This is a genomic window from Evansella sp. AB-rgal1 (genome assembly GCF_041820985.1).
Classification (GTDB): Bacteria; Bacillota; Bacilli; order Bacillales; family Salisediminibacteriaceae; genus Evansella.
The window spans coordinates 115344-228655 of the sequence record NZ_JBGUAU010000001.1 but is presented as its reverse complement, the minus strand read 5'-3'; the positions used below and the strand labels follow the sequence as shown (position 1 = coordinate 228655).

The window sequence follows — 113312 nt, the reverse complement described above, 5'->3', positions numbered from 1 at the left end:
TTTTAGGAATTGGTACTGCACTATATTTAGAAGAATATGCAAAGAAAGGCCGTATCCATTCGTTTATTCAAACGAATATCACAAATTTAGCAGGAGTACCTTCTATTGTTTTCGGTTTGCTAGGTTTGACGATTTTCGTACGAGTATTTGGACTGGGCTCCAGTATAATAGCTGGTGGTTTGACGATGTCTTTACTTGTTTTACCGATTGTAGTAGTTGCCTCACAAGAGGCAATTCGCTCCGTACCACAATTTTTGCGTGAAGCGTCTTTTGGTATGGGAGCGACAAAATGGCAAACAATTAAGCATGTTGTTTTACCAACATCTTTACCTGGTATTTTGACAGGTGTAATCTTAGCTTTATCACGTGCTATAGGAGAAACTGCACCATTAGTCGTAATTGGTATTCCAGCATTATTAATTCCTGTTCCAAACAGTATGTTTGACACCTTTACAGCGTTACCTATGCAAGTTTATTATTGGACGATTGACTCTGTTCTTGTTGATGAGTACGCCAATTTAGCTGCAGCAACCATTATCGTACTACTTGTTATCCTATTTATAATGAACTCTATTGCAATCATTATTAGAAACAAGTTTCAGAAACGATATTAATAAGGAGGAGTAAGTAAACTATGGTAGGATTACAGGTTTCCACAAAGATTGAGAAAGAAAAAATAAAAACAACTTCTGAGAGTGTGAAAAAAAATGTCGTCCTTCATACGAAAGATCTAAATCTATGGTATGGAGAAAATCATGCATTAAAAAATATTAATCTACCTATGTTAGAAAATGAAGTTACCGCTATTATTGGTCCTTCTGGCTGTGGGAAATCTACGTATATAAAAACATTAAATAGAATGGTAGAACTAGCTGCAAATGTAAAAGTGTCAGGTGAAATAATCTACCGTGGTCAAAACATATTTACTAAATCCTATAGAGTAGAAGAACTGCGTACAAGAGTAGGGATGGTCTTTCAAAAACCTAATCCTTTTCCTAAATCAATTTTTGAAAATGTAGCTTATGGACCGAAGATTCATGGTATCCGTGATAAAAAGGTATTGAAAGAAATAGTAGAAAAGAGTTTACGCGGTGCAGCAATCTGGGAGGAAGTAAAGGACCGTTTAAACGAAAATGCCTATGGACTTTCAGGAGGACAGCAACAACGTCTTTGTATTGCTCGCTGTTTAGCAATCGAACCAGATGTCATTCTTATGGATGAACCTACTTCAGCACTTGATCCTAAATCAACTTTGAAGGTCGAAGAGTTAATTCGTGAATTGAAAGAAAATTATTCCATTATAATTGTTACTCATAATATGCAACAAGCGGCACGTATTTCGGATAAAACAGCCTTTTTCTTAAATGGTGAAGTTGTGGAGTATGACAAAACAGATAGTATCTTTTCAACTCCAGTGGATTCTCGTACAGAAGATTATATTACAGGTAGATTCGGATAGTGGAGGAAAAATATATGGTAGTTCGCGGTCAATTTGATACAGAGTTATCTCGCTTAAAAAATGATATTATGTTGCTCGGAAATTTAGTCCAAAAGGCTTTTCAAGATACGATGGAGGCTATTAAAGAGAAAAACTATGCTTTACTCGATGATATTATTATTAATGATAAAGCAATAAATAATATGGAATTAGAGATCAATGAAAAAGCAACATTAATGATTGCCAAGCAACAACCTGTTGCTTCAGACTTAAGAAAAATTATCGTTTGTTTAAAGGTTTCTAGTGATTTAGAGCGTATGGGTGATTTATCGGTAGATATGGCAAAAGCAGCGAAGCGTTTAAAAGATAAAAAAGAGCTTCAGCATTTCGAAGATGAATTACTCACAATTGCAGACAAGGCTAAAATAATGATGAAATTAGTTTTAGTTGCATATAAGGAGTCTAATGTTCTAGGTGCTCAAAAAATTGCTGCTATGGATGATGAAATAGATAAAACATATTCGGAATTTATTCAATCTATTTTCGAGGTAATTGCAGTAGAAACTGGTATTACAGAGCACGTTACGCAGTTAGCATTTATCTCCCGATTCATTGAAAGAATAGCTGATTATTGTACTAATATTGCTGAATGGATTATTTATGAAGTGAATGGAAAGCGGTTTGACCTCAACTAGGTAATGTATTCTTAAAAAAAAATCTAGATTGTAAATGAGGTGGACTATGAGTGATTCGGTTCTAATTGTTGATAGTGATACAGAGCATCAAGCAATTCTGATGCAGTTGTTTCTCGATTATGGATTTGAAGCAGTAGGAGTTTCGACTTACGAAGAAGCACGAAAATTATTGAAATCGTTCGTACCAAGTATACTTATATTAGATCTTAAGTCTCCAAAGATGAAAGCTTTAGATTTTTGCAGAGAATTAAGAATGGAGAGTAATAACTGGACACCAATGATTCTTCTTTCCTCTAAGGATGACGAACTAGAAGCTGTACTAGGATTAGAATTAGGAGCGGATGATTATCTATTAAAACCCGTACGAGGAAAAGAGTTACTAGCTAGAGTGAAATCGATTATACGAAGAAGTAAGATTTGTTGTAATGATCAAGGTGAACAAACACCTAATCCAACCAATAAAAAGCTAGTAAATGGTGATTTACTTTTAGATCCAGATCATTTTATGCTCTATAAGAACAACAAACCTGTAGATTTAACAAGGAAAGAATATGAACTTCTTTATTATTTATTTGTTAACAGAGGAAAAGCTTTATTGCGCAGCCAACTGTTAAAAGAACTTGCAGGAGAAGAAGTGGACCTAGATGAACGAATTATCGATGTTTTTATCAGTCGAATCAGAAATAAAATCGAACCATCTAGAAGAAACCCTGTTTATGTTAAAACTGTTAGAAATATAGGTTATATGATGAAGGATTTTTCTTCCGAAAAAGTAAAATCGATCTAGGTTGTGTAGAAGAGAGAGTGTCCTATTGGTAACGGAACCCGTTAGACTATTGGTCCACTCTTTTTTTGTTAAGCGGGAACTATATTTTTTGACCTGTGGTTAACTAGCAGTGTCATGGAAAGAAGTCCAGCTCCAGCGCCTATTAGCTCCTCTGTAAACTCGTTCGCAAAGCTGCATTGAAGCCTACTCAGGCAGTTCTTCGCTCGAGGTCAAATAACCTGCCAGATATAAAAGTGTAAGATCGCACTTTTTATCGTCCTGAACATCTACTTTTCCCGGGAGACAGGATGTCGCCACGACGCCTTGCGCTTTTCTTATTGGAAAAATAAAAAAATTCATTTATTTCAATAAAAACCTTTACATTTCCAATAAACAGGAGTAGAATAACCATTGTAAGAGATGAAAATTATGGAAGGAGGCAAACAACAATGATTAAATCAATGAATAACTCAAATGAAATTAAATACCTAGCCTCCACAATGGTCCTTAAATAGGATATTACATTTATATGTAGAAATGTTATGTTGTGATCCTACGTGCAGGCTAGAAAATGCCTGTGCTTTTTATATGTTTAAAAAGTCGTAATAACATGTGTAAAAATGTTTTACGAGAAACACAGGCCGAAGTATGCCTGTGTTTTTTTTGTGGGATCATTAATGAAACATTTACTTACTTTATACAGGAGGTGATATATATGATGGTACATCTATTTTTCTTAACGGTAACAATTTCAAAAAGAAAATTTACAGAAAAAGACATTAACAGAGCACAGCAAATGAGATTTAGTGAACAACAACAGGAAAAGTTACAGGCGAAGCGAGCTCAATATTTTCGTCTAATGTAAGTGCAGGTGAATGTAAGAAAAATATAAAAAGGAGGAGAGTAACATGATTAGGAATCATTTTTTATTAGTAATATTACCACAGGGGAAAGGCTTTGTTTAGCTAAATAAGTAAATAAAATGAGGGTAAGGAGACCATGACGTTATGTTATGGTCTTTTTCTAAAGATAAGAAAGTATAACATTTTTGGACTTAGAAAGTTGTCTAGCTCCACATTTGGTTAAAAAATATTATTATGGGTTTAAAAAAATCAACGTTTATCTCAAAAAGTATGAAATAACTAAACGAATGTCTAGTCAAAAACCTCTACCGATACATAGACTGTTTATGTCAAACGTGACGAAAACCCAAGTTTTTCACACATATGTGAAGAGCAACCAAAAAGTAAAGGAGAGAGTTTTTATGGCAGACCGTAAAAATGACCCATTCGGCTTATTTAGTTTTCCTGTGTTTTCAGGTCAGAAACAACAACCGAAGCAAGCGTTCAACGTACATCAAACAGAGTCGGAGTTAATTATTGAATGGCAATTACCGAATTTTGATCAACAAGAAATTCAAATTGAATTTGTAAGAAACGGGTTAGTGATAGCAGGAGAGAAACAAGCTCAAAATGAGGATGAAACGAAGGAAACAATATTACCTCATCGTGTAGAACGTTTTGTTCCGGTATATTTTCCTTTTACAGAAAACGATGTTACTGCTTCCTTTAGTGAAGAGAAAGTACTAAAAATTGTTATTGCAAAGAATGATGCGAATCGCACTTTCATTCCAGTTCAATAATAAACTTATAACGTTCACTTAGTATAGTAGTGGAGAGAGGGAGTTATTTTCTACGATTTCGTACCAAGAACGGGAGCTACTTTTAGCTCTCTTTTTTTTTGGGGGAAATTAGGATATTCTTTTATATTTGTAGATTCGCCCTTGCAAAAATGTAAAAGAAATCATACACATAGTAGATGAGGGGATGTTTCCTGTAAATCCTGAAAAAGGGAGGGAGTTAAGTGCAATCACAAGGACCGAGAAATAATAGACAATCAGATCCATTTTCACAAATGCTCTTTGGAGCTTCAAGAATGAATCAAACGGAACAACGTCATCAAGTTACGCAGCAACCACCGCAGCAACATCCACAACAGCATCCACCTTTTCAGCAACAGCAAAGGATGCAATTTCAACCACAACAACAACAGTATCAAGAAATGCATTATCAACATCCACAACAGCATGGAGGACAATATCAACAACCATACCAGCAACAACAAGGGAAAAAGTCATTCAAAATGATGAACTACTTTAAGAAGGATGATGGAACATTAGACTATGAAAAAATAGGAACTGGATTCCAACAAGTTACTGGAATTGCAGGTCAAGTAAGACCATTAGTTAAGCAACTATCGCCTTTGTTAGCATACTTTAAAAAATAATGGAAAGAGAAAAGGTTGTGATAGTAAGGAGTACCTTCTATCGCAACCTCTTTTTTTATATAAAAAAAATCGCCTTTTCCATAGTATAGGAAAAAGCGATAAAGTTTATCTAATCAAAGTATTAATAGTAATTATTTTGTCTATTCCTTACCAAAAGAATGCTGAGCCAAGTGCAAATCCACCAATCCCCGCTAAAGCAACTGGGAAGAAATAAGGATTTCGAGGTCTATAGCCACCATATGCTGGTGCTCCATATCCAGGAGTTCCGTAACCAGCTGCACCATATCCTTGATATCCTTGATATCCTTGATATCCATATTGATATTGATATCCATATCCGAATCCATGTTCCCGCCTTGCAGGCTCTAACCAAACGTTTTTAGGATCTACTTTTACGATTTTTCCTACATGCTGTTTACCACATGTTTCAGTAATACTAACTACTTGACCTTGATGCTGACAACAAAGATCATAATAATTCATATATTTCCCTCCCTTCATGGGAATCTGATATCAGTGTATTATCAAAAATGTATGTTGATTGTACAAATGCTCTATATTCTCTTTAATTTATTTTGTAAATTTCATTTTTTTAGATTTTCTCTTTATCAAATACTTTTGAAATAAACAGCTTGTGCTCAAGACATTACAGTAAACTCTTTAATATTAGGTGGAACTTTCAACCTCTTGTACCAATTCTACTTAGAAAAAGGCACTGTTAAAAGCTGATGTTGATTTTTACTCCAGGTTGCTCGCGTTCCTTGGGGCGAACCGCAAGCCTCCTCAGTCGTTACCTCCTGTGGGGTCTCGTCTGGCCCGCTTATCCCCTAGGAGTCTCGCACCTTCCGTAAAAATCAACCTTGCCCTTTAACATAGCCTAGAAAAAAATTTATCTTTTTTTTAATAACTCAGCAGGAGTCTATACAAAATGAAAACACCCACATAATGTATTATTGCGAGACAGAAATCGCATGACAATTTTTCTTAGGGAGGGAAGCTTACATGGGTGCACCAGCAGGAGGAGCTGTAAGAGGCTTTGCGTTTATAATCGTTGTGTTCATCTTGCTTGTAATTATTGGTGCGGCAGTAGTTAGACCGGGAGGATATTATTAAGTAATATCGTAAAGGTAACTCCCGTCTAATGAGTGGGGTATAAACGGAAAGAATGCCGTAGTTTTTTATTATATTAATTCTATAAAAGGAGGATTTTATCATGAGTGGATATTATACTGATCCAGCATATGCAGCATACGGGTGTGCTCCAACAGCACCGGTAGCAGCACCAGCACCAACAGGAGGGTTTATGACAGGATTTGCACTAGTATTAGTGTTATTCATCCTTTTAGTAATCATCGGTGCTGCAGCCTGGACTGCGTACTAAGAAACAGCTAAAAAGGTTGTTGGTATTTCCAGCAGCCTTTTCACTTTTAAAAAGTGGATTTTTGAAAATAGATATGTAGCAAAAAAAGTAACGCCTAAATCCAGTTGAGTAGGGCTATCGTCTACACAAATAAACACAAATCTCATATGTTATTAATGCGAGTAGGAAAATCGCAAGACACTTTTTTTAAAAGGAGTGAATTCGAAATGAGTCACACAACAACAGGTCATGCAGGAGGATACGCAGGAGGATTTGCGTTTATTCTTGTAGTATTCATCCTATTAGTAATCATTGGAGCAGCAGTTGTTAGACCAGGAGGGTATGGTTACGGCGGATACGGCTATTAATATGCTGCTCGCCTAACAATATCTAACTGAAAGTAATATGGAATAAAATTAGAAAGATAATATTAGAAGGAGGAATTTAGCATGAGTCATTATCACGGATATGGAGACGCATATGGAGCAGCACCAATGGGATACGGATACGGAGAGCCAGGTTACTATGGTTGCTGTTCTCCAGCACCAGCTGCACCTGTAGCAGCACCAGCACAAGGTGGAGGATTCGCAGGAGGATTTGCGTTAATCCTTGTGTTATTCATCCTATTAGTAATTATCGGTGCAGCATTAACTGCAGCATACTAATCAACATGAAAGAAAGGCCGTTGGAGATTTCCAACGGCTTTTTTTAAAGTTAAACAATTCTTTTTCGGATAATTGCACTTACATTATCAATTATTGTAACAACAACAATGATAACTAAAAGAATCATCCCAACTTCATCCCACTTACGGTTTGAAATAGAAATAGTGATTAACGTACCGATACCCCCAGCACCGATAATACCAAGAATGGTTGATGCTCGCACATCTATTTCAAAACGATAAATAGCATAAGATAGAAATTCAGGTATTATTTGAGGTATTACTCCATAAAAAAGTACTTGAATTTTGTTAGCTCCGTTAGCTTGAAGTGCTTCAACAACATGCATATCAATGGATTCAATAACTTCTGAATACAATTTTCCAAGCATACCAATAGATCCAATAGCTATAGCTAGTACCCCAGCGAATGGTCTTGGCCCAACTGCAGCAACGAACATTAAAGCTAGTACCAATTCTGGAAAAGCACGGATACCATTCAAGAACCCTTTTGAGATATTGTTTAATACTTTATTCTTCACCATATTACTTGCAGCAAAAAAACCAAATGGAATTGCCAATATTGCGGCCAATAGTGTACCAGTATAAGCCATTTGTAATGTTTGCCACATTAACCCCATTACTTTTTGGAAAGCACCCCAATCAGGTGAAAAAAGTTGAGGAATTACACGGGTAAAATTTCTTACTGTATGTTCACTAAATACTCGTTCCCATCGAACATCAATTGTAGCAAACGTCCAAGTATATAGGGCGATCAAAGCAATAGCAATTAGTAGATTGCGAATGGTTTTATACAAGGAACGTTTCTTTTTTGGAGGCATGACTAATTCCATTATACAATTCTCTCCCTTATCTTGTTACTGATTAGATCTATGACTACTACAGCAATAAAGATAATAATAATAATTGTCATCACTCGTGGATAATTAAACCAGTTTATTTGCTGTTGTAGTAAAAGACCGATTCCGCCTGCACCAACGAATCCCAGTACGGTTGAAGCTCTTACGTTAACTTCAAACACGTATAAACTAAAGGATACAAATTGTGGTAGAACCTGTGGTATTACTGCGTACCAGATTACTTGTATTGTATTACCTCCAGATGCTCGAATTGCATCTAGGGGATTCATATCTATTGCTTCAATAGTTTCGTACATTAATTTAGCCAATAGACCTAATGAGAATATAAATAGTGCCATTATACCAGGAAATACTCCAACCCCAAATATACCTACAAAAATAATAGCAAGTAAAATATCTGGAATTGTACGTAAAACGTTCATTATGAAACGTACAGGTTGGTAAATCCAGGAATTTGGAAATAAATTTGATGCTGATAATAAAAATATAGGAACACTCACTATAGCTGCAAATGTTGTTGCTATTAGTGCCATCTGGATTGTTTCAACTAGTTTTTCCCATACCGCAGGAACATAAGACCAATTTGGTGGGAAAAGATCAGTCAGGATTCGCTGGAAACCTCCCCATCCTTTGATTATATCCATAGGTGTAGACTTAGTAGCCCAAGAGGTGTATATGTATAGACCTACAACTACTAAGAGAATCACTGTCATTCTTAGTTTAGCATTTTTGGATACAACACTTTTTACTTCTAGATTACTCATTTTCTTGACCTCCTACAAGGTCATCCTCTCGAATCTTTCTTCCATAAATTTCTTCAAATGTTTTCTCTGAAACAGCTGAAGCTGGTCCATCAAAAACCACTTCACCAGCACGCATACCTATAATACGATCAGCGTATTCCATAGCCATATCTATAAAATGAAGGTTTACAATAGTAGTAATGCCATCTTCTTTATTTATTTTTCTTAAGTATTTCATCACTTGGTGTGATGTAGGTGGATCAAGGCTAGCTACTGGCTCGTCTGCTAATATAATCTTTGGTTGTTGAGTTAGTACACGTGCAATAGCAACACGTTGTTGTTGTCCGCCACTCAGTTGATCTGCTCTCATATATACCTTCTCCGCAATATTGACACGCTCAAGACTTCGGTAAGCGAGAGAGACAGCTTCTTTAGGAAATAGATTAAAAAGACTTGCGAATGTATTTGTATGTCCAAGGCGCCCAGAAATAACGTTTTTCATTACAGAAGAACGTTTTACAAGATTATAATTTTGAAAGATCATTCCAACTTCAGTTCGAAGCTTGCGGAGCTTTCTTTGGTTGTATTTTAATATATCTTCTCCGTCAATAAGCAATTCACCATCAGTAGGGGTTACTAATCGATTCATGCTTCGAATTAATGTAGATTTTCCTGCTCCTGATAAACCTACAATTACTACAAATTCACCAGGATTTATCTTTAAACTTACGTTTTTTAATCCTTGTGTTCCGTTTGGATAAACAAGTGATACGTCATTGAATTCTATCATATTATTCCCTCATTTCAATTTACTTTTAAAGAGGTATCCCCCTCTTTTGCTTTTTTTATTATTTTGATAAAAAAACAAAAGAGGAGGGGAGAATATGTATTCTCCCCCTTCATCTATTAATCTTGAGGTAAAGTTTCGTAAGTTCTGCGAATAATATCATAGTCACTGTCTGTTGCAGTATCTATACCTGTCCAGTTGTAAACGTCACTCATGATTTGAATCATTTCCTCATCATCATTAAATGAAAGGAATACTTCAATAATGCGATCGAATAAGCTTTCTGGAAGGTTCGTAGTTAATGAAATTGTGTCATTTGGAATTTCATCTGTGTAACCTAGAACTCGAAGATCTTCCATTGCTTCTGGATAGTCGTCAACGATAGCAGTCCGTGCGTCATCAAATGTTGTTGCAAAGTCTGCATCTCCTTCTAAAACAGTAATTAATGCATTATCATGTCCACCAACAGTCATAATATTTCCAAAGAAATTTTGAAGCTCTTGTTCTGTTTCAAATCCGAATTCACCCATCATCTGTGCTGCAGGGAATAAGTAACCACTAGTAGAAGTAATATCAGCTAATGCCCAGATTTTTCCTTCTAAATCTTCCAATGATTGGATATCAGAATCAGTTCTAACTGTATATTGTGCTTTATAAGTAGAACTACCATGACGAATCGATTTCAATACTGCTTCAATATGGTCATAACGTTCAGTAGCTAATACATATCCTAATGGAGGAAGGAAACCAATATGTACTTGATTATTCCCCATCGCTTCAACCGTTGCAGTATAGTTTGTCATTACTTCACCACGAACTGGGATTCCAAGTTCTTGCTCTAGTCTTTCTGCAAGTGGTGCGATTGTATCTGCAATGTTTGCTGAATCTTGTGACGGAACAAAGCCCATTACTAACTCACTTGGATAATCTTCTTCTGCAACGTCGTTGTTTGCATCGTTGTTTGCATCATTTTCTGCATTATTGTCTGCATTATTTGTCGTATCTTCGCCAGCAACATCATTGTTGTTGTCGTCATTTCCAGTACCACATGCCACTAAAGATAATGCTAGTACTGAAGCAAATAAAGTTGTAAATATTTTCTTCATTTTCAATACCCCTCGCTTTTTGTTTTATCTTGTCTTACAGAAATGAATTATACAATAGAGTTTTTGCAAATGCTACAACATTTACATTATATTAATAATTAATTTACAAAAAATGTGAGAGAAAAGCTAACAATATCTCTATATCTATATGATATCATTCGAATTATACACAATGAAACTTACTTCGCACTTGAAGATGGAACACACTATGTATTACTCTTAAACAAGTAATAAGACAAGATTAGTATGAAAAAAATAGTAAAAAATATACAAAAAGGTTGTGGAAGTAATGTATGAGAAATTATATATTTTTGATTTAGACGGAACACTGTACGAAGGAACAGATCACTTTGATTATTACGCTAGACGTTTAATGTTAGATATCAACGAGGAGCATCATAAAAATTATTGGAGTGACTATGAACAAATGAAAGCTGGGGAGCATCCCGTTTCAATAGGGAAAGCCTACGATACTAAGAATGATGCTATCTTAACTATTGACCCAATGACATTAACAGTTGTAGAGGTTCAGGATTGGAACGGTAATAGACGGGCGGACTTAGAAGAGGAATATGGGGAAGAACAAGTCCAATTTGATTTTAAAAATATCATTGCAATTGGAGATGGATGGTGGTTACCTTGTGCTTGTGCTCTTCATTATGGTGTAGATGAATGTTATCCAAGATACGTTGAAACGAAGGAATACATGGTAACGGAGGAATTTCAACTTGATCCAATTCCTGGCTTATCACATTTCTTGAGGAAGTTAAAAGAAAAAGCAAATATTGTTTTATTAACAAATAGTGATAAAGAGGACGTTGGCCGTCTATTGACAGAATTAGATTTACAAGGCGTTTTTCATGAGATAGTTACTTCAGCACAAAAGCCGACTAAGACAACACTGTTATTTGAACAGCTAATAGAAAAATATGGTGTGGAACCAAAAGAAGTTGTATCAATTGGTGATAACTTTATTAACGAAATTGCTCCTGCATTATTGATGGACATGCGAGCGGTTTATATTGCTGAACATTCACATCAAGCACATCATGATAGTTTAGTTCAAGTAAAGCGAATTAGTGATTGGATTAATCAATTTTCATTATAGTCAGAAAAGGCGTATGAAGAGGTGTTCCTTCTTCATACACCTTTTTCAAAGTTTTTTTAATTGATGTCTAGCGCAAGGCGCCATCGGCTCGTGCAAATAACCTGCCCGATTAAAAGTAAAAAGCATTTATATCGTCCAGAATATTTGCTTTTCGCTGATAGGCGGGCGTCTTGCGCTTTTCTTATAAGACGATAGTTACGGTGTAATTGTTCTTGATGGAAACCTAGGTTCAATTCTTTCTTTGAAAAAATTTGTATAATCATTACTAGAAAGAAACCCTACGTAGTCCAACTTATACACCTCGTAATAAATAACATAATCTCCATTTTGGAAATGTACATGTAATTCTCTTGTTTCTTCATCATACTCGATCGTCTTTAAAATACCTGTATTCATTTCTGTTTTTTCCATAGTTACAACACCCTTCCAAAGACGATATAAAAAATAGGAACTAATACTAGTAAAGTACCCAATTTTCGTAAAAAGAAACAAATATCAAATGAAAAAATGTGTCATTTCCTGCTTCGATAACACTTTACCTGATGATACTACTTTATTATCGACGATTAGCGTTGGTGTATAAAATACACCAGCTACTGAAGTGGTGTGAAGAATCTGAACGTTTGCTGCAAGGCCAATATCATGAATGACTTCTAAGAGTCTCTTCTCCACTACTTTACCTTTAATATTCGGTTGTACATATAAGATAATCTCCACTTTCGCTCACCTCTGAAAAGAAGTCTGTCTCTTACCTTAATTATAATAATAATGTTCAAGGAATGATGAGAGCATTATGGCGAGGTTGTGAAAACATTGTTACTAAATGGTGGATTTTTCTTCTGGATCTAAATTATTCTTTTTTTTTATGGGAAGTATCGAGGAAAAACACTTGATAAAAAGCTATATTTGGTAATACAATTAATAATAGTAAAATCAAAAAAATTATAATAGGAAGCGAAGAATATATGTCTGCATATGGGCGCTTGGACATATAGGAGCTACTAGTGCAACCGACCTCTTTTACGAAAGTAGGTCGGTTTTATTTTATATAAAATGAGTGCTTACAAATTGTTTATTTTAAATACACTAGATAAGTTATCCACTTATAAGAATACGTATTTTCGAGGGGAGACATCCATGCAAGTGAGAAATTTGCACCATGGAGAATGAAAATACGTTATGAAGTATATTCGTATTAACTTTATATGCAATGAGCGAGGTCCACGATTTCCAGTGAGAAAGTAGAGCAGAGGCTTGCCAGCACCCCACAAGAAAGGCATGGACTGGAGCGAATGGAATACAAACCGACAAAGTGGTTAAAACTAGATAGTTTATCCACTCTTAATAACACGTATTTTCAGGGTAGTCAAACAAAAAAATGGAGGTTAGGCATGGAGACAAATAGTTTAGAGCATCATCAAGAAAATGGCAATACATCCACAATAGATCCTCTTACTGGCTTGCGCAACATAAAAGCATTTCAATCTGATTTGCAAATGGCAATTGCTGAAGATACCTTCGAAAAAAGCTTCCTATCAATTCTATTGGTAGACTTATATAAATTTAAGTATTATAACGATACCCTTGGTCGCAAAACTGGTGATAAAATTTTAAAGAAATTAGCTCAATCATTCTTGGAGTTAACAACAGAAGGTATTCAAGTATATCGATATAGCGGTGGAGAGTTTGCTATTATAATTTCAAATGTTAGTTCAGAGGATATTGTGACAGCAAAAGCTTATGAATTCCTTACTAAAGTTAAGACTCCGATGTTTGAAAAAGGGAAAGGACTAATGTTATCAGCAACGATCGGAATATCCCAATATCCTATTTTAGCTAAATCATATGATGAAATCCTATTTCAGGCAAATATAGCTAAGTACTACGAGGGAATAGATAAAGGGAAAGACGCTATTCATTGGTACGATTCTTCCATACATGAAAAAGATCAAGAAAAGATGGTTTTAGAAAAAAAGCTAATGGAAGCAGTAAAGAAAAATGAGTTCGAACTTTATTATCAGCCGCAAATAGAATTAAAAAGCCATCGAGTAGTTGGCGTCGAAGCACTTATCCGTTGGAATGATGGACATTTAGGTCCATTATCCCCAGGAGACTTTCTTCCCATTGCTGAAGAATTAGGTGTTATGAACGATATTGAAGATTGGGTACTACAGGAGGCTCTTCTCCAAGGGAAACTGTGGTACGAAGCTGGAAACATATTGAGGATAGGAATTAATATATCTGCACTCCAGTTGCAGCGAAGAAGTTTTGTAGAGCGTATTATTTACATGTTAAATGAAACGAAACTTCCCCCAGAACTAGTAGATATTGAAATAACAGAAAATAACCACCTTTATGATAAGATTGATTGTCTGGATAATCTTACAAGTCTACAGGAGTTAGGAATAACAATTTCTATCGATGATTTTGGTACAGGATATTCTTCGTTAAGTTATTTACAGCGTTTTTCATTTAATACTCTAAAAATAGATCAGTCTTTTATTAGAGATTTGCATACGAATAAAAATGATCAGCTAATTGTATCCTCTATCATTCAGTTAGCACATAATATGGATATGAAGGTAGTAGCGGAAGGGGTAGAAACTTCCGATTTGGTGAAGGATTTATACTCATTACATTGTGATGAAATTCAAGGATATCTGTATAGTGTTCCTCTTCCGGCAAATGAGATCATTCCTTATATTGAGAAAAACATCGTAAGTGACGTTCTCTGCTTGTAGTAGTATAATGGATATGCCTGAGAGTAATTGAATAATCTAAAGGCTCAATACTATTGAAAGTAGGATGGGAATGGTGGACAAGCAAAAAAAAATAGAAACGGGATTACTGATTGCGTGGGCAATTGCTCTGATTGCCACATTAGGATCTCTGTACTTTTCTGAAATCAGGATGTATATTCCATGTGAATTATGTTGGATTCAGCGAATTTTTATGTATCCATTAGCTATAACTTTAGCGATAGCATCAGTAAAAAAAGATTCTATCCAAGTAATATATACATTACCCTTAAGTTTAATTGGTATGGGATTTTCAGCGTATCATTATATGCTTGAAAAAATTCCGGCCCTAAGCACCAGGGCTGAGGCTTGTGGTATCATTCCTTGTAATTATGAGTATATAAATTGGTTCGGTTTTATCACAATACCTTTTTTAGCACTTATCGCATTCTCAGCAATATCTTTCATAATGATTTGGATTTTAAAAGTATCGAAGGAGTGACACATCATGAAAAAAGTAATTCTATTTGGAATTATCATTGTAACCATTTTTGCTGCACTAGGTGCTGTTACAGCTTATCAAAATAAACAACAAGCAGAAGGAAATCCTTTCGGAAAACGAACGAATCCTGCTACAGATAAACAATTAGATGATCCGAATTATCAAAATATCATTCTTCCAGAAGCATTAGATACAAAAATAGCAAGTGGTGAAGGTGTCACAGTTTATTTTTATAGTCCACTATGTGAATACTGTAATCTTGCTACACCTGTCCTCGTTCCAAAAGCAAATGAATTGAATGTGGATGTCTATTTATATAATGTATTAGAGTTTGAACAAGGCTGGAATGATTACGAGTTAACTGGTACCCCTACTTTGGTTCATTTTGAGAATGGAGTAGAAGCGGATAGACTCATTGGTTTTCACGAAGAAGATGCATTCGAACAATTTCTCCTGAATACAATTAATTAACATATATTTACTTAATCATAAAGTCTGTTCTGCTATTAAGTTCAGACTTTTTTTTGCGGTCTTCTTCCTCTATTGTTGATTCTTTAGATGGAAGTGTAATAATGAACTCGGTTCCATTCTTCCATTCGCTTTTAACAGTTATGGAACCTCCTAGATTTTTAATGATATTATAAGAAATTTTTAAACCTAACCCTGTTCCTTGTTCTTTTGTGGAAAAATAAGCTGTTCCAATTCGTGATATTTGCTCTTTTGTCATCCCTTGACCTGTATCTTTTATCACTACTTCGACAACATCATTACGACCATAAGCAGACAATAATAAAGTTCCGCCATTTTCCATTGCTTCAATACCGTTTTTAGCTAAATTTAAAATAACTTGTGTTAACTCCTTTTCGTTTCCAAATACAGAAAGATGAGAAGGAGCGTTCATTTCAACAAACACATTGTTCATTAGAGCATATGCTTGAATTGTGTGTCGTACTTTCTCTATAATATGATATATATTTACTTTCTTGAGTATTATCTTCTCTGGTTTAGATAATGATAAATAATCACTAATTATGGATTGGGCACGATCTAATTCTGAAATGGTTAGTAATAGATACTGCTTTTCCCGCTCAGTGAGATTGGAATGAGAGTGAATTAATTGAATAAATCCTCGAGCAACTGTCATAGGATTACGAACTTCGTGAGCAACAGATGCTGCAAGTTCGCTTACGAGACGAAGTTGTTCACTTTTTTCCAATTCTTTATTAAGTCGTTCTCCCATTCTAATCCTTTCAATCATCATATATACAAGAAGAGCTACTGGAATATTAAATATCAAAAAGCCAAGCATTACAAGAAAGGAATCTAATCTAGGAATTATTAAAAGGTTTGTTGGATAAGCTAGAACAAATAGGGATGGAAGAGTAAACATAATACAGATGGATCCATATTTTCTTGTAGTATTCCATTCATTTATGTAGTTAGAAATTAGTTTTGAACTTAAAACAAAATAGATACTGACAACAAAGCTGAATATTGTAATATGCAAATCAATAGAAGTGTATTTCAAGATGATGCTTAGAATAGTGAGTCCTAATCCAGTATAAAAACCACCATATAATGTTCCGAGTGCAATGGAAATATAGCGTAGGTCAAACATTATCTCTCCATATAAAGTAATAGGAAAGATTTGAGTTAGAAACATGACTGTAGCACAAACGAAAAAAAACACAATCTTTGTAAGATTTTTGTGAGTAGTTACCTTTTTACCACTCCATAAGGTAGTATATAAAAATATAGGGGTTAAAATAATAAAAATATTTAAAAGATAATGTAAAAATGGTTCCAAGAAAGTGTCCTCCAATTCTGTGTTGACTTTATTTTACGAATTGTAACGAGTAAAAACAATGTTAATTTTCTGAAAAAAATTGAACAATTTGCAAAGGGAGGTGAAAAAATGGATCGAGTTCTTAGATATACAGGTATTTTTGTCTTTATTGGATGGACTATTGCAATTCTTGTGAATTTTCCCATATATCAATATACGACAAAGCAAGCGACATTATTCCACCCAATTGTCGATGGAGTACTTTTTATGGCCATTATGCTCGTAATTTATTTTGTGATAATAAAACTATATAAAAACAAACAGTCATTTGCTTCAATTGGATTAGCGTTTTTAGGGGTTATTTCATTGGCAATGGCATTTTATTATTATATTGCATAAGGGGGATGACTCTTTCGCCCTTTGTTCTAACTACATAGGTAGGTAAATGTCTAGGTGACTAACAAGTGGATAACGCTTTTGGTCACCTTTTTATGTTATAGTTTTAATAAAAATGTAAAGGGATGAATTACTCTTGATGATCTTATTAAAAAATGGGGAAGTATATTCTCCAACGTATCTCGGGAAAAAAGATATTTTAATTGCTAATGGAGTAATTGGTGTGGTAGATGATTCTATATCTATAGGATTGTTGGGTACATATGTCAATGAGTATGATGTATCCGGAAAAGTAATCATTCCGGGTCTTATTGATGGTCATGTTCACATAACTGGAGGTGGTGGTGAGGGGAGTTTTAAAACAAGAACCCCAGAGCTAACTCTTTCCGAATGTATTAAAGGGGGAATAACCTCAGTAGTTGGTGTATTAGGTACAGATGGATCAGGAAGAACAATGACAAATTTAGTTGCAAAAGCAAAAGGTTTAACAGAAGAAGGTATCTCTTGTTACTGTACAAGTGGAAATTATCACCTTCCTGTTAAAACATTAACTGGGTCTATAGAAAATGATATTATGTTTATTCAAGAAATTATAGGAACAGGAGAAATTGCAATCTCTGACCATCGATCCTCTCAACCTACGAAAGAAGAGATTGCAAAGCTAGCAAGTGAATCAAGAATAGGTGGCTTATTATCTGGTAAAAGTGGCATTGTCATTGTGCACGTAGGAAGTGGACCAGCTAAACTAACAATTTTAGAAGATGTTATTAAAACAACAGATGTTCCAATGAAGCAATTTTTACCAACGCATATTAATAGAACGGAAGACCTTCTTGAGGCTGGAATTCATTATGCAAAAAAAGGAGGGTACATAGACTTTACAACGAGTAGTGTCCAAGGTGAAAGAAGAGATTTAAGAAGTAGTAGATGTTTGAAACGAGTATTAAACGAAGGTATTGATGTTCAGCAAGTAACGTTTACTTCTGATGGACAAGGTAGTTTACCTAAATTTGATGGAAGTGGTAATTTTATTGGTTTAGGAATTGGAAGTGTAACAAGTTTATTCTCTGAAGTGCGAAATGCTATCTTAGAGGAAGGTGTTCCAATGGAAGAAGCTCTGAAAGTTGTGACCTCTAATCCAGCCCACATTCTAAAGCTTCCTAAAAAGGGGAATATAATGGAAGGCATGGACGCAGATCTAGTAATGTTAGATCAAGAAACTTTAGAAATTGATAGTGTTCTAGCTAAGGGTAAATGGCTGATGGAAAAGAAGGAACTCGTTATAAAAGGTACGTTTGAATAAAGGGAAGGGTGGAAAAGACTTCACAATCTTAACACCCTCATTTTTATACTTTTTGCAGAATGTTTACCTTCACTAAAGATTATAGTATTAGAAAAACTAAGGCTTTCTCTATTAAGGACTAAGGACTTGGAGATAAACTCTATTTTTCTAATTTACTTACTAGGTTTTTTTTCACAAATAAAGTATGCATAATCAAAGAAAGCTAAATATTTTTCTGTAAACATTATATGTTTTTCTAATATTTCTACATGTTTTTTATCAAGATTAGGATCTATACAAAGTTCTGGATAGGAAAGATCTTCCTTATCGATGTTTTCTATATCATAGCTGTGTATGATATCTTTTACATAAAATCTACTATCAGATAATTCTTCGTTCCATTTTTCCTTTGTTAGAATTTCTTTAAATCCGTAAAAGTTTTTATATTGAACTAGATCTTCTGCACTTAATCCACCTAAGTATATAGGCTCAAGCATAAAGAGGGTTCCATCATCTTTCATTAATTTATTTATTTTTTTTAAACCTCTAGAGATGGAAGAAAAGGATAAAACTGATTCGGCAATTACGGTATCATACAAAATAGAAGTTTCATATGTTTGATAGTCACCTTCTATCCAAGTGATGGAAGGATTTTGGTTATGTCTTTTTCTTGCTTTTTCCAACATTTTTGAATGATTATCTAACGCTGTTACTTTGGCATCTGAAATTTTTGCTAGAAAACTTGATGTATCACCTAATCCACAACCAATTTCTAATATCTCTCCTTTTGTAATAGGGAATTTATGAAAAGCTGTTTCCGTCATTTTTTTCCCCCCAGGTCGAGCAATCGTAACTCCGTATGCTGCTAACATATCCATATAATTTCCCACGTTATGACTCCTCCTTTTAATGTACCATATGCATTCAAATGTTTTTTTGCTATATAGGACAAATATCCAATCGAAACTTTTATTTGTAAATAGACTATATGGAGAGACTAAAGGAGGTGCTTTGTATGTCACACCAATCACACTATTACGATCTCTGTTGTAAACATAGAGGCAAAGTTGTTAGAATTAAGGATTGCTCAGGAAAGGAATATGTAGGTAAGATTGCACATGTAGATCGTACGCATGTATGGTTAGAACCTGTTCATCCTACGACTCATGGCTTTGGTTATGGCTGGGGTTGGGGCTGGGGAGGAGCCTGGGTACCAATTGCACTAGCTGGTATCGGTGGTTTTGCTTTAGCAGCCGCATTTTTTTGGTAAGAAAAAGGGATACGCTTGCGATATTGCCAATTCCGTAATGGAGTTGGTTTTTTTTTGAAGATATCATTCGCAATACATAACTTATTTCGACATTTTTTAACCCTTTCAGGAGTAGTTATAAAATGATAAAATAAATTATCTATGATTCATTTAATAATTTATAATCTATATAATATAAAAACTACAGTAATTAAAAGGAGCATACATATGAAGAAGGTGTTATTCACAGGTATATTTACTGGACTAATACTCTTAAATGCTTGTACAACAAACAATGGAGATATAGAAGTTAACTCCATAGAAGATACGGATGATCTACAGAAATTAATTGAAACGAACGAATATCTAGTGCAAAAACAATCAGAGCTGCAAGAAGAAAATGAAGCGTTAAAGGATCGTATTAGTTCCTTAGAAGAAGAAAATGGTAATCTTAAGGATGATATTCTTACCTATAGACAACAAATTCATCAATTGGATAATGATTTACGTGAAGAATTGCAAATTAGAAATTATTTGGATGAGTTAGCTAAGGACATCTTGCAAGCGATGCATGAACGAGATCATTCAGAGTTACATAAACTAGTTCACTCAAATGTACAAGTGAACTCATTAGATGAAAGGTTAGAAATTTCTGACTCTGATAATCATATATACACCTTTCACTATATAAGCCTAGATTCAGTGAATTATGTTCGTCAGGTAGATTTTGAATATAACAAAGAAAATAATATGTTCCAATCAAGGTATACATTATATTCGTCTGGTGGCAAAGATATGCGGAGTGATGGAGATATATTACTAACTTTTACTTTTGATAACGAATGGAAACTTTACTCTATTATGTATAACAGATAATTTTTAAGAGGATGTGTTAACGGGTATCATTTCTGTTAGTGCATCTTCCTTTTTTTTGAAAAACTAGGAAGTATATATAAACTTATAAATGGATGTCTAGATTCAGCGTCCATCGTCTCGTGCAAATAACCTTGCCGATTTAAAAGTAAAAAGCACTTTTTATCGTCCAGAACATTTGCATTTCGGTCCTGAGAGGGCGCCTTGCGCTTTTCTTAATTTGTCACAACTTTTCCACATATTTATGAACAAAATGTAAATATTTGCAACTTTTATTGTTCAATGATTCACAAATGTATAAAATGAAAATAGGGGATAATAACATCCTTAGAAAAGGTGGGATGCCTTATGGAACAATTGAAAGATGATGTATATACTACTGAAGATTACATTTTACATGCTGCAATTGATTTGATGGAGAAAAAAGGTTTTAAAGCAGTAACTACGAAAGAAATAGCTGCCAAAGCAGGTTTCAGTGAAATGACGTTATTTAGGCACTTTGGTACAAAGAGGAAATTATTAGAAACAGCTGTAGAAAAATATTCCTATCTTTTGGATATGAAACATATTTTGAAAAGTAGCGTTACCTACGATTTAGAAACGGACTTGAAGCTGGTTAGTGAGACATACCATAAATATTTGGAACAAAATGAAAAAATCGTTTTATTAGCATTTCAGGAGAGGTATACGTATCCGAAAATAGCTCAAAAGGCTGCTGAAAATCCGAAAATGCTGAAAGAGTATTTAATTGACTACTTCATCGAAATGCAACGACAAAATAAAATGATGAAAGTAGATCCAGAAATACATGCAATGAATTTTTTATGGTTGAATCTTGGATATTTTATGGCAAAGTTTCTTTCAGGTAACACCGTATCGATTATCCAAAGAAAAGATTTTATTGATGAGAGTGTAAAAACGTTTGTTAGAGGTATTAGATCAGAGAAATCTCTTACAACACGGTAAAAGTTGTGTCTAAGGTCTATGGCGACCTTTGGACACAACTTTTTTTCAATTCATGAAAAGTAACATATTCACAAAAAGATAAATGACATATGGAATTGATAATGTAATAAAAATAGGTACGACTTTATTTAACCATCGATCAAGAAGATTTATTAGTTTCATTACTTCAGGTTCTTCTGTACGAGAAGTATTATTTACTGTTAACTTTTTTTCCAAAAGTGGTGAATGAATAATAGTACCTTTCATAATATCTCCCCGTTTCCCTAAATGCTTGTCCTATTGCATATGTATGTAGTGGGAACTGGGGATATAACTAAAAAGATTCGGGGAAATTATTTTTTCCCGAACCTTTTATAGAGTATTGAGTATATCTTTTTAGATCCAACATTGTTCGAAAGGGCAATGTTTACAACGTAACTGTTCTTTTAAATATTGGATGTTGTGGATGGTAATATATTTCGTATTAACAGAGATAATATTATCTCTTGTTAACCTTTTTAAAATGCGATTAATACTTTCTCTAGTAGCACCGATGTAGTTTGCTAACTCTTGGTTTGTTATTTTCTTGTTAATTAACACTCCTGTACTAATCTTTTTGCCGTATTCATTACTCAAGCGAATTAGAATAGAATAAACAGCCCCTGCTTTTCCACAAAAGATTAGATCGCGAAATTGTGCTAATAGAGTGTGATTTTCATTGGTGAGCCATTTCATGAGACTTACTGCTAGATCGCTATCCATCATTAAAAGGTGCTCCAATTCTTTTCTATTATATCGGAGTAACAATGAATCCTGAATAACCTCCGCAACTACATTGTAACTAAAGCCATTGAATAAGCTCAACTCTCCAATAATATCTAAGTCATTTTTTACTTGTAGAAAGAATACTTTTCCTTCTACAGAGGTTTTACTTAATCGTACTTTACCTGATTTAATAAGATAGATATGATCTGGTGAATCCCCTTCATGAAAAAGTATTGTTCCTTCTTTTACTTCTATTTCGCTTCCATAGGATTCAATAAATGCTTTTGTATCCTCAGAAAGATGGTCATAAAAACGATATGTTTGTCCGTGAAGACTTGTTTGATTCATAATTTATTTCACCCCTTGTAGGAACCCAAAAAGACAAACTATAATATAAATGCTAAATTCTTGTATATTTTTAGCATATCACAGGAGTATTTCGTACTGATGACCAAATCAAGAACAATTTGTAAACATTTTATAATTGTAACGTTTTTTAATAGAGATCTACCCTGAAAATACGTGTTCTCAACTAGTTGTTTAACTTATCTAGTGTTGCTAACTTTGTTGGCCTTTATTCCATTCGCTCCAGTCCACTCCTTTCCGTGGGGAGTTGCCGAGCCTCCTCGAAGAATTCCGCATAAGTACGTGCCCACGTCCTGTGGGCAACGGCGTCCTGTCGCCATCCTGGACTTCGTATACTCTGGTGTCTCGCCTTTACTCAGCTTCCCACTGGAGTTCGTGGACTTATCCTCAATCCACATAGAGTTGATGTAACTAATGCATCTAATAACGTATTTCAACCAATATGGTGCAAGTTTCTAGACTTGTGTAAGGGGAAGTCGTAAAATCTTTTCCGTACCTAGAGGTATTTCTTTGAAAAAACATCATAAAAAAGTGAAAATAGAGGTAGTTGTATAGAAGGGGAGATTACATTGAAGAAAATAATTGTAAGTGGTTTTGAACCATTCGGTGGTTTAACAACAAATCCAACAATGGAGATAATCGCAAGAATCAATGGTTGGAAAGTAGACAATGCAGAAATTCATACTATTATACTTCCTGTAGTATACAATGATTGTGCCACGCGATTAATCAAATATATTGATGAATTAAAACCCAATATTGTTATATCTTTAGGAGTGGCTTTAGGAAGAAGTGTTATCACTCCTGAAAGAATTGGAGTTAACATTCAGGACACTGTTGGTGAAGGATACGCAGGTGATAACGAAGGAGATAAACCACAAGATAGATTAATTGTGGAAAATGGACCTGATGGCATTTTTTCAACACTTCCTAATCGAAGAATAATAGATAAACTTCAAGAAAAAGGTATTCCAGCTTCGATTTCTAACACAGCAGGAGCATATATTTGTAACAATACATTATATAGTGTTCTTCACTATATAAAAGAGAACAATCTTTCGATCAGTGCTGGTTTTATACATGTTCCTGCTACACCAGAAATGGTTACAAATAAGGTCAATGTTCCATCTATGAGCATAGACTTACAAGAAGAGGCAATAAGACTAGCTATTGAAGGATGTTTAGAGGGTGCTGAGTAAATGTGTAAAGGATATTCCTGATACTGACCAATTATATGTTATTATGATGAATCTGTTAGAAGATAGACATGTTGCAATTGGAAAACTAGGGAGTTTCCTTTTTCACAAGGGAACTTATATCTATGTTGGCAGTGCGAAGAAAAATATACAAGCAAGAGTAAAAAGACATATAAATAAGGAAAAGCCTACCAGAAGATGGCACATAGATTTTTTCTCCTCAAATACTTCCGTTATTGGATTTATTACGTTTCCCCATCATAAAGGTGAATGTCAGTTGAAGGATTTTATTCAAAAACAATTTCATGGCACTGTCGTAGCAAAGGGGCTTGGTTCTTCTGATTGTTCTTGTGATAGTCATTTACTGAAGATAAATGATGTTGATAATGATATAGATAAGCTATGTCTTCTTCAAGAGTGGTCAGAGCAATAAAATAAGAAAAGGTTGTGTCAACTAATGACACAACCTTTTCTTATTTTATTTCTACGTACATGGATAGTAATTCCTCTAGTTCTTCTACTTGGTCGTTTGGTATCCAGGCCTCTACCTGAACACCTTTTCCTTTGCCTTTTCTAACGATCATAATCATTTTGCGATCGTTTTTTCTTTGTTTTCCCCATTTCATATGTTTCACGCGGCCCCAATTTACATGATAGCCAGAGAAAGTTATAGTATCTTCGCGAACCTCAAATACTTTGTCTAAAATATAAAGCACATAAGTACCTAATAAAACAACCATTATTAAAAGACTAAGAGTTCCTTCAATAGAACGAAATGTTTGGATGAATAAAATTAATGACATAAGCATGACTGCGACAGAACAGTAGATAGAAATTTTATAGGAGAGTGACTTCGTTGTTGTTTTACGACTATCATCTAGTACGAATATTACCTCTTCATCCATTTTTTTTCTATTCATGTGTGTAAGAAAATGGTATAGACCTATAAATCCAAAAAGTAAACTTAAAAACAAATTAAGCAATAACATACACTGATCTCCTTTTCTTTCATAACTATTGTTATTTTAACATAGAAACTTCCATTCAGGGAAATGAGTTGAAATCAATAACTGTTAGTTATTTTGTTTGCAAATTTATAAACAATAAATTAAAATGTTTATAATAATGAGTGATGAGGTGGTTGAGGTGCGAATTGAGGATTATTCAATAGATACTTTAAAAACGGGGTTTTATTATGAGAGAGAGACAGAAATATTTTCTTGTATACACTGTAATGAAAAGACGGTAAGAGGAGTGATTTATAAGAGTACAGAGGGGGATCTTCTTCTTGATGCTGAACGAAAAATGAAAGAACATATTCTAGATCTACATGAGAATTCGTTTCAAGCATTAGTGAACTTGAATAAACGATCGAATGGATTATCGGATAGCCAAAAACGGGTATTGGAGAAATTATTTCAGGGCTATTCAGATAATGAAATAGCAAAATCTCAAGGTACAGAAAGTGCAACAGTAAGACAGCATCGTTTTAAGCTGAAGGAAAAAGCAAAGCAAGCAAAAGTATTTCTTGCAATGATGGAGCTACTGGAGGAAAAACCCGAACAAGACATATTAACTGATATTCATAAGGGGGCAACAATGGTGGATGATAGGTGGATAATCACAGTAGAGGAAGAGCAGAAGATTAGAGAGACGTATATTGATGAGAAAACCGGTATTATAAAGCAATTTCCTTCTAAGGAAAAACGAAAAATAGTAATATTAAAGTATTTATTATCCTTTTTTAATGAAGGTGTATCGTACACGGAGAAAGAAGTAAATGAGAAAATAAAAAACTATTACAGTGATTTTGTAACAATCAGAAGGTATTTTATTGAATATGGATTTATGGATCGTAGCCGGGATGGTTCCTCTTATTGGATGAAAAAATAGTGATGCTAGAACTTTACAGTAGATACTTTGTACTACTTACTTTAAAATGATAAGTAGTACTAACGACTTAGTATGTAACTTCCAATAAGTAAGTAAAGGTGGTTGTTTTATGGAAACTTGTGTATTTTGCCAATCGAATATACCCATTCATGATAAAGGTGTTTTGATTATACAGGGAAAAATAGAAGCTATTAATAAAATTATTGAAGTAGGAAGCACTATAGATGATGTGAAGGTGGAGCAACTGAATAAAAAGGAGCTTGTTTTTTCATATCAGGTTCAATCACAGTTAGATATGTTGGCAGTGGAAATTGAAAAAAAATTGTTTCGTTTTAAGGATGAAGAGGTATTAGGTGCAGTTTTACAAGAAAGAAAAGATGTCCACATTCGTAGTTTTGTTCCATTAAAGCAGTTAATCAATCGGATAAAAAATCCTGATATGGTGCAGATCATTCAAGATCAATTATTCACATCTCATATACAACCAATTATCTCCACTGTAGGGGAAACAGTGTACGGATATGAGTTTTTACTTCGACCAAAAAGGATTGATTTTTCACCAGGAGCATTATTCTCCTTCGCTCAAAAATCAGGCCTTCAATCTAAATTAGATAGTGTTGCAAGAATCAATGCTATTCGTACGAGTTCTAAGTTGCTGCCAAATGGTACAAAAAGATTTATAAACTTTTTACCATCCTCTATTTATAATCCTGAGCACTGCTTACAAAGTACATTTTATGCTGTAGAGCAATACAACGTTAATCCTGATGATTTAATATTTGAAGTAGTGGAGACGGAGAAAATTGAAGACATGGCCCATCTAAAAAATATATTTTATCATTATCAAAAATCAGGGATGAAAGTCGCGTTAGATGATATTGGTGCAGGGTTTTCAACTATTGATGTATTAAAAGAGTTGAAGCCAGACTATGCAAAAATTGATCGTAAAGTAATTATGGATTGCTATAAAGATGAAACAAAAATGAAGAAAATAAAAGAACTACATGTTACAGCAAAAGAGAATGGAATATATCTGTTAGCAGAAGGAATTGAAGCGAAAGAGGAATGGGAATTCTTAAAGGAATATGTGGATTTCGGGCAAGGGTATTTTTTTGGGAGACCAGCTGAAAAACCGATTGGTATGCAGAATGTGGATGGTGGACTTTAATTCTCTAGAAATGGTATTTTGTAAGAAATACAATCAACATCCTTTAATAAACGCAGGGATTAAACAAAGCCCTTGCGTTTTTCCTGTATTATGAAAGAAGTTAATGCATAGAGTAGAGAAAACAAATATAATATAGTTATATTTCAAATAATGAAACTACCTAGGGGGGACATAATTGAGAGACATAGAAATAGAAATTTTACGATTTATAACTAGTCTACATCAACCATTTCTTGATCAAATTGCTAAGGTTTTGACTTTTTTAGGCGATGAAACATTTTACTTTATTATAATTCCATTCGTTTATTGGTGTGTTTCTAAGGCATTTGGAATTCGGTTGCTTTATGTTTTTCTCGTTTCAGTATACATAAATGCTTGGTTTAAAACGATATTTGCTGTAACACGCCCAGTTGGATATGAGAATCTAGGTATTAATTCTTTATATGTGGAGTCAGCAGAAGTGGGAACTAGATTCCCACACGACAGTTTTCCAAGTGGACATGCTCAAGGTTCTTCTACCTTATGGGGATATATTGCTTATCGTGTTAATCAACCAATTGTTTGGATATTATGTATCGGACTTATATTCTTTATATCATTCGCACGACTTTATACAGGAGTACACTGGCCAACGGATGTATTAGCTGGAATCGCCTTAGCAATTATCATAATCATTGTCTGTAATCTTGTAGAGAAATTTCTTACATCTATCACAGATGGTGGGAAAATAGTGTTGGCTATCTTATTACCAATAGTTATGATTGCATTATTTCGTGACCCAGAAGGCTTTAGTTATGCTGGATTTGTGTTAGGAGCTGGAGTAGGTTACTTCATCGAAAAGCATTATGTAGGAATGAAAATACCATCTTCTTGGTTAAAGAGAGTCTTAGCATATGTTATTGGTGTCGCAGGTTTATTCGCATTACAGACTGGGTTGAAATTAGTTTTCCCTGAAACTGCAGTATTTGACGGTATTCGGTATACCATTCTTGGTTTATGGGGTTTGTGGATTGCACCAGTCATTTTTGTGTTTATTCGTTTATATGACAAGGAAAAATATCGATTTTGATTATTATAGGACTATAGACAGCAAATGAAAGCTTAACATGATATTTTTTCTAATAAAGTAGTATTAAAAAACGTTATGAGCGATATTTCCCTCATAACGTTTTTTGAATGTATTTAAAAAGAAGGAGTAATCAAGGCCATATTCCCTGTAATGAGAAGAAAACCTAATACGATTAATAGTACGCCACTGATAATGGAAAGTAGTTTTACATGTCGTTTTAAAAAACGTAAAAAGGTTAAGCTAGCCGTGCTTGCTATTCCTATCATAATAAATGGTAGACTTAATCCTATTCCATATACTAGTAATAGGCCAGCGCCTTGCCAGATTGTATCCGAATCAGCTGCTAGAATAAGAATGGAACTCAGCATTGGTCCAATGCAAGGAGTCCAGCCAAATCCAAATGCCATCCCCATTAACCCGACGGTAAATACTCCTCCTTTTCTTTGAAAAACACGATGAAAGCGAATCTCCTTCTGAAATAGTTGAATATTTAATAATCCCAGTAAGTGTAGCCCAAAGATAATGACGATAAATCCAAGAAATTGAGATAAGAATGTTGAAAAGGCAGGAGTAAACAATGAACCTACTGCTGTTGCTCCCATCCCAATTAAGATTAACGGTATAATCAATCCTACAACAAATGCAAGAATACGCGGGAATACATGGAATCGACGTACCCCTTGTTGCTCTAAATCATGAACAGAAAGTCCAGTTATGATTGCTATATAGCTAGGTATTAACGGTAAGATACATGCTGAGGCGAAGGATAAAAATCCTGCTGCAAGAGCAAACCAAATGGTCATCACTTATTCCCCTTTACCATGAAAGGCATTATATGCATCATCATACCGTGTTTGTAGTTCCTCGCTAGTTCCGATGATATACGGATGAGTTCCAAGTTCATTGCCTTCTTCGTCAAAGAATACGTAGGTTGGTGACACGGATACGTTATAATGATTTGCTATGGAACGATCTAAGTCTACTCCCCATAAATGAGTTGCCTCGTATTCATTTACGAATTTATCTAGAATTTCCCTTTCACGACCATAGAAAACAATAGTAATTACTTCAATTTCATCCTGATTTTTAATAAATTCTTGTATGAATGGCATGGAGTAACTACAACAATCACAAGGAACGATAACAAATTGAAGAATTGTTTTCTTCGATCCAACATAATCCGTTAGTTGTATCGGTTCTTCTCCAGTTAGTCGTTCCACTGTAGAAATATCTCCCGAGTCATTATCAAACATGAAAGAATAAGCAGTGTAACCCATTCCTGCTAAAATAAAAATAATGAGAAAAATCCCCACTTTGTTCATCTTTGCTCCCCCCAAAAAGAGCGATTGCTCTTAGTATGTTGCTATAATATAATCATAGCGAATGAGAGGGGATATTCGATGAAAAAGATAGTCAATTTGATGACAATTTGTACTGTGCTTATAGTGGGAATAGTAGCTTGCTCCAATGGTGGGATCGATTCGATACAAGCAACTTTTTTTAATAACGGGGAGACATATCCAACAGGTGAGTTCACTACATATTCTGTTTCGTTGGTAGATAGTTCCGGAGAGCCTGTTTCTGTGGAAAAACTATATTTTTATATGAATATGGAGAAAATGAATCATCCAATGGAAGGAACGATGAAAGAAGTTAAGGAAGGTTTATATGAAATTGAGCTACCACTAGCAATGCCAGGAGAGTGGTATGTTAATGTTACCATTTTTAATGGGAAAGAAGAGCGGGCACTAGATTCATTCACTGTGTATGCCGAAGGGGACATGGTGATGGAGTATATGCGTGGATTTAATAGTGATCTAGAGTAATGTAATAAGGAACACATAAAAGGTGTTTAAAAGACCAGCGCAAAGGCTAGAGTGTGTTAAGTGGTATAGTTGTATCTAAGTTAGTGTATTTATGAAAGGCTCATAAGGACAAAATAGCATGTGAACCGAAGGAAAATGTCCTTATGAAAGCTTCATAAGGACAAAACAGCATGTGACCGAAGGAAAATGTCCTTATGGAAGCTTCATAAGGACAAAACAGCATAAAGAATCAAAGAAAATGTCCTTATGATATCTGCGTAAATCAAGGACTACCTTCCATGTCGAAACGAAAAACTCAAACCCAGTCCAACTACATCGCTTCTTTCTCCAATTGCTTCGGATATACCTTTGTTTTCCACTTAGCATGAATGAACATAACAGCAGATAGAATTAATATCATTCCAAACATCTGCCACCCTGTTAACACATCCTGGAAAACAAATACTCCAATTAGTGCGGCAACCACTGGCTCTATCGTCGTTGCAATGGAAGCTTTACTAGATTCCACAAGCTGTAATCCATTCGTGTATAAAAGGTAGGCTAAAACCGTAGGAATGATTCCTAGACCAAGACTATAGGCAAGAGCTCCCGTGCTCATCCAAGTCATCCCACCAGTCACAAGGCCACTCGTAGGAACTAAGGCTAATGTTGCAAACAAGAATGTATATGTCGTTGTCGTTAACGAAGTATATTTTCTATTCAGAGCAACCTTACCGAAAATGCTATACAAGGCATAACCTAATCCAGAGCTGAGACCAACTAATATTCCGTAATAAGAAAAATGTCCTAAGCTAATTGGAAACAACCCTATTACAAGAATACAGCCTAAAAAGGTTGCTATCAGAGCAATTATTTTTTGAGGTGTAAACCATTCTTTAAAGAAAATTCTTGATAGTATAGTAACGAATGCTGGCCCAGTGTACAAAAGAACAGCGGCTGTAGATAAATTCATTTCCTGAATAGCGGTGAAATATGCCCAGTTAAAAAAGACGATACTACAAATACCTGTACCTAAAAATATGGGAATATGACGTACCTTAATGGAAAGGGCCTTACGATTTCGAATCAAAACATATAAAAATAAAGCTAGAAAAGCAACGGTTACTCGTAATGTAACAACTTCGATAGGGGAAAAGCCAAGGTCGTATAAACCTTGAACAAATAGCCCAATTGTACCCCAAAGTGCCGCACCTGAAATAATCATTAAAAAAGCGAATTTGTTCATGAACCATTTCCCCTAACAAGTAGTTATGCTCCAACATTCACCTTTGCTGTAAAAAACTCATTTGCTCCCTTTGGATGATAGTATACAGTGAACAAGAAGGATCCTTCCACCATAATGCCTTCGTTCATCCATTTGGTAGCGTCAAATGGTAACTCCTCCATCACTATATGCTTTTGTGCTCCCTTTTCATGAATATTGATGCTTAAATTAGACTCAATAACATCCAAATATTCGCTTCGCCATTCATTTAACTGCTCTTTAGAAAAAGAGTGATCCCACCATTTTTTCCTCGGTTTTTGTTTATAATGAAGCAGATAATCCACTTTCATTAGTCCTTCGACCACAGCAGGTTTTTTCAACGTCTCCGTTTCTAAAAATGCTTGTAATCGTAGAAACAAATCTTCAAATTGGTGGCCAATTTTTCCCCAGCCTTGCTTATCCCAATAGTCACCGAATCTTTGGAAAAAATCAAAAGGACTATCGAATTCGTGGTCAATTAAATACTCAACAGTATTATCCAAGCGATGGTCATTCCAGAACTTCTCAAGTATGTCTTCCGCTCTCTTGATTCTTGTTACTTCTGCAAACGATAGAACATTATTGGACAAGAACTCATATGGAGCGTGGTCCATGTACTTATAATGAAATTTCTCAGCCATTGCTCGCATGCCTGTTCCACGTAACATTTTAAGAAAACCGAGCTGAAGCTCTTCAGGGCGAAGTTCGAACACATCGTTAAATGTTTTCTTAAAGGAATCATAGTTTTCCTCAGGTAGGCCAGCAATTAAATCTAAATGCTGATCAATCTTACCGCCTTCTTTTACGAGAGTCACTGTTCTTGCAAGCTTTTTGAAGTTTTGACGTCGTTTCACCAAATCGTTTGTATCATCGTTTGTTGACTGAACTCCAATTTCAAAACGGAACACGCCTTTAGGAGCATTTTCGTTTAAAAACTCAAGCACTTCTGGACGCATAATGTCTGCTGTAATTTCAAACTGGAATTCGCATCCGCCATGATTATCAATTAAAAATTGAAAAATCTCCATTGCATAATCCCGCTTTATATTAAATGTCCGATCAATGAACTTAATCATTTTAGCTCCATTATCAATAAGATAAAGCAAATCCGATTTTACTTTTTCAATATTAAAATATCGTACGCCGACTTCGATGGAAGAAAGGCAAAATTGACATTGGAACGGACAGCCACGGCTTGTCTCAAAATAAACAATACGTTTTCCTAAATCACTTTGATCATCCTCAAAGCGATAAGGAGTAGGAATGTTATTAATTTCTAAATTCGGACGTGACATAGTTAACTTCACGTTTTCCTCTTGTCGATACGCTAAACCAGCTATTGATTTATAATCTCCACCCGATTCTAACTGATGAAGAAGCTGTTTAAACGTTTCTTCCCCTTCTCCCCGAACAATAAAGTCCACTTCAGGTACTCGGTTCATCCAATATTCTGTATCATAAGAAACCTCTGGGCCCCCAAGAACGATTTTTGTTTCTGGTAAAACTTTTTTAAGCATCTTGACAATTTGGATCGTTTTTTCGATGTTCCATATATAACAACTAAACCCAATCACATCGGGTCTTCGAGTAAATAAATCGGAAACTACATTTAATTCAGGATCCTTTATTGTAAATTCCACCATCTCCACAGAAAACTCTGGAGCGGAATATGCTTTTAGTAATCGTAATGCCAAGCATGTGTGAATGTATTTCGCATTTAGCGTAGTAACAACAATATTCATCTATATATTCCTCCATTCCTATAGATGTCAACGCTTATCATATCACATTTTCTTTCAAGACATAAATAGCTGGACCAAAAAGGAATGGATTGGAGAATGTTATTGTATTTGAAGACCCATGATATGGATATTCTCATAGGAGTTATTGGCATGTTTAAGGGCATTTTTTATGATCCCTTCAATTTTAAAACCTAATTTTTCATATAATGCTATCCCACGTATGTTTGATTCAAGAACTTCTAATTGAATTTTGTCATACATCTTACTAGATTTTACCCACTGAAGTGCTGTTTCCATTAGTGCGTTTCCTACACCTTCTGATCGATAGTCTTTGTGAATAATGATACCTAAATTACCTCTGTGAGCTGTTTTAATAAACGGCTCCGGCTCTATTGTTAAAATTCCAATAATTTTCTTTTGGTCTTCTGCAAGTAAGGTAAGTGTTTTGGGAAGCTGGACATACCAATCATTCTTAATTCGTTGATCTTCCACTGTCATAGTAAAATCATGGATAGTCATGACAAGCCCTTTTTCCTCTCTTAACACATCCTTGGTCAGTTCATGCATACCAAGTGCATCATTCATATCTCCTGTACGAATGATGATTGTATTTTTCTGTTTTGTTAAGACTCTTTTTGGAGATACAAACGCCATTATTTTTCCTCCTCAAAACAGTTTCTTATGGAAAGCACGAAAAACTTTATTTAATAAACTATGATATTGACTCCATAAAAGTTCTTCATTATTTGAATTTATTTTTATCGTAAAAGTAGGATCGTCCGTGTAGAATAGAGGAAAAAGAGGTGGTGCTGTTATGAAATTTGCAAGTTTTACATATGAGGGTGATCATTGTTTTGGAATTGTAATGAATGGAGATTCCATATTAAACCTTACCAAATCAGAAGGCTGGGCAGGTCCAAAAAGCTTCTTTGAATTTGTTAAGGAAGGTAGTTTGGAAGAGGTACGTTCGTTTCAAAAGCAATTTTTTGAAGGTAGTTTAAAGGAAGTCGTAATTACAAATATAGAGGATGTAGATTTTCGTTGGTTAGCTCCAATTCCAAGACCTTCAAAAAATATATTCTGTGTTGGAAAAAACTATTTAGATCATGCAAAGGAAATGGGAGCAGAGGGAGCACCTACTGATCCTGTGATCTTTTCAAAAGTACCGACAACGGTTACGGCGCACCTTAGTCCTGTATTATTGCATGAGAGTGTAACGAATGAAGTGGATTATGAAGGAGAGTTAGCTGTAATTATTGGAAAAGAAGCAAAAGGAGTAACGAGAGACAAAGCTATGGACTACGTTTTTGGTTTTACAATACTAAATGACGTTACTGCAAGAGATCTACAGTCAAAGCATCAACAATTTTTACTAGCAAAAGGTCTAGATACCTTTGCTCCAATGGGGCCATATGTTGTTGATCGAGATAGCTTTTTACCATTAGAATCAAAAGAAGTGGTGACGAAAGTAAATGGGGAAGAACGACAAAGAGGTAGCTTTGATTTAATGATCTTTTCTATTCCAGAGATTATCGCAACAATAAGTGCAGGGATTACATTAGAGCCAGGTGATATTATTGCTACGGGCACACCAAAGGGGGTCGGGAAGGGGTTCACTCCTCCTAAACTGTTAAAGAACGGTGATGTAGTAGAAATTGAAATTGATGGGATTGGGAAGCTTCGTAACACCTTTGTTAGCGAAAAATAATGTAGAGGAATCTATCCATAGTCGAAAACCCGTAACGGCATTTTTCATAGGTAAAAGTCACATTTTTTTCCTAGAATCATACTATGAACTGTGAATATTAGAAATTCGTAGTAAGACTGAAAGGAGAAAGATAATGAGCTGTAATTGTAATTCACCAAAAGGGCACCATCCACACATGGCAGGAACGGGGCATGAACATACACCACCAGGGGCACCGATGCATCACCATGGCCCACATCCTGGAGCGCAAATGCATCATCACCATGGAGTAGCACCAGGCATGGCACCTGCACCAGGCCACTTTGGTCCTGCACCACATATGGGAGTTGCACCACACGGACATATGGGAATGCCAGGAGCACACCCAGGCTTTGCACCTGTGCCGCATCCAATGGCACCAGGACACGGCGCTCCAGCACCACAACAATTCGGGCATGGTTATCCTGAACAATTCGAGCAAGCTCCACACCATGGTCATCCGGAACAATTTGATCAAGGGCAGTTCTATGGTCAACCGGAGCAATTTGATCAAGCACAATTCTATGGTCAACCTGGACAGTTCGGTCAACCACAGCAGTTTGATCAAGGGCAGTTCTATGGTCAACCACAGCAGTTTGAACAGCAACAGCATCATGGACATCATGGTCAGTTCGGGCAAACGCAACAATTTGTTCAACCAGAACCTCATGGAGGATCAAAGGGGCAATCGTTTCCTAACGCACCAGTAGCTCCAGAACCTTCGTCGTTCGGAATGCCACCTGCTGCACCACCAGCACCAATGCCAGGGGCACCTAGAACGTTACCTCCTCATGGCTATATGCCAATGGATGATGATGACTAATATTATGACGTTTATTTGATAGAGACCGGTGGAGAAACTTTCTCCACCGGTTATTTATTTAAGGATATGAGTAAAATTTTCTAATCATTGTCTAGCGCCATGCGCAATCTGCTCCTAGTAAACTCGTTCGTAAAGGAATCGATTTTGTCTCGAATCAGGCGTTTACGAGACAAATTGCTGCTTCAACCACCTGATTTTGTCTCAAACCAACCGCTTAAGATACAGTTCGCTACTTCAAATAATATGTTTGAAGAGGGATTTGCCATCATTGTCAAAAGAAACGGAGAAAATGCCACAGCATAGAGATGGCACCCGCTTAAAAAAATAAAAAAGCCAAGGTCATCTCGCCCTCAGCTTTCCAATATATCTAATCTAACACCTTATGCTTGCGGCACAGCTGTTTCTTTGTTCTTAATTTTTTCATTCGCACCTTCGAATGTTTCTAACTTTTTCTTCGGTGGCGTCCAATATTGCTCGTTCCCTGGTAAATCATCGAACCAAGCAGCGTCTTTAGGACAGTCAAGTACCATAAACTTACCATACTCATTATCTCGAGATTGATGGTATTTTAGATACGCTTTCCCATTATCAATCGCCAACACTTCTATTTTTCCGGAAGTATGGCTCATAGAAAGACGAACGCGTTTTCCAAGTCCTGAAGTTATTGCCTTCGCGCCTTCTACAATATTATATGCTTCTTCTAATGATAGAACGAAGTCATTGTTTCCTGCTACTGGTCGGTTAATAAAGAAGTAATAAGGAGTTACCCCTGCCCAAGAAAGTTTATCTAGCAATTCTCCAAGTACCTTAGGATCGTCATTGATTCCTTTTAATACTGGTGTTTGGTTAACAACGATTGCACCTGCATTGTGTAATGCATCAAACCCTCGCTTTGCTTCTTCGGTAATTTCCACTGGATGGTTGATATGCGCCATTACGTAAATACGTTGTTCAGGAGTGGAGTATTCCTTAATAAGGTCGAGTAGTTCCTGATCTTCATAAATTCTCATTGGGTTGAAAACAGGCATTTTTGAACCAAGACGAATGATTTTTACGTGTGGTATCTCGCGTAACTGCTCAATAATCAATCGTAATTTTTTCGTAGCAAGAATTAAAGAATCGCCACCAGTTAAAAGTACGTTGTTAATTTCCGGGTGGTTTCTAATGTACTCAATTCCAGGCTGAACATCAGACATAGCTTCTTTAATATCATTTCTGAATAAGCGCTTTCTAAAACAGTAACGACAGTAAGCACCACAAACCTCGGAAACTATTAATAATGCTGTTGTTCCGTACTTATGCTGACAGCCAGGAGCAGCATAGTTTGTATCTTCATCGGAAGCATCCCAACGACCATATTCTTCTAACTCACCTTCATTAGGAATTATTAACTTTTTAATTGGGTCGTTCGGATTATTCCAATCAATAAGACTTAAATAATAATCGTTTACTCGAAAGACGAACTTTTCCGTAATTTTCTTAAGTTTTGCACGCTCTTCTTCAGGAATTTGCGTGATCTTATCAATATTCATAATGTATTTTGGTTGTGCCATTCCTTAATCAACCTCCATATGTTAGATTAGTAGACTTTTTTACTTTCTTATTATATTTAAACACAGTCGTTAAATTTGGTCAAAAACGGAGGAAAACATCTACTTTTTTTCAAATATGAAAGAAATCCTCCATTTTTCTTGCAATTAAGATAACTTTAGAAAATGGGTATCGTGTCGAACCTTGTAAAGGAACTTCATTTCATTTAGTTTCGCTACAAGAATAGATGAAAATTAACAGTCATAAAAGGGAAGCTTTAAATGAAATCGATCACCAGAAAACAACATCTATTTTGATAAAACTAGTCAAAAAAATCAGTGAAAAAACCTTCACATACAAGCTTTCCTATCATACAATGAAATAAATCCTTCAAAAAAATGAAGTTAAGAAGGAAAGGGGCAAATAAAACAAATGGCAATCCGTAGAATGGACCACCCATTTCTAAAATACGGGGCAAAGACAGAAAAATCGTATGAAGCGATGATGGAAGCAGAAGAGTATCTCCCAGGTGGAGTAACAGCAAATATTAAACACTTTTCTCCATACCCAATCGTTATGAAAAAAGGTCATGGGGCATGGTTGGAAGATGTTGATGGTAATCCGTACGTTGATTTTTTAATGGCATACGGGGCGCTTGCGTTAGGACATGGGCACGATGATGTGAAAAATGCGATAATGGAACAAGTAACAAATGATGGAACCTTTTTGTTTGGAACACCACATATGTTAGAAACACGATTTGCTAAGAAAGTCCAATCATATTATCCTTCTATGGAAAAAATTCGTTTTACTAACTCAGGTACAGAAGCTACATTACTTGCTATTCGACTTGCATGCGCTTATACAGGAAAAAAGAAGATAGCAAAGTTTGAAGGGCACTACCATGGCGGATATAATGAAATGCTTTATAGTATCAATCCAACTTTAGCGGAAGCGGGAAAAGATTATAAACCAAACGCTGTTCCAGAGTCTGCTGGATTGGAGCAATTTGGTGATGATAAACCATTGGTACTTCCTTTCAATAATAGTCAAGCGACGGAACGTCTTATAAAACGGCACGCAAACGAATTAGCTGCAGTTATTATTGAACCAGTACAAGGAGGTTTTATCCCAGCAGATCAAAAGTTTATGGATAGACTAAAAAGAGTTGCAAAAAAATATGATGTACTCCTTATCTTTGATGAGGTAAAGACAGGTTTTCGTGTCGCTCTTGGAGGGGCGCAACAAGTTTATAACCTTAAACCAGATATAACAACCCTTGGTAAAGTAATCGGAGGAGGATTTCCTATTGGTATTGTCGGAGGAAGGGAGGAAATACTCGCAATAACAAAACCGAAAGCGAAGGGCGATGTATTTGATGCAGGGCAAGGAAAGAACTCCTCTGCAAAGGAAATATTATTTCATAGTGGAACATATAATGGACATCCTACTATTTTAGCAGCAGGCCTAGCAACAATGGAACGACTGGAACAGGATTTTGATGATGTTTTGTCGTATACTAATATATTGAGGGAAAATATTGAGAAAATAGCAAGATCAGCAGGCATTCCATTAAAAACGCTAGGGTTAGGTACCATATTTAGCGTTTTGTGTACGAGTGATGATGAGATAAAGCATTACCGCGACCTCCAAAAAACAGACTTAAGCTTGCGTAAAAAATTGGATTTTCACTTGCTAGAAGAAGGGATATATACAAAGCCGTTAAATCGTTACAGTATATCCACAGCACATGGAGATCGGGAGCTTGATAAAACACTGAAGGCTTACGATAAAGCCCTACAACGCTTAGGTGATGATGGAGCGTCATAAAGGGGGAACGTAATTTGTTTGAAAGTGAAGTATATCAACGAATGATTCAAAATCGTGAACGCATGAGTAAATCACACAAAAAAATTGCTAATTATTTAATTGAGAATCACGAAACTGCACCATTTTTAACAGCCTCAAAACTAGCAAAAAATGTGAAAGTTGGAGAAGCAACTGTCATTCGTTTTGCTTTCTTTCTAAATTATAAAGGATATCCAGATTTACAACGTCACCTACAAGAAGCATTACAAAGGAAAATGACCTCAGCAGAAGTTTTAGCTCGAACAACAGATGAAAATGAGCAAACAGTAGACGTTGTTTCTGAAGTTCTGTCTGATGATATTCAAAATTTGAAAATGACGTTAAATCAAGTGGAACCTGAAATTTTTGAAGAGGCAGTAAAGCAAATTATTGAAGCAAAGCGGATTTATATTGTAGCATATCGAAGTGCTTCAAGTATCGGTTCTTTTTTGGAATTCTATCTAGATCTAGTTTTACAAAACACGGAAATGATCCGCCAAGCTGATGGTGTCTCTGAACATGTCTTAGATATATCAGAAGATGATTTAGTCATTGGATTAGGTTTTTCTCGTTATACAAAGAGAACGGTAGAAGTATTAAAACTTGTGAAGCAGCAGGGAGCACAAACATTAGTTATCACCGATCATTTAATGAGTCCTTTAGTTCCTTATGCTGATTTAAGAATCATTGCCTCTACAGAGATAAACTCATTTATTGATTCGTTTGCTGCGCCAATGAGTGTATCAAGTGCACTTATTACTGCATTAACTCGTTCACAGCACAAGAAAGTAGAAAAACGATTGAAACAACTAGAAACACTCTGGGAAAAATTTGATGTCTTTTATGACTGAGTAAGAAAAAGCTCCCCCTTTCAAATTAAAAGGGGGAGCTTTCAATATTATGCTGGTAATGGTTGTTTATCGTTATCTCTTTTTTTACGGAAGTATTGGAAAACTCCAATTGCTACAAAGATAACAAATCCAGTTAATTCTATTGGTAAATTTTCTGGGAAAATTAGCATTATCCCCGCAAAGAATAAAATAACTCTTTCAAACCAATATGGCTTGTAAATAAAGTAACCCATCATGGAAGCACTCACTGCAGCCATTCCTAATAATGCAGTAATAATGACAGGAATTAAGGTCGCAGCGGTGGCATCCTGTAATAATAGTACTGGATTATATACAAATACATATGGAATGATAAATGCTGCTATAGCAAGCTTAAACGCGTTTCCACCTGCTTTCATAGGGTTCGCCCTGGCAATCCCTGCTCCGGCATATGCCGCTAAACATACTGGAGGAGTGATATCTGCTACAATTCCGAAATAAAATACAAAAAAGTGAGCAGCGATTGGTGGAATATCAAAAGCTATTAATGCAGGAGCGGCCATAGACGCTGTAACTACATAGTTTGCGGTTGTAGGTAATCCCATTCCTAGTAAGATACATGCAATCATTGTAAAAAATAAAAGAAGGAATAAACTATCTCCAGCTAAGTTTAGTAGCCCTCCTGCGATTTTTCCACCTAGACCTGTAAACACAACAACCCCTACAATTATCCCCGCAGAAGCACAGGCGGCAATAACCGGGAGAGCAATCCTCGCCCCTTGTTCGAGAGCGTTAATGATATCCTTAATTCCCATCCTTGTGTCTTTCCGGAAAAAGCTAACAGCGAATGCGGTTGCAATACCGAATAATGCAGCGTTCGTAGGTGTTCTACCATCAACAAGCATGAAAATAATAACTGCAAGTGGTAATAGCAAATCAGCTCGTTTTGCTAACCCTTTTAGTGTCGGTAATTCTTCTTTTGGTAAACCGGTAATTCCATGACGCTTCGCTTCGAAGTGTGTACCCATAAAAACTCCAGTAAAATATAAGAGAGCGGGAATAATCCCGATTAAAATGATATCACGGTACGTTACACCAGAAACATATTCAGCCATAATGAAAGCTGCAGCCCCCATGATAGGTGGCATAATTTGTCCCCCAGTGGAAGCGGCTGCTTCAGCAGCAGCAGCAAATTCTGGTCTAAATTTAGCGCGCTTCATCATTGGAATGGTAAAGGATCCTGATGCTACTGTGTTAGCAACAGAACTACCAGTAATGGTTCCTTGCATAGCAGAGGCGGCAACTGCTGCTTTTGCAGTTCCACCAGTATATTTTCCTGTAGCTCCGAAGGCAAGATCATTAAAATATTGTCCTACCCCAGTTTTTGTTAACATAACTCCAAAAAATAAAAATAAGAAAATAAATGTAGATGAAATCTGAATTGGTGTTCCAAAGATTGCATCAGAGGAATAGAATAGTCGTCTAGCTAATTGCGGCCATTCAAATCCACCGTGACCAAAGTGAGGAATATTTGTACCATATAATCCATATAAAATTGCACTAATTGCAATTATAACAATAGGAATTCCAACTGCCCTACGTGTAGCCTCTAGTAATAGAATTATACCAACTGTTGCAACAGCTATATCAAAGTCTGTAAAGCCTATGATCCTTGCGCCACCTGTAATCCATTCATATCGAAATAAAATGTAGTAAACAGATCCCATTGATAAAAATGCAAATAGAACGTCATACCAAGGTACACCTTTTCGCTTGATTCCCGTCTTCATTGCAGGATACAAAAGGAATATAAGACCTAATGCAGTTCCTAAGTGAACAGCACCTTGTAATAAGTAAACGAGTGGACCATTATATGCACGGTATAAGTGAAAAAGTGTTAAAGAAATAGCTAAGAATGAAATAACCCAAGCCCATTTACCAGTATTTTTACGATAAGCAGATTCTTTATCATATTTTGCTAGCATTTCTTGCTGCTGTTCCTCTGTTAAAACTTCTTTTTCTTTCATGTGTTCACCACCCTAAATAGTTATTTATGTAATTGATAAATCGACGAAAAGGTACGATGATGTATCCTGCCTTTTCGTCGATAAACCGCTTTTTATTTTTGGTGAAAAGAAACATAACATACAAAATTCTGCTATTTTACTTTAAAAAAGGCCGGACACTATGGGAGGTCCGGCCTCTTCGAAAACTTTATTATTCTAGAATTCCAGCTTCTCTAAAGTATCTTTCAGCACCAGGGTGCATTGGTAACCCTTCAGAACCGAGTAGTGCGTTTTCTTTTGTTAAGTGTGCACCTTGGTCGTGAGTAATTTGCCCACTATTTTCAAATAAAGCTTTTGTAATAGCATATCCAAGATCTTCATCAATTAAATCAGTAGATCCAACAAGAATCGCGTAAGCTGTAAGTGCGATAACTGGACCGTCCATGAATTCATAAGAATCCGCAGGGATTTCATATGCTTCATAACCACTGTTTGAAGTGATATAATCCATACCTTCATCTGTGATTGAAATTAATTTAATGTCTCTTTGTTGAGCTAATTGCTCAATGCTTCCAGCTGGTAAACCTAATAGACCGAAGGAAGCATCTAACTGACCATCTTGAACTCGACCAGCTGCATCTCCAAAGCCTTCTTCATAAACTTCATAATCACCATCTTCTATGCCGTAAGCTTCTAAAATTAGTTTAGCAGCGGCTTGTGTTCCGCTTCCAGGAGGTCCAATGTTTACTCTTTTCCCTCTTAAGTCTGCAATTGTTTCAACATCAGCATCTGCTGGAGCAACAATTTGCATTACTTCTGGGTAAATATGGCCCATGAAACCAAAGTTATCAACAGTAATACCAAATTCTTCAAAAGCACCTTCACCTTTAAGTGCATCAACTGCAGGAAGGTGAACTGTCATCCCAAGCTCAAACTCACCATTGTAAATGTTTGAAAGGTTATCTACAGATGCACCGGAAGAAACGGCACTTAAGTCAAACCCATCATATCCTTCAATATTGTTGTTAATGACAGTAGCCATTTCAATACCTAGTGGATAGTATGTACCACCAGTTCCACCAGTACCAATTTGGAGATTACCAACATTAATGTCTGATGCTACATCATCGTTTCCATCATTCTCATTTCCATTGTTATTATCGTTTACCTCTTCTGTGTCGTTACCATCAGTATCAACATTGTTTTCGTTCTCATTGTCTCCACCACTACAAGCAGCTAAAAGTAAAATACCTGCAAGGAGTAATGCGAACATGGAATAGAACTTCTTATTCAATTTTCGTTCCCCCTTAATTCTTTATTTTATACCAACAAATGGATAAATTGTTGATATTCTATTTTATTTAATCAAAAATAAAACAGGTTGTCAAAAATAAAAAATATCAACATTTGTCTATTATTCATTCAAAAACATAGAAGGAATAAGTGTAACGATGAAATTTTGTGCACAAAAGAGTCGAAAAGGGGCGTACTGAATCGAAAAGAAGGAGAGATTTATGTCGGTAAAAATATCCTTATTGAAAAAAACACACCGAAAACCTATAGTGTGTTTTTAGCTACTTTATTTTAAAGGTTGTTTCTCACTAATAAACGACATTTGCTCCCATTTCCTTGATTTCCATCTCTTCAGCATAAGTAAGCCTCTTATCCATTCATCTAAAATCTGCGCGATCCAGATCCCAATTAATCCGAGACCGAAGACAATTCCAGCTGTATAAGATACTGTTACAGAAACACCCCACATGACGATAATTCCAATATAAACAGGGTATTTTACATCCCCAGCTGCACGTAAACAGTTTATAACAATGAGATTAAAGGCTCTCCCTGGTTCCATAAGTATGGATAGTATAATCAGAATCCCACCTAACTGGATGATGTCACTATTATCTGTAAAAATCATTAATAGGGGTTCTCTTAAGAAAGCAATAACGATTGTTAAGAAGGTTGAAACAGCAATCCCAATCCAAAGACTATTTAGACACCTCTGATATGCCTCTTTATATTTTCTATCTCCTATTAAATATCCTATTAATATTTGAGTTCCTTGACCAATTGCAATAGAAAATAAGAACGCAAACATTACTAAATTTATAGTATAAACTCTTGTTGTAAGTGCTACAGTTCCCATGGACGCAATAAAATACGTGATGACCATTTGAGAACCATTGTAAGAAAGGTGTTCTCCTGCAGAAGGTATACCAATTTTTAACAATTGTTTTAATTCTTCTTTCGGGAATTTCTCTAATAAGTAAGACCAAGGCAGTTTTCCACGGATTCTCTTATATAACAAGATAAAAAGTACTAATACGCCAATCCCACGGCTAGCTACTGTACTAATGGCAACGCCCGTTACACCTAACACAGGTACTCCGAATGCTCCAAAAATAAAAACGTAGTTCCCGAACACATTGAGAATGTTCATTCCAATGGTGACATACATGGCATCTTTCGTAAAACCGTAGCTTTTTGTTATTGCTCCAACTGTCATAAGTAACGATTGAAAAAATGCGAATCCTCCTACAACTTGCAAATAAACGAGTGATTGACTCATAAGTTCTTCTGGAAGATTCATAAGTAATAGCATTTGTTTTCCGAAGAGATATAGTGCGATACTTAAAAGTAGTCCAAACGCTAAGTTTGCAAAAATAGAGACTACAGATATTTGCTCTGCATCCTTGTGTCGTTTTGCTCCTAAGTTTTGAGCAATTAAGATCGTTGTTCCTGTAGCAACAAAACCAAACATAACGATAATGATACTCATAATTTGGTTTGCGACACCTACTGCTGCTACTGCATTGTCATCGTATTGACTTAACATCAGAGTATCTGCATTTCCCATTAACATATGAAGAAGTATTTCAATGAAAATAGGCCATGTTAATGCGAATAAGGTTATTTTGCCAACTTTCGTTGTATTTTCTGATTTCATGGTGTAACCTCACTTATAAAGAAATTGTATATTTTCTAAGAAGCTTCCTTACTATAATATAAGATTATAACGGAGTTTTGATTGGTTAAAATCGATGAGAATTGTACAAAAACGATGTAAAGGAGTTAGAGTAGTGAGAATAGTAACAAGTGTAATTCCTCCTCACCCTGTTTTTATCAAAGCGGGCAAAGCGAAGTTTCGAAAAGGAGCAAAACACTTTAAAAGAACGTTTCATATATTTGATCTCATCTATGTTACAAAAGGGTGTGTTCATATGAAAGAGGAAGAAATAACCTATGATGTGAAAGAAGGTGAGTATTTAATTCTTACTCCAGAAAAGAATCATTATGGTTATAAAGGCTGTATGGAGGAATCGGAATATTACTGGATTCATTTTTCCTTATCCAACGAGTATTCACTTATTGATAAAAATAAGTTTGACTGGTCTGATATATTATTAAAAGAAAGCACATTTATTGAACCAGCGGAGTTTAAGTTGCATGTTCCTACTTATGGATCCCTCCGAAATCAGAATAGAGGTATAGAAGCTTTTGCAAAAATAGTGGAAGAAAATGAATCAAATGACCCTGCGATGAAGATGAAACAAAATCTTTCTTTTTATGAATTAATTATCCAAATGCAGCAAGATGCAATTGAACTCCCATCAAGTGCTCAAGCTGTAACAGATAAAGTAATTCACTATATTCAAACAAATTATTGGAAAGAAAATTTTAGTGTTAAGGAGATGGCAAGAGATCTTTTATTTCATCCTGACTATGTTACTCGTTCTATCAAAAAGATGATCGGTGTAACTCCCATTCAATATGTGAATTATTATCGATTGTCGGTGGCCAAACATAAACTTGTCCAAGAGAAACATATTGATTTACAGACGCTTGCGAAGGAATGTGGCTTTAAAGATGCAAGCTATTTTTCTCGAGTTTTTAAAAAAAAAGAAGGAATTACCCCTGGCCAATATAGAAGAATGAGAAGAAGCAGTGAAGAATAAAAGTGCATGAGAAGGGATTCTATTAATTTTGAATGTTATAATAGATAGAATAGGTAATTAGAGGAGGATAAACATTGGCAAAAAGTAAATTGTTCCGCGTTCTTATGTATATCATTTTATTATTAATTATTATTTATTTAGGTACATTAGTTTCTTTTATCTTTCAACCACTAGTTGTGTTTGTACAGACAATTTTTATTCCATTGTTAATAGCAGGGGTACTTTTTTACTTATTACGTCCTATCGTTGCGTTACTACATAAAAATAAGGTACCAAAAGGAATTGCCATCATTATAATCTACATAGGTTTAATAGGGTTACTAACAGGTTTGTTCTTTTTAATTGGTCCCCCATTACAAAAACAGTTTATGAACCTTGTTGATAATATGCCTTTTTTATTAAATGAGCTTAGGAATTTAATAGTTGAAATACAAGAGATAGAGTGGGTTGCGCAATTCCAAGAATCAGAGAATTTCTCCCTAGAACAAATTGGTGAAACTATCGCTACAAATTTAAGTCAATATTTTGATTTCGTTTCAGCAAATATCGCCAATTTAGTAGGAGCTGTTACGAATGCAGTACTAATGCTTATTTTAATTCCGTTTATGCTATTCTATATCTTAAAGGATGGTCATAGAGCACCTGATCAAGTTCTTCGCTTTTTCCCTGAAAAACAGCAAATTGAGGGTAAGCGAATATTAGGTGATATGGATAATGCATTGAGCTCCTATATACAAGGACAAATTATTGTTAGCTTATGTGTTGGTGTGCTCATGTTTATTTCATTTCGAATCATTGGAATAGAGTATTCGTTAATCTTGGCTTTAGTGGCTATGTTTACAAACTTAATTCCATTTATAGGTCCTTGGATTGGTTCCGTTCCTGCAGTGATTGTAGCTTTAATAACAAATCCAATGTTAGCAATATGGGTTATTTTAGCAATTGTAATTGTACAACAAATAGAAAGTAATTTGATTTCACCGCAGGTTATGGGTAGAAAGTTGTCCATCCATCCGTTAACAATCATTATTTTGATTTTAGTTGCAGGTAGATTTTTAGGTTTTATTGGATTTTTGATCGCAGTTCCTACCTATGCGGTTACAAAGGTAATTGTTAGTCATACATATCGTCTAATAAAGCTGAGGAAAGAAACCAAAGGGTTAAATAACGAAGAAAAGGGCGAATTAGAATTGTAATTTTGCACTTCCTTATACATTTATACTATAGTTATAGTAATTACTATAGAATGAGGTGTCTATTGAATGGAAAGAGATGGAGTAAAACAAATTAATGTAGAACAATTAAAGCAACTCGTAAAATCACCAGAAAAGGATAAAGTAATCATTGATATACGAGAACCAGAAGAGTATGTCGCTGAGCACATACCAGGGATTCCACTTCTCCCTATGAATTCAATTCCTTCTATGTTAGATGGATTTGATAAAGAGAAAGAATACGTGTTTATTTGTCGAAGCGGAAATCGTTCTCAAAACGTTTCCTTATTTATGAAAGAAAATGGCTTTGACAATGTAACAAACTTCGACGGTGGGATGTTATCTTGGGATGGAGATGCTACTACTGGAGAAGAACATCAAATTCATAGTGTTGAGGAATTAAAGTCGTGGAGTAAAAAATAAGAAGAGGATGTTCCAAGGTGTAAAAGACCTTTGGAACACCCTCTTTTTTTTAGAAAGCTATGTTAAGCGTTGATGTTGATTTTTACTCCAGGTTGCTCGCTTTCCTCGGGGCGAACCGCAAGCCTCCTCCCAATTCGGCCTAAGTACGTGCCCACGTCCTGTGGGCAACGGCCTCATTTCGCCATCCTGGCTCCGCCTCCCTGTGGGTTTCGCCTAGTCCGGTTTTCCCCTAGGTATGTTCTATTCAATAAGATTTGCAATGATCTTCCGCAATCGGCTCGTTAGTTGAAGAGGAAATAATTACATTTAATCTTAAAGAACCAACTACTCCTGTGTAGTGGGTTCTTTTACTTGTATCTTTAAGGTTGCTTAATTTCTACCTAATTCAACTACATTTAGATAGGCAAATAGCAGCAACTTTAGGATACAAAATAATTATTAAATAATGTGCATTAGTCTGTTTTTTTTTTTGTATGAAATTTTGGGTTCCAATTAGAGACTACATGAAGGGAAACCTTATTATATCAATAAAAATTACTAGTCCAATTTATTTGGACTAGTAATTATGGTTCTATTTATATATTTTCTCCTCACGAACGGAACTACTTACTCTTATAGATGGTCAGTCTTTTTTGAATAAGATTTTTTGTTCGGTTGTTTACGGTGGTTTTCTCTTTCACGCTCATTTTTATGTTCATTTAATGCTTGATTATCTTTAGGTCTCTTATTATTGTCACCTGTACGGCTCATTCTTCTACCTCCTCGTTTATCAATTCCTTATTAGCATTTGCAAGGAGAAAATGATGTATTCGTTTATAAATGTAAATAGACGGGTACAAGTTCTATATCTCACTTATAAAGGAGAGTGTAATTATGAATAAATGGGTAACCTCAGCAGCGCTAATAGCGGCAACTGGTTCGTATTTATTGCAAAATGAAGGTCGAAGAAAAAAACTAGTTCAGTACATGTATCGTATGAAAGCAAAAATAAAAAATGAAACAAAAGAGGAATATGAAGAATATTTTGATGAAAAACTGGCTCATACTGATCCGTATGATATTGAGGATAATAGTATGGTTGGGGAAGGTGCTGTTCAATCAATTCAATATTATAATCAGAGAAGAGCCACAAAATAATAATGTGGACATTAATAGGTGCTCACTATAAAAGTAGGGTTTTTAGGTATTGTAATAAAACTATTTGTTAGGTTGTTTATGTTTTTTACAATCATCTCAAATGTTTTCTCAATGCCTCCCTCTCTTATAGTGTTTTTTTTATGTCTATAACCGAATGATAATAGGAAAGGATGAAACACTATAATAAAAAATGTTCTAGGTATATGAGTTCATTAAATATAATTGCATGGTTTGTTATTCGATTAGTGAATACTAAAGCCGAGGTGAAAAAATTATGTTAAAAAATATAAATATAATGGAAGAAGGGAAGAAGATTTTAATCGCTGCTGGTAGTGCAGTTCTATTGGCATTAAGCTTAAATTTCTTTCTTATACCAGCTAATGTTTTTGCTAGTGGTTTTACTGGAATTGCTCAAATATTATCGGAATTAATAGGGTTATCTCCTGGTATCCTTTTATTTCTTCTCAATGTACCAGTTGCAATTTTAGGATGGATGAAGGTAGGAAAAAGCTTTACACTTTACAGTTTTATTAATGTGGCATTTACAACATTGTTTTTGGAAATAATTCCTGTGACTACCATATCAAATGATATTATTTTAAACTCTGTTTTTGGGGGAGTAGTTGGTGGTATAGGTGCAGGACTAATTCTTAAGTTCGGTGCGTCTTCAGGTGGGGTAGACATCTTAGCTTTATTGTTTGCTCGAAAAAGTGATCGACCACTTGGTACATACTTCTTTATCATGAACGCATTTATTGTATTAACATCTGGTTTGATGTTTGGAATGGAAAAAGCACTATATACGCTACTTACTCTATATGTTTTATCTAGAATCATTGATATTCTTCATACACGTCATGTGAAACTAACAGCAATGATTGTTACTAGTAAAGCGGAGGAACTGAAACATGCATTTTATCAGCAGGTAACAAGAGGAGTAACTAGAATTCCTGCCAAAGGTGGATATTCGAAAGAAGATAAGGAAGTATTAATGATTGTAATAACTAGATATGAACTATATTTATTACAACGAATTATTGAAGAAGTAGATCCAAAAGCCTTTACAAATGTAGTTCAAACAACAGGGGTTTTTGGAATGTTTCGTAAAGAAGCTTAACGTTTTTAGAATGAAATTTTTGAATAGTAAGTTATTCTCTCATTTGATTGTTGATGATAGGGTGTGGAACGTAGGATAATAATGTAGGTTCAACACCATCTACCGGCACTATATCTGTAGATCAAGAAATAGGAACTTCTAGTATGGTGTATGACGAAGTATTATTCGAACTAACAGCTGAAATTGTTGGGAACAGTATTTTGGTTATCATGAACAATACAAATTCCTCAGATTATACGAAGGATCACCTATTATCATCTGGGTAACAATATGCTGTGAAACATATCCTTATAGAAAAGTAATAAGCACTTTTCACTGAAAGAACATTTTTCTTCTCATATGGCAAGCGGATTACGCTTTTCGTTCGTCCAGAACGTTTGCATTTTGGTGTTAAGAGGACGCGTTGCACTTCTTATGGAAGTGAGAAAAAAAGAGATTCAACTCCGACTAGAGGACGACCTAAAGGTAAAAACAAACCTTTTGGGTCGTCCTCGTTTCGCTTTTTTACCAAAAAAGACAACAATAAACTCAGGGAAAGGACGGGGCAAATGAAAAAAAGATACAGGCAACAGAAAAAAAATCCTTCTTTTTTTTTCACAAAATACATACGATATCTATAAGAATTATGAAAGGAGCGTGGTCATGAAGGAGAGCTGCTTCCAGGCTGAGTTTCAAGATGTATTTATTGAATTACCTCGACCAGCATTGAAGTCCTTTATTCATAAATTGCTCCAAGCACAGTTTCGGATTTCATGGCGACACGAGAAAGAAACAGTTGAATTAGTTATTAAATCAGATGAGGGTCAAGTGATTATCCCGATAAAACGTCCGGATGAGCATTTAACGGTAATTCAGTTAAATGAGTTAAGTATTTTTATGGAAGATCTTGCTATTTTATTAGAGGAATTAATCACAGAAACAAAAGGTAGGGCAATTGTTAAAACTGCAAGCGGAGGTTGGATTTACGTAAGCTGTTTTGACAATGGAAAAATTGTTTCTGTAATGAAAATAGGTGGAGGTGAAAAAGCGGAGATGGGAACGTACCGGACGTTGAAAAAAAGCCGTAGTCCCATTGATAGTGTAGACCCTAAGGTTAAGGAATACATGGTTAAAACAGAAATTGATTATTTACTCATGGAGCTTGTCGAGGCATTAAAAAAGAACGATCCATCCGAAATTGAGCACATAAAAAAAGAGTTACGTCTTCTTTCTAATGAGAGAGAAAAGTTGAAAACATCTATAACAAAAGTTGCTAAATCATAGCATCTATGTAGATTCCCGATGATAATCTCTTCTACTCGGCTGCAATTGCCGAGTTTTTTCTATTTGAAAATTGTCAGTAATCATTTATTTCTTTTTCATTAGTACCACCTTTTTTGAACAAACTAACAGTGGCGTGGTATGATAACACTAATGAAATTAAAGGAGGAATAATAATGGCTATTGAAGTAAGAGCAGAAGCAACTCCGAATCCTAATGCAATGAAATTTACTGCTAGTGACATTCTTTTTGAAGGTACAGGCAGTGCGTCTTTTAAAAAAGGGGACGAGCCTGATCACCCATTAGCAAAAAATTTATTAGCAATTGAAGGTGTAGATAATATTTTTGGATATCAAGATTTCGTAACGGTAAACAAAGAACCTGATGTAGAGTGGAATGATCTTTTACCTAAAATTGAAGAAGCATTTAATAAGCTATAGTACTTAATAAGAGGGTGTGTAATCCGGTCATGTCGACTCGGGTTATGCACCCTTCTTTATGTTTAGTCGGTTCTATTTTTTGAATAAATTGTTCACAACTATGTGAAATTACTGTGAACATAGGGGAAAAGTGAATAAAATCACGCCATATTACGAAAAAAAGAGATAAGATAGGGTTATGAAAGAAAGGGAAAGGAGATTAGACTGATGACGGAATTGATGGGTTGTTTTAGTGCAGAAATAAAAAAACCGGAACATTATTGTAATGCTATTCAACACCTTTTAGACGAGCATAGACCATTGGAAGAGCAATTGAAATCAATTTATTATACTGCTTCGCAAATTGCATACGATCCTACTCGGAAAGATCGTCATGATCTTCTTCATAAGCTATATAACGATATGATAATTTTTAGAACGAATGTGCAAAAGCATTCTTATATAGAAGAAGAGGTATTTAACTCGCTCAAAAAATATATTGGGTACTCTAGTGGCCCTATCGTTATTATGGAACAAGAGCACGAACGTGTGGATAGTAATATTCAACAATTTTTAGAAAAATGTCACACACTAAGTAACGATAACCGTGATGATATTCGAGATATTGTTCATCACATTTCTAACGTATTTCATATACTTACGGATCATTGGCTAAAGGAAGAAGAAATTTTATTTCCGCTTGGAGAGCAATTATTGAGTGCCCATGAAAAGGACGAATTAGAAAGATTCTACCTTGATAAAAAATCACGTGAAAGATTAGCATAGAGACTGTCTCATTAGATGAGGCAGTCTCTTCTTTTTTTGCTCCATTTTGTTTATATTAGTTGACAGCTAACTAGCTAAAGGGAGTACAATATAAAAATCATTGTTTTGTAGAATGGAGAGATGACATTGGAGAGTGTTTCCAATACATATAATTTGAATGGAACTAGTATATTAAAACTTGGTCTAATAGATGGGATACCAATTGCGGTTGGCTACATGCCAGTAGCACTTACATTTGGATTACTTGCTGGAGCTACAGGGTTAACAATCATGGAGTCTGTCCTCATGAGTATCATTGTTTTTGCTGGTGCATCCCAATATATGGCTTTAACAATGATTGCTTTAGGCTCTGGAGCAATTGAGATTATTTTGGCAACTTTTATTGTGAATTTCCGCCATCTTCTTATGAGTGCGGCAATACACGAAAAGGCTGAAAAATCATCTAAAAAGATGCGAGCTCTATATGCTTTTGGCTTAACCGATGAGGTTTTTGCAGTTGCTGCCACAAAAGAGTCGCCAGTGCGTTCCACCTATATTCTAGGGTTAGGTATTGCAGCTTACACAAGTTGGGTCATGTTTACAGCCGTAGGTTTTTATGCTGGAGCATTTTTACCTAATTTATTACAAGAAAGTATGGCGATAGCACTGTATGCTTTATTTATTGCCTTGTTAGTACCTTCTATAAAAAAAGAAGGAAAAAAGGTAATTATACTAGCTATCCTGGGTGGACTATTTCATAGCATTTTTCAATTCTGGATTTCGACGGGCTGGGCAATTATGTTGGGAACAATGGCAGCAGTTTTCGCAATGGAAGTAATCGATAATTTGATTAGCAAGGAAAGGGAGAGTACGGAACCGTGAACGTCGCGATAATTTGGATGATTATTGGAATGGGGATTGTAACCTACGTTCCTAGACTTTTACCATTAATTACACTGCAAACAGATAATTGGCCTAAGTGGTCAAAGCGAATGCTAGGAAGAGTTCCCTATGCAGTATTAGGAGCATTAATTTTTCCAGGAGTTTTAACTGCAAATGAAAACATTTGGTTTGCACTTTTTGGAGGAATGATAGCAGTAATGTTAGCTTTTTTTAGTTTACCGTTAATCTTTGTTGTAGGAGGGGCCATTGGTGCACTGGCGCTAATTACATATTTATTCTAAGTAACATAGAGGTTGAAAGACATCACACACCATATATAACAATGGGTCACTGAGAAGAACTTCTTTTTCACAGTGACCCGTTGTTATATATGTCTTCCATATCTTTTGGAGATAATGTCATAAAATCCTAATGAATTATATAATTTCTTTGTAGCAATATTATTTATCCCAGTTTCTAATTCAATTCCTTTAAAGCCTTCTTGTTCAGCCCAATATAATACTTTTAACAGGATTGTTTTCGCTATTCCTTTATTTCTCAGTTCTCTTTTCACATACAGATCATTAAGCCAAATATATTTACCGCCCTTATCTAAACTGATTCCAGAATTTAGAAAAGCGCAACCTACCACTTCATCCTTTTCTTCTGCTACGAAAAATTCCGATCCAGAATCAGGTTCCATTGCAAGGTGAATTGTATGTAGCAGTTCTTCTTCCGAGATATTTACACTAATAGAATCCATTTGTTGCATCATTAATTTTGTTATTTTTATTTGGATGTTAACACTCGTTGCTTTTTCAACCTTGTACACTTTCATGGTACCCCTCCAATCACTTATACAATACCATAGAAACTTTGGATTTCCTTTAAAAACATAAAGAAAGTGCAAATGTTTTTTATGGGAGGACAAAAAAGAAGTGCGGAGAAATCCGCACTTCATAAAAGGCTTAAAATTCTTCACTTGTATACTCTTCTGCCACTTCGTAAAGCGTTTCTTGTAATTCCATAAGTTGCTCTCTCTCCGCTAAGGAAGAATCAGCAAACGCCTGTGAAAGTGCCTGTTTTGCTCGTTTTACTTTTTCTGTAGCTTGTGACTGATCAAGTGGTGTATGTGGACTTGATATTGCTGTTGTTGCTTCTTCTACAGCAGAACGAGCTTGTTGAAAGTAACGGTTTGCCAAGGTTTATTCTCCTCTCTGTTCTTTTTCTGCTTCTGCCATTGTTCTAACGTGATTTTTACTCGCATTGTTCGGTTGGACAGCATCTTCACTTTGTTTTACAAATCGTTTACTTTTTGATCGCTTACTCATTTCGTAACCTCCTTTTTTTATAGGCGCTGTTAAACGGTGTTGTTGAATGTTAACATTGCCTATTTAAAACTAAGCTAATGTTCAACGTAACATTGAACAACATTCTTATGTTTCCTTATGAATGAAGAAAAAATAAAAAAACTATCTTCCAAAATCGAAGGACTTTGGAAAATAGTTTTTTTGATTTATAACAAGATACCGTGAACGACGAATATATTTCGCACTTGTGCTCTTGGGTGGAAAGGGAGTAGGCTGAAGCGAATGGAGTATAAACCAACAAAGTTATCATGACGATATAGTCTGATACTCGTATTATCAGGGTAACCTACAAATGAAAACGATCTTCTAGGAATACAGCAATTCCATCTTCTTCGTTCGTGACTGTTTTTTCGTTTGCAATTGCTTTTAACTCGTCGATGGCATTGCCCATAGCAACACCACAACCAACGTACTCTAACATTTCAAGATCGTTATCTTCGTCTCCAAAAGCAATAATACGATCTTTCGGAATTTGATAAAAGTCTGAAATTCGCTTTAATCCAACAGCTTTGCTTAAACCAGATTTCACAATTTCAATTACGTTGAACGGTGCGCCCCATGATCGTTGCTCAATTACTTCCGCGTGTGCAGAATGTAACATATCCTTTAATGCCTTATGGTTATTATCTTCTGGATAAATTAATAAAGAAGTAGGGTCCTCTTGTAATAATGTATGTAAGTTACCATAGTCAATTGGTGTTTGTCCTAACGTAAAAGTGTCTTCAAATCCTTTATCTCGATAACGCAAATAATACTCATCGATAATTTCCACCATAATGTTTTGTACTCGGAACGCTTCACAAGTTTCAATGATGGCTTTCGCTGTTTTTTGGTCAATGGGAGTGTGTTCCGATTCGAATATCGTTGGATTTGTTGGGTGATGAGTAAAAGCTCCATTAAAATTAACCATCGGTGAGTCTAAGAGTAGCTCCTGATAATAAACTTTACTTGCACGATATGGTCGTCCAGTGGCAATAACAACTTTATGACCTAATTCCCTTAATTTCGAAATAACAGTTTTATTTCTTATTGATATTTTTTTATCGTCCGTTAAAAGTGTTCCATCTAAGTCTAACGCAATGATATGTGGTTTCATTTATAATCCTCCTTACAATATAATTTCCATGGCTTGCTAATCCTACCAATGCAAATTTATAGGTTTTACAATGCAAACATGTTATAAATATACTATACTAGACAATGGTTCTGTTATTTTAACAAAAATCTGTACAAATTACTTTTCGAACGACTCTAAGATGTTAAATAAAGTAACTTATATAGTATAAAGACAGTACTTCCAATGAAAAATAATGAAAAGATATTATACGAGGGAGGTGAGAACGATGGAGCAGTTTTTTACCACGTTCTCTGCAAGAACCATTTGGACGCCAGAATTAATTGTTGTTCTTTTACTTATTAGTGCGATGTATTTTGCAATTATTGGTCGTTATAGGCATAAATTTGAAAACAGTGAACCTGTTTCAACCCGAAGGAAAGTATATTTCCACTTAGGTTTACTTGCTATTTATTTTGGCTTTGGCGGGCCATTATATGTATTAGGACATATGATGCTTAGTATGCACATGCTTTCCATGGCAATCGTTTATTTAATAGCCCCACCATTATTATTATTAGGAATTCCGTCTTGGTTTTTCCAAGCATTTGCGAAAATCAAAGCGATTCGAAGTGTATTCTTGATTATTGGATTTCCAATTCTTGGATTAGTTTTGTTTAATGCAATGATTTCCTTTTACCACTTGCCATATATGTTCGATATGCTATTCATGAATGAAGGCTGGCACAATATTTATCAATTAGGAATGCTTGGTGCAGCAATGCTTATGTGGTGGCATCTCATTCCAAGATTAACTACGAGATATGATATGTCTGAGTTGAAAAAAATCGGTTATATGTTTGCGAGTGGTGCGTTATTTACTCCCGCTTGTGTATTAATTATTTTTGCAGGAGCTCCCTTATATGCAACTTATACAGATCCAGCAGTGTGGGCGATTGCGATGAGCTATTGTTTACCTGCAGGTGCCGACATTCCGTATGAATTATTTAGTGGAGAACAGCAATTAGCATTACTAACTCCTCTTCATGATCAACAGCTTGGCGGAGCATCTATGAAGGTGATTCAAGAGTTGGTATACGGAGTAGCGATTGGTTATGTATTTAGAACTTGGATGAAGAGAGACAAAGAAACGAATGACAAGGTGAAAATTAAAGAGTACGAAATGGTACATTAAGAGGGCGCATTGTGCTTTTCATAGAAGATAAGACAGTATAACTTTTTTGAACTTAGAAAATTGTCTAGCTCCAGGCGCCATCACCTCGTGTCAAATAACCTGCCCGATTAAAAGCAAAAAGCGCTTTTTATCGTCCAGAACATTTGCATTTCGGTGATGAGACGGCGCCTTGCGCTTTTCTTGTAGAGAGGTTGAGGAGATTGAGAAAAATATTTTTACTGGGGATAGCATTATTCTTCTTGCAAGGTTGTAGTTTTTTATATCAAGATCCATCACCACCTCAATCACAGGCTATTGTGGATATTACACAGACAGATACAGAAATGCATATTGCTTCCGTATCAGGACTGAATCAGTTCGGTGATGAGTGGTCAACTGATGATATGTTAGGGGAATATTGGATTGCGAAAACAATTTTCACTCGTTGTCCTACTGTTTGTTTAACAATGACACCGAATATGGTCGAACTACAACAAGCAATGGCGGATGAAGGGTTGGAGGTAAATATCGTCTCCTTCACTGTTGATCCAGATTTTGATGATGCAGAGAGACTTCAACATTACGGAGAAGGCTATGGTGCTGATTTTGATAACTGGGATTTTGTTACTGGTTATGAGTTTGAGCAAGTTCAGGATTTTGTGTTGGAATCGTTTCGGTTACCTATCATGAGAGATGAAGAAAATAATGATATTTCTCATCCAACTAGGTTTTACGTAGTAAATCCTGAAGGAGAAATTATTCGTCTATATCGTGGTGAAACTGGTTTTGATTTAGATAGTTATATTAAGGATTTGAACTATTTGATAAATAACTAACATATTTTCTACTGCACTAGTACTAGGAACTGGTGCAGTTTTTCTTTATAATCAAAAGAGAACGTTAGTTGAGGATGGTGTTATTATGTATGAACAAAGATCTCCCATTTTAGTAAGCGAAGCTGTGAAACGAGTAATGAAATTTGCTACAGCAGGTTCACATGAATACATACATATTGAAGAAGCAGAAGGAAGATACTTGGCGGAAGATATTGTGGCCGATCATAACATACCTGCGTTTGATCGGTCTCCGTTAGATGGGTTTGCTGTCCAAAGCGCCGATACCACATTCGCAAGTGCGTCCAACCCTGTTTTTCTAGAAGTGGTGGAAACGATTGGTGCTGGTAGCTTGGCAACGAAGGAGATTGGGCCTGGGCAGGTGTATCGGGTGATGACGGGTACAATGATGCCGAAGGGCTGCGATGCAATTGCTATGTTTGAATTAACGAATGAGTTGGAGAGAGACGGGAAGCAGTTTATTGAGATTAAGCGGTCGTTTCAGCCGGGGGATTTTGTTTCTTTTGAAGGGGAAGAAACAAAAAAGGGCGATGTGATGTTGAAGGCAGGGACGAAAATTCATGCTGGTGTTATCGCGGTTCTTGCTACATTTGGTTATAAAGAGGTTCCGGTTGTTAGAAAGCCTGTTATTGGTTTGTATGCTACTGGTACAGAACTTTTGGAGTTAGATGATCCGTTGGTGCCGGGGAAAATTCGAAATAGTAATGCGTACATGATTGCGGCACAAATTCGTCAAGCTGGTGCAGAGCCTATTTATTTTGGTCAGCTAGTGGATGATTTTGATCAGTGTTATGATGCAGTCGCGAGCGCTTTGAAAAAAGTGGATGTTCTTATTACTACTGGTGGTGTTTCGGTAGGTGACTTCGATTATTTACCTGAGATTTATGAAAAGTTGGGTGCGGAGGTTTTATTTAATAAAATAGCGATGCGTCCAGGAAGTGTGACTACGGTTGCTCAAATGGATGGAAAGCTTCTATTCGGCTTATCTGGGAATCCTTCTGCTTGCTATGTTGGATTTGAATTGTATACTCGACCTTGGATAAAAACGTATTTACATTCAGACAAGCCGTACTTACAAACGGTAAAAGGTGTTCTGACTGCCGATTTCCCGAAACCGAATCCTTTTACTCGATTCATTCGTAGTAAAGTGGACTTTGAGGACGGAAATATTACGGCTGCTCCTGTTGGTTTAGATAAATCTCAAGTAGTATCGTCGTTAGCTCATTCGGATGCTCTTGTAGCACTTCCTGGTGGTTCTCGAGGATATAAAGCAGGTGATTCTGTTGATATCTTATTATTACAACGAGAAGGTTCTTCAGCGCCGTTTCAGGAGCCAGTAAAACGTAAGGTGGATATGGAATGAGCTTTGCTGTCTTTCAAATCGTAGGTTTTTCTAATAGTGGGAAAACTACGCTTGTGACGAAATGGTTGAAGAGACTTTCTGAAGAAGGATATTCTGCTGTCACAATAAAACATCATGGTCATGGCGAGGAGCTAAAGGTTGTGGATGTGGGGAAGGATTCAGAAAAGCATCGACATGCTGGGGCAGTAGGTTCTTTAGTTGTAAGTAATCGGGAACTTCAATTACAACTGAAATATGAGAAATCTCCATCTTTAGAGAATTTGGTAAAACTTTATGATTCCTTTGAAATTGATGTGCTTGTTGTGGAAGGCTATAAACGGGAAGGTTATGAGAAACTATTGATTCTAAGAGAAAAAGAGGATCTGACCTTACTTGATGAGTGCACAAATATACAGGCAGTTGTCTGCTGGAATACGGAAGAGTATGAAATCCTTCGTGATTCGCTTTGTGTTCCTGTTTTTCACATAACCGAAGAAACAAGATATATTTCGTGGTTAATGGAACGATGTATGAGGTAGGAGTGATTTATTTTGTCTGGAAGAAAAATGTTTGAGATTACGAACAACGTGATTTCTATACAAGAGGTAATTGATAAAGTAGTGGACCGCAATGCGGGGGCTATCAATACGTTTATTGGAACGGTTCGAGAAATGACAAAAGGAAAAAAAACGATGTACTTAAAGTACGATGCTTATGTTCCTATGGCTGAAAAAAAACTAGCTCAAATTGGAGAAGAGATTGAGAGAGATTATCCTGATGCAATCGTTGCTATCACACATCGGATAGGGGAGCTTGGAATTACGGATGTGGCGGTAGTTATCGCTGTATCTACCCCACATCGTGCTGATTCCTATGCTGCAAGTCGGTATGCAATTGAGCGGATTAAAGAAATTGTACCTATTTGGAAAAAAGAGCATTGGGAAGATGGAGAAGAGTGGATTGGAGATCAGTTAGAAAAGAAAGCCTATCCAACAGGTAAGCCAGAAGCGGAGGACTTATCATGATAAAAGTGTTATTGTTTGCTGATTTAGAAGAAAAAGCAGGGAAACGTGAGATTGAGCTAAGCGTCGATTCGATGACAATTGATGAGGTTCGTACTATATTGCTTGAAATGTACCCAGCAATGACTAGAATTCAGAATGCCATGCCTGCTGTTAACGAAGAATATGCCGAAGATAAAGATATTGTTAAGTCTGGGGATACGGTAGCTTTTATTCCACCTGTTAGTGGAGGGTGAAAATCTTTTGGTGTCCTATAGGAGAAGTTATTTCCCCTATAGGACATTTTTGAGGTGAAAGCAACTACTTACTTTCTCTAGGCAAACATATCTCTAACTTTGTCACTCATTTTATCAGGTGTCCACGCTGGTTCCCAAACTACATTTACCTCACAATGAGATACATTAGGATGATATCTTACAGCAGATCTAACTCCATTTACCATGGTGTCATGAAGCGGGCATCCAGGAGTTGTCAATGTCATAGTTATTGTTACTACAGAATCATCGATGCTAACGTCATAAATTAATCCAAGGTTCACTACGTCTACTCCTAGCTCTGGATCTATCACACTTTCTAATTGTTTTAACACTTCTTCTTTTATTATTTTGCTCATTTTTGAAATCCTCCTATACAGTAAATGCTTTTATGATGCTAACTAAATAAAATATAATGCTAAAAGAAAACAGTATGGATGTTGCAAAGCTGACATTTGGAGTTCCGATGAAAAAACCTCCGATAAAAAGTAGTAATGAGAAAAATATCAACCAAAGTTTTCTCTGGATAACAGCTTCATCTATCATTGTTGCAAGTGATGGAGTTTCCTCTCTTCCCACCTGATTGCCATACCGGAACGTCCACCATAAAAAAGGAATGATCTTCGACAAATATGCTAGTATGGACAAACTAACAAACCCAAACATGTAAAAGAACAATAAGGAACTAAGTAACTGTGAAAAAACGAATGGTGCATTTATCAGAGATATTAGGAAAGCAACGGAACATACACTTGCTGTAAAATATACGAGAAAAACAAAGAAAGCAATTCCTTTCCCAGGATTCTTTTTAAATCTTTTTTTCTTAATCTCTTGTATCTGAAGAACAAAAAGCCATAATGCTCCGCAAACAAATCCAATACTTAAGGGAAACAAAATACTATATTTAACGGAGAAGCCCAAAATACTAATCCAAATTGCTAGATGTAAAAATAGAAGTATCCATTTTTGATATTTTTCCGAATATCCATGGGACAAGTAGAACATGGGGAGCATCTTAAAGCTGTAACCAATAATTAAAAAAAGAAACCAGCCTAGTAACCCGAACCATAAGTGCAAAATCAGTAATGTGCTATGAAGTTCTCCCATAAAAGAAAAGCGAAAGTTGAGTACCATAAGTAACCCTGAAACAACAGTTAACCCAAGATAACTAAGAGAACTAAATGTTGCAGAGATAACGGAGTTTTTGATTTTACAAGAATGGATAGTAGCTAAAACGTTAAAGAGAAAAAGGGATACACCAATAACAGTACATAATCCAAATGTAATCATCCCTGGTAAATAAAAGTTGCCTAACGAAATATATAAGCCAATAACTCCAATACTATAAAATCCAAAGTGCAAGAATCCTAATTTTTGACTATATATTGCTTGTTGAGTTACAACTGCAATTAATTGGTAGATTGCACCCATTGCTAACATGGATGCCCAGCCCAAAATGAAAAGATGTGCGAGAGATAGCCCTGGCCCTTGTCTTACTTTTGCAGGTAAAAAAGCATCAGGAGAAATCACTAAAGATACAGAAAAGATAACTAGGGCAAAAAAACTTGTTATGATAAAGGAGAAAGGCAGTATAAATTGGTCAGAGCTTTTGGGTGCTAACGATTGCTGTATGTTGTTTTGCATATGCTTATCCCCTTACAGTTTTTTTAAATGTACTTTTGCAGATCCATCTTCCAAGTTGTCTACTGTATAGTCGATTCCTTGTTCTTTTAGTTCTTCTAATAGAAAAACAGGAACACGATCATTATGAATGGTGAGAATTTCGTTTTGCTTTAATAACTCCAGACGTTTCATTGTTCGCACCATCGGTTGTGGTGGTTGTAAGCCTCGGTTATCGAGGAAAAAAGCAACCTGTTCTTCTTCATTTAATAACGGTTCTTCTTCATTTAATAACGGTTCTTCTTCTGTAGCGGGTAACTTGTTTTCTTTTTCCTTCTTACTAAATAAGCCAAAGAACCCAGACGATGTTTTTGTAAATCTTGTGACATAGTGCTCATGGCCAATTTTTTCTACATGATGTTTGTATCCCCTTGCTTTCATGATGGTGAATAGCGGTGTTGGTTTTATTGTAGAATGAAGGATAAATACCTCATCTTTTTTTAGTGATTTAACTGTTTGGATAATCTTTTTAAACGGATCCTTTTTCTCTCTCAAATCGTTCCGAACATCCAAGATGATCTCGTTACTCATTTAATAACCTCCTTTATGTTTCTAATATAAGTGTAGTGATATCTGTGGGAATAGGAGGTGATGAATATCACCGAAATCATGTATTTTGGTTGAAAATTTCAAACTATTTATTTAAAAGGTGATGAGATAGTGAGACGAATTTTTATGAATGCGTGGAAGTCCACGAGATTCCTATGGGATTTAGAGCATAGGCGAGAATTCGGAGCGTCGAAGGGTATAGAGGCTCTGCAGCTCCCAAAGGAACGTGAATGGGATGAAATGAATGGAATACAGAATATCAAAGTTAATGTTACTAGATATGTTTTGACTACTACTAAATGGAAAATATCCGGAGGCCCTTAGTTAAAATTAGTGTAAATTAACAAAAATTATCGTTATCCATACAATGTTCATACAATAACGAGTTTTTCTTGTGTTTATGTGATTGATGTCACAGATTTTACGACAAATTTCATCGTAAAATAAGAATGTAAACATGATCGTTAAAAAGCGATTCATAGTTTTGCTTCCTTTTAATAAGAACCCAACGTATTTGTGAATGTAGCTGGTTCCCCCAAAACCAGCAATGTTGCCAAATCATAGCGTAACAAACCCAATAATCGTTTATATGACCCCCAATCATATAAACAAAAAAAGCTACGAGAGATGTTAATCTTTCGTAGTTTTTTTATACAATAATGTGAAGTAAAACGAAGAATAGGAATAAGAAAGCGATACTCCGGTGATTTCTTTTTCTTCTACCAGTTGCTTTTCGATGTCGTAACCACCCGGAAAGTATTAACAAAACAAATAAAGTAGCAGCTAAAATACCAGAGACTTCCTTTGGAGACAATGCGAAAGTACCCGATAATAACACGAATGTTATGTGTAAAATTACAAAAATAGCACAAATAAACCCGAGAGGTCTATGTGTTTTCATCCAGGATCGAGCTAACTTTGCAACCGAGAGTTTCTGTTTACGATATTTCGACTTTCGAATAAAAAGAAAAAGAAAATATATGAAACCATTGCAAAGTGCAATCAATAAAGCTATATAACCCGTGAATGCACTTAACGATAAGGATGCCAAATGACTCACCTCTATAGAAGTGTATTTTTACAAGAAAGAAATAGAATGAAAACATAAATAGAGATACTAGTTAACTTAGATTAAGATGTTAATGTTTATTTTCAATATATACCCATGCAAGTGAAAATTTGCACCATGGCGGATGAAAAACGTTGTGCAATAGTTTAAGAACTATTCACCTTATATGCAATGAGCGTAAGTCTACGAACTCCAGTGGGAAGTAGAGTAGAGGCGAGACCACGAAACGACATAGTCGTGGAGGGGGCTCGGCAACTCCCCACAGGAAAGGAGTGGACTGGAGCGAATGGAATACAATTCAACAAAGTTGTTAATACTTGATAATTTAAGTCCGCTTGATAGGCGTATTTTTACTAGACACTATAAAAATTTTCGTAGCAACAAACTACTTTTATTGTACTATCTTCGTAAACGTAGTAACAAAATGTTCTTCACTCATTTTCACTGTATCGTAAGAAAATCCTTTTGCACTCATAACCTGAAATAAAGGTCTTGGTACAAAAGGAGTATGAAGCAATAGCTGTTTATGATTATCCAATTCTTCTACATGAGACATTATTTTTTGAAATGGATCATTTCCTGTCGCAATATCTTCTCTAACATCCAGTTCTATTATATTATCCATTTAATTTCCTCCATTAATATTAATGACAACTTATAATCTTATAGTACGACCAGGAGTGAAATATTGCTGTGATGTGTATCACCCTACTTTTAAATCGTGAAAAAACCAATGTGATATATTTCACATAAATTACTGTCCGTTTTTGATACAATACACATGTTATAAATGAGTTAATTAGGAGGAACTACAATGGTTCAATGCGAAATTACACATGTAGGAAGTGATGATTTCATACTGGTAACCGGAGGATCAAAACCACATCTAGGTGCAGTAGTAATTGGAACGTGGGAAGGAAATTACGCAAATGTAGTAAGTCACGGGCTACCTCATCATAAAGAGGAAGAATTATTTCTTGAGTTGGCAAAAGTTTGGTGTAGTACGTTTGAAAAGACAGTTGTTATTACAGGTGGCATTCATATAGATAATGCAACAAAAAATGATATTGAGAATTTAGTAGATAAAACATGGGAGAAATTCTTTATACTAATGGCGGATAGTAAAACGAAAGGAAGTCAGTCACTCACTAATTCAGCTATAAACTAATAACAGCCTTGTCGGTCTATAACATATTACTATTTTCAAAAAGGTTGTAAAACTTAACAGCCTTTTTTCTTCGTATGAAAAGGTTTCTTATTTTAGTTTGTTTTAAAGAGTAGTGGATAGTTGAAAATAAAGTGTATTACAAACCATGTCCATAAATTAAATCACTATTGTTTATATTTGATCACATTGTTTGATACAATAAGAAGGGAAAAAGTAACTTACAGTTGGAGGATTTTATGAATATAGAGATAACGGATGCTGCTTTTGCTTGGTTTAGAGACGAACTTGCATTAAACGATGGAGATAGTGTTCAATTCTTTGTTAGATACGGTGGTTGTGGCGATTTCCAAACGGGATTCTCTTTAGGTGTAACTGTGAAGGCTCCTGAGGATCCAGCAACAACAGTAGAAAAAGAGGGATTTGTGTTTTACATTGAAAATAAAGACGAATGGTATTTCGATAACAGCGATCTACTAGTTGACTACGATCAACAGAAAAAAGAAATCCAATATTTGCATAATAAGGAAACATGACTGATAGAAATATTTTTAAAAATAAAAGAGTGTAAAATGTCAAAACGACCTTTTACACTCTTTTTTTATGTTGATTTATAATGTTCACAAAATCGTACGGGACCAGGGACCGTACGATTTTGTGTTTGTATGACAGTTTTGTGAACTGGATTTAACCACTATTATTATGTTGATATCCTTTTGTATCAACGTTTTTGAACACTACATCACATTAATGTGACACGAAATAGTAACGTCGTGTGACGAAAATCACAGTTTTACTGTGATTTTTTGCACAGTGTATCTTCTTGTGGATTTCTACAATAGAGACAACAACTACCACTCATTAATAATAAACAGGTTTTTAGGGGGAAGAAACATGAAGGAGCTTGAAAAACGCTTTTATTCAAAAGCAAGTATGTATTCCTTTTTTGTAGTAGTAATTTTATTTATTTCGATGTATATCGGTACAAGACAGTTCACAAAAGTAGACTTAATGTTATTTGGATATATGGTTGGTTCATTTATTTTCTTCATTGGAATGACCGTTCGGATTACAGCTTGGGTACTTCGCCCTGCGACACATGAATTTATGAAAAGATCAATTCAAAATATGAAAAGTAAGAACAGGCAAGGAAGAAACGTAAAGGCAATTATTAAGACATTAATCGATAATATCATTCTACAAAAGTATATTTTCAAACGAGGAATTTACCGAGGCATCCAACACTGGCTTATTGCATGGGGCTGTATCGGGTCATTAGCAATTACATTTAGCTTAACGTTCGGATGGTTGCACTTCAGACTTATTGATGCAACAACGTATCAGATGGTTGTAATGGGAGTACCAGCAATAACGATGCATCCTGATGGTTTACTTGCTTCGTTATTCTTTGAAGGATTAAACATCACAGCAACGATGCTTCTTATCGGGGTAATTATGGCGATAGTTCGCCGCATAACGAATCATGACGTACAAGTAACACAGCGACCTGAATTTGATTTAGTACCACTTTATATTTTATTAGCAATGACGGGAACAGGGTTATTATTAACTGTTTCATACAAGCTTTTAGGTGGGTGGATGCACCCACAATTTCAAATTCTTCACCAAGTCACTACGGTATTATTTTTAGTTTACTTCCCATTTGGTAAGCTTTTCCACTTACCAATTCGCCCGATGGCAATAGGGGTACCAATGAATTATCAAGAAGAACCAGGTGTTGATACGAGAAATTGCTTAGGTTGTGGAGAGCTTTACTCAAACGATGATCAAATTGCAGATGTTCAGGCAATCTTAGGAGTTCAAGCGTACGATTTACAAACAAGTGATGGACACCATTCTTCAGATTACTGTACAGCTTGTCGTAGAAAAATCAGAGTGATGAATCATTTAAATATGAAATCCCCGTTTGGTGAGATAAAAGGACCAGTACAAACGAACAACGGAATACACATCCCAGGTTTTGGGCGAAAACGATCGGAAGAGTACTATGAAGAATTCGCTAAGGAGGATAAGTAAATGACACAGTTTGTTGTAAAACCAGGAGTAAAAAACCTTCATCATGAAGGGGAAAAATTGATCACAACACATTGCTGTTATTGTGGAATGCAATGCGGTATGCACATTCGAGTAAATGAAAAAACAGGGAAAGTCGTAGGAGTTGAGCCAAGATACGATTGGCCAGTAACGATGGGTAAAATGTGTCCTAAAGGAGTGACAGCCTATCAGACTGTTGATCATCCTGAAAGAATTACGAAACCATTAATAAAAAAGAACGGTGAATTTGTGGAGAGCAGTTGGACGGAGGCACTCGATCTAATTGAGAAGAACTTCAAAGGTTTACAAGAGAAATATGGTAAGGATGCTCTCTCTGTTTTTGGTGGAGTTTCCATGACAAACGAAAAGTGTTACTTAGTTGGTAAATATGCACGAGTAGGATTAGGAACTAGATATGTAGATTATAATGGAAGGTTTTGTATGTCCTCTGCAGCAGGTGGATTTATGAAAACGCTAGGAGTTGACCGAGGCTCCACACTACCATGGCCAGAATTAGAACATACAGATTGCTTCTTTATGGCAGGTTCCAACACAGCTGAGTGTCATCCAACATCCATTCAATGGCTATGGAGAGCTCGTGACAAAGGTGCAAAAATGATTGTAGCAGACCCACGAGAAACACCGACGGCCAGAATTGCAGATGTTCACCTAGATTTAAAAGCGGGAACCGATTCTGCTCTAGCAAATGGAATGATGCACTTACTCATTAAAGAAGGCTACGTAGATCATGAGTACGTAGAAAAGCGTTGTAATAATTATGAAGAACTAAAGCAAGCAGTAGAAGAGTTTACACCAGAACATACATCAGAAATAACAGGCATTTCTATTGAAAAATTAGTGAAAGCTGCACACATTTTTGGGAGATCTCCAAGATCAGTTGTCATGTTTGCGCGTGGTGTAGAACAACAATCGAAGGGCGTAGATAACGTATGCCTTTACACCTCCATGGCACTTCTTAGAGGACAAATTGGGAAATTTGCATCAGGAGTTGCAACATTTACAGGTCAAGGAAATGGGCAAGGTGGTCGTGAACACGGTCAGAAAGCAGATGCACTTCCTGGGTACCGTAAAATTGACAATCCAGAGCATGTTGAATATGTTTCAAACGTGTGGGGAATTGATCCTTCCGAAATGCCAAAGGCTGGAGTTTCAGCGTATGAGATGTTTGATGAAATTCAAGCAGGAAGAATACGTGCAATGCATGTTATATGTAGTAACCCAGCTGTATCTGCACCAAATAACCACTATATCTGGGATGGGTTCAAAAAATTAGACTTTATGGTAGTAAGTGATTTCTTTCTTTCAGAAACTGCAGAGTTTGCAGACGTTGTTTTACCAGCAACTACTTGGGCTGAGGATGAAGGAACAACAACGAATCTTGAAGGTCGTGTTATCCGAATTCGTAAAGTAAAAGACCCAATTGGAGAATCAAAAACAGATTGGGAAATTATGAAGCTCATTGCAGAGCGTATGGGAAAAGGAAAATACTTTAACTACAATGACGTTCCAGAAATTTTTGAAGAATTCCGCTTAGCTTCCAAAGGTGGAAAGGCAGATTATTACGGAATTACGTACGATCGGATTGAAAAAGAAGATGGGGTATTCTGGCCTTGTCCATCAGAAGATCATCCTGGTACACCAACGATGTTCAAAGAAAGTTTTGGAACACCAGATGGGAAAGCAAACTTAGCTGCGGTTCAATGGCAAGAGCCAGATGAAACCCCAACGAAAGAATTTCCACACACATTAACGACTGGGCGAGTTGTTTTCCATTACTTATCAGGAACACAAACAAGACGAACACAGTTCTTAATGGAAAAATGTCCAGAGCCGTACGTGGAAATGCATCCAGCTCTTGCTTCTCAGTATTCCATTCAAGACGGGGAAGAAGTGTACTTGGAGACAAGACGAGGATCTATGACAGTAAAAGCACGAATTACAAAAGCAATTCGAGAAGATACTGTGTTTATTCCATATCACTGGGGCAAAGAGCTTTCCGTAAATAAATTAACGAATCCAGCTCTTGACCCAACATCAAGAATGCCAGAATTTAAAGTATGTGCCGTGAAGCTCAGAAAGGCATAAAAGGAGGACCAACCATGAAAAAAGTAATGTATTTAGAATTTGAACGATGTATCGGATGTCGGGCCTGCCAAGCTGCCTGTAGAGAGTGCGGTGGTCACGATGCAAAAGAACGTAACTATGTAGAATATATTGATTTCACAGAAAGCAGACAAACATTTCCAATGATGTGTATGCAGTGTAAAGATCCAGCATGTGCTCGTGTTTGTCCAGCGAATGCGATCCAAATTACAGACGATGGTGTTGTTTTATCAGCAATGGAAGAAAAATGTATCGGCTGTAGAAACTGTACGTTCGGATGTCCTTTTGGAATACCTAAATTCGATTTTGAAGAAAACAAGATGTACAAATGTGATATGTGTTATGACCGAACAAAGCATGATATTGCACCAATGTGTGCTTCTGTATGTCCTAGTGATGCGATTCGTTTCATCGATCATGAGGAAATGATGGAGCTACGACGTAAAAGAACGCAATTAAATTTAATTGAAGGGAAAAAACCTTCAGAGAATGATAAATGGCAGTATGTTCCGGAGTTCTTTGGGGTTTACACAGACTGATACTGATTAGTAAGTAGAAACGGCTGTTTTCGTAAGCTTATCCACTATGAAAGAGCTTGGTGAAGCAGAAGGTGTGACTGTTTTAGAAAACAGCCATTCGAGTTTTTACAGATAGAAAGAAAGGAGTGGCAATGATGACTTGTCCAAAAGATCGTAATATTAGAAAACAGTCAAAAGAGGATATGGTAAACCTCGTTGATAACATAGATCAAAAGGATGATTTAAAATACAACCGTCGTGCATTTTTAAAGAGTGCAGTAGGTGCATCCATGGCTTTAGGGCTTTCTACTGTTCCGTTTAGCGTACGTGCCATGATTGGATTAGCAGAACCTGATCATGATCGAGTAGAAATTGTGCAACTAGATCAATTACCAGAAGGGGAGTCTGTTACATTCTATTATCCTACGGAAAATGATCCAGCTCTTCTCATTCACACAGTAGAGGGGAAATTAGTAGCATATAACTCAGCTTGTACTCACTTAATGTGTCCAGTGTTTTATCAAAAAGAAAAGGATGTTCTTCTTTGCCCTTGCCATAAAGGATATTTCGATGTAAATGATGGGCACCCTATCGAAGGACCACCACAAAGGGAACTTCCACTTATTGAAATTGAAGTGGATAACGGAGTGGTATATGCCACAGGGAGGCAGTTTCGACATGGGTAAAAAAACGTGTTGGTCTATTATCGTGATAACGATTGCTGTCAATGTAATGATGCTTCAGTGGACAGTGGAAGCATATTTAGGAAGAGATAACGAGTTTGTCTTACTTTATTCAGGTATTGGAATTGCAATGGCGTTCATAGCCTTCTTAACATTTTTACAATGGAGAAAAGTAGAGTACGCTGCGGATTCACAACAACAGACGAAGGAAAGAAAGGCTGAACCTACTTCTTTTCCTATTGAAAAATGAAATAGGTTTAGATATGAACCCAACTTCTTTTAGTATAAACATGGAAAGATAGTTTGTATTATTTACTTACTGTTCTAGGAGGAACGAAAATGGCTAAAATAACAACGTGGGCTCCTGAAAACGAAGAGTTTTGGGAGTCAAAAGGTAAAAAAATTGCTAATAAAAACCTAATGATTTCAGTATTTGCACTTATTCTAGCATTTTGTGTTTGGCAATTATGGTCTGTAACTGCTGTTAGGCTCAATGACGTAGGCTTTGAATTCACTCAAAATCAGTTGTTTACATTGGCTGCTTTACCTGGGTTAACAGGTGCCACAATGCGATTAATCTATGTTTTTTTACCATCGCTACTTGGTGGAAAAAAGACAACTTTGTTAACTACAGGTGTTTTACTTATTCCTGCCATTGGTATTGGAATAGCTGTTCAAAATCCAGAAACGAGCTTTCTAATGATGGCTATTTTAGCAGCGTTGTGTGGTTTAGGGGGAGGGAATTTAGCTTCCTCAACAGGAACATTAAGTCCTTATTTTCCAAAAGCAAAAAAAGGAACAGCCAATGGAATTAACGTTGGTATAGGAAACCTAGGGGTATCTGTTGTACAGCTTGTTGCACCTTTAATCATTGGTGTAGGCTTTATTGGAGCTTATACAGGCGGAGCACAAATTATGGCTGATGGAACAGAACTTTACATTCAAAACGCTGCTTTCATCTGGGTTATACCTATCATTGCGTCATTCCTTATTACTTTATTCTTAATGGATGAAGTTCCAAGTATTAAGCCAAGTATATCTACTCAGTTACAAGTGTTGAAAATGAAACATATGTGGGTAATGACGTGGTTATATGTTATGTGTTTCGGTTCATTTATTGGTTTCGCGGCTGCGTTTCCACTCTTGATTCGCGCTGAATTTCCAGAAATAAATGTAATGAGTTTTGCATTCCTTGGGGCATTAGTAGGAGCTTCCATTCGCCCATTTGGTGGCTGGTTGTCCGATAAAGTGGGAAGTGGTGCGAAAGTAACATTTTGGACTATTATTGTAATGATTTTAGCTACTTTTTCTGTAATTGTCTTCTTAAATTTAGAGAATTTCTTCGGGTTCTTGGCTTCCTTCTTAGTGTTATTCGGATGTGCAGGTATCGCGAATGGTTCTACATTTAGAATGGTTCCATTTATTTTTGAAGAAAAACATGCTGTTCCAGTTTTAGGCTTAATCGCTGCTATTGCAGCATACGGTGCTTTCTTCATTCCGAAATTGTTTGGTTGGTCACTAGACACAACTGGGGATGCAGACTTAGCTCTATATTTATTCATTGGTTTTTATGTGATTAGTTTAGTAATATGTTGGTTCTTCTACACAAGAAAAAATGCAAATATAACTTGTTAAAAACATAGACAGAGACCTTAAACTAATAAGGTTTCTGTTATTTTATTTTATGACTTGGGAAAATGTTTATCCAAAAAAAGGTAACATTCAAGTGTTTTACATAATTTTAAGTAGCGTATTTACAAATTTTTGGTTTTTATCCAATGTTCTTTATGGTAAACGTCATGAAATAGTCAAATATTATCAGCTTATTACTATACGAATGGTGTTAATATGATACTAGAAGATAAACTTATGCAATGATAAGAGAAAGTAGGGTTTTCTTATGGAAAAAAAGCAACTAAAAATGAAAAGATTCTTTAATGAATTATCTGAAGAAAACCAAAGTTTATTACTTACGTATGGATTAGAAATTAAAGTGAAAAGCGGTACATTTCTTTTTTATGAAGGAGATTATCCAGAGCATGTTTACCTCGTTCGTTCTGGAAAAGTCCGTTTAAGCAAAATGACTGCAGATGGAAAAGAGTTTTCCGTACATTTAAAACAAAAAGACGAGCTAGTGGGAGAAGTTGGGCTCTTCAATGAAATGTCTATCAGTGTTACGGCAGAAGTAATTGATGACGCAACATTGGTTCGTTTTGATCGTCATACATTAGAATCTTTATTTCGTGAAAATGGTGAAATTGCAGTAGCTTTTATGAAATGGTTTGCTCGCCACACACAATCCACACAAGCAAAATTTCGTGATTTAATTTTATGTGGAAAAACAGGTGCTTTTTATTCGACACTCATTCGATTTAGTAACTCTTATGGTGAAACACAAGGAGACTCTATTTTAATTAATGTTCAACTAACAAACCAGGACATTGCTAACTATATTGGCACAACTCGTGAAAGTGTAAATAGGATGTTGAATGACCTCAAAAAAACCAATGTGCTAACAATGGAAGACGGTTACATTCTTATCCATAATATAAAGTTCTTGAAAGATTATTTGCACTGCGGAGAATGCCCAGTGGAGATATGTACGATTTGAAATGATAATGTTATATACTCTAGAGCCTAGGTCTCTGGAGTATTTTTTTTGTGAGGATATGTGGTCTATAAATTAGTAATGAGAATTGATGCTTTTTATACTAAATTAAGAGAGAATGTTTATTCTATGTAATGTTGAATTCCCGGAAGAGAGTTTGGATGCGCCGAACGGGAATCGAAAGAGAAGTTCAATTCCCGAAGGAGCGAGTGGATGCGCCGAACGGGAATCGAAAGAGAAGTTCAATTCCCGAAGGAGCGAGTGGATGCGCCGAACGGGAATCGAAAGAGAAGTTCAATTCCCGAAGGAGCAAGTGGATGCGCCGAACGGGAATCGAAAGAGAAGTTCAATTCCCGAAGGAGCGAGTGGAAGAGCCGAACGGGAATCGAAAGAGAAGTTCAATTCCCGAAGGAGCGAGTGGAAGAGCCGAACGGGAATCGAAAGAGAAGTTCAATTCCCGAAGGAGCGAGTGGATGCGCCGAACAGGAATCGAAAGAGAAGTTCAATTCCGTAATTACCAATTACGTGTCATTAGACAAATATAATGTTTAAAATCAAATAACCTACAAATTTATTAAACTTATTTCAGACTTTTCTATATAGTGAGACTTATTCCCTTTCCTAATCTGAATGTAATTAGTGTTTAATACTCTCCATATAGTTTTCATTGAAATAACTCTACCACACCAGTCAAAAATTACTGGGGTTTCAACTCTTCTCTCTGGGAACAACAGCCTAAATTCCTTAACCATTCTAATTATCCCTTCATCAACAGACTCTTTATGTTTGCATGCGGAACAATAAAAAGTTCTCCCTCTAACTGTTTCAATGAGTAATAACCTGCAACACTTACATACCACCCCTTTCTTTAATAGTTCAAACTGATACGGTGTCGAAATATACTGATAAGGAGCCTCCTCTTTATGTAGAGCAATCATTTTATCTGCAAGCCAGCGGTGCTGTTGATTTAAAGTGGAAGGTACAGTGTTTAGTTTATCAATAAATTTATTTAACTGAGTGGGTAATATGATAGGTAAATCTTTGGAAGCTTGGAATAGGGTAAACTGAGGGTTTGGGAACAAGAGTAAAGATTTAACTTGGAGATTTAATTGGTAGTAATTGACCATTTGTCGTAATAAAGTATCGGCTCGATCAAGTTGATTTAAATGATTTGTCCGTGATTTTCCTGAGTCTAAGGAATACCATTTATCATCTTCAATATAATAGTCGCCTTCTAAGTTTTTTACTTCCAAATTGTATAAAATTTGTTGAGAAATAATAGAGTTGTCTAATTGAAATTTAGAACCATTCCATGTGAGGGAGAGACCTTTCAATGAGTAGTGATCGAAACTTAATTTTTCAAGGAGAGTATCAACGTATTGCTCGCCGGCAAGACCTTTCTTATCGTTCGCCAAAGTGTACTTGTCCTTTTGCGATAGTTCCATCCTAGCATCAAGATATTGGAGAAGAAGGAGTTTCTTTGGGATTTCACGGGGTTTGAGTATCATATTTGGTTTTTCCTTTCATCGGGGGATTTTTGGAGAGTATTGAATTAAACATAAAAGCATTTCTATGAATTGTCAAGAAAAATCGAATGTCCTAAGAAACGCCTAAAATTGATCTCAACACTCTCTCCCTAAAACCAAGCCTTAAATTACCCCAACTATCCTCAAGTTTTCACCCATAAAATATTGTTCACCAGTTGTTGAAATTACAGTACAAGTGATATAGGTATTTTCTTCGTCCACTCTTTCTTTTTTATAAGATAACAGTAAACCTCGACCTAGAAGTTCATCTCCATGATAGACTTCGACGTTCTGCCCTTCAAGGGAATGAAATTTCGCTTCTTCAATATATTCTTTCCATTGCTTAAAGCCATGATAGATATATACTTTTTGTCCGTATTCGTCATAGCCTAATAAAGCAGCTGTGTCGTCTACTTTCCCATTTACGTGAACCACAATTTCATGAATTAGGTTATGAATTTGAGAACACTCCTCCATAGACACATAATTTGGAAACGAAAGAACAACTTCGTTTAATGATTGATTTTCTTGTAAAACTAAAGAGTGACCTTGGCGAATGGATAATGGGAATTTATACTCTGAATTCAACGTAGAAAACCCCAGTTTTTTCAAAAACTCAGGTATTAATCTATTTTCATGATAAGTAATTTTCGTTTTTAACATATAAATCACCTCAACATTACTGTACCAAATATTCTACGGCTACGCTGTGTAAAAGTTCACACAAGTAAATAAAGCATGTGATTCCAATCACATACTTTTTATAGAGAAGAGTGTAAAATAAAGATATCATGCTAACTGAAAGTAGGAGATATCATGAAATGGTATATACCTAAGGAACATGGCGCATGGGCTATGCTAATCGTTCCTTATTGGATTGGCGCAACGATTAGCGGAGTTCAATGGATCCATGTAATCTTCTTTCTTGGGATATTTTCAATATATTTTGCACAAGCACCATTATTAACCTATATACGTAACCCAAAACATAAAGATGTTTGGGCTTCGTTCGCTATATACGCAGTTATTGGGCTTAGTATTATGCTCCCAATAATGATAATGGAGCCTGCACTATTAGTCATTGGTATTTGTATTCTGCCACTGTTTTGTATTAATTTACTTTTTGCAAAGTTAAAAAAAGAAAGGTTGTTTATAAACGACCTTGTAGCAATTATTGCCTTATCTAGTTTGCTGTTGTTAGCTTACCGCTTAACAGAACCGTCCTTATCCTTAGAATCATTTACGTACGTCCTTATAACTATTTTATTTTATACAGGTAGCGTTTTTCATGTAAAGTCACTAATTCGTGAAAAAAATAATTCCTTATTTCAACGATGGTCCATTGTGTATCATATTGCAATTATTCCGTTATCCTTCGCTCTACAGTGGTATGGTGCAGCAATTACTTTTTCAATTAGCTTAGGAAAAACAATATTTGTTCCTACAAAATGTCTGCAACGGCCAATCCACATTGGAGTTGTTGAGGTCATCAATAGTGTTGTGTTTTTTATTATCATCGTTTCCGTGTATTTTACATGGTGATTTTTTCTTGATGAGCGATATTCTTAATTTAAACGTCGTAACAATAAGAGCAGTGTAAAGTGAGAAGGATATAAAATGTCTATATGTTATCTTTTCTTGAGAGGAAAAAAACGGAGTTGTTAAAGATATATTCGATTTTCGATGAACAGCTTACCCTTTTATTGAATATCATACGTTGAAGAAAGATTTCAATATTACTGGAGAGAGATGATCATGTCAATAAAAAAACGTTACATTATAATTGAAGAGAAAGAGTGCCACATCCACCTTCCAGTAAAACCAAATGGTTATGCAATTTTAATTTTAGGGGATCGAAATCACTTCGTAAATAAAGAAGAAAGTCTTTGGACACAACACCCTGCTAGGAAAATGTTAATGACATTTTTTTTAGAAAAAGGATATACCATTTTTTATGCTGAACAAGATGGGGCACATTGGGGAAATGATCAATTATTTAGTGTGTTGGAACGATTAGTTCATCATGTTAGGAAAACGGAAATAATTAATGAACACATTCATATTTTTGCAGAGGGTATGGGAGCTTTATTAGCACTTCGGTTTTTAAAAAATGCACACATGAACATACGATCAGCTGTACTATTTAATCCTTGTTTATATTTATCTGAGCAATATGAGTTAGAAAAGAAAAATAAATTTTACTATAGAAAATTTATAAAAGAAATTCGAAATGCTTATGGGATTGCGGAAAAAGAAGTAGAATCACTTTGTAAGAATCAAACAAATAGTATACAGAATATGGTGATTAGAAATCCAGTGAAAGTATTTCAAGCAATATATCAGGCACCATATCCTTCAGTTAACCATATTCAACTCTTTTCAAAAAAGAAAGAAGAGATTGAAAAAGAAGTTCTCACTACTTTCTTTGTTCCAGGCAAAACAATAGATCAATTTAAAAAACCGATTTGTAAGTTTTATGGAAGTTACGAAGGGAATTAGGTTAAGATAATATTAAAAATTTGTTACAAAATACTCATTTTAATAAATTTAGTGATATTATTAATCTAGTAAAAAGAATGAAAGAGGTGACAATATGTGAAAGCAGTAATTGGTGTAATCCTATTTACAGTTGTCACCTTATTTTGTTATGTAATTTTACATAGTTTTACGAATATAAATAGTATCATAGCAGTGATACTAGCAATTATTGCAGGTGCTTTATCAGAGATTTTTTACTATAGTCGAAAGAAGCGGTAAAGTTATATTTTTTTGATTTATCAACTCAAGAGGAGAGTGTCTTCTGAATGAATTATTGCCTTAAAATAGGTCTCATTCTAATTCTTTTACTATCTGGCTGTGTACAAGCAGAAGGAGTGGAGAGTAAAAAAATAGGATTAATCCTATCATCTCATTTTGATGATCAAGGGTGGAATAGTAAAGCATATCAAGCATTACTTTCCATTCAATCTAACTTAGGAGTAGAGGTATATGTAGAGGAAGATGTTAAAACAAAAGATCAAATAATTTTCACGTTAGAAAAGTATGATAATGAAGGTATTTCACTTGTTTTTGGACATAGTTCCTCTTACGGGGATACCTTTATGGAAATCAAGGAAGAATACCCGAATATTCACTTTGTTGTATTTAATGCAGAAGTGGAAGGAGATAATATCACCGGTCTTCATTTCGAAGGATATTCAATGGGGTATTTTGCAGGTATGCTAGCTAGTGAAATGACGGAAACGAACAAAGTAGGAATTATTGCTGCATTTCCCTTTCAGCCAGAAGTGATTGGATTTCAGGATGGAGCGAGCTTTCATAATCCTGATGTTGAAGTCACGATTGGTTACACGAATAGTTGGATAAACGAAGCAAAAGCAATTGAGTTTTTTGATGATATGAATGACAAAGGTGTAGATATTTTTTATCCAGCAGGAGATGGGTTCCATATAGCCATTGTAGAAAAAGTAAAAGGAAAAGGTAACTATGCTATTGGGTATGTAGGTGATCAAATCGATTTGGGTGAATCTACTATACTTACTAGTACGGTACAGCATGTGGAGAAACTTTACGAAAAAATAGCAAAATCCTTTATAGATCATTCATTGGAAAGTGGGAATATGTACTTCGACTTTTCTGAAGGTGTAATTTCTTTAGGAGAGTTTAGTAAGGAAGTACCCGAAGAAACACAGCAATGGATCAGACAAGCAATAGAGGATTATATACAACATGGTAAACTACCGCACGAATTAATTGATTAAAGAGTGGATCCGCTTAATAATAAAGTAATGGGTTTATTTGTGAGGTGCAAAACGGCAAAACACAGATAAATTTACATGCTAAATCACACATCTATTACAACGGAAATCACAGTATAATTCGCATATTAAAATGGCACGAAGAATATGTTTTTATTAAAAGGCAAGAAAAATATTTAAAGCGCTTTAATGTTACAAATTATAATATACAAAAGAAAAAGGATAGGTAAAGCAGTAATCACAACTGCCTTACCTATCCTTTTTTTGTATACAAATGACCTCATTTATCATGACAATGTAGAAATCTCTTGTTGTACTAATCTGCGTTAGTACAATAAAAAATTATAGTTTCTTTTCAAAAAGGATAATGGATAATTGTTTATTCACCATGACTTCTTTAATATTTTGAAACCCATTCTTATTATAAAAACTAACAGCTGGTGCATTTTTAGAACCTGTTGATACTTTTATCGTTTCTAACCTGAACTTATTTCCAATGAAATTTAATAGCAACTGTGCAATTCCTTTTCTGAAATGGTTTGGATGTACGATTAGCCTATGAATATCAACTTCATCGTCAATTACTTTTATAGAAATTGCTCCGCATAATTGTTTATTTTCATAATAACCAAAGAAAGTTTCATCGCAATGTTGCAAAGTATAAACTGTATCCTTTAATGGTGGTATTTCATATGAACCAATTATTTCTGCCTCTACCTTATATGATGGTATCTGAACATTTAAAAGATCCTCAGCGTTTTTTCTATTGCTAATATCAATTATTTTTATCATGGGAACCCTCACATCCAAATTATTGTCTTTTTCCACAAAACTACTCCATCAGCACAATAAGTGGGAACGTCCGTTAACCTAACGCTCTTTTAAAATTGAAGAGTTAAAATCCCAACGTTTATCTATAGTCGGAATAGTTTATAGACCTATTGTTGATTCCTCACTGGTTCTATTTTCATCATAGCTCCAAAGTATTGTGAAGCGGTAGTGAAAGAAATAAATGCACAAAGTTCACTAATTTCTTCCTCAGTCATGTATTCCCTCAAAATTTTAAAAGATGAATCTGATATTTCACCTTTTTGTTTTAGAAACACCTCAGTAAATGCAACCGCAATAGAAATTTTTTCGTCAAATTTATTAAGTTCAGGTTTACCTTTGGCTTTACAATATTCACAACCATTCTTTTGAGCTAACGTTCTCCTAACTTGCTCTTTCAATTCAGCAGAGAGTAAACCTTCTTTTTCTAATACATTTCCCAAATAGCACCACCCTTGCATTACTTCTAAGTTGTGTCCTAAAAGTCGTTGAAAGGATGTATCTCCAAAATTTGATTCTTTAATTCTTGCCATTTGAAATCCCCCTTTGTATATTTTATTATATAAAACAAAATACACAAATAACATTAAATGAATAACAAATAATTCACTTAAACATTAAATGATCAAACAAATAAAAGGGGGATACCTTTAAGAATGAAAATTGATGATATTGATAGAATGATATTAGATGAATTGCATAATAATAGTCGCCTATCTATGAGTGAGATTGGAAGGAGGGTAAATTTATCTTCTCCTTCTGTAACAGAACGTGTTAGGCAAATGGAGTCATACGGTATTATCAAGAAATACACTTTGGAAATTGATTACGACAAATTAGGTCTGCCTATTCAATGTATAATAGAGGCTACCGTTAAAAATGGTGATTACAAAAATTTTAAAAATTTTATTCAAATGCTCCCAAACGTACAGTTCTGTTATCGCATAGCAGGTAATGCGTGTTATATGCTTAAAATGCACTTTGATACCTTTTCAAAGGCGGAGCAATTCATAGAAGAGGTAAACCCCTACGCACAAACAGTCACACATTTTATTTTCTCACAAGTATCAACAGAGCCAAAAATAAAAGGAACAGGCTCCTTTATGTAATAACTTTCATGAATTGGCACATCAGCTTGGTAACAAGCTTCCATAAAGATAGTAGCATTATATAAAAATATAGGGAGCTTGTTCCACTAAACTTTCACAAGAATAAATGTATCTCGGCATTGCCTTATTACAAACGCTTCGGATGACAGTCCTTGTTTCAAAGTTTCCTGCTTCCCAAGTTCTATACAACGACATTCTCACCTTATCTAGTTTTTCATCCATGCGGCATAAGTTAGCATACCTTTTCCATTGGAATGGCTCTAGCCTTCCTTCTGCCGAATCCACCTGTGCTTCGAACCCAATGAACTGTCATTCATGACGCACGCAGGAGTGTTGATGGGATTGTTTCAGGAAACATGGTTCCATCATTCCAATCCTCCGTTGTAAAGTTAAAGTTTATCTTGTAAACTTCCTGTTTTTCACGCTAGAAAGCGCTTATAACAGAACTTGTCGCGCGCTTCCGTTTGTTGAAGGAGATAACGTCCGTTCCAATCATTAATAATCTTAGTTTACCTCTAGTTTTTCAAGTCTAGTGGGTTGATAATAATTACTTTTTGAAGATTTTAAATTCAATGTACATAATATCACAGATATTAACAACATAACCAAAGATCCAGTAATAACCGCAAATTGAATTGAAATAACTTGTGCCAAAAGCGCTATAATACCAGTCGATATTATAATAAGTGTTGCTTCGACTAATCCATATAAACTACCAATTCTCCCCATAACATCAACAGGAATATTGTTCTGATAAAAAGTAAGAAAACCTGTATTGGCAAAGGCAAGAGAAAAGGCAAGAATAAAAAAACCTAATGCAGCAATAAAAAACGAATTTGAAAATGAATAAATGATATAACCAACGGATACAAATGTGGAACCTAAACCAATCATAAATGAAATTGCAATCTTCTTAACAAAAAGTGTGTTAATAAACGCTCCAACAATGATACCTCCACCTGCAACGGTAACTAAGAAACCGTAGTCACTATCTGATAAACTAAGAACTTCTTTTGCAAAAACAGCTTCTAATGAATCAACAGCAGCAGTCATAACAATAACTGAGCTAAACAAAAAATAAACTAGCATGATATAAACGCTCTTCCTGCTGAAATTCATCACGATTTGAAAATCTTTCATCAATAACTGGATTGATAACTTCTCCTCATCCTTATTAATAGCTTGTGACTGTTTCTCTAAATTAGGCATAAGTAATGTGATTAAACCTGATAAAAATAATGCAATAGCATTAATTATAATACCAAGTTCAGGTGTACCAATTATGAAAAGCACTCCCGCTAGAGCAGGACCTAACAGAAAAGCTCCAGAATCAATTAAACTGATTAGAGAATTAAACCTCTTTCTTTGTTCGGAAGGAATTAATTTTGTAATATAAACCATCGATGTCGGGTTAAACATTGATGTTGCCATATTAATCAAAAAGACAATTATATACAATAATAATAAGGATGCATCTAGTAACCAAGGTACAAGAAATAAGCAGAGTGCTCTAAAAATATCAAGAAATATCATCACATTTCGTTTATTAAGTCTATCAACAATACTACCACACCAAAAATTAGTAAACATAGTTGCTAAAGGTATAAGAATATAAAGTACAGCTACGGCAAGAGGAGAACCCGTGATCTCGAATATCAATAAATTGAGTGCGATTAAATAAACCCACGCACCTAAATTTGATACTCCTATACCTAGTAATAAAATAGAAGGATATTTCCAGGATTCTACCAAGTGTTTCAAACTCATCAAACTCACTCCTAAATTCTATTTTTATTACTTTCTTTTTTTAACATATAAAAAAATCCCACCCCCAAGACAGAAAGATGTCTTGGGGGCGAGATTAAAAAATCGCGGTGCCACCCCAGTTTATTAATATGTCACCATATTAACCTTATCAGGTACGGCATTAATATTCTTATACCCTAGCTCTATAACGGGAGCTCCCGTTACACCATCCCCCTCATAAGGTTCCAATGTAGTGCTCAGAGGCTTGTTTCAATAAAAATTTTCTTACTCCTTTTCAGCTTTCGGAGCTCTCTGTAAAGAAACTTTTTAATTTACTCTTCTCATCATCGCATATGTAAATTATTTAATATTTTACATATTATAGCATCAACATTCATGATAGTACATATAGATATTATCATCATAGAACCAGTCGCAACCTTTTTCATTTTTTCTGCGTGCGGTGTGGTTTCAAGGAAGCTTATTCAAAGTCCTATGAGATGCAAAGCAGAGGTGAGACTTCGGACCTAGCATAGAAGACACCGTGAAGAATGAACGTATGTCGCACTTGTGGAAAGCGAATGGAATACAAACAAAGTTGTTAAACTAGATAGTTTAGGCAGCTTGATAACACGTATTATGCAGCCTAGACCGCAACAAACATAGTATCATTTGCATTTTCCCTTTCAAGAGGTCATGATAGAAGAGGATGAAGAAAGGAGGGAATGTAATGGCAGAACAAAATAAAGCAATACATAAAATGGCCCAGCGCGTGATGGATGGATATGAGGCAGTACATAACAAACAATATGATAAAGGAAAACAATTGCTAGAGCCTTTACTTAGTTTTCTTCATCAGGAGGAAAAACCAAATGTTACACTTTTATGTTATGTAGCTATATCTCAAATCGGATCGAAGGATATAGATAACTTCTTAAAGACATTTGAAGAACTTCAAAAACATGAGCCGAAAAACAATAAAGAAGCAGCACTTAAAGAAAGAGTAGAGAAAATGTTTGAGGAATTAATGGGGTCCTTATCAGATAATCTAGGCGAATAACTTTTTTATGTGTAGTAAGCCTAGTTCCCCCCCTTTTCCCTGACTGGACAGGTACACAGAGGTGAATGTCCTCATATAATGGTACAGAAGACCTGTCAGAGAAAAGGAGGTTGTATTCGTGTATTCACCGATGCATCAGCATGGATTTTATAGAAACCAACCTGGGCAATATAGAGACCACCATCATCACCATCCAGGTGGACATCAACGGTTCGGACCTGTTTTACCATTTATTGCAGGTTTAGCTGGTGGCGGATTGTTAGCTACTGTTTTTTCAGGACCAAATCATCCTGGACCAACAGCTCCACCACCATACTATGGGCCACCACCGAATTATGGACCAAACTATGGACCGAACTATGGACCAAGTTACGGACCACAACAAGGACCAAGTTATGGACCACAACTAGGACCAAGTTACGGACCGAGTTATGGACCACAGCACGGACCAGACTACGGTCCAGATTATGGACCAAATTACGGACCGAATTACGGTCCAAACTACGGACCGGACTATGCCCCAACCATTGGCGGGCACGGTCATAGATAACCGGAAAGATACTATTACGAAAAGTGAGAAATTCCGTCTTAAGATAGGGCGGAATTTTTTTTGTAACTATTATTCTCCACGGAAATCCAGTGGAAAGCAGAGTAAAGGCTCGGCAACTCCCCACAGCATAGAAGACACAGTGAAGCATGAACGGATGTCGAACATGTCCCCTTGGGTGAAAAGGAGTGGACTGAAGCGATGGAGTAATTCCCAACTAAGTTAGTAATACTAGATAAGTTTGACTAGCACTAACACACGTTTTTTCAGAGGTAGAACTTGGTGTAATATAATCCATTATAAATTGGGGGGAACCCTACTCAAACAAAAAAACTTAACATTGCATTTTCTTTAGTACTAGGTCATAATATTAAGTATAATGATGAACAGATTTATGGGGAAAACAAGGAGGAAAACGGTATGAACGCAGGGATTATTGGGATAGGTAAATTCGTACCTGATAACATTGTAACAAATGCTGACTTAGAAAAAAAGCTAGATACAAATGATGAGTGGATTCGCACAAGGACAGGAATTAGAGAGCGAAGAATCGCTCCTGATCATATAAATACCTCTCATATGTCTTATGAAGCTGCTGTAAAGGCATTGGAAGACGCTAATTTAACTGGGGAAGATTTAGATCTTATTCTTGTAGCTACGGTTACACCAGATCAGGCATTTCCTTCTGTCTCATCAATGCTTCAGCATCAATTGGGTGCTCATAAAGCTGCAGCAATGGATTTAAGCGCAGCTTGTGCGGGTTTTATATATGGAATGGTAACCGCGAAGCAATTCATAGAAACAGGTGCCTATAAAAATATTCTTATTATAGGCGCAGAAAAATTATCAAAAATAGTAGATTGGCAAGATAGAAATACAGCTGTACTCTTTGGGGATGGTGCCGGGGCTATCGTTATGGGGCAGGTTTCCGATGACCGTGGAATATTATCCTTTGAACTCGGAGCAGACGGCAGAGGTGGCGAACACATTCAACAGAAAGAATTTCTTCATATGAATGGCCGAGAAGTCTTCAAGTTCGCTGTTAGACAAATGGGAGAGTCGTCCATGAATGTCGTGGAAAAAGCAGGCTTAACGAAAGAAGATGTGGATTTCCTTATTCCACACCAAGCAAATATACGTATCATGGAATCGGCTCGTGAAAGACTAGATCTTCCAACAGAAAAAATGTCTAGAACTGTTGATTATTATGGAAATACTTCATCTGCCTCTATTCCATTATCTTTAATGTATGAGATAGAGCACGGTAAAATTAAGGACGGAGATTTATTAGTTTTAGTTGGGTTCGGAGCGGGTCTCGTATGGGGTGCAGTTACATTACGATGGGGTCGCTAAATAGTAGCAAACTAACTTATTTTTTTTACCGTATATAGATTTGAAAGGAGATCGTTTAACATGGAAAAACGTAGAGTAGTAGTAACAGGTATAGGTGCGGTAACGCCTCTTGCTAATGATGCAAACAAAACATGGGAGCGTCTTATAAATGGTGAATCAGGAATAGATACATTATCTAAATATGAAGAAGCTCAGTTTCCAACTACTGTTGCAGCAGAAGCAAAGGAATTTGATCCAAGTAAATTTATGGACCCGAGAGATGCAAGAAAAATGGATCGGTTCACTCAATTTGCAGTTGCCAGTGCACTAATGGCAGTTAAAGATGCTAACTTAACTATTGACGATGAAAATTCCCATCGAGTAGGTGTATGGATTGGTTCTGGAATTGGAGGAATGGAAACATTCACGCAACAATTCCGTAATTTTGAAAAGCGCGGGCATAAACGAGTAAGCCCATTTTTCGTACCAATGATGATCCCAGATATGGCTACAGGACAAGTATCGATCACATTAGGGGCAAGAGGGGTAAACTCTTGTACTGTTACAGCTTGTGCATCAGGGGCAAATTCTATTGGTGATGCGTTTAAGGTTATCCAACGTGGTGACGCAGATGTCATGGTGACTGGCGGCGCCGAAGCTCCTATAACAGAGATGGCTTTAGCAGGATTCAGTTCAGCGAAAGCAATGTCTACAAATCACGATCCTAAAACAGCAAGCCGACCTTTTGATAAAAATCGAGACGGTTTTGTTATGGGAGAAGGGGCAGGTATCTTAATACTAGAATCACTGGAATCAGCTCAAGCACGCGGTGCTCATATATATGCAGAAATTTGTGGGTATGGAGCAACAGGTGATGCATACCATATTACAGCACCAGCACCTGAAGGAGAAGGTGCTACTAGAGCAATGAAAGAAGCACTTAAGGATGCAAATATGAACCCTGAGGACATTCAGTATATTAATGCACATGGTACAAGCACAGAATATAATGATAAATATGAAACAGCGGCTGCTAAAGCAGTTTTTGGAGAGCATGCATACAAATTAGCTATGAGCTCTACTAAATCAATGACAGGTCATTTACTAGGAGCAGCTGGTGCAGTAGAAGCAATTTTTTCTGTTAAGGCGATTCAAGAAGGGGTTATACCTCCGACTATGAATTATGAGACACCAGATCCTGAATGTGACTTGGATTACGTACCGAATAAAGCGCGTCATCAAGAAGTAAATGCTGTTATGAGTACATCTTTAGGTTTCGGTGGTCATAACGTGGCATTAGTTTTTAAGAAATATCAATAATAACTTAAATTGCCTATTGTTTACAAAATAGGAGTCCTTCAAAAAAAGAGGGTGTGTCTATGGTCACGATAATGATCTAGACACACCCTATATTTTTATTATTCAATAAGTTCTTCGTCCATTTTCAGAAATTCATGTAAAGTTTTTAGATTAGTATCCCAATGTAATTCTAGTACAGCACCTGCATGATCATACGTTTGATCATAATATTCACCTTGTAAAGGAATAGTTAGCATATCTATTTTATCTACCGGATTTAAGAATAAGTCTCTAGCGTAGGAAAGCATTTTTGATGTTTCCACATTTGTATGAAAATATGGTTCGATGGAACCTAGTAGTTGTGGAATTCGAGTTACTCCAGAGACACTTAATAACTCGTTTTTCAATATATTAAGCACTTCTTGCTGGCGAGCAACCCTCCCAAAATCATTCTGATAATCACTTCGAAAACGTACATACTTTAAAGCAGCATCTCCATCTAGTGTTTGAATTCCTGGTTGAAAATCAATAACGAGAGGACCATCTCGATAGTACATTCTTCGTGGTATATCTACTTCTATCCCATCAGGTGCCACTGTATCAACAATTCTCTCAAATCCATCGAAATTTACTTGAGCATAATAATGTAGGTTAATACCAAAATTTTCTTTAATTGTCTGTCTCAAAAGCTCTAATCCTCCATAAGCGAAGGCAGAGTTAAGTTTGTTGTCTCTGTAGCCAGGGATGGAAACATACATATCTCTCATTAATGATACGAGTTTTGCTTCCCCGTCTTTAGGTCGATATTGTGCGATCATAATGGTATCTGTTCTTGCTACTTGATCGTCATCATCTAATCCCACTAGTAAAACGTTAATAAAATCGGAAACTTCCTCGGAAGAAGATGGGGCATTAAATTCAATGCTTTCTCTATCAGAGACAGTTTTTCCACTCTCTTCAATCTGGCGTATTGATTCATTTCTTGCTTTTTGATAATCATTTTGGATCCAAGCGGCTGTTCCAACGCCGCCGAGAATAAATAATAGTAATATCAGGATTAGTACTTTCATTTTTAATGTTATAGTTGTTTTTTTCATAAGCCAGTCACCTCTAATACTAGTGATTATATCAGATATAGATTAATAATTTAACAGACAACTAATGCTTAGTAGTAAGTTTAGTCGATTTTTAATAAGTCTACCCTGAAAATACGGGTATCAGATTATCTAGTGATACTAATTTTGTTGGATGATATTCCATTCACTTCAGCCCACTCGCTGTCCTGTGGGGATCTGGCAAACCTCCTCGATCGCAAGCGCTCTGCGGGGTCTCGCCCCAGCTCTACTTCCCACTGGAGTCTCGGGGCTTACGTTCATTCCATATACAGTTGATGTTACTAATGCAACTAATAACGTATTTTCATACACCATGGGGGATATTTGATCTTCCCTATTAAAATAAGGTATGCGCACCTTTCTTATTAGCTTATATATTTAATTCGCTTCACTCTTCTTGCTTATGTATGTAGGGGATTTTATCCTATGAAGAAAGTCTTTATTAGAAAATCAGCCTTAAGACTTAGAAAGCAACAGTCTGCCGTCTGTTTATGTAAAGTGTGGAGAAATGTATGATTAAAGTACAATCATATGAAAAACTAATTGGCGAATAGAAAACGAAAGGCTAAAATGTAAGGGAGGGATTAATCCTTCTTTTACAAGAAAAGGAGTAGTTTATCAATGAAAAATTTTATCGGAATACTAATTTTAGCAACAGGAGTAATTTTTTTACTTTCAAATACTGGTGTTATCGATACTGATGCAGCGAGTATTTTCTCTACATTTTGGCCAATTCTAATTATTTTAATAGGAATAAAAGTATTCTTTGAGGGTCTTATTTACTTTTTTCATGGACTTCGTAGAAGTAAGTTTCATGTAGGAAAAGCATTTTGGGGTGCATTAATTCTTGCAATGGGTACAATTATTTTAGGTAATAATGCAGGATGGTTTATATTTAGTATTTCTGATCTTTGGAGTTGGACATGGCCACTTTTGGTCGTTTACATTGGGTTTAAAATTATCTTTGATCGGAACGTGGATATTGTCGTTGATTTTGACAGGGAAAAGAAGGAGGGGAGAAAAGAGGAAGGAAAAAAGTCTAAAAACAGTTATAAAAAAAATAAAGAGAATCGAGTAAAGCATAATACGTTTCTTGGTGAAATTTCATTAGGAAAACAACCGTTTGAATTAGATGGGGCAGATATATCACTTTCGATAGGAGACATAGATATAGATTTAACGAAGGCGATATTAAAAGAAGGTGAAAACTATCTAGACATTCGTGGTTGGATTGGCGATGTAGAAATATTAGTTCCACGGGATATGCCGATACAAGCTATTGTTAATGTAAAACTAGGTGAAGTAAAATTATTCGATGATCAATATTCAGGTACAGGCAAAAATGCGAGTTATACAAGTTCAAACTTTCATGATGCAGAGAAAAAGGTCATCCTTCATGTAAATCTAAACATTGGTGATGTGGAGGTATTGACCGTTGATTAAGAAGCTAATTGGTAAGAGATTGGAAGTTGAAAGAAAACGGAAGAAAGGGTTAAAGGGAATACTATGGGATTTATTAAGATTACAAGTAAAAGTTTCTATTTCAGCTTTACTTGTAACAATTCTCTTTCTTCTTATTTTTCAAACTCTTGTTCCTGACATATTTTTCTTTAATAGAGAAGTACCTTTAGGAACTATTTTTACTAATCCAACTCCATTCCTAAGTTTACTAACTATTTTTTTTATCGTTTTCTTGGGAACTGCTTGGATATTGACCTATGCTTATGGAACATCGCTTAAACGTAGTTTTACACATATAATTCACCAACTAAAGCAATTTCAAAGAGGCGCTAGTAGGAAACCAATAGAAATGAATCGAGACGATGAGTTAAGAAAATTAGCTGATGAATTTAATGATATAACGAAAGATGTGGAGCAACAAATTGTTTCTATGCGTAGAGTGTTAGATGAAAATGTTCAATTAATTTCTGAGGCGGAGCGTGCTGCGAGTTTAGAAGAGCGAAGAAAACTAGCAAGGGATTTGCACGATGCCGTGAGTCAGGAGTTATTTGCGGTGTCTATGTCACTTGGTGCTATGCCAAAATTATTAGATTCGAAGCCAGAGAAGGCAAAGCTTGTTTTCAAACAAACAGAAAAAATGGTTCATCATGCTCAACAAGAATTACGAGCGCTTATTATGCATCTACGTCCTGTTACATTAGAAGGAAAAGGATTGAAGCAAGCGATAAGTACAATATTTGACGAGTTAAAAAGGAAGCATCCTCATTTACATTTTCTTTGTGAGCTTTCAGACCTTCCCAACTTACCACCAGGAGTAGAAGAACAATTATTTCGTGTAATTCAAGAAGGGATTTCAAATGCGTTAAGGCATGGGAACCCTAACAAGGTTCAGATAGAATCTAGGTATTCAAAAGATCGTTTGCACCTTATTTTAGAGGATGATGGAGTTGGATTTGATATGGAGAAAATGGCTACTAAGCAAAATGTCAGCTACGGACTTCATTCAATGAAAGAAAGAATTGTTGAAATTGGAGGACATTTTTCCATCATCTCCTATCCAAATAAAGGAACAAAACTAGAATTTCGAATTCCAATTGTACGTGATAAAGACAGAGAAGGAGAGTGATCTATTATGAGTGAATCAATTAGATTACTAATAGTAGATGATCATGACATGGTCCGAATGGGCCTAGTAACGTTCTTGAGTATAGAGGATGATATTGAAATCGTTGGGGAAGCATCTAATGGTTTAGAAGCGGTTAAGAAGGCAAAAGAGCTTAAACCAGATGTCATTCTAATGGATTTACTTATGGACGGAATGAATGGAATTGAAGCAACAAAAAATATTGCTAGCGATGAAATAAAGATTATTGTTTTAACTAGTTATCTCGATGATGAAATGCTTTTTCCTGTAATGGAAGCAGGAGCATTTAGCTACTTATTAAAAACCTCTAGTGCAGATGAAATCGTAGACGCTATTAGGAAAGCGAAAAATGGAATGCCTACTTTCCAAGGACAAGTGACGCAAAAGATGTTTCAGCATATGCATACGAAACCAAAGCATCACGAGCTTACCAATCGGGAAAAAGAGGTGTTGGCTCTTATAGGAAATGGGAAATCAAACAAAGAAATTAGTGAAACACTATTTATTGGAATTAAAACAGTAAAAACACATGTTAGTCATATTTTAGCTAAATTAGAATTAGATGATCGTACACAAGCAGCTATTTACGCAAATAAAAACCATTTAACATAACATGTAAATGGTTTAAGAAATAGTACATATTTGGAGAGGGCATTTCCCACATTGGAGATGCTTTCTTAAGTATTCGATATTTTTAATTACGATATTCCCTTTATCTATTTCCACAATATTTTCTTTCTTTAAGTCATTAAACATTCGATTGATTGTCTCTCTACTAGTGCCGATAAAATAGGCTAGGTCTTGGTTCGTTAACTTTATTGAAATTCGAACCCCTTTAGGATGAGGTGTACCATATGAATTAGCGAAGCGAATGAGCATAGAATAGTAAGCTCCTGTTTTTCCATACAACAGTAAATCGGAGAACTTGGCTTGAGTTGATTGTGTATTTTTTGCAAAAAGTTTAATGAATGCGACCGCAATATCCCCATTTTGAGTGAACAATGCTTCTAGGTTTTTTCGATCAAAACGAATGAGAGTTGCTTCCGTAATTACTTCTGCAGTCATACTTAAACTCATCTCGTTAAACAAACTAAATTCCCCTACAATATCATCTTTTTGTTTTAGGTGAAGATAAAACTTTTTATTTTCGATTGTCATCTTACTTAAACGCACCTGACCTTGACGAAGGAGATAAATGTATTTCGCTTCTTCTCCCTCAAAAAAAAGAATGGATCCTTCTCTAACCGTAATTTTAGTTCCATGAAGTAATAGAATATGTTGGTCTTCTTTCGTTAACTGGTTAAGGAATGAGGAATTTTCATTTGAGGACTCTAGATTCTTCATATTTAGCCTCCTCACCTATTATTGGAGCAAACATATACTACGAGCATAGCATAGAAATAGAAACATAAATGTGATGAAAATCACTTTTAATAAAAAAGGAAAGGAGTCTGTCTTTATATGCCTATCATCCAAACGAGAGTATGGTTAAAGCATTTGTTTGAAGGCGTGTCTAATAGAGGGTTAAAAAAGATCCCTCCTTTTCAAAGGTTGATGAGTCATTATCCTAAGTGGGAAAAAGAGGAATGGTTGCCTTTTTTATATCAACAAGGAATGCTTCCAATAATCACATCTACAAAGGATGAATGGGATTCATGGCAAAAGAATTATCCGAGTAAAGGACTAGTATCATTTTACGAAAAAATAAAAACAGATTTTCAAGGTCCTGATGTGGATGTATTTATATTTCCCATTAACTCTCATAATGAGAATCTAGAAAAAGTGTTAAAGGGGAAAAACGGAATTTCTTTTCCTGATTTTATCTTATTATTTTTTCATGAAGATGTAAGTTTGTCCAACCGAAAGGCGCTACTTTTACATGAATATCATCATGCATGTAGACTATATTATCAAAAAAACGATGAAAAGAGTGTTACTTTACTAGAATCTATGTTGATGGAAGGGTTGGCGGAATGGGAAGTAAAAAGAAATCTAGGTGAAAGATATGTGACACCATGGATGACAATCTATAAAAAAGATTTTATTTTAACATGGTGGAAAAGAACATTGAAGGAAAGAATGGATGTAAGAGGTAGAAAAAATCATCTCCCATATCTGTTTGGTGGTATTCAGGGATTCCCGAAATGGCTTGGGTATGCAACTGGGTATGAAATTGTTTCTTCCTATATGGAAAAGTTTCCAAACAAAACAACGATTGAGTTATTAAAAATACCAGCAAAGGATATTTACCTTAATTCAAAGTTTTATGAACAAATAGATGGTAAGAAAAACTAGAACAAAGTAATAGAATTTGTTCTTTTTTCTTATCTACCTTTCATAGTATAAAAAAAAACGGGATTTTACTTCCAATTTGCTCTTTCATTTATGTTGTCGATGTTTCTTTTTCAATCGAGAGGAGGAAGGGGGAAAAATAGTCGTGACAAGGTTTATTTTATTGTTTATTGGTTTTGGACTTGCTGTTGTTGGTGGAGTGAGTATCGTCGCCTATTTAAACCTTCTTACTGTTGGTTTTACGATAAAAGAATATGGATTATTTTTGCTTGGTAGACTTGAGTTTTATATATTTTTGACAGGTCTGTTTTTAGTGTGGGGAATGATATATTTACCCTTTCATAAGAAATAATGGAAAAAGAATGCAAAAGACTGGAATAAACTAGTTTTCACCTGCCCATACTGTACATAAGAAAATCAATCGTGTAAGGGGGTTTTTATCAATGCTCCATATGCGGGATGTATGGGTAAATTGGTTTGAAGGTGAAGAAAACGGATACAACGTTTGTGAGTTTTATGAATGGAGAAAAGAAGATCGAATTGAACTATTAGATCAGGTAGCTGTTATTAAAATGAGAGAAAATTTGTTTGATTATATTGAAAATACGTTGCAAGAGTTACCTGAAGAGTTGTTAGCTGATGTTTATCGACAGAGTTTTGTCCGTCGTAAAAGTCAGCGCATTGAACTAGAATATTGTTTTTTAGCAACGGACGGAAGGAGATCCTTAGTAGTAGATACTATTGGATATCATACACCTGTTAGAAAAAGTAGGTTAGTACCACGTCAGGAAGAACAATTGCTAAACCTTGTTGAATCAGAGCATATAAGAGAATATTATATGGATTATTTAGATTGTGAAAAGCAGTACCATATATTATCTCCTGAGCCATCACTAATGAATGGATTGATTCGAAAAGAGCGTCAGTTAAAGCAGTTATTGTTTATGGCTATGGACCAACTACATCATGATGCTGATGTGGCAGAAATTCGCTATTGGTACACAGAATGGGCGCCAGATAAGTATGCGCAAATTCAAGCAATGGACAGTGAAGAAGCCTGGGTAAGTCTATTTAATGAAATTAAATTTGGATGGACTAAAAAACATGAAGATTATTGCTTTACGATGATAAAAGGACAACCTTTCTTTGAAAAGTTGTGGGAGTTACATCATGGTGAAGCAGAAAAGAAAAATGTAAGATAGGTAACAACTTACATAAATAAATTACAAAGTTAGCCTAACTTATGCATCTTCTATTACTACCTAGAGGGTGTATAAGTTTTTTCCTGTCTTGATATATATATCCAACAAGTTGGGAAACTATAGTTCCCCAACTTGTTAGTACATAGAGAAATTATCTCTTTCTTCCTAAGCCTAATGCTTTTTCAGCTTTGCGCAACATTTTTGTTGCAGCTTTATTTGCTTTTTCAGCACCAAGATCTAAAATTTCATCTAATTCTTCTGAAGAAATGAGTTGGTGATATCGTTCTTGAATTGGTTTAAGAGTAGAAACAACAGCCTCTGCCACACCAGCTTTAAAATCTCCATACCCTTTTCCTGCATATTTTTCCACAAGTTCTTCAATAGACTCTCCTGTACATAGTGAGTGAATCGTTAAAAGGTTGGATACCCCAGGTTTGTTTTCTTTATCATATCGAACTTCATTATCTGAATCAGTAACTGCACTCTTTATTTTTTTAACTAGTTGTTTTTCATCATCGAGCATGGAGATATAGCTTTTTGGATTAGGGTTCGATTTACTCATTTTTTTCGTAGGTTCCGTAAGAGACATAATACGAGCTCCTACTTTTGGAATACGAACTTCTGGGATGGTAAAAATATCATTGTATTTTTTATTAAAACGTTCGGCTAAATCCCTCGTTAATTCTAAATGCTGTTTTTGATCCTCACCAACAGGTACGATATCAGTTTTATATAATAAAATATCAGCTGCCATTAATGGAGGATAGGTCAAAAGGGCAGAGGAAACTGCATCTTTTCCTTCAGATTTATCTTTAAACTGTGTCATTCGCTCTAATTCTCCAATATAACTAACACATTGCATGATCCAACCTAACTGAGCGTGTGCTGGCACTTCTGATTGGATGAACAATGTCGATTTATTAGGATCGATTCCCACTGCCAAATAAAGAGCTGCTAAGCTTCGAATATTATCTCGTAGCTTTTGTTTTTCTTGCGGAACCGTAATTGCATGTTGATCAACAATACAGAAATAGCAATGATTATCTTCTTGAAGTTCAACAAAGTGTTTCATAGCTCCTAGATAATTACCTAATGTTAATGTACCGCTCGGTTGAATTCCTGAAAAAATTGTTTTCATTTTTTTTTTTCCTACCCTTCATAGAATATAAAAAAGCCCACTCGTACCCTTAAATAGGGACGAATGGACCGTGTTACCACCCTGGTTATTTCAATAAAATGAAATCACTCAATTCCCTCGCCATATAGTATTGAATGGGAAGGGGTTTCAATGTAACGTTTGAAATACGTCGAAGCCTACTAAGTAATACGGTTCAGCTTGATGGCTCAAAAGCCCATTCCTAATCCATGCAATATCTGCTCCCAGCGTACGCAGACTCTCTGAAAATGCTTGTGGAAAAGTACTCTTCTTTATCATCGCCATGAATGTATAAATTTGACTCTTATTATACGATGTTTATTCCGTGGATGCAAATGTATTTATTATATTTTTATGTCTAGCCTGAAAATCCGAATATCAGACTATCTAGTAATACTAACTTTGATGGTTTGTATTCCATTCGCTCAAGCGCCTGCTCGCGTTCCTGTGGGAAGTTGCCGATCCTTCCTCAAGCGCAAGCGCTCTGCGGGGTCTTGCCCCTGCTCTGCGTCCCACTAGTCTCGCTGGCTTAAGATCATTCCATATATAGTTGATGTTACTAAAATTTCTAATTACGTATTTTCATTCTACATGGTGCAATTTTCACTTTCATGGAGGATTGAAAATTAACTCTATTATTAAAATTAAAAATCAAAAGCAATGTTAAACAGCACAAAAAAAATAAGAGGGTCATAAGTAAACATTGTCGTCATGGATTGCCTAACTTGTACATACGATGTTGTAGAAGGGGGTGTTCATCATGGTAAGTAGACATAGATTACAAGCAGGCTTACTTTGTTTTATCTTATTTATCGCAGGAGCCTTTTATATAAAGTCAAATCATGAGTTTGCCATTTCACAACGAGCGATGACAGAGGTTTCTGAGGGAGTGGAGCAAGGTGAAAAGGCTATTTCATTTTCTCTACAATCAACGGAAGGAGAAGAAGTATCACTAGATGATTTTGATGGTGAAAAAGTATTCATGTTCTTTTTTACAACTTGGTGCCAGGTCTGCTCCGAACAATGGGAGCAACTAGAGATTGCACAAAAAGAAGGTTTTATTGATAATATTAATATAATTGCTGTAAACCTATCGAAAGAAGAGAGGAAGAAATCAGATGTAGGGGAATATGTAAAATACATTATGTTAGAAAATGCTAATGTTCTATTGGATGGTGCAGGACATGTTCAAGACTTATACCATGTTTTTGGTATTCCTACAGGTCTGTTGATAAATGAAGCAGGTGTTATTGAAAAAAGATTTCATAACCTAGTGTCAGTGGAAGATATTGTAAATGATAACTTCTTTAAGTAATAAGTAATTGTATCTTTTAACTAAACAAACTCTACATACAGTCGATTAGTAATATGAGAGACCTTCGCAATTGTATTGCGAAGGCCTTTGTATTATAGAGTAAAAATGAAATAGCTTGATAAAAAATATACTACTACTAGTAGTGCAGAAGGGATTGTATACCCCTGCTTAGAGCTAACTTTCATTTGCCAAACGATGATACCAACAAGAACGATAATATATAAAACAAGAACAGCTCCTGCTGTTACTGCTGATACTGGGTTTGTAGCAGAAAGAATACTTCCGTTTCTATATAGAATGTCTACTAACACGATAATCATCATATTAAAAATATTACTACCTAGAATATTTCCAACTGCAAGATTAAAATTTCGAAGCTGAATAGCAACAATGACGGTAACTAACTCAGGAAGAGAAGTTGCGCCAGCTATTAGGAAACTGCCGATAAAACTAGAGCTTATTCCTGTGGAAGCTGCTATAGCATCACCAGAAATGGTTAATAAGGAACCGGAGATAAAGATTATGAACGCAGCGATACCAAACCCAAATTTTGCTCTTCGCAATGAAATTGCTCCGGTATGATGCATTTCTTTTATGTCTTCTATCTCAGCAGTAGCTGCGGTTACTTCTTCCACACTTGTTGTTTGAGATGATATGAATTTCATCCCTGCAATATAAAAGATAACCAAAAGATAGGATTCGATTCCTATTCCTAATATTGTTATTCCAGAGGGAAGTAAAATAGTAACAAATACAAGACCAGATAACCCAATACCAAGAAGACCGGTATATAAGTGGTCTTTATTAATTTGTGTCATCATTTTCTTTTTGCGGTACAGGAGATCGACGACAGCTAAAATTAGTAGATTAAACAAATTACTTCCTAGAACGTTTCCTATGGCTATGTCAGGGTTATTTACAAAAATAGCGGTGGCACTAGTTGTTACTTCTGGTAATGATGTTGCACCAGCAAGTAGTAAAGTACCAACCATTAAACCTCCTAAAGAGGTTCGTTCACTTAATACGTCTGCATAGGTAGATAGTTTTATAGCAGAAAATACAGTAATTATTGCTGCGAAAATAAATAAAAAATACATCATAGTCATCTTCTCCTTTATTATAGACACAAAAATAGACCTTTTTATGAAATGCACCTCAAATTATCCTGAGAAAACATTTCATAAAAAGGTCTTGCGTACTTTGTTATTTGCACAAAGCTTAATGAACCGAGCGAATTGTTCCCCGCCGAAGTGACGATTCATTAACCGTTGGTCGCTACTCCCCTTTTTAGAAAAGGTTTATTCTGTTATTAATACTAATCTATCATCTAATTATATATTTGGCAATGTAAAAAAATTACAATTTATTGTAATGATCTACCCTGGAAATATCACTACTGCCCACTTCCTTTCCCGTTGGGAGCACCGAGCCTCCTATAAGTACCACCTACGTAAGTAATGTTTTTTCGAGGGATAAGAATTTATAAAATTCTTATGAACTTAGAAAGGTGTCTAGTTCCAGGCGCCAGGACCTCGTGTCAAATAACCTGGCCGATTAAAAAGTAAAAAGCGCTTTTTACCGTCCAGAACATTTGCATTTCGGTCCTGAGTGGGCGCCTTGCGCTTTTGCTATTTGCCATTATGTATATTTTCACTTGAAGAAGGTCTGTGTGTGAACTTCAGCGTAATAATATGTAGTGAGTACGAAGAATTTTGTCTATAAATATAAATAAAAAACTCATAGGGGGTATAAAAGATTACCCATCTATGAGGCTGGTTGACCATTGCTCTGCATCATATTTAATTTATCTATCTTTCTATCTAACTCTTTTAATTGCTTAATGGCATTTTCGTCTGAGATTACTTTATAATGATGAGATCCGCCTGGTTCTTCATCAGCTTTATCAGCTAGTGCAACGACTTCTTGTAAGGGTTCTAACTTTAAATTTCCATCAGGTAAATAGGAGTCTGTATGCAGCAAAATAGCTAATGCAATTTTTTTTGCGTTTACTCTATCCTCGCCTAATCGAACTAATAGTTTATGTGCTCTTTCGGCTCCTTTTATGGCATGAATATCATTCTCTTGATATTGACTGTAATCCCAACTACCATTTTTGTACCACCTGAAATGTCCAATGTCATGTAAAAATGCAGCTTTTGCAGCTAAATCTGGGTTTACATTCCGATTTACAGCATATTCATAGGCAATTTTAGCAGTGGAAATAGCATGAGCAAGACCAGATCGTTTCACGTACTTTTGCGCAATAGGGTGATGAAAAATATCCAACAGAGTGACGCGTTCCATTTATATCTCCTCCCCTAAAATCTTAAAAATGTATATTGTTCAATATTATACTATTGATTTATTGTATAGTCAATATTTTTTGTGTGGAAAACTTATAGGATAAATGATAAGTTCCTGATTACTTTCGTGTTTTTCATAAAAGGTATTTCAAGTACAGACTTATAATAATTTCTTGTTTCTTATGGTTCCACATCATTTATTATGACGTTTTATCATATCATTTAAAAAAGATAAATTCAGGGAAAGCATTATAATGGAACATACTTTATTTAAAGGAGGAAGATAAATATAATATGCAATTTAATTAAAATTCATATTGGTGTTTGGTAAGTAACATTGTATAATTAGAACCAAGAACATCAAATTGGAAAGTGATTGGCTATATTTTATTTAAATGGACAAGATTATCAGTCCGTATCTCTATTACCAGCATAATTGTTAAGTAAAGAATGCAACTTAAGAAAAGACAGTAAGAGAAAAGGTTGTGAATAAAATTGGGGAAAATTAGAACGATTACAATTGCCATCTTTACAGTCTTCTTGTTAGGTGTTTCGCAGAGTTACGCTAATGCAGAAGATGGGGAGGAAGTATTACAAGCCAGTGTACACTTAGAAAAAATGGATCGTGTTATTGAAAAAACTTGGCCAGAAACAATAGCTCGATTTGTATTTGATTCAGGATATACTTTTCACTATCCAGATGCAGTTAGGGGTATATATGTAACAGGTCACACGGTAAATCATTCTCGATTTGGTGAATTATTAGAGTTGTTAGAAACAACTGCATTAAATTCCATGGTAATTGATATAAAGGATGACCATGGTCATCTCACATTCCGTCCAGATGAGGATTCGCCTTTTTATGATATATCTCAGAACTGGATACGTGACCCAGAAGAAATGATGCGTACTTTAGAAGAAAAAGAAATTTATCCAATTGCTCGAATTGTTGTATTTAAAGATTCCGTTTTAGCAAAAGAACGTCCAGATTTATCCTTCAAAGAAAATGGTCAAGTTTGGGTGAATCGTCGAGGAGAAGCGTTTGTTAATCCATTCTTAGAAGAAGTGTGGGAATATAACATCGCTATTGCTGAAAAAGCAGCTCAAATGGGATTCAGAGAGATTCAATTCGACTATGTTCGTTTTCCAGAGGGCTTTGAACGTAGAGATGAAATTTTGGACTACCAAGTTGGAAACTATACAGATGGAGACGATAATGTTAAAAAGCGTGTAGATGCAGTAACTGACTTCGTTGCACATGCCAGAGAAAAATTAGAGCCATATAACGTGGATGTTTCTGTAGACATATTTGGATATGCAGCAACAATTTCTGAAGCACCAGGCATTGGACAGAACTTTTCTCGTATTTCAGAAAACGTAGATGTAATTTCTTCGATGATTTACCCAAGTCATTGGACACCTTATTTTGGAATCGATAAGCCTGACCTATACCCATATGAGTTAGTCACTGAATATGCAAAAGTAGAAAATGAAGTTTTAGGTGCATTAGAAACTCCTCCAACATCACGACCGTGGATTCAAGATTTTACAGCTTCCTACTTAGGTACAGGGAATTATATACCTTACGGTGTTAATGAAGTAGAAGCACAAATTCGCGCTTTATATGAAAATGATATTCATGAATTTCTTCTTTGGAATGCAGGAAATCGATATACTCGTGGTGTAGATTATCTAAACCCTTAAAGTATTGAAAACGATCAGATTAGTTCTGGTCGTTTTTAGGTATTGCAAAGAACCCTGTTATGAGAAGGGTATTTTTTTCGGCTGAAAAATAAAGGATTAATTAGGTTAGTGAAGAAATTGTAAGGTAGGAAGTTAAATCCGTCACTCTTAACGACTCATCAAATGAAAATTAAGGATAAACAGGCAGGAAGCTTATTTATCAATTTTAGTTAATAGCATATAATATATGTAAGAACCAAATAAATAATGCTTAAAGGTGAACATTTAATGGAGGTTCAACATTCATGAATTGGTATGAAAAATTGAATCAATATTTTCCTATTGAAGAAATGAAATCAAAAGAGCATATAGAGCTTTTGTTAAAAGAAAAACAAGAATATAAAAAAGACGAAGGGCCAAATCACGTCTTGATGTATATTGAGATGGATGATTTCGTTTTTATTGATTACCTGTTTGTTTCTAAAGCTGCGCGAGGACAAGGCTTAGGGAAAAAACTAATTGATAATCTTAAAAGTAAAGGAAAGCCTATAATTTTAGAGGTAGAACCAGTTGATTATGATGATACAGATACAGAAAAGCGTCAAAGGTTTTACGAAAGAGAAGGATTTAAACACGCAAGGTCAATTGGGTACCGCAGGCGCTCATTAGAGACTGGTAAAATAAATGAAATGGAAATACTTTATTGGTCACCATTTGATGAAGCAGAAGAAAGTATTTATGAAAAAATGCGTCATACGTATGAAACAATTCATACGTACAAAGATGTTCAATTGTACGGTGAACCATATGAACCGGCGGAACAAGTGCTTACCTTTGATGAAGAAAAAGCACCTTCCCTATAAAAATTTTTTCAACGCACAGAAAGGAGTGTGTGCAATGAAAGGAAGTAAGAAAAGAAAAAAACTTAAAAAGGATTTGTGGAAGGATTTATTGAAACGAAAATGGGATGAAGTAAACAAAGTACCGAAACGTGGCCCAGTCTCAAATTGGAAAACAATTGCGTAAAAAAAGGTGTGTTAAAACAATCATACAGTAGATGTTTTAACACACCATTACATTATACATACAGTACATCGTAAAATTAGCTTAATGATAATTGGTTGGTCTAAATGAAAATAGTTATTTGTTAAATAAGTGAAACCTTTTTTCTACCTAATCGTATATAAGGTACTAAATAGCAAAAAAAAGTAGTGAAAACATAAAAAAATTAGGTTTTATCTGTTTAGATTTGGGGTATAAATACAAAGGATTATAAAATAGTTTGAGGTTTTTGTTACTATTTTATTTTGAAAATCATCTACTCAAATTATAATAATTATAGTATAATAGAAATTGTAACTAGAGAATAACATTTGATTTCACATATAACTTCTTATTAAATTTGATAATAAAGAGAAGGGAGAACGAAATACATGGTAACACTATTTACATCACCTAGCTGTACATCATGCCGAAAAGCAAAAGCTTGGCTACAAGATAACGATATTAATTTTGTAGAACGTAATATTTTTTCAGAACCACTTTCTGTTGATGAAGTGAAAGAGGTTGTTAGAATGACGGAGGATGGAACTGATGAAATTATCTCAACTCGTTCTAAAGTATTTCAAGACTTAGAGGTAGAACTTGATTCTATGCCACTTCAACAGCTATTCCAGCTCATAAGTGACCACCCTGGTCTTTTAAGACGACCTATTATAATGGATGAAAAGCGTATTCAAGTAGGCTATAACGAAGCAGAAATTCGTAGGTTCTTGCCGAGAAAAGTGCGCACATTTCAACTTCAGGAAGCTACGAGAAAGTTAGTTAACGAATAATAAAACATGCCTTCTACAGAATATAGTAGAGGGCATGTTTCTTTTCTTTCTTAATAGTATAGCCAAAATATTTATCAGATTCATTCATGAAAGAGTGAGTAAAACACGTTAGCTTCGATTTCTAAAAGTATGAAACCATTGTATTCCTTTAATATGATTATAAAGCCAACCACCAAATAACACGAATAATACTAGTAATATTGTAAAACTTGTTTTTGTGAGTCCAATATCGTTAATAAATTCCATGATCTTTACTTCATGTAACATCATGTTACTTGAAGTATAAACAAGGATACCTGCACCAATATAAATGATAAAAGAGTACTTATTCATTAAAAATAGAATAAGTTTACTTCCCCAAATGATTATTGGAACAGAAACAAGTAATCCGATTAGGACTAAAGCGGTGTTACCATTTGCTGCTCCAGCAACAGCTAAAACATTATCGAATCCCATTACAACATCAGCAATTACAATTGTTTTGATTGCATCACTAATCTTTCCTTCTCCGGATATATTGTGCTCGTCTTCTGTGACAGTTAATAATCGATATGCAATCCAGAGAAGAAGTATGCCACCAATAGACATTAGATAAGGAATTGCTAATAGTTGCACAGCAATGATAGTTAAAATACCTCTTGCGGCGATTGCTAGTAATATACCAGCTATAATAGCCTTATTCCTTAAATGTGGAGGTAGTTGTCTACAAGCGAGGGCGACGACAATAGCGTTGTCACCACCTAGAATAATATCAATTCCAATAATGGTAAAAAGAGAAATAAGAAATTCTGAGCTCAAAGGTTGATTCCTCCTTGGTATTACAATTAGAATAGAGTAAAGGTTATACTTTTTATGAAGACAAGGAATTTCCTTTCTTTGCTAGTGAACCTGTCCATTGCCTTACTCTAATAATATATATACAAGCCTTAGCCAATTAAGAACATCTTCCTGATTTATTGTCATATTTAACAGAAAGAAATTATAGTTATTAAAAATAGATTAACTATTTCTTTTCATGTAGCAATGCTTTAAAATGTAGATAAGTTTTATCTGAAGTTTACTTTTAAGAGATATGGGTAATAAATACTCATAAAAATATGTTCAAAGGAGGCCAAAAAGAACAGAGAAGATTGAACCAGTCATGCTTCCGCAATCAAATGATAGTATGGAAGCGTCAATTTTATGAATTGCTAGAAATCTGACTTTTTGACTTCCTAAGAAAGAGCTGTTGTTCTCAATTGAGACGAAACTCGCAAGAAAGGGTGAGAACATTATGGATATTGAAAGAATTAATGATACAACTGTAAAGTTTTATATTACGTACCACGACATGGAACGTCGCGGCTTTAATAAAGATGAAATTTGGTATAACCGTGACCGTGGCGAAGAGTTATTCTTTGAAATGATGAGCGAAGCAAATGATCAAGAGAATTTTGAATTAAATGGACCACTATGGGTACAAGTGCACGCGTTAGAAAAAGGCCTTGAAATCATTGTAACTCGTGGACAAATGAGTGATGGAAATGTGAAGTTGGAGATTCCTTTTGATGATGAAGAAAAGGATGAGATGCCAGTGGATGACAACATTGTAGATATGCTTGATAGTCAATTTGTTGGTAGCAAAGATACAGAGGTTGTTAAAGATCACTCTTTAAGTGTAGTAATAGGATTTAAAGACTTCGAGGATATTATTTCATTGAGTCATTCTTTCGATGAAGAGGTAGTTACGAGTCTCTATAGCTTTGAAGGAACTTATTATATATATGTGACATTGGATGAACAATATAGTGATGAAGAGCAGGATAATTTGTTAAGTCGTATGCTTGAATTTGGATATGAATCAGATGTAACCATTCACAGAATTTCAGAGTATGGGAAGCAAATTATTGAAAGTAATGTTTTAGATGAGATACGTTCTAACTTTTCTTAACAATAATCTTTAGATAAAAAACGCACTAGTTCAAATTGGAACATCGTGCGTTTTTTTATTATTATTATTCAGGGTATATAACACAAAAATATGAAAATAATTGACATGTATTATTATTAGGTTATATTGGTAATTAGAAGGGGAATCTTGCTCATACATAATACTCCATAAAGATAGAAAAGGAGAGTGTATATGCTAAAACGTTTACAGATTATTGTATTTCTTGCCATACTCATCATCATTTTATTCTTAACGAATGATTTTTGGGAAAATTGGTTTGTTGGTGTTATAAGTGCATTCTTTTCTTTATCTGCTTTTTTTATTGGAATTGTTATATTTTTGGAGAATAGAAACCCCTCAAAGACGCTTACTTGGCTAATTTTATTAGGTATGTTTCCTATTGTTGGTTTCTTTTTTTACTTAATGTTTGGTCAAAATAGAAGGAAACATAAATCATTTAAAGAAAAAGCAATAGTAGATGAACAAGCCTTTCATAGTATTGAAGGAAACCGTCCGTTAGATGAGTCAAAAGTACAAGAGATGTCGGATCATCAGCAAAAACTGTTTCGATTAGCCCATAAATTAGGAAATAACCCGATTTCTTTTCAGACAGAAACAAAAGTTTTAACAGATGGAAAAGAAACATTTACATATATAAAAGCGGCCTTAATAAAGGCAACAGATCATATACACATGGAATACTACATAGTCAGAGATGATCAACTAGGTAATGAGATAAAGGAAATATTAATTGAAAAAGCAAAAGAAGGGGTTGTTATTCGTTTTTTATATGACTCTGTGGGAAGCTGGAAACTTAGCAAGCAATATATCCAACAATTAAGGGATGCAGGAGTACAAATGGTTCCGTTTTCTCCTGTTAAAATTCCCTTATTTAATCATAGAATTAACTATCGAAATCATAGGAAGATCATAGTAGTGGATACGAAATATGCATTTATAGGCGGCCTTAATATTGGAGATGAGTATCTAGGGAAAAATAGATATTTTGGTCACTGGCGTGATACCCATCTTTTTGTTCAAGGAGAGGCTATTCGAAGTCTCCAATTATTTTTTTTGCGAGATTGGTATTATGCAACATCAGAAACATTCTTAAAGCAAAGCTATTTATCTCCCAATCTACTGCCAAAATCGTTTGATGATGGTGGTGTTCAAATGATTGCTAGTGGTCCTGATACTCGTTGGGAAATCATTAAGAAGTTATTCTTTACGATGATAACATCATCAAAAAAATCGATCTGGATAGCTTCTCCCTATTTTATTCCTGATGATGATATCTTAAGTGCATTAAAAATAGCTTCACTAAGTGGTGTTGATGTTCGATTGTTAGTTCCAAGTCGACCTGACAAACGAATTGTGTTCTATGCATCGAGATCCTATTTTCCAGAACTATTAGATGCAGGAGTCAAAATTTATGAATATCACCGTGGCTTTATGCATAGTAAAATCATCATTGTAGATCACGAGATTGCATCTATAGGTACAGCGAATATGGATATGAGAAGTTTTCATTTGAATTTTGAAGCAAATGCGTTCCTGTATCAAACAAGAAGTGTGGAGAAGCTGGTAAGTGATTTTATTTTTGATATGGAGCATTCTACCATCATACGACCTGATGTTTTTAAGAAGCGATCCTTCACACATAAATTAATCGAGTCAACCTCTCGCTTATTGTCCCCTCTCTTATAAAGAAATGGTTGTAGTCACCGAACTCTTTTTGAAAGCTCGTTATGAATGAAGTTTCTCATAGCGAGCATGCGGCGACGAGTGCAGCCATCACTATCATCTTTCCCTGACACTTTATATAATAATTAGATATACTAAAGGAGGAATCATGTTTGTTTATTGCGAAAAGAGAAAATGGAACAGAAATATCCCTGATTCATACAAAATGGTCAAAAATTGACTTAATGATTGATAGGAATACTAATCTTTACTTTTGTCCTCTATGTAAAGAGGAAGTAATTCTCAAATTAGGAAGTATTCAGACTTGGCATTTTGCTCACAAACCATCAAGTTCATGTGAATATTCTCGAGGTGGAGAAACAGAAGCTCATATAAAGGCAAAAATACTACTCAATCGCTGGTTGACTGATCATGGTTATTCAAGTTCCATTGAATGCTATCTCCCGGAGATAAAACAACGAGCGGATGTGTTAGCGACGATTGAGAATAAACGTTATGCTTTTGAAATTCAGCATTCTTTTATAGATGAAAAACAATTTGTAAAACGTCATAAATGTTATTTATCTCTTGGTATTGAGCCTTTTTGGATAGGGTTGCACACAACTTCGAAGGAAAAAAAAGATACATTGACTTCATCTACTTCCCTTCATAATCTCCTCATACGTAACTATCCTATATTACATTCTGTTTATATTAATATTGATGAACCGTCTTGGAGTGTATTAACAAACTATTTATATATTAGTAGTCAAAAAATTATGGTTCAACGATTTAAGGCGTCCTTCTTCATATCTCCTAAACAATTTCTAGAGCTAAACAACTTCCAACTCGAAATTTCCACACATGATTATTTTTATTCCTATTATTCCATTTGGATTACTGAAACCAAGAAGAAAAGAGTTAAAGTATATTTATCCATGAATAAGTTAGAGAGATATATGCTAACAATTTTTCAGAACTATCAAGTTAACCTAAACTACTTTCCAGCATTGGCAAACATTCCTCTTAAGAGCAATTTCTATATTCAGTCCCCTCCTCAATGGTGGCAATCTTGGATAGTCATCACGATCATTAACGAAACTCCATTACAGAAATCTATAGCAATTACTAGTATTTGTGAAAAAATAAGACTGATGATTGATCGGAGAATATTCTGTTTGCGAAGATTACCAGTTCCTGATAGGGAACTAATTAGATTTACTATCCTAGAATATTTCGATGTTCTAAGTTATTTTGGAGTATTGGAAAAGATGTATTCGGGAGTGTATAAAGTGAAAAGTCATATAAAGCTAAAAAAACAGTTAGATACACTTAGTAATGATGATCAATATGTCATATGTAAGTTAAAAGAATTAGGTTGGAGAAATAGTCATAAAAAAATATTTTAAAATAAATAAAGGAATAATACTAATTTCATAGAAATAATACAAGTGTATGAAAATAAGGGCGCTGTTAATGATATGAATGTGAAGATATAACAAGCCTAAAATGAATAAATATGGAGGTGCCAAAAAATGGCAGGCCAAGCATCAGCTTTACCAAAAAGAGAGGAACTTCCTAAAGAATTAACGTGGGATTTAGAAGATATTTATTCCACTGATGTTGAGTGGGATAAGGAATTTAATGAGATTAAGGAAATGCTACCAAAAGTGAAAGAGTTTCGTGGAAAACTAAGTGAGTCCGGAGAAGTGTTATTTAATGTTCTTCAGTTCCAAGATGAAATTGGGAAGAAGTTAGGAAGACTTTATACATATGCACATATGCGCTATGATCAAGATACAACAAACTCCTTTTATCAAGGCTTAAATGATCGTGCGGGCCAGCTTCTTTCTCAAGTGACAAATGCAGGTTCCTATATTACACCAGAATTATTGGCTATTCCACAAGAAAAAATAGATGCATTTTTGAAAGAATATCCTGATTTGCAATTGTATAAGCATATGCTAGATAAATTAAATCTTCAGCGTCCTCATGTACTTAGTGAAAAAGAGGAATCTTTATTAGCTCAAGTGAGTGAAGTAACGGAAAGCTCTACTAATACATTTGGGATGTTAAACAATGCGGATATGAAATTTCCTACCATTCAAGATGAGGAAGGAAATGACATAGAAGTAACTCATGGAAGATATATTCGCTTTCTAGAAAGTTCAGATCCTCGTGTAAGAGAGGACGCCTTTAAAGCTGTCTATAAAACATACGGTGCCTTTAAAAACACATTTGCTAGTACGATTACTGGGAATGTAAAACGTAATATCTTTCATGCAAATGTTAGAAATTATGATTCAGCACGACATGCTGCACTTAGTAATAACAACATACCGGAGGAAGTTTATGATCAATTAGTTTCCACTGTAAATGATAATCTTCATTTACTTCACCGTTATGTAAAGCTAAGAAAAAAAGTGCTTGGCTTAGATGAGTTGCACATGTATGATTTATATACTCCTCTTGTAAAAGATGTAGATATGAAAATACCATATGAAGAAGCAAAAGGGTTTGTGAAAAAAGGTGTTGAAGCATTAGGTAAAGAATACGTTTCTATTGTAGAAGAAGGTTTTAATAACCGTTGGGTAGATGTAGAAGAAAACGTCGGAAAACGTAGTGGTGCATATTCTTCTGGGGCTTATGGAACAATGCCATATATTTTAATGAACTGGCAAGATAATGTAAACAATTTATTTACACTAGCACATGAATTTGGTCATTCGGTTCATAGTTACTATACTAGAAAACATCAACCGTATCCGTATGCGAACTATTCTATTTTTGTTGCAGAGGTCGCATCCACTTGTAATGAAGCTCTCTTAAATGACCACTTATTAAAGGTAACCGAAGATAAGCAAAAGCGCTTATACTTATTAAACCATTTCTTAGAGGGATTCAGAGGAACTGTTTTCCGTCAAACAATGTTTGCGGAGTTTGAACAGTTAATTCATCAAAAAGCAGCGAGTGGTGAGCCATTAACTCCTGATTTATTAAGTAGTTTGTATTATGACTTAAATAAGAAATACTTCGGTGATGATATTGTTATCGATGAAGAGATTGCACTGGAATGGGCAAGAATTCCTCACTTCTATTACAATTTCTATGTATATCAATATGCAACTGGTTATAGTGCAGCAACAGCATTAGCAAAACAAATATTAGAAGAAGGAGAACCAGCAGTTTCTCGATATGTTGATTTTCTAAAAGCTGGAAACTCTGATTATCCAATTGAGGTACTGAAGAAAGCTGGTGTAGATATGACATCGCCAGAACCGATAAAACAAGCTTTAACAGTATTTGAAGAAACATTAACGGAGCTTGAAAATCTTTTAGCTGAATAAACTCGTGGAGAGTCAATATGGTTTTTAACCTTTGACTCTCTTTTTGTGTCGTTTTTCTAATATCGAAATCCTTTAAAACGATGCCTACCGTTATGAAGGTAGAGTGTAAGAAAGATAGTTAGTAAAAGTAATGGGAAGGAAATCCATGCCGGGAATATACCTAAAATTGTTAAGATTACTAAGAAGAAGCTTCCGATAATACCGATAAAACCGATAATTAGAAAAAAGAACATGTTTATCTTCCTTTCATTTTTTTGTCTACCCTCTGAAAATACGTGTTCAATTGGTGGTTAACCTTATGTAGTATTACTAAGTTTGTTGGTTTTTTATTCCATTCGTTTCAGCCCATTCTCGTTCCTAGGGGAGCTGCCAAGCCATCCTTGAGCTAGCGCTCTGCCGGGATCTCGCCTCTGATCTTCTTCCCACAGAGTCTCCGGGCTTCCATTCATTCCATATAATGTAAAGAGTACTAACTATACTCATAAAAAATTCCATACTTCATGGAGTAAAAACCCACTTACATGGGTGTCTACCCTGGCGTTTAAGTGTTTACAAGCCTATATTTTACTTGTATGCAGGAGTAATAGAAAATAGACAATGTTAGAAAATTAATTTGTGTATGTCTAATTTGTGAAATGTTTCACTTAAAGATTGAATATTCGTCAGTGATTTGATAAATTAACATTATGAGAGGAAAGCACATAACTCCCCCTAGTAGTTATATGTGAATACAAACGTCACAAACCCCTGGACGTAACCCTTTCAGAATAAACTTGACAATGTTCCGATGAAAAAAACCAGGTTACCCCACCTGGTTTTTTTCCATCTCTATGTTATGTTATATTCGAGTTTTTAATAAATAGAGTGGAGTCTCATCTACCCAATATAATGCCAAAGGGTACCGTACTTCACTGGTACTTTCTCAACTTTTTGCATTATTTGCAGTTTCTTCATTTCTTTTTCTACTTCTTCTTTTGACCAATCAAAAACAACACTTATTTCCTTTGAAGCTACAAGCGAATAGAATTGAAGAAAGGATTCTAGTTGCATAGGTGGGCATTTTTCTAAATCATCCACAATCATATCCTTCATAATATCAACGTATACCGAATAGTCGTATAAACCTGATACTTTAAGTCCTGGTTCATCTACATCGTCACTAAAAAAGACTAACGTTGGAACAGTTGTAACATCCATTTCTTTCGTTGTATTAACATCTGATTTGAATGCCTTCATAGCGCTTTGAGAATGTAAATCTTTTTGAAACTCCTTTATATCCATCCCGTTTACTTTTTTCGCACATTCAATCAAAACATTCTCCTCAGCTATGTTTTGTTTATGAACAAATAAAGATTCACGTAAACGTCGCAAATATTTAGATCCAATTGCTTTTCCTTGTAGCTCTGCTGCCTTAATAGCAATAATTGCTGAATAGGGTGTAGTCGGATTATTCTCGTACCAAACATCACCATCACAGGGCATGCCAGTTCTCGAAGCAGTTTCATTAAACATTTTAGCTAGCTGTTTTAAGTGAGCCTCTTTCTTGGATCCGCAAGGTTGATTAAGTGATTTCAGTTCATTACCTAATAAAGTTCGTAAAGTAAAATAGGGTGAGTAATCCATCTGTAATTTCTTAATAATGGGTTCCAATGCCCAACACTCAGGACATAATGGATCAATAAACATGTAAATCTCCATTGGTTTCTTCTTTTTATCTGATACGTAGAAGGATGAAGGCTCTTCAGGACAACATAGTCCTAGTTCATCGTAGCAAATAAAACGTTCATCATTTGTAGACATTTGTTATCCCCCTTTTCCAGAGAGCTTTTATATCTCTTGAGAATTGATCATATGTTTAGCCGTATAAGATAATCGACTTAGTATTTGTGATCGTAATGGTTCTTTTATGTTAGTATGTTCCATTGCTTCATTCATACACAACATCCATGCATTTGCTCTTGAAGGAGTGATTGTAAATGGCATATGGCGTGCACGAAGCATCGGGTGTCCATGTTCGGTTGTATATAAAGGTGGACCACCTAAGAATTGAGTTAGGAATTGTTTTTGCTTCCGAGCAGTCTCATGTAAATCATCAGGAAATATAAGAGAAAGCTCAGGATCTTTGGCGACTAGTTCATAAAATGTATCTACCAATGATGATAATTTCTCTTTTCCTAATATTTCGTATGGTGTTTTTTCATCTTGTAAGTCCATTGTAGTCTCCTTTTCCTCTTTCTAAAAAAACTGACTCAACCTCTTACTTATTCATTATTGTAGCAAGCATCAGGTAGGTCATCAACAAATGTGAATTATTTATGAACATTTCCAACTTATTAATATGGTTTACCCTTTCCATTCATGCTAAATAGATAGAAAAAACGCGAAAAACATCGTCTATCATTATAGACGATGTTAACAAAAAGTGAAAATAGAATGCATTGATAACCGTTATATTTCCATATTTTCTCTTTTAGCATATAGTTCAAGTACTTTTGGGATGTAGTTTTGAGTCTCTCTAAATGGAGGGATTCCTCCATAGCGATCTACGTTACCGGGACCAGCATTATAAGCAGCTAACGCTAGGGAGATGTCCCCATTGTACCGCTTCAACATGGACTTTAAATATTTGGTACCTCCATCAATATTTTGGTATGGGTCAAAACTATCTATTACACCTAAACTAGCAGCTGTTTTTGGCATTAATTGCATTAATCCTCTAGCTCCTGCGCCACTAACAGCATTTGGTCGGAAATTGGACTCCGTTTGAATAACAGCATAAATCAAGTTCTTATCGATACCGTGTTTTTTTGCCGCATCTTCAATCATAGGAAGAAAGGCTTTGGATCGTTCGTTCCCCGTTGCTAGTACTCCTGTGTTTGTTTGGAAAACTTCAGTAGAAAAGGTAGGGGAATCATATATTTCCTGCTTCATAAAATTTTTATTTAATTCAACTTGCAAATAATTTTGAAAGGAAGCTTGTACATTATTTGAGGGCATAGATAAAGTGTTGGCTTGTTTTTGACCCCAAGAACGTAGGACCTTCCATTGATAAAAATCATTTACCCAGTTTGTATTCATATTGAATCTCCTCTAAGGGTTTTTATTTTTGTTTCATTTTTTCTTCATAAAATCGTTTTATTTTATTAGGTGTTTCTCTTATTGGTATTTCGTATGTTGTTAATGTGTTTTGAAAATAAGTATAGCCAGTTTGTTTATCTACACACTCAAATTCAAGTTCAAAGTCAGTAACCTGAAAATAATAGCTTTTATCTAAGACAAGTGTACCTTCATCTAATGTTTTTTCAATACGATCTGTTGTTAATTCCCCTAAATAAGTAAACGTATGTTGATTCTTTTCTAAGAGCTTAGAAATTTGGTCTAAAACATCACCATTTGGTAAAACACTGTTTTTAATTGCTTCAAAGAATTCCTCTTCTGTTAATTGTTGGTGAGTTTCTAACAGATCATCTTTGTAAGGTTGTTTCAAGGTCAATGTGTAAGAATTCCCTTTTTTTCTTATCCGGAGTGCGCTACCTTTTTGTTTTAATTCCATCTGTGTTGTTTCAAAATAATGATTTGTCTGACGTTTTGCGTTGTTTTTATTAAATCCATAGGCTTCTAATAAACGGGAATATTCTTCTTCCATCAACAAATTTTTAAATTCTATTTCAATTTCTTGGTTCAATTCATTCACCTTCATTATAATGATTTTTTTAATTATTTCATATGGGTCAAATTTTTACAATCCGCATTCCTATGTGTCATAGAAAAGCGTTAGTATAAAATTCGCTTCAGACTCTCTGCGCTTTTCTTAATAAGTACTACAGGTTGAGTATATTTTCGCTGATTAAGGAAAATTATGATAAACTATACGTGAATGAAAGTGTTGGAGGCTGAGGTAATGAAATCATGGAATGTTGAAGAACTAAAAATACATAATAACGTGGATACAGTGGATGCAATTGTGCAGGTAGAAGAGGATTCTATAGATTATTTAAGAAGTCTGCAGCCACAAGGGCAAATACTTGTTGATTCTGATAAAAGAACGTTCGTATACATATTAGAAGATGAAGAATCATTTGTTCATTTACGTTTTTCTAGTGAAATTTGGAATGAACTTGCTGAAGTAAGAAAGAAAGAATTGTCTGTTCAAGCCGTATTTCTTTATCAGAGTGACAATGTAGTAGTTCCTTTGGACAATTTTTTAGTTGAATTAAATTTTATTCTAGATAATATTAGAGGAAATAGCAATTATGGTGATGAAATGTTAGACGCTGTAGAAAGTTACTTTTAATTGGATTCAATAAAGAAAGTCATTGGTGGTGAACCCCATGAAGGATTGGAGCACGGTACTTGCACCATATAAACAAGCTGTAGATGAGTTGAAGATAAAATTAAAAGGAATAAGAGAACAGTATCAACTATCCTCCATGCACACTCCCATTGAATTTGTTACTGGAAGAGTGAAACCGGTCTCTAGTATTATTCAGAAAGCGGAGAGAAAAAATATTCCGTTGGATAACGTGGAAGAGGAAATGCAGGATCTTGCAGGAGTAAGGATCATGTGTCAATTTGTTGGTGATATTGATACAGTTGCAGAATTAATACGCGCTCGTACAGATTTTGAAATAATAGAAGAAAGAGATTATATTAAACATAAAAAAGAGAGTGGCTATCGCTCCTATCATTTTGTTCTACGGTACCCTGTTCAAATGATTGAAGGGGGAGAAAAAAGGATATTAGTAGAGCTACAAATTCGAACACTTGCGATGAATTTTTGGGCCACAATCGAGCATTCTTTACAATATAAATATTCTGGGAAAATACCTGAGGATGTAAAAGCACGTTTGTTGAGAGCCGCTGAAGCTGCATTTCGTTTAGACGAAGAAATGTCTCAAATTCGTGGAGAGGTACAAGAGGCTCACAAAATTATTTCAAAGAAACGAGATTCCATTCGATAATTAAAGGTGGAAAGGAAAATTAAGGTTATGAAATTTACCGTTCGTTCAAGAGGGGATCAAGAGTCTAACATGATCGCTCAAAAGGTTCATAATTATTTAGAGGAATTTCAACTAACAAGTGATGTCTCCGAACCGGATATTGTTGTTTCCGTCGGAGGAGATGGAACAATGCTTGAGGCATTTCATGTATACAACCATCGTCTTGAAGATGTATCGTTTGTTGGAGTACATACAGGACATTTAGGTTTCTATGCTGATTGGCAGCCTGAAGAAGTTGAAAAGCTAGTTATACATATTGCAAAAACTCCTTTTAAAATAGTGGAATATCCATTGTTAGAGGTTATCATCCG

At 35.4% G+C, this 113312-nt stretch carries 130 protein-coding genes, 1 riboswitch and 2 other annotated features (2 of these 133 cut by a window edge); of the genes, 83 read left to right on the top strand and 47 right to left on the bottom strand.

Going from position 1 to position 113312, the window contains the following annotated elements; translation table 11 throughout:
* The 7 genes from pstA to ACERII_RS01235 all read left to right on the top strand — a co-directional run.
* Positions 1–614, top strand: partial view of a phosphate ABC transporter permease PstA gene (pstA, locus tag ACERII_RS01265; RefSeq protein ID WP_373639602.1) — the 3' portion only. Its footprint begins 292 nt before the window's first position; the window shows 614 of its 906 coding nt (coding positions 293–906); its start codon lies off the left edge, out of view; the stop codon is at positions 612–614.
* Between the two features lie 20 nt (positions 615–634).
* Positions 635–1459, top strand: a complete 825-nt coding sequence (gene pstB / locus ACERII_RS01260; protein ID WP_373639601.1) for a phosphate ABC transporter ATP-binding protein PstB — start codon at positions 635–637, stop codon at positions 1457–1459.
* A gap of 14 nt (positions 1460–1473) precedes the next feature.
* Complete coding sequence (phoU, locus tag ACERII_RS01255; RefSeq protein ID WP_373639600.1) at positions 1474–2133, top strand: phosphate signaling complex protein PhoU; 660 nt, start codon at positions 1474–1476, stop codon at positions 2131–2133.
* Positions 2134–2179: 46 nt separating this feature from the next.
* A complete protein-coding gene (locus ACERII_RS01250) occupies positions 2180–2920 on the top strand; it encodes a response regulator transcription factor (protein WP_373639599.1) in 741 nt (246 codons plus the stop codon).
* 694 nt (positions 2921–3614) lie between these two features.
* A complete protein-coding gene (locus tag ACERII_RS01245) occupies positions 3615–3764 on the top strand; it encodes a YrzI family small protein (RefSeq protein WP_373639598.1) in 150 nt (49 codons plus the stop codon).
* A 399-nt stretch (positions 3765–4163) separates the two neighbouring features.
* Positions 4164–4541 carry an Hsp20/alpha crystallin family protein gene (locus tag ACERII_RS01240; RefSeq protein WP_373639596.1) on the top strand — a complete coding sequence of 126 codons (378 nt, stop codon included), beginning with the start codon at positions 4164–4166 and terminating at the stop codon, positions 4539–4541.
* A gap of 221 nt (positions 4542–4762) precedes the next feature.
* A complete protein-coding gene (locus tag ACERII_RS01235; RefSeq protein ID WP_373639594.1) occupies positions 4763–5185 on the top strand; it encodes a YppG family protein in 423 nt (140 codons plus the stop codon).
* Between the two features lie 147 nt (positions 5186–5332).
* Here ACERII_RS01235 and ACERII_RS01230 read toward each other — a convergent pair whose 3' ends face one another.
* Positions 5333–5668, bottom strand: a complete 336-nt coding sequence (locus tag ACERII_RS01230) for a hypothetical protein (protein ID WP_373639593.1) — start codon at positions 5666–5668, stop codon at positions 5333–5335.
* A gap of 519 nt (positions 5669–6187) precedes the next feature.
* Here ACERII_RS01230 and ACERII_RS01225 point away from each other — a divergent pair.
* From ACERII_RS01225 to ACERII_RS01210, 4 genes are all read left to right on the top strand, one after another.
* Complete coding sequence (locus tag ACERII_RS01225) at positions 6188–6298, top strand: YjcZ family sporulation protein (protein WP_373639592.1); 111 nt, start codon at positions 6188–6190, stop codon at positions 6296–6298.
* Positions 6299–6398: 100 nt separating this feature from the next.
* On the top strand, positions 6399–6566 hold the full coding sequence (locus tag ACERII_RS01220; RefSeq protein WP_373639591.1) for a YjcZ family sporulation protein: 168 nt from the start codon (positions 6399–6401) through the stop codon (positions 6564–6566).
* A gap of 206 nt (positions 6567–6772) precedes the next feature.
* Positions 6773–6913, top strand: a complete 141-nt coding sequence (locus ACERII_RS01215) for a YjcZ family sporulation protein (RefSeq protein ID WP_373639590.1) — start codon at positions 6773–6775, stop codon at positions 6911–6913.
* An 81-nt stretch (positions 6914–6994) separates the two neighbouring features.
* Entirely contained in the window at positions 6995–7210 is a 216-nt protein-coding gene (locus ACERII_RS01210) for a YjcZ family sporulation protein (protein WP_373639589.1), read from the top strand.
* Positions 7211–7259: 49 nt separating this feature from the next.
* Here the strand turns inward: ACERII_RS01210 and phnE (ACERII_RS01205) are convergent, their stop codons facing one another.
* The 4 genes from phnE (ACERII_RS01205) to ACERII_RS01190 all read right to left on the bottom strand — a co-directional run bounded on the left by phnE (ACERII_RS01205) (position 7260) and on the right by ACERII_RS01190 (position 10723).
* Entirely contained in the window at positions 7260–8060 is an 801-nt protein-coding gene (gene phnE, locus ACERII_RS01205; protein ID WP_373639588.1) for a phosphonate ABC transporter, permease protein PhnE, read from the bottom strand.
* Complete coding sequence (gene phnE / locus ACERII_RS01200) at positions 8060–8851, bottom strand: phosphonate ABC transporter, permease protein PhnE (RefSeq protein WP_373639587.1); 792 nt, start codon at positions 8849–8851, stop codon at positions 8060–8062. Before phnE (ACERII_RS01200) ends, phnE (ACERII_RS01205) begins: the two co-directional genes overlap by 1 nt.
* On the bottom strand, positions 8844–9620 hold the full coding sequence (gene phnC / locus ACERII_RS01195) for a phosphonate ABC transporter ATP-binding protein (RefSeq protein WP_373639586.1): 777 nt from the start codon (positions 9618–9620) through the stop codon (positions 8844–8846). The genes phnE (ACERII_RS01200) and phnC overlap by 8 nt, the downstream gene beginning before the upstream one ends.
* Positions 9621–9736: 116 nt before the next feature.
* Positions 9737–10723 carry a phosphate/phosphite/phosphonate ABC transporter substrate-binding protein gene (locus ACERII_RS01190; protein WP_373639584.1) on the bottom strand — a complete coding sequence of 329 codons (987 nt, stop codon included), beginning with the start codon at positions 10721–10723 and terminating at the stop codon, positions 9737–9739.
* 289 nt (positions 10724–11012) lie between these two features.
* Between ACERII_RS01190 and ACERII_RS01185 the strand changes: the two genes are divergently transcribed.
* On the top strand, positions 11013–11831 hold the full coding sequence (locus ACERII_RS01185; protein WP_373639583.1) for an HAD family hydrolase: 819 nt from the start codon (positions 11013–11015) through the stop codon (positions 11829–11831).
* A 195-nt stretch (positions 11832–12026) separates the two neighbouring features.
* Here ACERII_RS01185 and ACERII_RS01180 read toward each other — a convergent pair whose 3' ends face one another.
* Together ACERII_RS01180 and ACERII_RS01175 are read right to left on the bottom strand one after the other, a co-directional pair.
* Positions 12027–12242, bottom strand: coding sequence for a KTSC domain-containing protein (locus tag ACERII_RS01180; protein ID WP_373639582.1), 216 nt, complete (start codon positions 12240–12242; stop codon positions 12027–12029).
* A gap of 84 nt (positions 12243–12326) precedes the next feature.
* Positions 12327–12548, bottom strand: coding sequence for a thioredoxin family protein (locus ACERII_RS01175; protein WP_373639581.1), 222 nt, complete (start codon positions 12546–12548; stop codon positions 12327–12329).
* Between the two features lie 224 nt (positions 12549–12772).
* Positions 12773–12856, top strand: a riboswitch (cyclic di-GMP riboswitch).
* A 366-nt stretch (positions 12857–13222) separates the two neighbouring features.
* Here ACERII_RS01175 and ACERII_RS01170 point away from each other — a divergent pair.
* From ACERII_RS01170 to ACERII_RS01160, 3 genes are all read left to right on the top strand, one after another.
* Entirely contained in the window at positions 13223–14572 is a 1350-nt protein-coding gene (locus ACERII_RS01170; protein WP_373639579.1) for a putative bifunctional diguanylate cyclase/phosphodiesterase, read from the top strand.
* A 70-nt stretch (positions 14573–14642) separates the two neighbouring features.
* Positions 14643–15071: a disulfide oxidoreductase gene (locus ACERII_RS01165; RefSeq protein ID WP_373639578.1), complete on the top strand. Its 429-nt coding sequence runs from the start codon at positions 14643–14645 to the stop codon at positions 15069–15071.
* A gap of 6 nt (positions 15072–15077) precedes the next feature.
* Entirely contained in the window at positions 15078–15542 is a 465-nt protein-coding gene (locus ACERII_RS01160) for a thioredoxin family protein (RefSeq protein WP_373639577.1), read from the top strand.
* Between the two features lie 7 nt (positions 15543–15549).
* Here the strand turns inward: ACERII_RS01160 and ACERII_RS01155 are convergent, their stop codons facing one another.
* Positions 15550–16878: an ATP-binding protein gene (locus ACERII_RS01155; RefSeq protein ID WP_373639576.1), complete on the bottom strand. Its 1329-nt coding sequence runs from the start codon at positions 16876–16878 to the stop codon at positions 15550–15552.
* Between the two features lie 108 nt (positions 16879–16986).
* Here ACERII_RS01155 and ACERII_RS01150 point away from each other — a divergent pair, with 108 nt between their 5' ends.
* Both ACERII_RS01150 and iadA read left to right on the top strand, forming a co-directional pair.
* Positions 16987–17256, top strand: coding sequence for a hypothetical protein (locus tag ACERII_RS01150; RefSeq protein WP_373639574.1), 270 nt, complete (start codon positions 16987–16989; stop codon positions 17254–17256).
* A gap of 133 nt (positions 17257–17389) precedes the next feature.
* Complete coding sequence (iadA, locus tag ACERII_RS01145; protein ID WP_373639573.1) at positions 17390–18556, top strand: beta-aspartyl-peptidase; 1167 nt, start codon at positions 17390–17392, stop codon at positions 18554–18556.
* Between the two features lie 152 nt (positions 18557–18708).
* Here the strand turns inward: iadA and ACERII_RS01140 are convergent, their stop codons facing one another.
* Entirely contained in the window at positions 18709–19425 is a 717-nt protein-coding gene (locus tag ACERII_RS01140; RefSeq protein WP_373639572.1) for a class I SAM-dependent methyltransferase, read from the bottom strand.
* 125 nt (positions 19426–19550) lie between these two features.
* On the opposite strand from ACERII_RS01140, the gene ACERII_RS01135 reads away from it, so the two are divergent.
* The 3 genes from ACERII_RS01135 to ACERII_RS01125 all read left to right on the top strand — a co-directional run bounded on the left by ACERII_RS01135 (position 19551) and on the right by ACERII_RS01125 (position 21623).
* On the top strand, positions 19551–19805 hold the full coding sequence (locus ACERII_RS01135) for a hypothetical protein (RefSeq protein ID WP_373639571.1): 255 nt from the start codon (positions 19551–19553) through the stop codon (positions 19803–19805).
* 207 nt (positions 19806–20012) lie between these two features.
* A complete protein-coding gene (locus ACERII_RS01130; protein ID WP_373639569.1) occupies positions 20013–20660 on the top strand; it encodes a cell division protein ZapB in 648 nt (215 codons plus the stop codon).
* Between the two features lie 345 nt (positions 20661–21005).
* Positions 21006–21623, top strand: coding sequence for a TetR/AcrR family transcriptional regulator (locus ACERII_RS01125; RefSeq protein WP_373639567.1), 618 nt, complete (start codon positions 21006–21008; stop codon positions 21621–21623).
* Positions 21624–21668: 45 nt separating this feature from the next.
* On the opposite strand, the gene ACERII_RS01120 is transcribed toward ACERII_RS01125, so the two are convergent.
* Complete coding sequence (locus tag ACERII_RS01120) at positions 21669–21869, bottom strand: hypothetical protein (RefSeq protein WP_373639566.1); 201 nt, start codon at positions 21867–21869, stop codon at positions 21669–21671.
* A gap of 129 nt (positions 21870–21998) precedes the next feature.
* Positions 21999–22715, bottom strand: coding sequence for a Crp/Fnr family transcriptional regulator (locus tag ACERII_RS01115; protein WP_373639565.1), 717 nt, complete (start codon positions 22713–22715; stop codon positions 21999–22001).
* Between the two features lie 587 nt (positions 22716–23302).
* On the opposite strand from ACERII_RS01115, the gene pcp reads away from it, so the two are divergent.
* Together pcp and ACERII_RS01105 are read left to right on the top strand one after the other, a co-directional pair.
* Positions 23303–23932: a pyroglutamyl-peptidase I gene (gene pcp, locus ACERII_RS01110; RefSeq protein ID WP_373639564.1), complete on the top strand. Its 630-nt coding sequence runs from the start codon at positions 23303–23305 to the stop codon at positions 23930–23932.
* The gene (locus ACERII_RS01105; RefSeq protein ID WP_373639563.1) at positions 23922–24362 is read left to right on the top strand and encodes a GIY-YIG nuclease family protein; all 441 of its coding nucleotides are present in this window, start codon (positions 23922–23924) and stop codon (positions 24360–24362) included. Before pcp ends, ACERII_RS01105 begins: the two co-directional genes overlap by 11 nt.
* 40 nt (positions 24363–24402) lie before the next feature.
* Here ACERII_RS01105 and ACERII_RS01100 read toward each other — a convergent pair whose 3' ends face one another.
* Complete coding sequence (locus ACERII_RS01100) at positions 24403–24918, bottom strand: hypothetical protein (RefSeq protein ID WP_373639562.1); 516 nt, start codon at positions 24916–24918, stop codon at positions 24403–24405.
* A 157-nt stretch (positions 24919–25075) separates the two neighbouring features.
* Here ACERII_RS01100 and ACERII_RS01095 point away from each other — a divergent pair, with 157 nt between their 5' ends.
* From ACERII_RS01095 to ACERII_RS01085, 3 genes are all read left to right on the top strand, one after another.
* Positions 25076–25822 (top strand): DUF2087 domain-containing protein, encoded by a 747-nt coding sequence (locus ACERII_RS01095; RefSeq protein WP_373639560.1) that lies wholly within the window; start codon positions 25076–25078, stop codon positions 25820–25822.
* 109 nt (positions 25823–25931) lie between these two features.
* Entirely contained in the window at positions 25932–26990 is a 1059-nt protein-coding gene (locus tag ACERII_RS01090; protein WP_373639559.1) for an EAL domain-containing protein, read from the top strand.
* A gap of 175 nt (positions 26991–27165) precedes the next feature.
* Entirely contained in the window at positions 27166–28059 is an 894-nt protein-coding gene (locus ACERII_RS01085; RefSeq protein ID WP_373639558.1) for a phosphatase PAP2 family protein, read from the top strand.
* 113 nt (positions 28060–28172) lie between these two features.
* Here ACERII_RS01085 and ACERII_RS01080 read toward each other — a convergent pair whose 3' ends face one another.
* Entirely contained in the window at positions 28173–28862 is a 690-nt protein-coding gene (locus tag ACERII_RS01080; protein ID WP_373639556.1) for a cytochrome c biogenesis CcdA family protein, read from the bottom strand.
* A 3-nt stretch (positions 28863–28865) separates the two neighbouring features.
* Complete coding sequence (locus ACERII_RS01075) at positions 28866–29381, bottom strand: redoxin family protein (protein WP_373639555.1); 516 nt, start codon at positions 29379–29381, stop codon at positions 28866–28868.
* Positions 29382–29459: 78 nt separating this feature from the next.
* Here ACERII_RS01075 and ACERII_RS01070 point away from each other — a divergent pair, with 78 nt between their 5' ends.
* Positions 29460–29885 (top strand): FixH family protein, encoded by a 426-nt coding sequence (locus ACERII_RS01070; RefSeq protein ID WP_373639554.1) that lies wholly within the window; start codon positions 29460–29462, stop codon positions 29883–29885.
* Positions 29886–30195: 310 nt separating this feature from the next.
* Here the strand turns inward: ACERII_RS01070 and ACERII_RS01065 are convergent, their stop codons facing one another.
* The 3 genes from ACERII_RS01065 to ACERII_RS01055 all read right to left on the bottom strand — a co-directional run bounded on the left by ACERII_RS01065 (position 30196) and on the right by ACERII_RS01055 (position 33524).
* Positions 30196–31110, bottom strand: a complete 915-nt coding sequence (locus tag ACERII_RS01065) for a DMT family transporter (RefSeq protein WP_373639553.1) — start codon at positions 31108–31110, stop codon at positions 30196–30198.
* Between the two features lie 23 nt (positions 31111–31133).
* Positions 31134–32870 carry a B12-binding domain-containing radical SAM protein gene (locus ACERII_RS01060; protein WP_373639552.1) on the bottom strand — a complete coding sequence of 579 codons (1737 nt, stop codon included), beginning with the start codon at positions 32868–32870 and terminating at the stop codon, positions 31134–31136.
* A gap of 99 nt (positions 32871–32969) precedes the next feature.
* Entirely contained in the window at positions 32970–33524 is a 555-nt protein-coding gene (locus tag ACERII_RS01055) for a GNAT family N-acetyltransferase (RefSeq protein ID WP_373639550.1), read from the bottom strand.
* 160 nt (positions 33525–33684) lie between these two features.
* Between ACERII_RS01055 and ACERII_RS01050 the strand changes: the two genes are divergently transcribed.
* Positions 33685–34578, top strand: coding sequence for a fumarylacetoacetate hydrolase family protein (locus ACERII_RS01050; RefSeq protein ID WP_373639549.1), 894 nt, complete (start codon positions 33685–33687; stop codon positions 34576–34578).
* A gap of 133 nt (positions 34579–34711) precedes the next feature.
* Positions 34712–35419 carry a hypothetical protein gene (locus ACERII_RS01045; RefSeq protein WP_373639548.1) on the top strand — a complete coding sequence of 236 codons (708 nt, stop codon included), beginning with the start codon at positions 34712–34714 and terminating at the stop codon, positions 35417–35419.
* Between the two features lie 380 nt (positions 35420–35799).
* Here ACERII_RS01045 and ACERII_RS01040 read toward each other — a convergent pair whose 3' ends face one another.
* A complete protein-coding gene (locus tag ACERII_RS01040; RefSeq protein WP_373639547.1) occupies positions 35800–36972 on the bottom strand; it encodes a KamA family radical SAM protein in 1173 nt (390 codons plus the stop codon).
* A gap of 409 nt (positions 36973–37381) precedes the next feature.
* Between ACERII_RS01040 and ACERII_RS01035 the strand changes: the two genes are divergently transcribed.
* Positions 37382–38779, top strand: a complete 1398-nt coding sequence (locus tag ACERII_RS01035; protein ID WP_373639546.1) for an aspartate aminotransferase family protein — start codon at positions 37382–37384, stop codon at positions 38777–38779.
* A gap of 14 nt (positions 38780–38793) precedes the next feature.
* On the top strand, positions 38794–39648 hold the full coding sequence (locus tag ACERII_RS01030) for a MurR/RpiR family transcriptional regulator (protein WP_373639545.1): 855 nt from the start codon (positions 38794–38796) through the stop codon (positions 39646–39648).
* A gap of 47 nt (positions 39649–39695) precedes the next feature.
* On the opposite strand, the gene ACERII_RS01025 is transcribed toward ACERII_RS01030, so the two are convergent.
* The 3 genes from ACERII_RS01025 to ACERII_RS01015 all read right to left on the bottom strand — a co-directional run bounded on the left by ACERII_RS01025 (position 39696) and on the right by ACERII_RS01015 (position 44583).
* Positions 39696–41654, bottom strand: coding sequence for a TRAP transporter permease (locus ACERII_RS01025; RefSeq protein ID WP_373639544.1), 1959 nt, complete (start codon positions 41652–41654; stop codon positions 39696–39698).
* A gap of 190 nt (positions 41655–41844) precedes the next feature.
* Positions 41845–42927 carry a TAXI family TRAP transporter solute-binding subunit gene (locus tag ACERII_RS01020; RefSeq protein WP_373639543.1) on the bottom strand — a complete coding sequence of 361 codons (1083 nt, stop codon included), beginning with the start codon at positions 42925–42927 and terminating at the stop codon, positions 41845–41847.
* 285 nt (positions 42928–43212) lie between these two features.
* On the bottom strand, positions 43213–44583 hold the full coding sequence (locus ACERII_RS01015) for an MATE family efflux transporter (RefSeq protein ID WP_373639542.1): 1371 nt from the start codon (positions 44581–44583) through the stop codon (positions 43213–43215).
* A gap of 133 nt (positions 44584–44716) precedes the next feature.
* Between ACERII_RS01015 and ACERII_RS01010 the strand changes: the two genes are divergently transcribed.
* From ACERII_RS01010 to ACERII_RS01000, 3 genes are all read left to right on the top strand, one after another.
* Positions 44717–45592 carry an AraC family transcriptional regulator gene (locus ACERII_RS01010; protein WP_373639541.1) on the top strand — a complete coding sequence of 292 codons (876 nt, stop codon included), beginning with the start codon at positions 44717–44719 and terminating at the stop codon, positions 45590–45592.
* 74 nt (positions 45593–45666) lie between these two features.
* Entirely contained in the window at positions 45667–46788 is a 1122-nt protein-coding gene (locus tag ACERII_RS01005; protein ID WP_373639540.1) for an AI-2E family transporter, read from the top strand.
* A gap of 66 nt (positions 46789–46854) precedes the next feature.
* The gene (locus ACERII_RS01000; protein WP_373639539.1) at positions 46855–47229 is read left to right on the top strand and encodes a rhodanese-like domain-containing protein; all 375 of its coding nucleotides are present in this window, start codon (positions 46855–46857) and stop codon (positions 47227–47229) included.
* A gap of 612 nt (positions 47230–47841) precedes the next feature.
* Here ACERII_RS01000 and ACERII_RS00995 read toward each other — a convergent pair.
* The gene (locus ACERII_RS00995; RefSeq protein ID WP_373639538.1) at positions 47842–47979 is read right to left on the bottom strand and encodes a hypothetical protein; all 138 of its coding nucleotides are present in this window, start codon (positions 47977–47979) and stop codon (positions 47842–47844) included.
* A 123-nt stretch (positions 47980–48102) separates the two neighbouring features.
* On the opposite strand from ACERII_RS00995, the gene ACERII_RS00990 reads away from it, so the two are divergent.
* The 7 genes from ACERII_RS00990 (at position 48103) to ACERII_RS00960 (ending at position 53111) form a co-directional block, all read left to right on the top strand.
* Positions 48103–48366 carry a hypothetical protein gene (locus tag ACERII_RS00990; protein ID WP_373639536.1) on the top strand — a complete coding sequence of 88 codons (264 nt, stop codon included), beginning with the start codon at positions 48103–48105 and terminating at the stop codon, positions 48364–48366.
* Between the two features lie 274 nt (positions 48367–48640).
* The gene (locus tag ACERII_RS00985) at positions 48641–49483 is read left to right on the top strand and encodes a YitT family protein (protein WP_373639535.1); all 843 of its coding nucleotides are present in this window, start codon (positions 48641–48643) and stop codon (positions 49481–49483) included.
* A 642-nt stretch (positions 49484–50125) separates the two neighbouring features.
* Positions 50126–50746 carry a hypothetical protein gene (locus ACERII_RS00980; protein ID WP_373639534.1) on the top strand — a complete coding sequence of 207 codons (621 nt, stop codon included), beginning with the start codon at positions 50126–50128 and terminating at the stop codon, positions 50744–50746.
* Positions 50747–50919: 173 nt separating this feature from the next.
* Positions 50920–51183: a NifU N-terminal domain-containing protein gene (locus tag ACERII_RS00975; protein WP_373639533.1), complete on the top strand. Its 264-nt coding sequence runs from the start codon at positions 50920–50922 to the stop codon at positions 51181–51183.
* Positions 51184–51390: 207 nt separating this feature from the next.
* The gene (locus ACERII_RS00970; protein WP_373639532.1) at positions 51391–51948 is read left to right on the top strand and encodes a hemerythrin domain-containing protein; all 558 of its coding nucleotides are present in this window, start codon (positions 51391–51393) and stop codon (positions 51946–51948) included.
* Positions 51949–52074: 126 nt separating this feature from the next.
* Positions 52075–52809 (top strand): AzlC family ABC transporter permease, encoded by a 735-nt coding sequence (locus ACERII_RS00965; RefSeq protein ID WP_373639531.1) that lies wholly within the window; start codon positions 52075–52077, stop codon positions 52807–52809.
* Positions 52806–53111 (top strand): AzlD domain-containing protein, encoded by a 306-nt coding sequence (locus tag ACERII_RS00960; RefSeq protein ID WP_373639530.1) that lies wholly within the window; start codon positions 52806–52808, stop codon positions 53109–53111. Before ACERII_RS00965 ends, ACERII_RS00960 begins: the two co-directional genes overlap by 4 nt.
* A gap of 83 nt (positions 53112–53194) precedes the next feature.
* Here the strand turns inward: ACERII_RS00960 and ACERII_RS00955 are convergent, their stop codons facing one another.
* The 4 genes from ACERII_RS00955 to ACERII_RS00940 all read right to left on the bottom strand — a co-directional run bounded on the left by ACERII_RS00955 (position 53195) and on the right by ACERII_RS00940 (position 55275).
* Positions 53195–53647 (bottom strand): GNAT family N-acetyltransferase, encoded by a 453-nt coding sequence (locus ACERII_RS00955; RefSeq protein WP_373639529.1) that lies wholly within the window; start codon positions 53645–53647, stop codon positions 53195–53197.
* Positions 53648–53777: 130 nt separating this feature from the next.
* Positions 53778–54011, bottom strand: coding sequence for a DUF3813 domain-containing protein (locus tag ACERII_RS00950; RefSeq protein ID WP_373639527.1), 234 nt, complete (start codon positions 54009–54011; stop codon positions 53778–53780).
* A gap of 3 nt (positions 54012–54014) precedes the next feature.
* A complete protein-coding gene (locus ACERII_RS00945) occupies positions 54015–54140 on the bottom strand; it encodes a competence protein (protein ID WP_373639526.1) in 126 nt (41 codons plus the stop codon).
* 325 nt (positions 54141–54465) lie between these two features.
* Positions 54466–55275: a Cof-type HAD-IIB family hydrolase gene (locus ACERII_RS00940; protein ID WP_373639525.1), complete on the bottom strand. Its 810-nt coding sequence runs from the start codon at positions 55273–55275 to the stop codon at positions 54466–54468.
* Positions 55276–55522: 247 nt separating this feature from the next.
* Between ACERII_RS00940 and ctaG the strand changes: the two genes are divergently transcribed.
* From ctaG to moaD, 6 genes are all read left to right on the top strand, one after another.
* Positions 55523–56428, top strand: coding sequence for a cytochrome c oxidase assembly factor CtaG (gene ctaG / locus ACERII_RS00935; protein WP_373639524.1), 906 nt, complete (start codon positions 55523–55525; stop codon positions 56426–56428).
* A 200-nt stretch (positions 56429–56628) separates the two neighbouring features.
* Positions 56629–57243: an SCO family protein gene (locus tag ACERII_RS00930; RefSeq protein ID WP_373639523.1), complete on the top strand. Its 615-nt coding sequence runs from the start codon at positions 56629–56631 to the stop codon at positions 57241–57243.
* Positions 57244–57328: 85 nt separating this feature from the next.
* Positions 57329–58624, top strand: coding sequence for a molybdopterin molybdotransferase MoeA (locus tag ACERII_RS00925; RefSeq protein WP_373639522.1), 1296 nt, complete (start codon positions 57329–57331; stop codon positions 58622–58624).
* Entirely contained in the window at positions 58621–59142 is a 522-nt protein-coding gene (gene mobB, locus ACERII_RS00920) for a molybdopterin-guanine dinucleotide biosynthesis protein B (protein WP_373639521.1), read from the top strand. Before ACERII_RS00925 ends, mobB begins: the two co-directional genes overlap by 4 nt.
* Before the next feature lie 27 nt (positions 59143–59169).
* Positions 59170–59628 carry a molybdenum cofactor biosynthesis protein MoaE gene (locus ACERII_RS00915; protein ID WP_373639662.1) on the top strand — a complete coding sequence of 153 codons (459 nt, stop codon included), beginning with the start codon at positions 59170–59172 and terminating at the stop codon, positions 59626–59628.
* Entirely contained in the window at positions 59625–59861 is a 237-nt protein-coding gene (gene moaD / locus ACERII_RS00910) for a molybdopterin converting factor subunit 1 (protein WP_373639520.1), read from the top strand. Before ACERII_RS00915 ends, moaD begins: the two co-directional genes overlap by 4 nt.
* A 77-nt stretch (positions 59862–59938) precedes the next feature.
* Here the strand turns inward: moaD and ACERII_RS00905 are convergent, their stop codons facing one another.
* The 5 genes from ACERII_RS00905 to ACERII_RS00885 all read right to left on the bottom strand — a co-directional run bounded on the left by ACERII_RS00905 (position 59939) and on the right by ACERII_RS00885 (position 63802).
* Positions 59939–60238, bottom strand: a complete 300-nt coding sequence (locus ACERII_RS00905; protein WP_373639519.1) for a metal-sulfur cluster assembly factor — start codon at positions 60236–60238, stop codon at positions 59939–59941.
* 13 nt (positions 60239–60251) lie between these two features.
* On the bottom strand, positions 60252–61523 hold the full coding sequence (locus tag ACERII_RS00900) for a hypothetical protein (protein WP_373639518.1): 1272 nt from the start codon (positions 61521–61523) through the stop codon (positions 60252–60254).
* Positions 61524–61535: 12 nt separating this feature from the next.
* The gene (locus ACERII_RS00895) at positions 61536–62090 is read right to left on the bottom strand and encodes a DUF2249 domain-containing protein (RefSeq protein WP_373639517.1); all 555 of its coding nucleotides are present in this window, start codon (positions 62088–62090) and stop codon (positions 61536–61538) included.
* A gap of 667 nt (positions 62091–62757) precedes the next feature.
* Positions 62758–63159 carry a hypothetical protein gene (locus ACERII_RS00890; RefSeq protein ID WP_373639515.1) on the bottom strand — a complete coding sequence of 134 codons (402 nt, stop codon included), beginning with the start codon at positions 63157–63159 and terminating at the stop codon, positions 62758–62760.
* Between the two features lie 409 nt (positions 63160–63568).
* Positions 63569–63802 carry a DUF2249 domain-containing protein gene (locus tag ACERII_RS00885; RefSeq protein WP_373639514.1) on the bottom strand — a complete coding sequence of 78 codons (234 nt, stop codon included), beginning with the start codon at positions 63800–63802 and terminating at the stop codon, positions 63569–63571.
* 189 nt (positions 63803–63991) lie between these two features.
* Here ACERII_RS00885 and lpdD point away from each other — a divergent pair, with 189 nt between their 5' ends.
* From lpdD to ACERII_RS00835, 10 genes are all read left to right on the top strand, one after another.
* Positions 63992–64345, top strand: a complete 354-nt coding sequence (lpdD, locus tag ACERII_RS00880; RefSeq protein WP_373639513.1) for a prenylated flavin chaperone LpdD — start codon at positions 63992–63994, stop codon at positions 64343–64345.
* 236 nt (positions 64346–64581) lie between these two features.
* Entirely contained in the window at positions 64582–64878 is a 297-nt protein-coding gene (locus ACERII_RS00875) for a HesB/YadR/YfhF family protein (protein WP_373639512.1), read from the top strand.
* Between the two features lie 358 nt (positions 64879–65236).
* On the top strand, positions 65237–66379 hold the full coding sequence (locus ACERII_RS00870; RefSeq protein ID WP_373639511.1) for an MFS transporter: 1143 nt from the start codon (positions 65237–65239) through the stop codon (positions 66377–66379).
* Positions 66380–68503 carry a formate dehydrogenase subunit alpha gene (fdhF, locus tag ACERII_RS00865; protein ID WP_373639510.1) on the top strand — a complete coding sequence of 708 codons (2124 nt, stop codon included), beginning with the start codon at positions 66380–66382 and terminating at the stop codon, positions 68501–68503.
* Positions 68504–68517: 14 nt separating this feature from the next.
* Entirely contained in the window at positions 68518–69060 is a 543-nt protein-coding gene (locus ACERII_RS00860) for a 4Fe-4S dicluster domain-containing protein (RefSeq protein ID WP_373639509.1), read from the top strand.
* A gap of 134 nt (positions 69061–69194) precedes the next feature.
* Positions 69195–69725 carry a QcrA and Rieske domain-containing protein gene (locus ACERII_RS00855; RefSeq protein ID WP_373639508.1) on the top strand — a complete coding sequence of 177 codons (531 nt, stop codon included), beginning with the start codon at positions 69195–69197 and terminating at the stop codon, positions 69723–69725.
* Positions 69718–69972: a hypothetical protein gene (locus ACERII_RS00850; protein WP_373639506.1), complete on the top strand. Its 255-nt coding sequence runs from the start codon at positions 69718–69720 to the stop codon at positions 69970–69972. The genes ACERII_RS00855 and ACERII_RS00850 overlap by 8 nt, the downstream gene beginning before the upstream one ends.
* A gap of 89 nt (positions 69973–70061) precedes the next feature.
* Positions 70062–71357, top strand: coding sequence for an MFS transporter (locus tag ACERII_RS00845; RefSeq protein ID WP_373639504.1), 1296 nt, complete (start codon positions 70062–70064; stop codon positions 71355–71357).
* A 265-nt stretch (positions 71358–71622) separates the two neighbouring features.
* Entirely contained in the window at positions 71623–72333 is a 711-nt protein-coding gene (locus ACERII_RS00840) for a Crp/Fnr family transcriptional regulator (RefSeq protein ID WP_373639503.1), read from the top strand.
* A 158-nt stretch (positions 72334–72491) separates the two neighbouring features.
* Positions 72492–72875, top strand: coding sequence for a hypothetical protein (locus ACERII_RS00835; RefSeq protein ID WP_373639502.1), 384 nt, complete (start codon positions 72492–72494; stop codon positions 72873–72875).
* Between the two features lie 18 nt (positions 72876–72893).
* On the opposite strand, the gene ACERII_RS00830 is transcribed toward ACERII_RS00835, so the two are convergent.
* Both ACERII_RS00830 and ACERII_RS00825 read right to left on the bottom strand, forming a co-directional pair.
* On the bottom strand, positions 72894–73745 hold the full coding sequence (locus ACERII_RS00830) for a nuclease-related domain-containing protein (RefSeq protein ID WP_373639501.1): 852 nt from the start codon (positions 73743–73745) through the stop codon (positions 72894–72896).
* Positions 73746–73979: 234 nt separating this feature from the next.
* Entirely contained in the window at positions 73980–74519 is a 540-nt protein-coding gene (locus ACERII_RS00825) for a hypothetical protein (RefSeq protein WP_373639500.1), read from the bottom strand.
* A 153-nt stretch (positions 74520–74672) separates the two neighbouring features.
* Here ACERII_RS00825 and ACERII_RS00820 point away from each other — a divergent pair, with 153 nt between their 5' ends.
* From ACERII_RS00820 to ACERII_RS00805, 4 genes are all read left to right on the top strand, one after another.
* Positions 74673–75398, top strand: a complete 726-nt coding sequence (locus tag ACERII_RS00820) for a YwiC-like family protein (RefSeq protein ID WP_373639499.1) — start codon at positions 74673–74675, stop codon at positions 75396–75398.
* A gap of 213 nt (positions 75399–75611) precedes the next feature.
* A complete protein-coding gene (locus ACERII_RS00815; protein WP_373639498.1) occupies positions 75612–76355 on the top strand; it encodes an alpha/beta fold hydrolase in 744 nt (247 codons plus the stop codon).
* Between the two features lie 96 nt (positions 76356–76451).
* Positions 76452–76613, top strand: coding sequence for a hypothetical protein (locus ACERII_RS00810; protein ID WP_373639497.1), 162 nt, complete (start codon positions 76452–76454; stop codon positions 76611–76613).
* A 47-nt stretch (positions 76614–76660) separates the two neighbouring features.
* Positions 76661–77617 (top strand): BMP family ABC transporter substrate-binding protein, encoded by a 957-nt coding sequence (locus ACERII_RS00805; RefSeq protein WP_373639496.1) that lies wholly within the window; start codon positions 76661–76663, stop codon positions 77615–77617.
* Between the two features lie 339 nt (positions 77618–77956).
* Here the strand turns inward: ACERII_RS00805 and ACERII_RS00800 are convergent, their stop codons facing one another.
* Together ACERII_RS00800 and ACERII_RS00795 are read right to left on the bottom strand one after the other, a co-directional pair.
* Positions 77957–78442, bottom strand: a complete 486-nt coding sequence (locus ACERII_RS00800) for a GNAT family N-acetyltransferase (RefSeq protein WP_373639495.1) — start codon at positions 78440–78442, stop codon at positions 77957–77959.
* A gap of 110 nt (positions 78443–78552) precedes the next feature.
* Positions 78553–78975, bottom strand: a complete 423-nt coding sequence (locus ACERII_RS00795) for a carboxymuconolactone decarboxylase family protein (protein ID WP_373639494.1) — start codon at positions 78973–78975, stop codon at positions 78553–78555.
* Positions 78976–79098: 123 nt separating this feature from the next.
* On the opposite strand from ACERII_RS00795, the gene ACERII_RS00790 reads away from it, so the two are divergent.
* Positions 79099–79551 (top strand): Lrp/AsnC family transcriptional regulator, encoded by a 453-nt coding sequence (locus ACERII_RS00790; protein ID WP_373639493.1) that lies wholly within the window; start codon positions 79099–79101, stop codon positions 79549–79551.
* Between the two features lie 504 nt (positions 79552–80055).
* On the opposite strand, the gene ACERII_RS00785 is transcribed toward ACERII_RS00790, so the two are convergent.
* Positions 80056–81312 carry an MFS transporter gene (locus ACERII_RS00785; protein WP_373639661.1) on the bottom strand — a complete coding sequence of 419 codons (1257 nt, stop codon included), beginning with the start codon at positions 81310–81312 and terminating at the stop codon, positions 80056–80058.
* An 87-nt stretch (positions 81313–81399) separates the two neighbouring features.
* Positions 81400–81654, bottom strand: a binding site (T-box leader).
* Positions 81655–82027: 373 nt separating this feature from the next.
* Here ACERII_RS00785 and ACERII_RS00780 point away from each other — a divergent pair.
* From ACERII_RS00780 to fabF, 4 genes are all read left to right on the top strand, one after another.
* Entirely contained in the window at positions 82028–82357 is a 330-nt protein-coding gene (locus tag ACERII_RS00780) for a hypothetical protein (protein ID WP_373639492.1), read from the top strand.
* Positions 82358–82475: 118 nt separating this feature from the next.
* Complete coding sequence (locus ACERII_RS00775; RefSeq protein WP_373639491.1) at positions 82476–82907, top strand: hypothetical protein; 432 nt, start codon at positions 82476–82478, stop codon at positions 82905–82907.
* Positions 82908–83324: 417 nt separating this feature from the next.
* Positions 83325–84257 carry a beta-ketoacyl-ACP synthase III gene (locus ACERII_RS00770; protein ID WP_373639490.1) on the top strand — a complete coding sequence of 311 codons (933 nt, stop codon included), beginning with the start codon at positions 83325–83327 and terminating at the stop codon, positions 84255–84257.
* Positions 84258–84317: 60 nt separating this feature from the next.
* On the top strand, positions 84318–85556 hold the full coding sequence (gene fabF, locus ACERII_RS00765) for a beta-ketoacyl-ACP synthase II (protein WP_373639489.1): 1239 nt from the start codon (positions 84318–84320) through the stop codon (positions 85554–85556).
* 98 nt (positions 85557–85654) lie between these two features.
* On the opposite strand, the gene ACERII_RS00760 is transcribed toward fabF, so the two are convergent.
* The gene (locus ACERII_RS00760; protein WP_373639488.1) at positions 85655–86632 is read right to left on the bottom strand and encodes an LCP family protein; all 978 of its coding nucleotides are present in this window, start codon (positions 86630–86632) and stop codon (positions 85655–85657) included.
* A 639-nt stretch (positions 86633–87271) separates the two neighbouring features.
* Here ACERII_RS00760 and liaF point away from each other — a divergent pair.
* The 3 genes from liaF to ACERII_RS00745 are packed head-to-tail and all read left to right on the top strand — an operon-like array spanning position 87272 to position 89867.
* The gene (liaF, locus tag ACERII_RS00755) at positions 87272–88093 is read left to right on the top strand and encodes a cell wall-active antibiotics response protein LiaF (RefSeq protein ID WP_373639486.1); all 822 of its coding nucleotides are present in this window, start codon (positions 87272–87274) and stop codon (positions 88091–88093) included.
* The gene (locus ACERII_RS00750) at positions 88086–89237 is read left to right on the top strand and encodes a sensor histidine kinase (protein ID WP_373639485.1); all 1152 of its coding nucleotides are present in this window, start codon (positions 88086–88088) and stop codon (positions 89235–89237) included. Before liaF ends, ACERII_RS00750 begins: the two co-directional genes overlap by 8 nt.
* Positions 89238–89243: 6 nt before the next feature.
* Positions 89244–89867 (top strand): response regulator transcription factor, encoded by a 624-nt coding sequence (locus ACERII_RS00745; protein WP_373639483.1) that lies wholly within the window; start codon positions 89244–89246, stop codon positions 89865–89867.
* Between the two features lie 12 nt (positions 89868–89879).
* On the opposite strand, the gene ACERII_RS00740 is transcribed toward ACERII_RS00745, so the two are convergent.
* Complete coding sequence (locus ACERII_RS00740; protein ID WP_373639482.1) at positions 89880–90599, bottom strand: Crp/Fnr family transcriptional regulator; 720 nt, start codon at positions 90597–90599, stop codon at positions 89880–89882.
* A gap of 117 nt (positions 90600–90716) precedes the next feature.
* Here ACERII_RS00740 and ACERII_RS00735 point away from each other — a divergent pair, with 117 nt between their 5' ends.
* The 3 genes from ACERII_RS00735 (at position 90717) to ACERII_RS00725 (ending at position 92749) form a co-directional block, all read left to right on the top strand.
* Entirely contained in the window at positions 90717–91550 is an 834-nt protein-coding gene (locus tag ACERII_RS00735; RefSeq protein ID WP_373639481.1) for a DUF2268 domain-containing putative Zn-dependent protease, read from the top strand.
* A 142-nt stretch (positions 91551–91692) separates the two neighbouring features.
* Positions 91693–91899: a YuzI family membrane protein gene (locus ACERII_RS00730; protein ID WP_373639479.1), complete on the top strand. Its 207-nt coding sequence runs from the start codon at positions 91693–91695 to the stop codon at positions 91897–91899.
* Positions 91900–91990: 91 nt separating this feature from the next.
* Positions 91991–92749, top strand: coding sequence for a DUF3603 family protein (locus ACERII_RS00725; RefSeq protein ID WP_373639477.1), 759 nt, complete (start codon positions 91991–91993; stop codon positions 92747–92749).
* 151 nt (positions 92750–92900) lie between these two features.
* Here ACERII_RS00725 and trpS read toward each other — a convergent pair whose 3' ends face one another.
* Positions 92901–93887, bottom strand: coding sequence for a tryptophan--tRNA ligase (trpS, locus tag ACERII_RS00720; RefSeq protein ID WP_373639476.1), 987 nt, complete (start codon positions 93885–93887; stop codon positions 92901–92903).
* Between the two features lie 52 nt (positions 93888–93939).
* Positions 93940–94193: a binding site (T-box leader), on the bottom strand.
* Positions 94194–94665: 472 nt separating this feature from the next.
* Here trpS and ACERII_RS00715 point away from each other — a divergent pair.
* Positions 94666–95220 carry a peroxiredoxin family protein gene (locus ACERII_RS00715; RefSeq protein ID WP_373639475.1) on the top strand — a complete coding sequence of 185 codons (555 nt, stop codon included), beginning with the start codon at positions 94666–94668 and terminating at the stop codon, positions 95218–95220.
* Positions 95221–95312: 92 nt separating this feature from the next.
* Here the strand turns inward: ACERII_RS00715 and ACERII_RS00710 are convergent, their stop codons facing one another.
* Both ACERII_RS00710 and ACERII_RS00705 read right to left on the bottom strand, forming a co-directional pair.
* A complete protein-coding gene (locus ACERII_RS00710) occupies positions 95313–96320 on the bottom strand; it encodes a sodium:calcium antiporter (protein WP_373639474.1) in 1008 nt (335 codons plus the stop codon).
* A 664-nt stretch (positions 96321–96984) separates the two neighbouring features.
* Positions 96985–97524, bottom strand: a complete 540-nt coding sequence (locus ACERII_RS00705) for an HD domain-containing protein (protein WP_373639473.1) — start codon at positions 97522–97524, stop codon at positions 96985–96987.
* 494 nt (positions 97525–98018) lie between these two features.
* Here ACERII_RS00705 and ACERII_RS00700 point away from each other — a divergent pair, with 494 nt between their 5' ends.
* From ACERII_RS00700 to spxA, 4 genes are all read left to right on the top strand, one after another.
* Positions 98019–99227: a putative glycoside hydrolase gene (locus ACERII_RS00700; protein ID WP_373639472.1), complete on the top strand. Its 1209-nt coding sequence runs from the start codon at positions 98019–98021 to the stop codon at positions 99225–99227.
* 284 nt (positions 99228–99511) lie between these two features.
* Complete coding sequence (locus ACERII_RS00695; protein ID WP_373639471.1) at positions 99512–100069, top strand: GNAT family N-acetyltransferase; 558 nt, start codon at positions 99512–99514, stop codon at positions 100067–100069.
* Positions 100070–100103: 34 nt separating this feature from the next.
* Positions 100104–100232 carry a hypothetical protein gene (locus ACERII_RS00690; protein WP_373639470.1) on the top strand — a complete coding sequence of 43 codons (129 nt, stop codon included), beginning with the start codon at positions 100104–100106 and terminating at the stop codon, positions 100230–100232.
* Between the two features lie 407 nt (positions 100233–100639).
* Complete coding sequence (gene spxA / locus ACERII_RS00685) at positions 100640–101041, top strand: transcriptional regulator SpxA (RefSeq protein WP_373639469.1); 402 nt, start codon at positions 100640–100642, stop codon at positions 101039–101041.
* Between the two features lie 108 nt (positions 101042–101149).
* Here spxA and ACERII_RS00680 read toward each other — a convergent pair whose 3' ends face one another.
* Positions 101150–101839 carry a TerC family protein gene (locus ACERII_RS00680; RefSeq protein WP_373639467.1) on the bottom strand — a complete coding sequence of 230 codons (690 nt, stop codon included), beginning with the start codon at positions 101837–101839 and terminating at the stop codon, positions 101150–101152.
* Positions 101840–102314: 475 nt separating this feature from the next.
* Between ACERII_RS00680 and mecA the strand changes: the two genes are divergently transcribed.
* From mecA to pepF, 4 genes are all read left to right on the top strand, one after another.
* On the top strand, positions 102315–102971 hold the full coding sequence (gene mecA / locus ACERII_RS00675) for an adaptor protein MecA (RefSeq protein WP_373639465.1): 657 nt from the start codon (positions 102315–102317) through the stop codon (positions 102969–102971).
* Positions 102972–103163: 192 nt separating this feature from the next.
* On the top strand, positions 103164–104678 hold the full coding sequence (gene cls, locus ACERII_RS00670) for a cardiolipin synthase (protein WP_373639464.1): 1515 nt from the start codon (positions 103164–103166) through the stop codon (positions 104676–104678).
* A gap of 149 nt (positions 104679–104827) precedes the next feature.
* Positions 104828–106063 carry a competence protein CoiA gene (locus ACERII_RS00665; RefSeq protein ID WP_373639463.1) on the top strand — a complete coding sequence of 412 codons (1236 nt, stop codon included), beginning with the start codon at positions 104828–104830 and terminating at the stop codon, positions 106061–106063.
* 126 nt (positions 106064–106189) lie between these two features.
* Positions 106190–108001, top strand: a complete 1812-nt coding sequence (gene pepF, locus ACERII_RS00660; protein ID WP_373639462.1) for an oligoendopeptidase F — start codon at positions 106190–106192, stop codon at positions 107999–108001.
* A gap of 56 nt (positions 108002–108057) precedes the next feature.
* Here the strand turns inward: pepF and ACERII_RS00655 are convergent, their stop codons facing one another.
* From ACERII_RS00655 to ACERII_RS00635, 5 genes are all read right to left on the bottom strand, one after another.
* A complete protein-coding gene (locus tag ACERII_RS00655; RefSeq protein WP_373639461.1) occupies positions 108058–108234 on the bottom strand; it encodes a hypothetical protein in 177 nt (58 codons plus the stop codon).
* 643 nt (positions 108235–108877) lie between these two features.
* Positions 108878–109801 carry a ClpXP adapter SpxH family protein gene (locus ACERII_RS00650; protein ID WP_373639460.1) on the bottom strand — a complete coding sequence of 308 codons (924 nt, stop codon included), beginning with the start codon at positions 109799–109801 and terminating at the stop codon, positions 108878–108880.
* A gap of 27 nt (positions 109802–109828) precedes the next feature.
* Positions 109829–110215 (bottom strand): globin domain-containing protein, encoded by a 387-nt coding sequence (locus tag ACERII_RS00645; RefSeq protein WP_373639458.1) that lies wholly within the window; start codon positions 110213–110215, stop codon positions 109829–109831.
* Between the two features lie 234 nt (positions 110216–110449).
* On the bottom strand, positions 110450–111079 hold the full coding sequence (locus ACERII_RS00640) for a lytic transglycosylase domain-containing protein (protein ID WP_373639457.1): 630 nt from the start codon (positions 111077–111079) through the stop codon (positions 110450–110452).
* Between the two features lie 22 nt (positions 111080–111101).
* Positions 111102–111686, bottom strand: a complete 585-nt coding sequence (locus tag ACERII_RS00635) for a CYTH domain-containing protein (protein ID WP_373639456.1) — start codon at positions 111684–111686, stop codon at positions 111102–111104.
* Between the two features lie 216 nt (positions 111687–111902).
* Here ACERII_RS00635 and ACERII_RS00630 point away from each other — a divergent pair, with 216 nt between their 5' ends.
* The 3 genes in view from ACERII_RS00630 to ACERII_RS00620 are tightly spaced (at most 37 nt apart) and all read left to right on the top strand, a layout consistent with a single transcriptional unit that may run on beyond the window.
* Complete coding sequence (locus ACERII_RS00630; protein ID WP_373639454.1) at positions 111903–112295, top strand: UPF0738 family protein; 393 nt, start codon at positions 111903–111905, stop codon at positions 112293–112295.
* 37 nt (positions 112296–112332) lie between these two features.
* Positions 112333–112962: a GTP diphosphokinase gene (yjbM, locus tag ACERII_RS00625; RefSeq protein WP_373639453.1), complete on the top strand. Its 630-nt coding sequence runs from the start codon at positions 112333–112335 to the stop codon at positions 112960–112962.
* A 27-nt stretch (positions 112963–112989) separates the two neighbouring features.
* Positions 112990–113312 carry the 5' portion of an NAD kinase gene (locus tag ACERII_RS00620; RefSeq protein ID WP_373639452.1) on the top strand. Its footprint extends 472 nt past the window's final position, so the window shows 323 of its 795 coding nt (coding positions 1–323); it begins with the start codon at positions 112990–112992; the stop codon falls past the right edge of the window.

What these genes read in the sequence shown, in the direction of transcription:
- ACERII_RS01015 (WP_373639542.1), bottom strand. Translation starts at nt 44,583, where the DNA reads ATGAAATCAGAAAATACAACGAAAGTTGGCAAAATAACCTTATTCGCA.
- ACERII_RS00690 (WP_373639470.1), top strand. Translation starts at nt 100,104, where the DNA reads ATGAAAGGAAGTAAGAAAAGAAAAAAACTTAAAAAGGATTTGTGGAAG.
- ACERII_RS01100 (WP_373639562.1), bottom strand. Translation starts at nt 24,918, where the DNA reads ATGTTATTGCTTAATTTGTTTTTAAGTTTACTTTTTGGATTTATAGGT.
- ACERII_RS01035 (WP_373639546.1), top strand. Translation starts at nt 37,382, where the DNA reads ATGGCAATCCGTAGAATGGACCACCCATTTCTAAAATACGGGGCAAAG.
- ACERII_RS00805 (WP_373639496.1), top strand. Translation starts at nt 76,661, where the DNA reads ATGAATTATTGCCTTAAAATAGGTCTCATTCTAATTCTTTTACTATCT.
- ACERII_RS00985 (WP_373639535.1), top strand. Translation starts at nt 48,641, where the DNA reads ATGTTAAAAAATATAAATATAATGGAAGAAGGGAAGAAGATTTTAATC.
- ACERII_RS01225 (WP_373639592.1), top strand. Translation starts at nt 6,188, where the DNA reads ATGGGTGCACCAGCAGGAGGAGCTGTAAGAGGCTTTGCGTTTATAATC.
- ACERII_RS01165 (WP_373639578.1), top strand. Translation starts at nt 14,643, where the DNA reads ATGGTGGACAAGCAAAAAAAAATAGAAACGGGATTACTGATTGCGTGG.
- ACERII_RS00780 (WP_373639492.1), top strand. Translation starts at nt 82,028, where the DNA reads ATGGCAGAACAAAATAAAGCAATACATAAAATGGCCCAGCGCGTGATG.
- ACERII_RS01125 (WP_373639567.1), top strand. Translation starts at nt 21,006, where the DNA reads ATGGAACAATTGAAAGATGATGTATATACTACTGAAGATTACATTTTA.
- ACERII_RS01065 (WP_373639553.1), bottom strand. Translation starts at nt 31,110, where the DNA reads ATGAACAAATTCGCTTTTTTAATGATTATTTCAGGTGCGGCACTTTGG.
- ACERII_RS01050 (WP_373639549.1), top strand. Translation starts at nt 33,685, where the DNA reads ATGAAATTTGCAAGTTTTACATATGAGGGTGATCATTGTTTTGGAATT.
- ACERII_RS00990 (WP_373639536.1), top strand. Translation starts at nt 48,103, where the DNA reads ATGAATAAATGGGTAACCTCAGCAGCGCTAATAGCGGCAACTGGTTCG.
- ACERII_RS00860 (WP_373639509.1), top strand. Translation starts at nt 68,518, where the DNA reads ATGAAAAAAGTAATGTATTTAGAATTTGAACGATGTATCGGATGTCGG.
- yjbM (WP_373639453.1), top strand. Translation starts at nt 112,333, where the DNA reads ATGAAGGATTGGAGCACGGTACTTGCACCATATAAACAAGCTGTAGAT.
- mecA (WP_373639465.1), top strand. Translation starts at nt 102,315, where the DNA reads ATGGATATTGAAAGAATTAATGATACAACTGTAAAGTTTTATATTACG.
- spxA (WP_373639469.1), top strand. Translation starts at nt 100,640, where the DNA reads ATGGTAACACTATTTACATCACCTAGCTGTACATCATGCCGAAAAGCA.
- ACERII_RS01115 (WP_373639565.1), bottom strand. Translation starts at nt 22,715, where the DNA reads ATGAATCAAACAAGTCTTCACGGACAAACATATCGTTTTTATGACCAT.
- ACERII_RS00980 (WP_373639534.1), top strand. Translation starts at nt 50,126, where the DNA reads ATGAAGGAGAGCTGCTTCCAGGCTGAGTTTCAAGATGTATTTATTGAA.
- lpdD (WP_373639513.1), top strand. Translation starts at nt 63,992, where the DNA reads ATGGTTCAATGCGAAATTACACATGTAGGAAGTGATGATTTCATACTG.
- ACERII_RS01215 (WP_373639590.1), top strand. Translation starts at nt 6,773, where the DNA reads ATGAGTCACACAACAACAGGTCATGCAGGAGGATACGCAGGAGGATTT.
- ACERII_RS01150 (WP_373639574.1), top strand. Translation starts at nt 16,987, where the DNA reads ATGGATCGAGTTCTTAGATATACAGGTATTTTTGTCTTTATTGGATGG.
- ACERII_RS00970 (WP_373639532.1), top strand. Translation starts at nt 51,391, where the DNA reads ATGACGGAATTGATGGGTTGTTTTAGTGCAGAAATAAAAAAACCGGAA.
- ACERII_RS00825 (WP_373639500.1), bottom strand. Translation starts at nt 74,519, where the DNA reads ATGTTAAAAACGAAAATTACTTATCATGAAAATAGATTAATACCTGAG.
- ACERII_RS01210 (WP_373639589.1), top strand. Translation starts at nt 6,995, where the DNA reads ATGAGTCATTATCACGGATATGGAGACGCATATGGAGCAGCACCAATG.
- ACERII_RS01025 (WP_373639544.1), bottom strand. Translation starts at nt 41,654, where the DNA reads ATGAAAGAAAAAGAAGTTTTAACAGAGGAACAGCAGCAAGAAATGCTA.
- ACERII_RS01240 (WP_373639596.1), top strand. Translation starts at nt 4,164, where the DNA reads ATGGCAGACCGTAAAAATGACCCATTCGGCTTATTTAGTTTTCCTGTG.
- ACERII_RS01220 (WP_373639591.1), top strand. Translation starts at nt 6,399, where the DNA reads ATGAGTGGATATTATACTGATCCAGCATATGCAGCATACGGGTGTGCT.
- ACERII_RS00955 (WP_373639529.1), bottom strand. Translation starts at nt 53,647, where the DNA reads ATGAAAGTGTACAAGGTTGAAAAAGCAACGAGTGTTAACATCCAAATA.
- ACERII_RS00915 (WP_373639662.1), top strand. Translation starts at nt 59,170, where the DNA reads ATGTTTGAGATTACGAACAACGTGATTTCTATACAAGAGGTAATTGAT.
- liaF (WP_373639486.1), top strand. Translation starts at nt 87,272, where the DNA reads ATGAAAAATTTTATCGGAATACTAATTTTAGCAACAGGAGTAATTTTT.
- ACERII_RS00760 (WP_373639488.1), bottom strand. Translation starts at nt 86,632, where the DNA reads ATGAAAAAAACAACTATAACATTAAAAATGAAAGTACTAATCCTGATA.
- ACERII_RS01250 (WP_373639599.1), top strand. Translation starts at nt 2,180, where the DNA reads ATGAGTGATTCGGTTCTAATTGTTGATAGTGATACAGAGCATCAAGCA.
- ACERII_RS00845 (WP_373639504.1), top strand. Translation starts at nt 70,062, where the DNA reads ATGGCTAAAATAACAACGTGGGCTCCTGAAAACGAAGAGTTTTGGGAG.
- trpS (WP_373639476.1), bottom strand. Translation starts at nt 93,887, where the DNA reads ATGAAAACAATTTTTTCAGGAATTCAACCGAGCGGTACATTAACATTA.
- ACERII_RS01160 (WP_373639577.1), top strand. Translation starts at nt 15,078, where the DNA reads ATGAAAAAAGTAATTCTATTTGGAATTATCATTGTAACCATTTTTGCT.
- ACERII_RS01045 (WP_373639548.1), top strand. Translation starts at nt 34,712, where the DNA reads ATGAGCTGTAATTGTAATTCACCAAAAGGGCACCATCCACACATGGCA.
- ACERII_RS01230 (WP_373639593.1), bottom strand. Translation starts at nt 5,668, where the DNA reads ATGAATTATTATGATCTTTGTTGTCAGCATCAAGGTCAAGTAGTTAGT.
- fabF (WP_373639489.1), top strand. Translation starts at nt 84,318, where the DNA reads ATGGAAAAACGTAGAGTAGTAGTAACAGGTATAGGTGCGGTAACGCCT.
- ACERII_RS00655 (WP_373639461.1), bottom strand. Translation starts at nt 108,234, where the DNA reads ATGTTCTTTTTTCTAATTATCGGTTTTATCGGTATTATCGGAAGCTTC.
- pepF (WP_373639462.1), top strand. Translation starts at nt 106,190, where the DNA reads ATGGCAGGCCAAGCATCAGCTTTACCAAAAAGAGAGGAACTTCCTAAA.
- ACERII_RS01170 (WP_373639579.1), top strand. Translation starts at nt 13,223, where the DNA reads ATGGAGACAAATAGTTTAGAGCATCATCAAGAAAATGGCAATACATCC.
- ACERII_RS00885 (WP_373639514.1), bottom strand. Translation starts at nt 63,802, where the DNA reads ATGGATAATATAATAGAACTGGATGTTAGAGAAGATATTGCGACAGGA.
- ctaG (WP_373639524.1), top strand. Translation starts at nt 55,523, where the DNA reads ATGGAGCAGTTTTTTACCACGTTCTCTGCAAGAACCATTTGGACGCCA.
- ACERII_RS01055 (WP_373639550.1), bottom strand. Translation starts at nt 33,524, where the DNA reads ATGGCGTTTGTATCTCCAAAAAGAGTCTTAACAAAACAGAAAAATACA.
- phnE (WP_373639588.1), bottom strand. Translation starts at nt 8,060, where the DNA reads ATGGAATTAGTCATGCCTCCAAAAAAGAAACGTTCCTTGTATAAAACC.
- ACERII_RS00895 (WP_373639517.1), bottom strand. Translation starts at nt 62,090, where the DNA reads ATGAGTAACGAGATCATCTTGGATGTTCGGAACGATTTGAGAGAGAAA.
- ACERII_RS01185 (WP_373639583.1), top strand. Translation starts at nt 11,013, where the DNA reads ATGTATGAGAAATTATATATTTTTGATTTAGACGGAACACTGTACGAA.
- pstB (WP_373639601.1), top strand. Translation starts at nt 635, where the DNA reads ATGGTAGGATTACAGGTTTCCACAAAGATTGAGAAAGAAAAAATAAAA.
- ACERII_RS01190 (WP_373639584.1), bottom strand. Translation starts at nt 10,723, where the DNA reads ATGAAGAAAATATTTACAACTTTATTTGCTTCAGTACTAGCATTATCT.
- ACERII_RS01070 (WP_373639554.1), top strand. Translation starts at nt 29,460, where the DNA reads ATGAAAAAGATAGTCAATTTGATGACAATTTGTACTGTGCTTATAGTG.
- ACERII_RS00710 (WP_373639474.1), bottom strand. Translation starts at nt 96,320, where the DNA reads ATGATGTATTTTTTATTTATTTTCGCAGCAATAATTACTGTATTTTCT.
- ACERII_RS00650 (WP_373639460.1), bottom strand. Translation starts at nt 109,801, where the DNA reads ATGTCTACAAATGATGAACGTTTTATTTGCTACGATGAACTAGGACTA.
- ACERII_RS00875 (WP_373639512.1), top strand. Translation starts at nt 64,582, where the DNA reads ATGAATATAGAGATAACGGATGCTGCTTTTGCTTGGTTTAGAGACGAA.
- ACERII_RS01090 (WP_373639559.1), top strand. Translation starts at nt 25,932, where the DNA reads ATGGAAACTTGTGTATTTTGCCAATCGAATATACCCATTCATGATAAA.
- ACERII_RS01060 (WP_373639552.1), bottom strand. Translation starts at nt 32,870, where the DNA reads ATGAATATTGTTGTTACTACGCTAAATGCGAAATACATTCACACATGC.
- ACERII_RS01000 (WP_373639539.1), top strand. Translation starts at nt 46,855, where the DNA reads ATGGAAAGAGATGGAGTAAAACAAATTAATGTAGAACAATTAAAGCAA.
- ACERII_RS00790 (WP_373639493.1), top strand. Translation starts at nt 79,099, where the DNA reads ATGAAAATTGATGATATTGATAGAATGATATTAGATGAATTGCATAAT.
- ACERII_RS00850 (WP_373639506.1), top strand. Translation starts at nt 69,718, where the DNA reads ATGGGTAAAAAAACGTGTTGGTCTATTATCGTGATAACGATTGCTGTC.
- ACERII_RS01120 (WP_373639566.1), bottom strand. Translation starts at nt 21,869, where the DNA reads ATGAAAGGTACTATTATTCATTCACCACTTTTGGAAAAAAAGTTAACA.
- ACERII_RS00640 (WP_373639457.1), bottom strand. Translation starts at nt 111,079, where the DNA reads ATGAATACAAACTGGGTAAATGATTTTTATCAATGGAAGGTCCTACGT.
- ACERII_RS00630 (WP_373639454.1), top strand. Translation starts at nt 111,903, where the DNA reads ATGAAATCATGGAATGTTGAAGAACTAAAAATACATAATAACGTGGAT.
- ACERII_RS00815 (WP_373639498.1), top strand. Translation starts at nt 75,612, where the DNA reads ATGTCAATAAAAAAACGTTACATTATAATTGAAGAGAAAGAGTGCCAC.
- ACERII_RS00905 (WP_373639519.1), bottom strand. Translation starts at nt 60,238, where the DNA reads ATGAGCAAAATAATAAAAGAAGAAGTGTTAAAACAATTAGAAAGTGTG.
- ACERII_RS01040 (WP_373639547.1), bottom strand. Translation starts at nt 36,972, where the DNA reads ATGGCACAACCAAAATACATTATGAATATTGATAAGATCACGCAAATT.
- ACERII_RS00820 (WP_373639499.1), top strand. Translation starts at nt 74,673, where the DNA reads ATGAAATGGTATATACCTAAGGAACATGGCGCATGGGCTATGCTAATC.
- ACERII_RS00835 (WP_373639502.1), top strand. Translation starts at nt 72,492, where the DNA reads ATGCGCCGAACGGGAATCGAAAGAGAAGTTCAATTCCCGAAGGAGCGA.
- ACERII_RS00735 (WP_373639481.1), top strand. Translation starts at nt 90,717, where the DNA reads ATGCCTATCATCCAAACGAGAGTATGGTTAAAGCATTTGTTTGAAGGC.
- fdhF (WP_373639510.1), top strand. Translation starts at nt 66,380, where the DNA reads ATGACACAGTTTGTTGTAAAACCAGGAGTAAAAAACCTTCATCATGAA.
- phoU (WP_373639600.1), top strand. Translation starts at nt 1,474, where the DNA reads ATGGTAGTTCGCGGTCAATTTGATACAGAGTTATCTCGCTTAAAAAAT.
- ACERII_RS01130 (WP_373639569.1), top strand. Translation starts at nt 20,013, where the DNA reads ATGAAGAAGGTGTTATTCACAGGTATATTTACTGGACTAATACTCTTA.
- ACERII_RS00900 (WP_373639518.1), bottom strand. Translation starts at nt 61,523, where the DNA reads ATGCAAAACAACATACAGCAATCGTTAGCACCCAAAAGCTCTGACCAA.
- ACERII_RS00945 (WP_373639526.1), bottom strand. Translation starts at nt 54,140, where the DNA reads ATGAGTAAGCGATCAAAAAGTAAACGATTTGTAAAACAAAGTGAAGAT.
- ACERII_RS00725 (WP_373639477.1), top strand. Translation starts at nt 91,991, where the DNA reads ATGCTCCATATGCGGGATGTATGGGTAAATTGGTTTGAAGGTGAAGAA.
- mobB (WP_373639521.1), top strand. Translation starts at nt 58,621, where the DNA reads ATGAGCTTTGCTGTCTTTCAAATCGTAGGTTTTTCTAATAGTGGGAAA.
- ACERII_RS00940 (WP_373639525.1), bottom strand. Translation starts at nt 55,275, where the DNA reads ATGAAACCACATATCATTGCGTTAGACTTAGATGGAACACTTTTAACG.
- ACERII_RS01245 (WP_373639598.1), top strand. Translation starts at nt 3,615, where the DNA reads ATGATGGTACATCTATTTTTCTTAACGGTAACAATTTCAAAAAGAAAA.
- ACERII_RS00645 (WP_373639458.1), bottom strand. Translation starts at nt 110,215, where the DNA reads ATGGACTTACAAGATGAAAAAACACCATACGAAATATTAGGAAAAGAG.
- ACERII_RS00740 (WP_373639482.1), bottom strand. Translation starts at nt 90,599, where the DNA reads ATGAAGAATCTAGAGTCCTCAAATGAAAATTCCTCATTCCTTAACCAG.
- cls (WP_373639464.1), top strand. Translation starts at nt 103,164, where the DNA reads ATGCTAAAACGTTTACAGATTATTGTATTTCTTGCCATACTCATCATC.
- ACERII_RS01135 (WP_373639571.1), top strand. Translation starts at nt 19,551, where the DNA reads ATGTCACACCAATCACACTATTACGATCTCTGTTGTAAACATAGAGGC.
- ACERII_RS00855 (WP_373639508.1), top strand. Translation starts at nt 69,195, where the DNA reads ATGACTTGTCCAAAAGATCGTAATATTAGAAAACAGTCAAAAGAGGAT.
- ACERII_RS00715 (WP_373639475.1), top strand. Translation starts at nt 94,666, where the DNA reads ATGGTAAGTAGACATAGATTACAAGCAGGCTTACTTTGTTTTATCTTA.
- ACERII_RS00840 (WP_373639503.1), top strand. Translation starts at nt 71,623, where the DNA reads ATGGAAAAAAAGCAACTAAAAATGAAAAGATTCTTTAATGAATTATCT.
- ACERII_RS01075 (WP_373639555.1), bottom strand. Translation starts at nt 29,381, where the DNA reads ATGAACAAAGTGGGGATTTTTCTCATTATTTTTATTTTAGCAGGAATG.
- ACERII_RS00770 (WP_373639490.1), top strand. Translation starts at nt 83,325, where the DNA reads ATGAACGCAGGGATTATTGGGATAGGTAAATTCGTACCTGATAACATT.
- ACERII_RS00745 (WP_373639483.1), top strand. Translation starts at nt 89,244, where the DNA reads ATGAGTGAATCAATTAGATTACTAATAGTAGATGATCATGACATGGTC.
- ACERII_RS00870 (WP_373639511.1), top strand. Translation starts at nt 65,237, where the DNA reads ATGAAGGAGCTTGAAAAACGCTTTTATTCAAAAGCAAGTATGTATTCC.
- phnE (WP_373639587.1), bottom strand. Translation starts at nt 8,851, where the DNA reads ATGAGTAATCTAGAAGTAAAAAGTGTTGTATCCAAAAATGCTAAACTA.
- phnC (WP_373639586.1), bottom strand. Translation starts at nt 9,620, where the DNA reads ATGATAGAATTCAATGACGTATCACTTGTTTATCCAAACGGAACACAA.
- ACERII_RS00995 (WP_373639538.1), bottom strand. Translation starts at nt 47,979, where the DNA reads ATGAGCCGTACAGGTGACAATAATAAGAGACCTAAAGATAATCAAGCA.
- ACERII_RS00705 (WP_373639473.1), bottom strand. Translation starts at nt 97,524, where the DNA reads ATGGAACGCGTCACTCTGTTGGATATTTTTCATCACCCTATTGCGCAA.
- ACERII_RS00975 (WP_373639533.1), top strand. Translation starts at nt 50,920, where the DNA reads ATGGCTATTGAAGTAAGAGCAGAAGCAACTCCGAATCCTAATGCAATG.
- ACERII_RS01180 (WP_373639582.1), bottom strand. Translation starts at nt 12,242, where the DNA reads ATGGAAAAAACAGAAATGAATACAGGTATTTTAAAGACGATCGAGTAT.
- ACERII_RS00795 (WP_373639494.1), bottom strand. Translation starts at nt 78,975, where the DNA reads ATGGCAAGAATTAAAGAATCAAATTTTGGAGATACATCCTTTCAACGA.
- ACERII_RS00695 (WP_373639471.1), top strand. Translation starts at nt 99,512, where the DNA reads ATGAATTGGTATGAAAAATTGAATCAATATTTTCCTATTGAAGAAATG.
- moaD (WP_373639520.1), top strand. Translation starts at nt 59,625, where the DNA reads ATGATAAAAGTGTTATTGTTTGCTGATTTAGAAGAAAAAGCAGGGAAA.
- ACERII_RS01080 (WP_373639556.1), bottom strand. Translation starts at nt 28,862, where the DNA reads ATGACCATTTGGTTTGCTCTTGCAGCAGGATTTTTATCCTTCGCCTCA.
- ACERII_RS00925 (WP_373639522.1), top strand. Translation starts at nt 57,329, where the DNA reads ATGTATGAACAAAGATCTCCCATTTTAGTAAGCGAAGCTGTGAAACGA.